This is a genomic window from Paraburkholderia sp. CNPSo 3272, from assembly GCF_024206495.1.
In the GTDB taxonomy this organism is placed as follows: Bacteria; Pseudomonadota; Gammaproteobacteria; order Burkholderiales; family Burkholderiaceae; genus Paraburkholderia.
In genome coordinates, this window is sequence record NZ_JAMBPQ010000013.1 from 1 (window position 1) to 111060 (window position 111060).

General features: G+C 65.1%; 108 protein-coding genes and 1 pseudogene (1 of these 109 only partly in view). 59 read left to right on the top strand and 50 right to left on the bottom strand.

Translation table 11 applies throughout. The features are described from left to right. Positions 1 to 493: 493 nt before the first annotated feature. Entirely contained in the window at positions 494 to 2773 is a 2280-nt protein-coding gene (locus tag M3I53_RS17535) for an EAL domain-containing protein (protein WP_254317157.1), read from the bottom strand. Positions 2774 to 3126: 353 nt separating this feature from the next. Further along, on the bottom strand, positions 3127 to 5340 hold the full coding sequence (locus M3I53_RS17540) for a glycoside hydrolase family 3 C-terminal domain-containing protein (RefSeq protein ID WP_254317158.1): 2214 nt from the start codon (positions 5338 to 5340) through the stop codon (positions 3127 to 3129). A gap of 503 nt (positions 5341 to 5843) precedes the next feature. Here M3I53_RS17540 and M3I53_RS17545 point away from each other — a divergent pair. Then, positions 5844 to 6281: a carboxypeptidase regulatory-like domain-containing protein gene (locus M3I53_RS17545; protein WP_254317159.1), complete on the top strand. Its 438-nt coding sequence runs from the start codon at positions 5844 to 5846 to the stop codon at positions 6279 to 6281. Between the two features lie 33 nt (positions 6282 to 6314). Here M3I53_RS17545 and M3I53_RS17550 read toward each other — a convergent pair whose 3' ends face one another. Further along, positions 6315 to 7019, bottom strand: coding sequence for an SDR family NAD(P)-dependent oxidoreductase (locus tag M3I53_RS17550; protein ID WP_254317160.1), 705 nt, complete (start codon positions 7017 to 7019; stop codon positions 6315 to 6317). Between the two features lie 127 nt (positions 7020 to 7146). Between M3I53_RS17550 and M3I53_RS17555 the strand changes: the two genes are divergently transcribed. Then, positions 7147 to 8106, top strand: a complete 960-nt coding sequence (locus M3I53_RS17555) for a LysR family transcriptional regulator (protein ID WP_254317161.1) — start codon at positions 7147 to 7149, stop codon at positions 8104 to 8106. 11 nt (positions 8107 to 8117) lie between these two features. Here the strand turns inward: M3I53_RS17555 and M3I53_RS17560 are convergent, their stop codons facing one another. Beyond that, on the bottom strand, positions 8118 to 9035 hold the full coding sequence (locus M3I53_RS17560; RefSeq protein WP_254317162.1) for a LysR family transcriptional regulator: 918 nt from the start codon (positions 9033 to 9035) through the stop codon (positions 8118 to 8120). Between the two features lie 230 nt (positions 9036 to 9265). Here M3I53_RS17560 and M3I53_RS17565 point away from each other — a divergent pair, with 230 nt between their 5' ends. Together M3I53_RS17565 and M3I53_RS17570 are read left to right on the top strand one after the other, a co-directional pair. Next, the gene (locus M3I53_RS17565; protein WP_254317163.1) at positions 9266 to 10129 is read left to right on the top strand and encodes an NmrA family NAD(P)-binding protein; all 864 of its coding nucleotides are present in this window, start codon (positions 9266 to 9268) and stop codon (positions 10127 to 10129) included. 116 nt (positions 10130 to 10245) lie between these two features. Next, complete coding sequence (locus M3I53_RS17570) at positions 10246 to 10959, top strand: GNAT family N-acetyltransferase (RefSeq protein WP_254317164.1); 714 nt, start codon at positions 10246 to 10248, stop codon at positions 10957 to 10959. 13 nt (positions 10960 to 10972) lie between these two features. Here the strand turns inward: M3I53_RS17570 and M3I53_RS17575 are convergent, their stop codons facing one another. Further along, a complete protein-coding gene (locus M3I53_RS17575) occupies positions 10973 to 11938 on the bottom strand; it encodes a GlxA family transcriptional regulator (RefSeq protein WP_254317165.1) in 966 nt (321 codons plus the stop codon). A 109-nt stretch (positions 11939 to 12047) separates the two neighbouring features. Here M3I53_RS17575 and M3I53_RS17580 point away from each other — a divergent pair, with 109 nt between their 5' ends. From M3I53_RS17580 to M3I53_RS17615, 8 genes are all read left to right on the top strand, one after another. Further along, positions 12048 to 12341 carry a hypothetical protein gene (locus M3I53_RS17580; protein WP_254317166.1) on the top strand — a complete coding sequence of 98 codons (294 nt, stop codon included), beginning with the start codon at positions 12048 to 12050 and terminating at the stop codon, positions 12339 to 12341. Positions 12342 to 12521: 180 nt separating this feature from the next. Beyond that, entirely contained in the window at positions 12522 to 12896 is a 375-nt protein-coding gene (locus M3I53_RS17585; protein WP_254317167.1) for a BON domain-containing protein, read from the top strand. Between the two features lie 168 nt (positions 12897 to 13064). Next, entirely contained in the window at positions 13065 to 13940 is an 876-nt protein-coding gene (locus M3I53_RS17590) for a GNAT family N-acetyltransferase (RefSeq protein ID WP_254317168.1), read from the top strand. 17 nt (positions 13941 to 13957) lie between these two features. Further along, entirely contained in the window at positions 13958 to 14884 is a 927-nt protein-coding gene (locus M3I53_RS17595) for a glyoxylate/hydroxypyruvate reductase A (RefSeq protein ID WP_254317169.1), read from the top strand. Positions 14885 to 15086: 202 nt separating this feature from the next. Continuing rightward, entirely contained in the window at positions 15087 to 16505 is a 1419-nt protein-coding gene (locus M3I53_RS17600) for an aspartate aminotransferase family protein (RefSeq protein WP_254317170.1), read from the top strand. 44 nt (positions 16506 to 16549) lie between these two features. Beyond that, the gene (locus M3I53_RS17605) at positions 16550 to 17050 is read left to right on the top strand and encodes an Lrp/AsnC family transcriptional regulator (protein ID WP_042269347.1); all 501 of its coding nucleotides are present in this window, start codon (positions 16550 to 16552) and stop codon (positions 17048 to 17050) included. Positions 17051 to 17216: 166 nt separating this feature from the next. After that, positions 17217 to 18689 carry an NAD-dependent succinate-semialdehyde dehydrogenase gene (locus M3I53_RS17610; RefSeq protein WP_254317171.1) on the top strand — a complete coding sequence of 491 codons (1473 nt, stop codon included), beginning with the start codon at positions 17217 to 17219 and terminating at the stop codon, positions 18687 to 18689. Then, positions 18686 to 19657 (top strand): M14 family metallopeptidase, encoded by a 972-nt coding sequence (locus tag M3I53_RS17615; protein ID WP_254317172.1) that lies wholly within the window; start codon positions 18686 to 18688, stop codon positions 19655 to 19657. Before M3I53_RS17610 ends, M3I53_RS17615 begins: the two co-directional genes overlap by 4 nt. 26 nt (positions 19658 to 19683) lie before the next feature. Here the strand turns inward: M3I53_RS17615 and M3I53_RS17620 are convergent, their stop codons facing one another. From M3I53_RS17620 to M3I53_RS17670, 11 genes are all read right to left on the bottom strand, one after another. Beyond that, positions 19684 to 20046: a helix-turn-helix domain-containing protein gene (locus M3I53_RS17620; protein WP_254317173.1), complete on the bottom strand. Its 363-nt coding sequence runs from the start codon at positions 20044 to 20046 to the stop codon at positions 19684 to 19686. A gap of 2 nt (positions 20047 to 20048) precedes the next feature. After that, positions 20049 to 21218 (bottom strand): FAD-binding oxidoreductase, encoded by a 1170-nt coding sequence (locus M3I53_RS17625; protein ID WP_254317174.1) that lies wholly within the window; start codon positions 21216 to 21218, stop codon positions 20049 to 20051. Beyond that, positions 21215 to 22690 (bottom strand): NAD(P)/FAD-dependent oxidoreductase, encoded by a 1476-nt coding sequence (locus M3I53_RS17630; protein ID WP_254317175.1) that lies wholly within the window; start codon positions 22688 to 22690, stop codon positions 21215 to 21217. Before M3I53_RS17630 ends, M3I53_RS17625 begins: the two co-directional genes overlap by 4 nt. Next, positions 22669 to 22989: a (2Fe-2S)-binding protein gene (locus tag M3I53_RS17635; protein WP_254317176.1), complete on the bottom strand. Its 321-nt coding sequence runs from the start codon at positions 22987 to 22989 to the stop codon at positions 22669 to 22671. Before M3I53_RS17635 ends, M3I53_RS17630 begins: the two co-directional genes overlap by 22 nt. After that, positions 22986 to 24869, bottom strand: a complete 1884-nt coding sequence (locus M3I53_RS17640; protein ID WP_254317177.1) for an ABC transporter ATP-binding protein — start codon at positions 24867 to 24869, stop codon at positions 22986 to 22988. The genes M3I53_RS17635 and M3I53_RS17640 overlap by 4 nt, the downstream gene beginning before the upstream one ends. After that, complete coding sequence (locus M3I53_RS17645) at positions 24866 to 25822, bottom strand: ABC transporter permease (RefSeq protein WP_254317178.1); 957 nt, start codon at positions 25820 to 25822, stop codon at positions 24866 to 24868. The genes M3I53_RS17640 and M3I53_RS17645 overlap by 4 nt, the downstream gene beginning before the upstream one ends. Next, entirely contained in the window at positions 25819 to 26775 is a 957-nt protein-coding gene (locus tag M3I53_RS17650; protein WP_254317179.1) for an ABC transporter permease, read from the bottom strand. Before M3I53_RS17650 ends, M3I53_RS17645 begins: the two co-directional genes overlap by 4 nt. Before the next feature lie 90 nt (positions 26776 to 26865). After that, entirely contained in the window at positions 26866 to 28482 is a 1617-nt protein-coding gene (locus tag M3I53_RS17655; RefSeq protein WP_254317180.1) for an ABC transporter substrate-binding protein, read from the bottom strand. A 72-nt stretch (positions 28483 to 28554) separates the two neighbouring features. Beyond that, the gene (locus M3I53_RS17660) at positions 28555 to 29829 is read right to left on the bottom strand and encodes an FAD-binding oxidoreductase (protein WP_254317181.1); all 1275 of its coding nucleotides are present in this window, start codon (positions 29827 to 29829) and stop codon (positions 28555 to 28557) included. A 25-nt stretch (positions 29830 to 29854) separates the two neighbouring features. Next, positions 29855 to 30523 carry a haloacid dehalogenase type II gene (locus tag M3I53_RS17665; protein ID WP_254317182.1) on the bottom strand — a complete coding sequence of 223 codons (669 nt, stop codon included), beginning with the start codon at positions 30521 to 30523 and terminating at the stop codon, positions 29855 to 29857. Positions 30524 to 30773: 250 nt separating this feature from the next. Continuing rightward, positions 30774 to 32264, bottom strand: coding sequence for an aldehyde dehydrogenase (locus M3I53_RS17670; RefSeq protein WP_254317183.1), 1491 nt, complete (start codon positions 32262 to 32264; stop codon positions 30774 to 30776). A 239-nt stretch (positions 32265 to 32503) separates the two neighbouring features. Between M3I53_RS17670 and M3I53_RS17675 the strand changes: the two genes are divergently transcribed. Both M3I53_RS17675 and M3I53_RS17680 read left to right on the top strand, forming a co-directional pair. Then, on the top strand, positions 32504 to 33376 hold the full coding sequence (locus tag M3I53_RS17675) for a GNAT family N-acetyltransferase (RefSeq protein ID WP_254317185.1): 873 nt from the start codon (positions 32504 to 32506) through the stop codon (positions 33374 to 33376). Positions 33377 to 33463: 87 nt separating this feature from the next. Further along, complete coding sequence (locus M3I53_RS17680) at positions 33464 to 33772, top strand: hypothetical protein (protein WP_069266573.1); 309 nt, start codon at positions 33464 to 33466, stop codon at positions 33770 to 33772. A gap of 192 nt (positions 33773 to 33964) precedes the next feature. Here the strand turns inward: M3I53_RS17680 and M3I53_RS17685 are convergent, their stop codons facing one another. Continuing rightward, positions 33965 to 34153, bottom strand: a complete 189-nt coding sequence (locus M3I53_RS17685; protein ID WP_254317186.1) for a hypothetical protein — start codon at positions 34151 to 34153, stop codon at positions 33965 to 33967. A gap of 348 nt (positions 34154 to 34501) precedes the next feature. Here M3I53_RS17685 and M3I53_RS17690 point away from each other — a divergent pair, with 348 nt between their 5' ends. Continuing rightward, complete coding sequence (locus tag M3I53_RS17690; protein WP_254317187.1) at positions 34502 to 35386, top strand: substrate-binding domain-containing protein; 885 nt, start codon at positions 34502 to 34504, stop codon at positions 35384 to 35386. A 45-nt stretch (positions 35387 to 35431) separates the two neighbouring features. Here the strand turns inward: M3I53_RS17690 and M3I53_RS17695 are convergent, their stop codons facing one another. Then, complete coding sequence (locus M3I53_RS17695) at positions 35432 to 35890, bottom strand: VOC family protein (RefSeq protein ID WP_254317188.1); 459 nt, start codon at positions 35888 to 35890, stop codon at positions 35432 to 35434. A 221-nt stretch (positions 35891 to 36111) separates the two neighbouring features. Between M3I53_RS17695 and M3I53_RS17700 the strand changes: the two genes are divergently transcribed. Then, a complete protein-coding gene (locus tag M3I53_RS17700) occupies positions 36112 to 37278 on the top strand; it encodes a radical SAM protein (protein WP_254317189.1) in 1167 nt (388 codons plus the stop codon). A 7-nt stretch (positions 37279 to 37285) separates the two neighbouring features. Here M3I53_RS17700 and M3I53_RS17705 read toward each other — a convergent pair whose 3' ends face one another. After that, complete coding sequence (locus M3I53_RS17705; RefSeq protein WP_254317190.1) at positions 37286 to 38365, bottom strand: alcohol dehydrogenase catalytic domain-containing protein; 1080 nt, start codon at positions 38363 to 38365, stop codon at positions 37286 to 37288. 108 nt (positions 38366 to 38473) lie between these two features. Here M3I53_RS17705 and M3I53_RS17710 point away from each other — a divergent pair, with 108 nt between their 5' ends. Next, the gene (locus M3I53_RS17710; protein ID WP_254317191.1) at positions 38474 to 39262 is read left to right on the top strand and encodes a helix-turn-helix transcriptional regulator; all 789 of its coding nucleotides are present in this window, start codon (positions 38474 to 38476) and stop codon (positions 39260 to 39262) included. On the opposite strand, the gene M3I53_RS17715 is transcribed toward M3I53_RS17710, so the two are convergent. The 3 genes from M3I53_RS17715 to M3I53_RS17725 form a co-directional block, all read right to left on the bottom strand. Next, on the bottom strand, positions 39259 to 40248 hold the full coding sequence (locus tag M3I53_RS17715) for a D-alanyl-D-alanine carboxypeptidase family protein (RefSeq protein ID WP_254317192.1): 990 nt from the start codon (positions 40246 to 40248) through the stop codon (positions 39259 to 39261). The two genes, M3I53_RS17710 and M3I53_RS17715, sit on opposite strands and share 4 nt — an antisense overlap. Positions 40249 to 40440: 192 nt before the next feature. Beyond that, positions 40441 to 42027, bottom strand: coding sequence for a protein kinase (locus M3I53_RS17720; RefSeq protein WP_309249528.1), 1587 nt, complete (start codon positions 42025 to 42027; stop codon positions 40441 to 40443). Further along, a complete protein-coding gene (locus M3I53_RS17725) occupies positions 42020 to 42352 on the bottom strand; it encodes an efflux RND transporter permease subunit (RefSeq protein ID WP_254317193.1) in 333 nt (110 codons plus the stop codon). The genes M3I53_RS17720 and M3I53_RS17725 overlap by 8 nt, the downstream gene beginning before the upstream one ends. Before the next feature lie 277 nt (positions 42353 to 42629). On the opposite strand from M3I53_RS17725, the gene M3I53_RS17730 reads away from it, so the two are divergent. The 3 genes from M3I53_RS17730 (at position 42630) to M3I53_RS17740 (ending at position 45234) form a co-directional block, all read left to right on the top strand. Next, positions 42630 to 44171, top strand: a complete 1542-nt coding sequence (locus M3I53_RS17730) for a methyl-accepting chemotaxis protein (RefSeq protein ID WP_302057716.1) — start codon at positions 42630 to 42632, stop codon at positions 44169 to 44171. 450 nt (positions 44172 to 44621) lie between these two features. Further along, a complete protein-coding gene (locus tag M3I53_RS17735; RefSeq protein ID WP_254317194.1) occupies positions 44622 to 44828 on the top strand; it encodes a hypothetical protein in 207 nt (68 codons plus the stop codon). A 64-nt stretch (positions 44829 to 44892) separates the two neighbouring features. Then, on the top strand, positions 44893 to 45234 hold the full coding sequence (locus M3I53_RS17740) for an RcnB family protein (protein WP_254317195.1): 342 nt from the start codon (positions 44893 to 44895) through the stop codon (positions 45232 to 45234). Between the two features lie 105 nt (positions 45235 to 45339). Here the strand turns inward: M3I53_RS17740 and M3I53_RS17745 are convergent, their stop codons facing one another. Further along, positions 45340 to 45708, bottom strand: coding sequence for an antibiotic biosynthesis monooxygenase (locus M3I53_RS17745; protein ID WP_254317196.1), 369 nt, complete (start codon positions 45706 to 45708; stop codon positions 45340 to 45342). Positions 45709 to 45851: 143 nt separating this feature from the next. Here M3I53_RS17745 and M3I53_RS17750 point away from each other — a divergent pair, with 143 nt between their 5' ends. The 4 genes from M3I53_RS17750 (at position 45852) to M3I53_RS17765 (ending at position 50062) form a co-directional block, all read left to right on the top strand. After that, positions 45852 to 46280 (top strand): MarR family winged helix-turn-helix transcriptional regulator, encoded by a 429-nt coding sequence (locus tag M3I53_RS17750; RefSeq protein WP_254317197.1) that lies wholly within the window; start codon positions 45852 to 45854, stop codon positions 46278 to 46280. Positions 46281 to 46353: 73 nt separating this feature from the next. Next, positions 46354 to 47625, top strand: a complete 1272-nt coding sequence (cls, locus tag M3I53_RS17755) for a cardiolipin synthase (RefSeq protein WP_254317198.1) — start codon at positions 46354 to 46356, stop codon at positions 47623 to 47625. Positions 47626 to 47738: 113 nt separating this feature from the next. Further along, positions 47739 to 48725, top strand: coding sequence for a GNAT family N-acetyltransferase (locus M3I53_RS17760; RefSeq protein WP_254317199.1), 987 nt, complete (start codon positions 47739 to 47741; stop codon positions 48723 to 48725). A gap of 95 nt (positions 48726 to 48820) precedes the next feature. After that, a complete protein-coding gene (locus M3I53_RS17765) occupies positions 48821 to 50062 on the top strand; it encodes a cystathionine gamma-synthase family protein (RefSeq protein ID WP_254317200.1) in 1242 nt (413 codons plus the stop codon). A gap of 72 nt (positions 50063 to 50134) precedes the next feature. Here M3I53_RS17765 and M3I53_RS17770 read toward each other — a convergent pair whose 3' ends face one another. Further along, positions 50135 to 51037 carry an NAD(P)-dependent oxidoreductase gene (locus M3I53_RS17770; protein WP_110388101.1) on the bottom strand — a complete coding sequence of 301 codons (903 nt, stop codon included), beginning with the start codon at positions 51035 to 51037 and terminating at the stop codon, positions 50135 to 50137. A 50-nt stretch (positions 51038 to 51087) separates the two neighbouring features. Further along, complete coding sequence (locus tag M3I53_RS38650) at positions 51088 to 51240, bottom strand: LysR family transcriptional regulator (protein ID WP_375542544.1); 153 nt, start codon at positions 51238 to 51240, stop codon at positions 51088 to 51090. A 241-nt stretch (positions 51241 to 51481) separates the two neighbouring features. Between M3I53_RS38650 and M3I53_RS17780 the strand changes: the two genes are divergently transcribed. The 3 genes and pseudogenes from M3I53_RS17780 to M3I53_RS17790 form a co-directional block, all read left to right on the top strand. Then, entirely contained in the window at positions 51482 to 52477 is a 996-nt protein-coding gene (locus M3I53_RS17780; protein WP_254317201.1) for an aldo/keto reductase, read from the top strand. Between the two features lie 214 nt (positions 52478 to 52691). Then, entirely contained in the window at positions 52692 to 53438 is a 747-nt protein-coding gene (locus M3I53_RS17785; RefSeq protein WP_254317317.1) for an SDR family NAD(P)-dependent oxidoreductase, read from the top strand. A gap of 44 nt (positions 53439 to 53482) precedes the next feature. Continuing rightward, a pseudogene (locus M3I53_RS17790) lies at positions 53483 to 53620 on the top strand (chloride channel protein); the annotation flags it as partial. 33 nt (positions 53621 to 53653) lie between these two features. Here M3I53_RS17790 and M3I53_RS17795 read toward each other — a convergent pair. Together M3I53_RS17795 and M3I53_RS17800 are read right to left on the bottom strand one after the other, a co-directional pair. Beyond that, entirely contained in the window at positions 53654 to 54295 is a 642-nt protein-coding gene (locus tag M3I53_RS17795) for a DUF1109 domain-containing protein (protein ID WP_254317202.1), read from the bottom strand. Further along, positions 54292 to 54837 (bottom strand): sigma-70 family RNA polymerase sigma factor, encoded by a 546-nt coding sequence (locus M3I53_RS17800; RefSeq protein ID WP_254317203.1) that lies wholly within the window; start codon positions 54835 to 54837, stop codon positions 54292 to 54294. The genes M3I53_RS17795 and M3I53_RS17800 overlap by 4 nt, the downstream gene beginning before the upstream one ends. Before the next feature lie 419 nt (positions 54838 to 55256). Here M3I53_RS17800 and M3I53_RS17805 point away from each other — a divergent pair, with 419 nt between their 5' ends. From M3I53_RS17805 to M3I53_RS17830, 6 genes are all read left to right on the top strand, one after another. Then, positions 55257 to 55895: a cytochrome b/b6 domain-containing protein gene (locus tag M3I53_RS17805; protein ID WP_254317204.1), complete on the top strand. Its 639-nt coding sequence runs from the start codon at positions 55257 to 55259 to the stop codon at positions 55893 to 55895. Between the two features lie 56 nt (positions 55896 to 55951). After that, positions 55952 to 56728, top strand: a complete 777-nt coding sequence (locus M3I53_RS17810; protein WP_254317205.1) for a molybdopterin-dependent oxidoreductase — start codon at positions 55952 to 55954, stop codon at positions 56726 to 56728. Between the two features lie 104 nt (positions 56729 to 56832). Beyond that, entirely contained in the window at positions 56833 to 57114 is a 282-nt protein-coding gene (locus tag M3I53_RS17815; RefSeq protein ID WP_254317206.1) for a pentapeptide MXKDX repeat protein, read from the top strand. A gap of 119 nt (positions 57115 to 57233) precedes the next feature. After that, entirely contained in the window at positions 57234 to 57635 is a 402-nt protein-coding gene (locus M3I53_RS17820) for a hypothetical protein (RefSeq protein WP_254317207.1), read from the top strand. 109 nt (positions 57636 to 57744) lie between these two features. Beyond that, positions 57745 to 58125 (top strand): hypothetical protein, encoded by a 381-nt coding sequence (locus M3I53_RS17825; protein ID WP_254317208.1) that lies wholly within the window; start codon positions 57745 to 57747, stop codon positions 58123 to 58125. 94 nt (positions 58126 to 58219) lie between these two features. Next, complete coding sequence (locus M3I53_RS17830) at positions 58220 to 59767, top strand: transglycosylase SLT domain-containing protein (RefSeq protein ID WP_254317209.1); 1548 nt, start codon at positions 58220 to 58222, stop codon at positions 59765 to 59767. Between the two features lie 7 nt (positions 59768 to 59774). On the opposite strand, the gene M3I53_RS17835 is transcribed toward M3I53_RS17830, so the two are convergent. Next, on the bottom strand, positions 59775 to 60713 hold the full coding sequence (locus M3I53_RS17835) for an alpha/beta hydrolase fold domain-containing protein (RefSeq protein ID WP_254317210.1): 939 nt from the start codon (positions 60711 to 60713) through the stop codon (positions 59775 to 59777). A 120-nt stretch (positions 60714 to 60833) separates the two neighbouring features. Between M3I53_RS17835 and M3I53_RS17840 the strand changes: the two genes are divergently transcribed. From M3I53_RS17840 to M3I53_RS17875, 7 genes are all read left to right on the top strand, one after another. Further along, the gene (locus M3I53_RS17840) at positions 60834 to 61745 is read left to right on the top strand and encodes a LysR family transcriptional regulator (protein WP_254317211.1); all 912 of its coding nucleotides are present in this window, start codon (positions 60834 to 60836) and stop codon (positions 61743 to 61745) included. Between the two features lie 79 nt (positions 61746 to 61824). Further along, the gene (locus M3I53_RS17845) at positions 61825 to 62352 is read left to right on the top strand and encodes a DUF6496 domain-containing protein (protein ID WP_254317212.1); all 528 of its coding nucleotides are present in this window, start codon (positions 61825 to 61827) and stop codon (positions 62350 to 62352) included. 64 nt (positions 62353 to 62416) lie between these two features. Next, on the top strand, positions 62417 to 63877 hold the full coding sequence (locus M3I53_RS17850; protein ID WP_254317213.1) for a 3-deoxy-D-arabino-heptulosonate 7-phosphate synthase: 1461 nt from the start codon (positions 62417 to 62419) through the stop codon (positions 63875 to 63877). A gap of 364 nt (positions 63878 to 64241) precedes the next feature. Beyond that, on the top strand, positions 64242 to 65327 hold the full coding sequence (locus M3I53_RS17860) for an ABC transporter substrate-binding protein (RefSeq protein WP_254317214.1): 1086 nt from the start codon (positions 64242 to 64244) through the stop codon (positions 65325 to 65327). Further along, entirely contained in the window at positions 65324 to 66187 is an 864-nt protein-coding gene (locus M3I53_RS17865) for an ABC transporter ATP-binding protein (RefSeq protein WP_254317215.1), read from the top strand. The genes M3I53_RS17860 and M3I53_RS17865 overlap by 4 nt, the downstream gene beginning before the upstream one ends. Continuing rightward, entirely contained in the window at positions 66168 to 67028 is an 861-nt protein-coding gene (locus tag M3I53_RS17870) for an ABC transporter permease (RefSeq protein WP_254317216.1), read from the top strand. The genes M3I53_RS17865 and M3I53_RS17870 overlap by 20 nt, the downstream gene beginning before the upstream one ends. After that, on the top strand, positions 67021 to 67920 hold the full coding sequence (locus tag M3I53_RS17875; protein WP_254317217.1) for a transporter substrate-binding domain-containing protein: 900 nt from the start codon (positions 67021 to 67023) through the stop codon (positions 67918 to 67920). Before M3I53_RS17870 ends, M3I53_RS17875 begins: the two co-directional genes overlap by 8 nt. 130 nt (positions 67921 to 68050) lie before the next feature. Here M3I53_RS17875 and M3I53_RS17880 read toward each other — a convergent pair whose 3' ends face one another. Then, positions 68051 to 68563 (bottom strand): hypothetical protein, encoded by a 513-nt coding sequence (locus tag M3I53_RS17880; protein ID WP_254317218.1) that lies wholly within the window; start codon positions 68561 to 68563, stop codon positions 68051 to 68053. A gap of 233 nt (positions 68564 to 68796) precedes the next feature. Between M3I53_RS17880 and M3I53_RS17885 the strand changes: the two genes are divergently transcribed. Next, positions 68797 to 70395, top strand: a complete 1599-nt coding sequence (locus M3I53_RS17885) for an EAL domain-containing protein (protein WP_254317219.1) — start codon at positions 68797 to 68799, stop codon at positions 70393 to 70395. Between the two features lie 47 nt (positions 70396 to 70442). On the opposite strand, the gene M3I53_RS17890 is transcribed toward M3I53_RS17885, so the two are convergent. Together M3I53_RS17890 and M3I53_RS17895 are read right to left on the bottom strand one after the other, a co-directional pair. Then, positions 70443 to 70862: a methyl-accepting chemotaxis protein gene (locus tag M3I53_RS17890; protein ID WP_375542545.1), complete on the bottom strand. Its 420-nt coding sequence runs from the start codon at positions 70860 to 70862 to the stop codon at positions 70443 to 70445. Further along, the gene (locus M3I53_RS17895) at positions 70769 to 73282 is read right to left on the bottom strand and encodes a penicillin acylase family protein (RefSeq protein WP_254317220.1); all 2514 of its coding nucleotides are present in this window, start codon (positions 73280 to 73282) and stop codon (positions 70769 to 70771) included. Before M3I53_RS17895 ends, M3I53_RS17890 begins: the two co-directional genes overlap by 94 nt. A gap of 232 nt (positions 73283 to 73514) precedes the next feature. Between M3I53_RS17895 and M3I53_RS17900 the strand changes: the two genes are divergently transcribed. Then, positions 73515 to 73718 carry a DUF3079 domain-containing protein gene (locus tag M3I53_RS17900; protein WP_028206775.1) on the top strand — a complete coding sequence of 68 codons (204 nt, stop codon included), beginning with the start codon at positions 73515 to 73517 and terminating at the stop codon, positions 73716 to 73718. Between the two features lie 21 nt (positions 73719 to 73739). Here M3I53_RS17900 and M3I53_RS17905 read toward each other — a convergent pair whose 3' ends face one another. Then, a complete protein-coding gene (locus M3I53_RS17905) occupies positions 73740 to 74519 on the bottom strand; it encodes an SDR family NAD(P)-dependent oxidoreductase (RefSeq protein ID WP_254317221.1) in 780 nt (259 codons plus the stop codon). Positions 74520 to 74671: 152 nt separating this feature from the next. Here M3I53_RS17905 and M3I53_RS17910 point away from each other — a divergent pair, with 152 nt between their 5' ends. Further along, positions 74672 to 75568, top strand: coding sequence for an AraC family transcriptional regulator (locus M3I53_RS17910; RefSeq protein WP_254317222.1), 897 nt, complete (start codon positions 74672 to 74674; stop codon positions 75566 to 75568). Between the two features lie 77 nt (positions 75569 to 75645). On the opposite strand, the gene M3I53_RS17915 is transcribed toward M3I53_RS17910, so the two are convergent. The 3 genes from M3I53_RS17915 to M3I53_RS17925 form a co-directional block, all read right to left on the bottom strand. Continuing rightward, a complete protein-coding gene (locus M3I53_RS17915) occupies positions 75646 to 76425 on the bottom strand; it encodes an ABC transporter substrate-binding protein (RefSeq protein ID WP_254317223.1) in 780 nt (259 codons plus the stop codon). 244 nt (positions 76426 to 76669) lie between these two features. Beyond that, positions 76670 to 77701, bottom strand: coding sequence for a sensor domain-containing diguanylate cyclase (locus tag M3I53_RS17920; RefSeq protein WP_254317224.1), 1032 nt, complete (start codon positions 77699 to 77701; stop codon positions 76670 to 76672). A 143-nt stretch (positions 77702 to 77844) separates the two neighbouring features. Next, entirely contained in the window at positions 77845 to 78093 is a 249-nt protein-coding gene (locus tag M3I53_RS17925; RefSeq protein ID WP_254317225.1) for a hypothetical protein, read from the bottom strand. Positions 78094 to 78108: 15 nt separating this feature from the next. Here M3I53_RS17925 and M3I53_RS38210 point away from each other — a divergent pair, with 15 nt between their 5' ends. Together M3I53_RS38210 and M3I53_RS17930 are read left to right on the top strand one after the other, a co-directional pair. Further along, positions 78109 to 78231, top strand: coding sequence for a hypothetical protein (locus M3I53_RS38210; RefSeq protein WP_302057717.1), 123 nt, complete (start codon positions 78109 to 78111; stop codon positions 78229 to 78231). A gap of 262 nt (positions 78232 to 78493) precedes the next feature. Then, positions 78494 to 78985, top strand: coding sequence for an LEA type 2 family protein (locus M3I53_RS17930; RefSeq protein ID WP_375542546.1), 492 nt, complete (start codon positions 78494 to 78496; stop codon positions 78983 to 78985). Positions 78986 to 79131: 146 nt separating this feature from the next. Here M3I53_RS17930 and M3I53_RS17935 read toward each other — a convergent pair whose 3' ends face one another. Beyond that, positions 79132 to 79320, bottom strand: a complete 189-nt coding sequence (locus M3I53_RS17935; protein WP_254317226.1) for a hypothetical protein — start codon at positions 79318 to 79320, stop codon at positions 79132 to 79134. A 59-nt stretch (positions 79321 to 79379) separates the two neighbouring features. Between M3I53_RS17935 and M3I53_RS17940 the strand changes: the two genes are divergently transcribed. The 4 genes from M3I53_RS17940 (at position 79380) to M3I53_RS17955 (ending at position 82868) form a co-directional block, all read left to right on the top strand. Further along, positions 79380 to 79649 carry a hypothetical protein gene (locus M3I53_RS17940; RefSeq protein ID WP_254317227.1) on the top strand — a complete coding sequence of 90 codons (270 nt, stop codon included), beginning with the start codon at positions 79380 to 79382 and terminating at the stop codon, positions 79647 to 79649. 101 nt (positions 79650 to 79750) lie between these two features. After that, positions 79751 to 80953 carry a paraquat-inducible protein A gene (locus M3I53_RS17945; protein ID WP_254317228.1) on the top strand — a complete coding sequence of 401 codons (1203 nt, stop codon included), beginning with the start codon at positions 79751 to 79753 and terminating at the stop codon, positions 80951 to 80953. Then, complete coding sequence (locus tag M3I53_RS17950) at positions 80950 to 82245, top strand: MlaD family protein (RefSeq protein WP_254317229.1); 1296 nt, start codon at positions 80950 to 80952, stop codon at positions 82243 to 82245. The genes M3I53_RS17945 and M3I53_RS17950 overlap by 4 nt, the downstream gene beginning before the upstream one ends. Then, entirely contained in the window at positions 82242 to 82868 is a 627-nt protein-coding gene (locus M3I53_RS17955; RefSeq protein WP_254317230.1) for a membrane integrity-associated transporter subunit PqiC, read from the top strand. The genes M3I53_RS17950 and M3I53_RS17955 overlap by 4 nt, the downstream gene beginning before the upstream one ends. A 38-nt stretch (positions 82869 to 82906) precedes the next feature. On the opposite strand, the gene M3I53_RS17960 is transcribed toward M3I53_RS17955, so the two are convergent. Together M3I53_RS17960 and M3I53_RS17965 are read right to left on the bottom strand one after the other, a co-directional pair. After that, positions 82907 to 84385, bottom strand: a complete 1479-nt coding sequence (locus M3I53_RS17960) for an alkaline phosphatase family protein (RefSeq protein WP_254317231.1) — start codon at positions 84383 to 84385, stop codon at positions 82907 to 82909. A 197-nt stretch (positions 84386 to 84582) separates the two neighbouring features. Next, positions 84583 to 85428, bottom strand: coding sequence for a helix-turn-helix transcriptional regulator (locus tag M3I53_RS17965; protein WP_254317232.1), 846 nt, complete (start codon positions 85426 to 85428; stop codon positions 84583 to 84585). An 80-nt stretch (positions 85429 to 85508) separates the two neighbouring features. Between M3I53_RS17965 and M3I53_RS17970 the strand changes: the two genes are divergently transcribed. Next, complete coding sequence (locus M3I53_RS17970; protein ID WP_254317233.1) at positions 85509 to 86411, top strand: SDR family oxidoreductase; 903 nt, start codon at positions 85509 to 85511, stop codon at positions 86409 to 86411. 96 nt (positions 86412 to 86507) lie between these two features. On the opposite strand, the gene M3I53_RS17975 is transcribed toward M3I53_RS17970, so the two are convergent. Then, a complete protein-coding gene (locus tag M3I53_RS17975) occupies positions 86508 to 87704 on the bottom strand; it encodes a phytanoyl-CoA dioxygenase family protein (RefSeq protein WP_254317234.1) in 1197 nt (398 codons plus the stop codon). A 110-nt stretch (positions 87705 to 87814) separates the two neighbouring features. Further along, a complete protein-coding gene (locus tag M3I53_RS17980) occupies positions 87815 to 88756 on the bottom strand; it encodes a LysR family transcriptional regulator (RefSeq protein WP_254317235.1) in 942 nt (313 codons plus the stop codon). Positions 88757 to 88941: 185 nt separating this feature from the next. Here M3I53_RS17980 and M3I53_RS17985 point away from each other — a divergent pair, with 185 nt between their 5' ends. Further along, on the top strand, positions 88942 to 90453 hold the full coding sequence (locus tag M3I53_RS17985) for a CoA-acylating methylmalonate-semialdehyde dehydrogenase (protein ID WP_254317236.1): 1512 nt from the start codon (positions 88942 to 88944) through the stop codon (positions 90451 to 90453). Positions 90454 to 90519: 66 nt separating this feature from the next. On the opposite strand, the gene M3I53_RS17990 is transcribed toward M3I53_RS17985, so the two are convergent. Together M3I53_RS17990 and M3I53_RS17995 are read right to left on the bottom strand one after the other, a co-directional pair. Next, on the bottom strand, positions 90520 to 90837 hold the full coding sequence (locus M3I53_RS17990; protein ID WP_254317237.1) for a VF_A0006 family four-cysteine protein: 318 nt from the start codon (positions 90835 to 90837) through the stop codon (positions 90520 to 90522). Between the two features lie 168 nt (positions 90838 to 91005). Beyond that, a complete protein-coding gene (locus tag M3I53_RS17995) occupies positions 91006 to 91920 on the bottom strand; it encodes a LysR family transcriptional regulator (RefSeq protein ID WP_254317238.1) in 915 nt (304 codons plus the stop codon). A gap of 110 nt (positions 91921 to 92030) precedes the next feature. Here M3I53_RS17995 and M3I53_RS18000 point away from each other — a divergent pair, with 110 nt between their 5' ends. Continuing rightward, positions 92031 to 93047 (top strand): NAD(P)-dependent alcohol dehydrogenase, encoded by a 1017-nt coding sequence (locus M3I53_RS18000; protein ID WP_254317239.1) that lies wholly within the window; start codon positions 92031 to 92033, stop codon positions 93045 to 93047. A gap of 66 nt (positions 93048 to 93113) precedes the next feature. Here the strand turns inward: M3I53_RS18000 and M3I53_RS18005 are convergent, their stop codons facing one another. The 3 genes from M3I53_RS18005 to M3I53_RS18015 all read right to left on the bottom strand — a co-directional run bounded on the left by M3I53_RS18005 (position 93114) and on the right by M3I53_RS18015 (position 95990). Continuing rightward, positions 93114 to 94466: a TRAP transporter large permease gene (locus tag M3I53_RS18005; RefSeq protein ID WP_254317240.1), complete on the bottom strand. Its 1353-nt coding sequence runs from the start codon at positions 94464 to 94466 to the stop codon at positions 93114 to 93116. Between the two features lie 7 nt (positions 94467 to 94473). After that, positions 94474 to 94953 (bottom strand): TRAP transporter small permease, encoded by a 480-nt coding sequence (locus tag M3I53_RS18010; protein ID WP_254317241.1) that lies wholly within the window; start codon positions 94951 to 94953, stop codon positions 94474 to 94476. Between the two features lie 80 nt (positions 94954 to 95033). Then, entirely contained in the window at positions 95034 to 95990 is a 957-nt protein-coding gene (locus M3I53_RS18015; protein WP_375542550.1) for a TRAP transporter substrate-binding protein, read from the bottom strand. A gap of 65 nt (positions 95991 to 96055) precedes the next feature. Here M3I53_RS18015 and M3I53_RS18020 point away from each other — a divergent pair, with 65 nt between their 5' ends. Next, entirely contained in the window at positions 96056 to 96463 is a 408-nt protein-coding gene (locus M3I53_RS18020) for a hypothetical protein (protein WP_254317325.1), read from the top strand. 57 nt (positions 96464 to 96520) lie between these two features. Here the strand turns inward: M3I53_RS18020 and M3I53_RS18025 are convergent, their stop codons facing one another. Beyond that, the gene (locus tag M3I53_RS18025; RefSeq protein ID WP_254317243.1) at positions 96521 to 97513 is read right to left on the bottom strand and encodes a LacI family DNA-binding transcriptional regulator; all 993 of its coding nucleotides are present in this window, start codon (positions 97511 to 97513) and stop codon (positions 96521 to 96523) included. Positions 97514 to 97688: 175 nt separating this feature from the next. Between M3I53_RS18025 and M3I53_RS18030 the strand changes: the two genes are divergently transcribed. From M3I53_RS18030 to M3I53_RS18040, 3 genes are all read left to right on the top strand, one after another. Further along, on the top strand, positions 97689 to 98522 hold the full coding sequence (locus tag M3I53_RS18030) for an NAD(P)-dependent oxidoreductase (RefSeq protein WP_254317244.1): 834 nt from the start codon (positions 97689 to 97691) through the stop codon (positions 98520 to 98522). Between the two features lie 308 nt (positions 98523 to 98830). Next, positions 98831 to 99229, top strand: a complete 399-nt coding sequence (locus M3I53_RS18035) for a helix-turn-helix transcriptional regulator (RefSeq protein WP_254317245.1) — start codon at positions 98831 to 98833, stop codon at positions 99227 to 99229. Next, positions 99226 to 100557, top strand: coding sequence for a type II toxin-antitoxin system HipA family toxin (locus M3I53_RS18040; protein ID WP_375542547.1), 1332 nt, complete (start codon positions 99226 to 99228; stop codon positions 100555 to 100557). Before M3I53_RS18035 ends, M3I53_RS18040 begins: the two co-directional genes overlap by 4 nt. Positions 100558 to 100563: 6 nt before the next feature. Here M3I53_RS18040 and M3I53_RS18045 read toward each other — a convergent pair whose 3' ends face one another. Further along, on the bottom strand, positions 100564 to 101472 hold the full coding sequence (locus M3I53_RS18045; RefSeq protein ID WP_254317246.1) for a LysR family transcriptional regulator: 909 nt from the start codon (positions 101470 to 101472) through the stop codon (positions 100564 to 100566). Positions 101473 to 101606: 134 nt separating this feature from the next. Here M3I53_RS18045 and M3I53_RS18050 point away from each other — a divergent pair, with 134 nt between their 5' ends. The 3 genes from M3I53_RS18050 to M3I53_RS18060 are packed head-to-tail and all read left to right on the top strand — an operon-like array spanning position 101607 to position 105479. After that, the gene (locus tag M3I53_RS18050; protein ID WP_254317247.1) at positions 101607 to 103025 is read left to right on the top strand and encodes a M20 family metallopeptidase; all 1419 of its coding nucleotides are present in this window, start codon (positions 101607 to 101609) and stop codon (positions 103023 to 103025) included. A gap of 10 nt (positions 103026 to 103035) precedes the next feature. Beyond that, positions 103036 to 104343 (top strand): MFS transporter, encoded by a 1308-nt coding sequence (locus M3I53_RS18055; protein ID WP_254317248.1) that lies wholly within the window; start codon positions 103036 to 103038, stop codon positions 104341 to 104343. Between the two features lie 41 nt (positions 104344 to 104384). Then, positions 104385 to 105479: a serine hydrolase gene (locus M3I53_RS18060; protein ID WP_254317249.1), complete on the top strand. Its 1095-nt coding sequence runs from the start codon at positions 104385 to 104387 to the stop codon at positions 105477 to 105479. On the opposite strand, the gene M3I53_RS18065 is transcribed toward M3I53_RS18060, so the two are convergent. From M3I53_RS18065 to M3I53_RS18075, 3 genes are all read right to left on the bottom strand, one after another. Beyond that, entirely contained in the window at positions 105476 to 108499 is a 3024-nt protein-coding gene (locus M3I53_RS18065; RefSeq protein ID WP_254317250.1) for an FAD-binding and (Fe-S)-binding domain-containing protein, read from the bottom strand. The genes M3I53_RS18060 and M3I53_RS18065 overlap by 4 nt on opposite strands. A 6-nt stretch (positions 108500 to 108505) precedes the next feature. Beyond that, complete coding sequence (locus M3I53_RS18070; RefSeq protein ID WP_254317251.1) at positions 108506 to 109792, bottom strand: MFS transporter; 1287 nt, start codon at positions 109790 to 109792, stop codon at positions 108506 to 108508. A 135-nt stretch (positions 109793 to 109927) separates the two neighbouring features. Further along, a protein-coding gene (locus M3I53_RS18075; protein ID WP_254317252.1) for an alanine--glyoxylate aminotransferase family protein crosses the window boundary here: on the bottom strand, positions 109928 to 111060 show its 3' portion. The gene runs 85 nt beyond the window's last position; the window shows 1133 of its 1218 coding nt (coding positions 86-1218); its start codon lies beyond the right edge, outside the window; the stop codon is at positions 109928 to 109930.

Sequence of the window (111060 nt, forward strand, 5' to 3'; positions counted from 1 at the left end):
AAGGCATGCCGCCAGCGTTCAATCTGAGCCAGGATCAAACTCTTCAGTTCAATACCTGTTACTGTTTTCGGTCTCTCTCGAGACCGGTCGCTCACTCAAAGCTGACAGGTTCTGAATAAATTCAAAAACCTGACTTACTTTAGTGTGAGACTCTTGATACTTTTGCTGCTCCCGATATCGCTCCGAAGAACCATATCGGGTCGCCACCGCATCAAGCGCCCACACTTATCGGCTGTAAATTTTTAAAGAGCAATTCGTCTTAATCGCTTCGTTTTCGTTCGCAGCGATCAGCGAAGGAGGCGAATTATGCGGGTCATTCCGTATATCGTCAAGCGACTTTCAAACATTTATTTTTGGGGGCCGCTACGCCGATTTTCGGCAGCCACCGGCACCCCCGCGTAACAGGTTGCCCCTTCTGTCACCAAAGCGGGAGCGGCAGCCGCGCACGGGCCCGCAGCACGCTCGGATCCGAGCGCAGCGATGTCGCTGTCGATCAAGCGCCGACGGTCTCGACGACTCCTTCGGGAAGGGGCTGGGGCAACCCGACACAAAACCCCTGTGCGTAGTCGATGCCAATCCCGCTGAGGCGCCCGATGATCGCCTCGCTTTCCACAAACTCGGCGATGGTCGCCTTGCCCGCTGCGTGGGCCACCTGATGAATGGACTGGACGATCGTGCGATCGAGGTCGCTGCTGGCAATCCCGCGCACGAAGCTGCCGTCGATCTTCAAATAATCCACAGGCAGGCGCTTGAGGTAAGTGAACGAGGACATGCCGGAGCCGAAATCGTCGAGCGCGAATCGGCAGCCGAGTGCGCGCAGGCTCTCCATGAGGGTAATCGCTTTCGAGAGATTGGTGATCACGGCTGTTTCCGTGATCTCGAAGCAGACGCTTTCGAAGCGAATTGCGCAACGCTGCTGCTGCTGCACGATGTACGCGAGCAGGTCCTCGTCGCCGAGCGACGCCCCGGAGAGATTGATCGACCAGACGTCTGCCGCAAGATGGCCGGCCGCGATGGCTTCGAAAGCACGGCCGATAACCCATCGGTCGACGAGCGGCATCAAGTGGAAGCGCTCGGCGGCGCCAATGAAGTACCCGGGAGGAATCACTTCACCCGATTCGTCGATCATGCGCAGCAGCAACTCGACGTGCACTTCCTCCCCGGGACCGCCTTCCTTGAGCGACTTGATCTGTTGCGCGTAGAGGCGGAAACGGTCGTGCTCGAGCGCCGCCTTCACGCGGGCCACCCACTCCATCTGCGTATGGGTAGTCGACTGGAGCTGATCCTCGAGGCAGTACTGGTGCACGCGGTTGCGGCCTTTTTCCTTGGCCATATAACAGGCTACGTCGGCCGCCTTCATGATGTCCCACGTCGAGATTTGCGTGGCGTCCACCTCCACCACGCCGATGCTCACGCCAGTCGTCAGCAAACGCTGGTCCCAGGGTAGCCGGATGACCGTCACCGCCTCCCGCAGATCCTCCGCGACCCGCAGAGCGTCGTCGATGCAGCACTCCGGCAGCACGACGCCGAATTCGTCGCCGCCCAGGCGTGCGAGGATGTGGGCGGCGCGCAATTGTTGTTTCAAGGCGCCGCCCACGCTGCGGATCAATTCGTCGCCGGCCGCGTGGCCGCACGTATCGTTGACGACCTTGAATTGATCGAGGTCGAGGAACATCACCGCGTGCGGGCGTGTCCCGGCCTTCTCGAGCAGGCCCGTTAGCCGGCGCTCGAATTCCCGGCGGTTCAGCAAACCCGTCAGATGATCGTGCGTAGCCTGATATTCGAGTTCGGCGGCATGCTTGCGCTCCGTGCTCGCATCTCGAAGCACCATCACCGTGCCCAGCATTTCCTCTTCGTCGTCGCGGATCGTCGCCACAGAGCAGGCCACGGGCAGGAGCGAGCCATCCGGGCGCGTCACCGAGAGTCTGCGCTGCGTGTCGTCGTCGGCCGCTGCTGCACGGTTGTGCAGGCATTGCGCGGTGACGATATCGCCGGACCGTTCGTCGTAGAGATCACAGACGTCGAACAACGGCTTCTGGTAAATATCGTGCGAGGGACGCCCGAGCATGCGCTCGGCGGCGGCGTTGCAATAGGTCACGCTCGCCTGGTTGTCCATGCGGATCACACCATCGTCGATCGAAGCGAGCGTGGCTTCGGTGAGGCTCTTTTCCTTCGCGGCGGCCGCTTCGGCGCGCTTCAGCTCGGAGATATCGAAGAGGCAACCGACGATGCGCGTCGCCCGGCCGCTTTCATCGCGTATGGCCTTGCCGCGTCCCCGGCACCACAGATATCGACCATCGGCCATTCGCAGCCGGTATTCCACGTCGTAGAGGCTGTCATGCTTCAGATGGTTGATGATGGTCTCGCGCAAACGGAGCAGATCCGCGGGATGCACGAGCGCGTTGAAAGCGCGGGTGTCCATCGGGAGGTCGCCGTCGCCGTAGCCGAGTTGCTGGTACAGATAGCGGGAATAGTAGGCACGATCGCTGACGAGGTCCCAGTCCCATAGTCCCGCATTGATGCCCTCGAAGCCGAGGCTTAAGCGCTCCTCGCTCAAACGCAGACGGGCGCCAAGGCGGCGGGAGAGACGCAGCAGCAATAGCATCCCGGTGCAAGCGAGCACCGCGACGGGCCACGCTATGACAGTGCAGGAGTACTGAGCCAGCGCGGCCATCGCCGCGGCACTCACCCACACAGGGACGAGCACCAAAGCGATTCGACCGCGGCGGTCGCCTTCGGTAATCCGGTTCACAGCGCGTGTGATCAGTCTCATGGCTGATTTAGAATTCTTCTTGGTTCAGCTTCCATGCGTCGCGTGCGCGCGGCACTACGAGACAGAGTCACAATAAAGCGTGACGGCGTGTATCTGGAAAACGCGCAGACGGAGGAAGGCCCACGGACGGGTGGGTAAGTCTATCCGCTTTCGCTATTCAGAATGAATGGGGATTACCCGCGGAAGCCATTTGTGTTCGCGAGTGTATGCAATTACGTTCTCGCGCACGCGAATGACAGATACGGAAAGACTTGCGAATTTGATATTCAACCGGCTCGCAAACGTTCGCGAGCCGACCGTCTTCGACAATAGAAAACAGAGGCCGCCAACGCAGCCTCCGTGCGTCCTCTTGCCTACCGGCTCTGCAGACGGATATCGCGCGACGAAGCCCCCACATACACCGCGCTGTCAGGCACATAGGCCCAGTCGTTATGCGTCGTGTCCCAAACACTCTGCGCACGTTCGGTGATCGTCACGCGCACCGGCTGCGACTGACCCGGCTTCAGGAACACCTTCTGGAAACCAACCAGACGACGCGGCGGCTCGCCGGCATAACTCACGCCCAGATAGACCTGTGCCGTTTCCGCACCGGCTACGCGGCCATCGTTGCGCACCGTGAACGAAGCCGTGAGCGTATGCCCTGGGCCCTGCTTCACCGTCAGTCCCGAATAGCTGAAGTGCGTATACGAAAGGCCATAGCCGAACTCGTAAAGCGGCGTGATGTTGTTCGCGTCATACCAGCGGTAGCCCATGTCCAGCTTTTCGGAGTACACGGGATCGGTCGCGAAGGCGCCGTTCGTCCCCCACGTCGGCGTGTCCTGATCGTGCACGGGGAACGTGACCGGCAGCTTGCCCGAAGGGTTCACCTGACCGAACAGCACGTTCGCGATCGCGTTGCCGCCGCCCTCGCCCGGATACCATGCCTCGACGATTGCCGAGACCTGGTCCTTCCACGGCATCAGTACCGGATTGCCGCTCTCGATGATCACGATCGTGCGCGGGTTGGCCTTCGCAACGGCCTCGACGAGCTGATCCTGATTCGATGGGTTCGCGAGGCTCAGGCTTTGCAGATCGCCGAAGTCCTCACCCGCCGGCTGCGCCACGACGACAATTGCGACATCGGACTGGCTGGCGAGCGTCGCGGCCTGGGTGATCTCCTGCTGCGTATAGGCGCGGAACGGCTGCGTCTGGTCGGTGTTCCCCGCGAAGCTCACCTGCGCCGAAGGCGCGAGCTGCTGGATAGCCTGGGTGATAGGCGTATTGAGCTTGAGCCACGGGTTGGTCCACCAGCCGCAGCCCGTGGACGAAGCGAACGTGAGCCCGCCGCAGCCCGAGAAGTTGCCTGTGACCGGATCGCGGGTATTGCCCGAGCCGCCGCCACTCAGCACGGCCGTATCGGCATGAGCGCCGATCACCGCGATCTTGTGCAGGCTCGGCGCCGAAAGCGGCAGTTGGCTGTTGTCATTCTTCAGGAGAACGATTGATTGTTCTTCTGCGGCCTGCGTGAAGGCGTTGTACTTCGCAAAGTCGATCGTGGCGCCGCCCTGCGCCGGATGATCCAGCACGCCCGTTCTGATCATCACATAGAGCTTGCGCCGCACCATGTCGTCCAGACGGTCCTGCGACACCGCCTTCGAGGCGATCGCCTGCTTGACCAGATCGGGCGTGAGGTAGACCGTCGGGCCTACGTCTTCTTCCTCGTCGAGGCCCGCGTTGATCGCCGGGGCCGTGCTATGCGTCGCCCCCCAGTCCGACTGCACCTGACCCTGGAAGCCCCAGTCCTTCTTCAGCACGTCGGTCAGCACATGCGTGTTTTCGCACGCATAGGTGCCGTTCAGGCGGTTGTAGCTGCACATCACGCTGCCCGGCCGCGCTTCCTTCGCCGCGATTTCGAACGGCAGCAGATAGAGTTCGCGCAGCGTGCGCTCGTCGATCTGGCTGTTGCCGCCCTGGCGGCCCGTTTCCTGCTCGTTGCCGACGTAGTGCTTGATCGTGGCGATCACCTGTTGGCTTTGCGTGCCGATGGTGCGCGCCGCCAGCATTTCGCCCGCCAGCACGGGGTCTTCGCCGAGGTACTCGAAGAGGCGCCCGCCGCGCGGTTCGCGCGCGAGGTTCGTGCCGCCGCCCAGACCCATGCCGAATCCTTGCTCGCGCAACTGGTCGGCTATGCGCGCGCCGAAGTCGCGTGCGAGATACGGATCCCAGCTTGCCGCGAGCGCGATCGTCGCGGGAAAAGTCGTGCTCTTCTGGTTCGTGCTGCCTGAGCCCGTTGCGGAATCAACCATATTCAGGTCGGGAATGCCCAGACGCGGGACGCCCTGAATATAGCCCGCGCCGCCGCCCGGCACGGCGCTCATTTGATATTCGGAATGGATGAACTGAAGCTTCTCGTCCTGCGTCATGCGCTTGAGCAGCAGGTCCGCGCGAACGTGCGCGCCGAGGTTCTGGGGGACGGCCATCAACGGCATCGGCAACGGATAAGGTACGTCGTTGCTGCTGTCGCCTGCATGGGCGGTAGCGGCCATCGCAACCAGCACGGCAGCGGTGGGCCAACGGGTGATCCTCATATGTCTCTCCGGAGTTCGAATACGTTATGGAATACTGATCAGACCGGTAAGCAGGTCTGGCAGAGCGGCCGGTCGCGTCAGGCGCCGGCAAACTTCCTGCGGGGAAACCGGTTGAGCTGCGATGCGCAAACGTTTGCTTTTATACGTCCGCGCGGGGCCTCGCCGGTTGATGTAGCAAAACTCCAAATAATCATATAAAAACTATTGAGTACCCTTACGGGCTTTTATCTCAGTATTTTCCCGGCTGGCGCTAGCTAACACGCATGAAAGGCGCGAAATCGACAGCAAATCGTAATAATCCGGTAATGCGATTGTTGCGAACGCAACGGAAATTCAATTTTGACGTGATTTGCACGACGCTCGCGAATGCGGAGCGGCGCCCTGAAGGCAGCGCGCAGAGCGCGTCGCGGGCCGAAAAAAGCTAACCTGTTAAGAGGCCTGCAAAAGTGGCAGCGCTCGCGCCTGCGTGCGCGAAATCGACATCACTGCAAGGAGTGACCACGATGGAAAGGCAACGCAAGGTTCCCCGAATCGCTTCGACCCTGCTCGCTGCAACGTGCGCATTCGCTCTGGCAAGCGGCGCACTCGCGCAAACGGGCATGCCCCAGACGGAGCAGCAAGGCGACATCTCGTTCGTCTCGGGCGGGGTCGGCCGCGACGAGTCCTCCGCGCTGCGGCACGCGCGCAGCCAGTGGCCGCTCTCCATGCTGTTTACCGGCCCCGGTTCGAGCTATGTTGCCGACGTGCATGTGCAGATCGCGGGCGCCGACGGCGCGTCCGTACTCGACACGCGTTCGCACGGTCCGTACATGCTCGTGCGGCTGCCCAGCGGACGCTATACGATCACCGCCACCTATAACGAGGTAACGAGGACGCAGCGCGTGAACGTCGCCGGCAATGGCAGCGCGCGTGCGACGTTCTCCTTTCCGGGCAAGCACTGAGCACGAATCGCGTCTTCAGCCTGTCGAGACGGTTCACCAGGGAACGACTCTCCCCAGGTAGTCGAGGTAATGCAGTCCAGTGCGGCCTGCGTACGCTTCGATCGTGCTGACCAGGTGGGGGATGCTCTCCTCGATGCCCAGGCGCGCTTGGGGGCCGCCCATGTCCGTGCGCACCCATCCGGGTGCCATGAGCAACAAGGTTTTCGCGTCGTCTTGATGACGGGCCGCATAGCTGCGCATGAACATGTTTAGCGCGGCCTTGCTGCCGCGGTAAACCTCGTGGTTGCCATTCGTGTTGTTGCTGACGCTGCCTTGCCCGGACGACATGACGCCTATCGTCCCGGCCGGTTGCACGAGGTCCTGAAACGCCTCGACAACGCGCATCGGACTCAACGCGTTCGTCGCCATCACGCGAACGAATTCATCGGTTGAGATATCTGCAATCGTTTCGCGATGGTCGTTCGTGACGCCGGCGTTCACGAAGAGCATGTCCACCCGGCGATCCTGGAGGCGATCATGGAGTGCGGCGACCTGCTCCGGCACCGTAATATCGACTGTGTCGATTTCGAGCGCACCTTGCGAGGCGTGCGCCACCTGTGCAAGCCGGTCCATCGAACCCGCCCTGCCTGTGGCGATCACCCGCCAGCCGCGCTTGAGGTATTCCTCGACCATGGCGAAGCCAAGTCCGCGCGACGCGCCGATGAGAAGGACCGTTTTCTGATGCGATGATTCCTGCATGGCGATTTCCCTGTATTCAGTCGATACGAGAAATATAGTGGCGCCTCATACATGGCGGAAGACGCATGGCTTGCAGATATAAGCTGCACACAACGCCATGCCAAAAAGCGCCGTGCTAGCATCGGGCATGTCCGACCCCGACTTGAATCTCCTCATCGCGCTCGACGCGTTGCTCGACGACGGCAGCGTGATCGGCGCGGCGCGTCGACTGGGGTTGAGCGCTTCGGCAATGAGCCGGACCTTGACCCGCCTTCGCGAGGCGACCGGCGATCCGCTCCTCGTTCGCGCCGGCCGTGCCATGGTGCTCACTCCACATGCGCAAGCGCTGCGCGAGCGCGCGCGAAACGCGGTGCACGAAGCACGCGCTGTCCTGCTGCCGTCGGCCGCCGAGCCCGATCTCGCCACTTTGCAGCGGACCTTCACCATTCGCGCCAACGATGGTTTCGTGGAAGCCTTCGGTGCGCCGCTCATCGCCGCGGCCACCGCGGTCGCGCCGTTCGTGCGTTTGCGCTTCGCGCCCAAGGCGCAGAAGACGTCGGCGCATTTGCGCGAGGGTTCGGCCGACCTGGAGATCGGCGTGCTGGGCGAGATGGGTCCGGAAATCCGCGTGCAGGCGCTCTTCAGGGACCGCTTCGTCGGCGTCGTCAGAATGGGCCATCCGCTGGCGTTGGAGCGCGGGCCGAGCGCCGAACGGTATGTCGCTTTCGGGCACGTTGTCGCGTCGCGAAGCGGCCGCGGCAGCGGCAGCGGACCGGTCGATGTCGCCTTGGCCGCGCTGGGACTGGAAAGAACGATCGTCGCCGTGGTGCCCAGCTTCCCTGCCGCGCTAGCCGTGGCACGCGCTTCCGATCTGATTGCGCTCGTGCCCGGCTCGTTTCTGTGCAATCACGGTGAGCAACCGCAGCAACAACATGGCGAGCCGCGCGAATCGCCCCAGCCCGGTGGAATCCACATTTTCGAGCTGCCGGTCACGACCGAAAAAATCACGGTGTCGCAGATGTGGCATCCGCGCATCGAGGCCGATCCCGTCCATCGCTGGCTGCGGCAGCTCGTGCTCACGGTATGCCGGCAACTCGTGCCGCTGTGATGTCGCCGCAATCAATGCGCGGCGGCCCAGGCGACAATGAAATCGATGAATGCGCGCGTCTTCGCGGGCGTGTAGTGGCGCGACGGATAGTAAACGTATAGCGGGAAGCGTTCCTCGGGCCAGTCGGGGAACAGATTCACCAGCCTGCCATCGGCAATCAGCGGCTCGGCGCCGAGAAGCAGCATTTGCGCGATGCCGGAACCGGCCAGGCACGCATTGAGCAATGCGCCCGGATCGTTCACTGTGAGCCGTCCATGCGTCGCCACCACGACATGCTTGCGCTTGCGATGAAACTCCCAGGGATAGGGCTTGCCTGTCTCGGGGTCGCGGAATTCGAGACACCGGTGAGCGGGGCCTTCGAGATCTTCGGGGCGCAGCGGCCTGCCCCAGCGCGAGAGATAGGTCGGCGCCGCGACCGTGACGACGGCGGTATCGAGCAGCTTGCGGGCGACCAGAGTCGATGAGCGCGGCTTGCCGAATCGCATCGCGACATCGAACCCCTCCGCAACCAGGTCGCCAAGACTATCTCGCGCGATCAGTTCGATCTCGAGTTCGGGATGGGCGTCCATAAACCGGTCGACATCCGCGCCGAGAACTGCCCGATAGCACACGGGGTCCAGATTCACCCGCAGCCTGCCGCGCACCGCCGACGCATTGCCCGATGCCGCGATGGCCGCTTCCTCGAGCCCTGCGAGATGCGGGACCACCTGCTCGTAGAAACGGCGCCCGCCTTCGGTGAGCGAAATCGATCGCGTCGTGCGATTGAAGAGCCGGATATCGAGCCGCTTCTCCAGCCTCGCAATCGCGCGGCTCACGCCCGGCGGCGACATGCCTAGCGCGTCTGCCGCGGCGGCAAAGGTGCCCGCGTCGACGACGGCGGCAAACACGCTGATCGCGCCGGAAATGTTCTCGAGTGTCGTTGTTCTCAATGTCGTCGTTCCAATGGCGGCCGGTACGGCGGCCCCTGGCAGCCTTTGGCGATGATGCATCGGCCATCCGATTCGTGCGTATGAGTCACTGATGTAGTGCCCTTCGCGGCATTTAGCTTCGTCCGCCCTGCGTCCAGAATGCGTCTCACCGAAACGGAACCGGGCAGCACCTCGCTGCCATCGTATTCGGCTTTTTCGACTATCTCGTCGTCGCATGCGGAGGGTTTCAAGTGTACGCAATTACAGGCATTACCGGAAAAGTGGGCGGCGCACTCGCCCGTGCGCTGCTCGCCTCGGGGCAAACGGTGCGAGCAGTCGTGCGCGACGCTGCGCGCGCCGCGTCGTGGCAAGCACGAGGATGCGAGCTGGCGACGGCAAGCATGGAAGACGCCGCAGCGCTGACGGCTGCATTCAGCGGCGCGCAGGGCGTGTTCATCCTGCTGCCTCCGCGGTTCGATCCCTCGCCGGGCTTCGCGGAGTCGCGCGCGGTCGTCGATGCCGTTTGCACCGCGATCCGCAACGCACAGCCCGGCAAAGTCGTGTGTCTGTCGACCATCGGCGCGCAGGCGCAAGAGAGCAATTTACTCACGCAGCTCTCGCTGATGGAGCAGGCGCTAGCCGCGCTGCCTGTGCCGGCGACCTTCCTGCGACCCGGCTGGTTCATGGAGAACGCTGCGTGGGATGTCGCGAGCGCGCGCGACTACGGCGTGATCGAGAGCTACCTGCAACCGCTCGACCAGGCCGTGCCGATGGTCGCGACCGCGGACGTCGGCCGCGTCGCCGCCGAACTGCTCCAGCAGAGTTGGAGCGGCACACGCGTGGTCGAGCTGGAGGGACCGCGCCGCGTGAGCGCGAACGACATTGCCTCCGCGTTTGCCCGCGTGCTTGGCAGGCCTGTGCGCGCGGTGGCGGTGAACCGGCAGGAATGGGAGTCGCGCTTTCTGTCACAAGGCATGAAGCATCCCTTGCCGCGAATGCGCATGCTGGACGGATTCAACGAGGGCTGGATCTGTTTCTCCAAGCCCGCCGATGAAATCCTGCGCGGGCATGTCGAACTGGACACCGTGCTCGAAGCGCTGGCAAGCGATGCGTGACGAAAGGCTTTGGCGCGAATAACGCCAAAGTTGGCGGGTTCGGCCGTGGTCCGCCGAACCCGCCTCGTTTAGACTATCGTCGCAAACCGTCCCCATCCCTTACTGGAGCGCGAACCATGTTCGATGTGCTGGCAACGAAATCTGCGGGCAGCACAACCGCGCTGGACAACGTGCCAGGGCACGCGCTGACCGGCCGCCAGCGCCATCTCGCCGTTGGGAATGAGCGCGCGGTGCGGTACGCGCCAGCCGTCGCCCCCTTTGCGGCGATGACGGACACCACGCCTGAATCGTTCGACGCCTTGCGAGGACTGATCGAAGAGCACGCACCCGTTGCCCTGACCACGCTGGATGCCGTGGAGCCACCCGACGGCTTTGCGCTGATCCGGCACGCCACGCTGCTGCAAATGGTCTGGCGAGGCGAAGCGCCTGCCACCACCAGGCTGGAGCATGTGCGGCTAACGGAGCAAGACGTGCCGGAGATGCTCGCGCTGTCCGCGGCAACGCAGCCCGGCCCGTTTGGCCCGCGCGCCATCGAATTCGGCGGTTACCTTGGCGTGCGCAGGCAGGGCAGGCTCGTCGCCATGGCCGGCGAACGCATGAAGATCGAAGGCCATACCGAAATCAGCGCCGTATGCGTGGACCCGGCTTTCAGGGGACAAGGGCTCGCGGCGGCCCTCATGAAGCTGCTGATGGCGGCAATCCGCGCGCGCGGCGAGACACCCTTCCTGCATGTGCTCACGTCGAATCACGGCGCCATTTCCATCTATCGCACACTGGGCTTTGTCGAGCGCCGCGAGATGCATCTCACGGTGCTCGGCGTCGCGCCATGAAAGGGCTGCTCGTTCACAACAAGTCGGTACGCAGTTCGCGCACGCCTCTTCCCAAGCGCTGCCGCAACAGGCTGCGCAGCGTCGCGCCGTCGCCGTAACCGACTTCGGCGGCGATCCTTTCCAGGTCGAGCTTGCCGCTGCGCAGCAGCGACTGCGCGTGCTCGACCCGCAAATCCTGAAAGTACGCCAGCGGCGACTTGCCGAGCACCTCCTGGCAGCGACGCTGCAATGAGCGCGAGCTCGTCGCCAGCGCATTCGAGGCGTCCTGCAGCGAGAATCCCGACTTGAGATTTTTTCTCGCCCATTGCTCGAAGCGCTGAATGAGCGGGTCGGCTTGCGCGAGATGATTCGGGATGATGTACGGCGCCTGCGAAGAACGAATGTCGGCCAGCAGATAGCGCGAAACGAGCGATGCGAGCTCTGGGCTCGCCGAGCGGATCAGCCAGAGCGCGAGATCGAGATGCCCCATGGCCGCGCCGGCCGTCACGCCGATATCCGAAGGCACGAGCATGCGCGATTCGTTCAACTGAACTTGCGGATAGCGTTGCCGGAAGAACGGCGCGAGCGACCAGTTGGTCGTGGCTTCGCGGTGATCGAGCAGCCCCGCCTCCGCGAGGATGAACGTCCCCACGCACGAAGCGCCGACTCGCGCGCCCCCCGCTTGCCATTCGAGCAAGCGCGCCATGCCCTCCTCGACGTCCCGCCGCTCGAACGACTGCATCAGCTCCTGCGCAGATAGCGTCATCAGTGCCGGCACGATTACCCAGTCGGGCTTCGCATCCGGCGCGACCGGCTGCACCGGCACCGCGAGGCCGTGAGCCGAACGCACCCGCTTTCTCATTCCTACGAGCGTGACGTCGAAACGCGGAACGCCGCCCATGGTCGCGGCCGAAAGCTTGTTTGCGGCAGAGAACGCGTCGAGTGTAACGGAGAGCCCGGTATCGAAGACGCCGTCAAGAGCCAGGACAGCGATACGCATGGCGTAAATGCCTCTAAAGTTGTCGTTTGTGACAGTACAGCCGACGAGACCCCAACGATACACTCAATCGCGTTGCAAGTCGCAACAGACAATGATCACGGAGGTTGTCATGAAGGTTCTCGCCATTGGATCGATCGTCAAGGAACTCACGCCCGCACAGCGCGACGAGATCATGCCGCACGAAGTGCCGGCCACGCTCAAGCTCTACCTGGACGACAAAATCGAGCAGTACTGGTTTCGCCAGGACAAGCCGGGCGTGGTGTTTCTCATGAGCTCGGGCTCGGTCGACGATGTGCAGGCCACCTTGGATACGCTGCCGCTCGTCCAGGCCGGCATCCTTGCGTTCGACCTGCTGCCGGTGGGCCCGCTCGCGCCGCTCGGTCTGCTCCTTCAAGGAAAGTAAGCGCTACGCAGGAGGCGCCGTCGACGCATGCGCCATGGGTTGTCGGCGGCCTCCCGGCAGCCTTCTTCTCCTCACCGGAGATTTCACCTACAACGTACTGATCCGCCGCCTGTTTTCGATGCACTCCGGCGGCGGGCGCGGAACCTGGGGAACCTGCAGCACCTGGCAAAGGGAAGAAGGATGAAAACTAACGGTAAAAGCCAAATCGCCCGCGCGCTGGTCCTCGCGGCTATCGCGAGTTGCACGGGCTATGCACACGCACAAACCGCCGCGAGCGCGCCCGGCGAGGCATCGGCTCAGGGAGGCGCCCCCGCGCATCCGGGGAGATCGGACAGCGCGCTGGTGCGAGACGTGCGCCGGGCCTTCACACGCACCACGGGACTGAATTTCGCCAACGTCCATGTGACGGCGCATGACGGCGTCGTCTCCTTGACGGGGTCGGTACCGCACCGGTCGCAGATCGCGCGGGCCGGCGACGCAGCTGAGTCGGTGCGCGGCGTCACCTCGGTGTCGAACCACCTGACGGTACGTACGGCGCGCGGCAGCGGATCTTGATCGGCGGACGCAGAAGCGGACCCGGAAGCGGACCAGGAAGCGGACTCCAAAGCGGACGCACGAGCGGACTCAAAACCGGCTTCGATCGGCCGCACAGCAGGATCGTCCTATTCCCGGCGCGCGCGTCCTGTCAAAGTGAGCCATCGAACTTCGATCAAGGAGCGCGCCGTGTCCGGCCAGCCTGCGTCCTCGAGCCTCGTCTGCGAGACTTTCACCGAATCCGACATCGAGGGCGCCCACGCGCTTTCCCTGCAATTCCGTTGGCCCCATCGTAGCGACGACTGGCGTTTCGCCGCCGCGGCCGGGCACGGCTTCGCGGTTCGCGAAGGCAAGACCGTGGTGGGCACGGCGCTCTGCTGGCCGTGGGGCGAGCATGGCGCGACGCTCGGGCTCGTGATCGTCTCGGCCGACCAGCAAGGCCGCGGCATCGGCCGGATGCTGATGGAGCGCCTGCTCGATGCGCTGGGAACGCGCATGACCGTGCTGCACGCCACCGAGGCGGGCGAGCCGCTCTACGAGAAGCTCGGCTTCAGGAAGATTGGGCTGCTGCATCAGCACCAGAGCGACAGTTTCGCGGCGCCGATTGTCGAGCCGCCGCCGGGCGAGCGTTTGCGTCCACTCGAACCGGGCGATACGCCGCGCCTCATCGAACTCGCTTCCCGCGCGAGCGGGCTCGACCGCAGCGCACTTGTGCCGCCGCTGCTCGATGTGTCCCAAGGCGTCGCGCTGGTGCGCGGCGACACGGTGCTCGGCTTTGCGCTGTTGCGTCCGTTCGGCCGCGGCCATGTGATCGGTCCGGTGGCTGTCGCCGCCGACGATGGGCTACAGATGCAGCGCGCCAAAGCGTTGATCGCCAACCGCCTTGCCGCCAACGCGGGGGCCTTCACGCGCCTCGACACGCCAGACGAACACGGCCTCGGCCCCTGGCTCGAATCGATCGGCCTCGCACGCGTCGACACGGTCGTGAAGATGGCGCGCAACGGCGCGCCCGCGCACGACCCGGGCGTGCTGCAATTCGCGATCGTCAATCAGGCGCTAGGCTGACTGCGGGAATTGCCTTCATGACGCTCCTCTACAAAGCCGACCCCGAGCGCGGCAAGCAATGGGCGCAGCTCTTCGCGCACAAGGCTCCCGAGATCCCTTTCCGCCTGTGGCCCGACACCGGCGACCCCGCCGCTGTGCGTTTTCTCGCAGCGTGGCAGCCGCCCGAGGACCCGGCGCGCACGCTGCCCAATCTCGAAGTGATCTTCTCCGTGGGCGCGGGCATCGACCAGTTCGATCTTTCCGGCGTGCCGGAGCACGTCGCCGTGGTGCGCATGATCGAGCCGGGCATTGTCGAGGGGATGGTCGAGTACGTGACGCAGTCGGTCCTGACGATCCATCGCGATCTGTTCGACTACGGCCTGCAACAGCAGCAGCGCGTGTGGCGCGCGCTGCCCGTGCGCCCCGCCGCCTCGCGCCGCGTCGGCGTGCTGGGGCTCGGCATGCTGGGCAGCGCGGTGCTCGAACGCCTGCGCCTCTTCGGCTTCGCATGCGCGGGCTGGAGCCGCTCGCCGCGCACGCTGCCTGGCGTGGAATGCTACGCGGGCGCCGAGGCGCTCGACGCCTTCCTCGCGCGCACCGATATCCTCATCTGCCTGTTGCCGCTCACCGAAGCCACGCGCGGGCTGCTCGACGCCTCGCTCTTCGCGAAGCTGCCGCAGGGCGCGTCGTTCATCAACGTCGGGCGCGGGCCGCAACTGGACCAGCAAGCGCTGCTCGACGCGCTCGATCGCGCTCACCTGCGCAATGCGATTCTCGATGTCGCGGACCCGGAGCCGCTGCCGCCTGAGCATCCGTTCTGGACGCATCCGCGTGTGCGCCTCACGCCGCACATTGCCAGCGCCACGCGGCCCGAAACCGCCGTCGATGTGGTGCTCGAGAACATCCGCCGCCACCGCGACGGCTTGCCGATGCTCGGCCTCATCGACCGCACGCGCGGCTATTGAGTCTCGTGACGGCCCCTGGGGCGCAGCACAATATGCTGTGCCCCCCGATCGAAACGCCACAAACACGCTATTTCGCGAATTATTTGGCGAAACGCGCACCGGTATCGGCCCGGTAGCATGGAACGGTGAATCAACGGCCAGCCAACGCCCAATTAATGGCCTGGCGGCGCACTCCTCTGACTTATCAGCCGGGAACCGAACCATGCCGAATCGCTCGCTCATCGAAGCCGACCGCAAACATTTAATCCATCCCGTCGTGAACTACCGCGCGCACGAAGCGCGCGGCGTAACCGTGCTCGAATCCGCTCACGGCGTGTTCCTGCGCGACGCCGACGGCCACGAACTGCTCGACGCGTTCTCCGGCCTCTGGTGCGTCAACACGGGCTACGGCCATCAAAGCATCGTCGAAGCCGCGGCGCGCCAGATGGCGCGCCTGCCCTACGCCACGGGCTACTTCCACTTCGGCTCGGAGCCCGCCATCGAACTCGCCGCGCTGCTCGTGGAGCGCGCGCCCGCTTCGCTGCAACACGTGTACTTCACGCTGGGCGGCTCCGATGCGGTGGATTCGGCGCTGCGCTTCATCACGCACTACTACAACGCCACCGGCCGCCCCGCGAAGAAGCACGTCATAGCGCAGGAGCGCGGCTATCACGGCTCGTCGGCAGTCGGCGCGGGGCTGACGGCGTTGCCCGCGTTCCATCGCAACTTCGACTTGCCGCTCGCCACGCAGCATCATATTCCGTCGCCCTATGCATATCGCAGCGAGCATGCGGACGACGCAGCGCTCATCGCCGCTTCGGTCGCCGCGCTCGAAGCGAAGGTCGCGGCACTCGGCGCCGAAAACGTCGCCGCGTTTTTCTGCGAACCGATCCAGGGTTCGGGCGGCGTGATCGTGCCGCCCGTCGGCTGGCTGAAAGCCATGCGCGAAGCGTGCCGCAAGCTCGACATCCTGTTCGTCGCCGACGAAGTGATTACGGGCTTTGGCCGCACGGGTCCGCTCTTCGCCTGCCAGGCCGAAGACGTCGAGCCGGATCTGATGACCGTGGCCAAGGGCCTCACCGCAGGCTATGCGCCGATGGGCGCCGTGCTGATGTCGGATGCCCTTTACCAAGGCATTGCCGATGGCGACGCCGCCGCCGTGATCGGGCACGGTCACACCTATTCGGCGCACCCGGTGAGCGCGGCCATCGGCCTTGAAGTCATGCGCCTCTATCACGAAGGCGGCCTGCTCGCGAACGGCGTCGCGCGCGCGCCGCGTTTCGCTCAGGGGCTCGACGCGTTGCTCGCCCATCCGCTCGTCGGCGACTCGCGCCACCGCGGTCTGCTCGGCGCGCTCGAACTCGTCGCGGACAAGCAGAGCAAGCAGCGCTTCGACGCAGCGCTCGGCCTCCCCGATCGCATCGCCGCCGCCGCGTATGGCAACGGCCTCGTATTCCGCGCGTTCGGCGACGGCATTCTCGGCTTCGCGCCCGCGCTTTCGTACACCGAAAGCGAGTTCGACCTGCTGTTCGAGCGCCTCGAAAAAACGCTCGAAGACGTGCTCGCGCAGCCCGAAGTGCGCGCCGCATTGAAGGCCGGAAACAGGACGAAGAATGGGGTCAGCGCCCGTGTCGCCGCGTGATAACATCATTCGACACTTCGACATGCAGGGCCGCCCCCATCACGATGAGCAACGACTGCAAGCTGGACAGAATCGATCTGCGCATCCTCTCGCAGCTGCAGAAGCGGGGGCGCATCACGAATGTCGAACTGGCCGACGCAGTCGGGCTGTCGCCAAGCCCCTGCCTGATCCGCGTAAAACGTCTGGAGAAGGCGGGGTTCATTGTCGGCTACGGCGCGCAGATCCAGCTGGAGAAGCTGGGCGACGTGCAGATGGTGTTCACCGAGGTCACGCTCGCCGACCATCGCCGCGAGGACTTCATCAAGTTCGAGAAGGCAATACGCGAGGTGGACGAGGTGGTCGAGTGCCATCTCGCGAGCGGCGGCTACGACTATCTGCTGAAGTTCGTCGCGCGCAGCGTGAGCCATTATCAGAGCATCGTCGAGGGGCTGCTGGAGCGCGATATCGGCATCGAGAAGTACTTCAGCTACGTGATCATCAAGACCGCGTTCGTCAAGACGCACTACCCGCTCGAAACGCTGTTCTCGCAGAACCTGCATTCCTGAACATGGGCGACGCACGTGAGGCACGCGCCTCGCGCTCCTGCGTCCCGCATCGATTTTCTCGCGCACGTTTCGCGCCGAAACCTCGCGGCTTCGGCGCGCTCGTCGTGCGCGCCCATTTCCCGGCATCGATCCATTTTCATCCGCACGTGCGGAAAGGAACCGGCATATGACCACGCGTTATCTCTTGAGCGCGCTGATTCGCGGCGACAACTTCATCGACGGGCAGTGGGTGCCCTCGGCCTCCGGCACGCGCTTCGCCGTGACCGATCCCGCGACCGGCAAAACGATCGCCGACGTCGCCGACAGCGATGCGAACGACGCACGCGCCGCCACCGACGCCGCCGCCCGCGCATTCCCTGCCTGGCGCGATACGCTCCCCGCGGAACGCGCCGCCGTGCTGCGCCGCTGGCATGCGCTGATTGTCGCGAACGCTGACGAACTGGGTGGACTGATCTCGCTCGAACAAGGCAAGCCCCTGCACGAGGGACGCGGCGAAGCGATGTATGGCGCCTCTTACGTCGCCTGGTTCGCCGACGAGGCCACGCGCATCTACGGCGATCTCATCCCGCAGCAGCAGCGCGGCAAGCGCATGAGCGCCGTGAAGGAGCCCGTAGGCGTGGTCGCGGCGATTACGCCCTGGAACTTCCCGCTCGCGATGATCGCGCGCAAGATCGCCCCCGCGCTTGCCGCGGGCTGCACGGTGGTCGGCAAGCCCGCCGAGGACACGCCGCTCACCGCGCTTGCACTCGTCATGCTCGCGCACGAGGCGGGTGTGCCGCCCGGCGTGCTGAACCTCATCTGCGCATCGCGCGAGCGCGGCGTGAGCGCCGTCGCCGACTGGCTCGCGGACGCCCGCGTGCGCAAGATCACCTTCACCGGCTCGACGCCCGTGGGCAAACACCTCGCGAAGGAGTCGGCGGGCACGTTGAAGAAGCTCTCGCTCGAACTGGGCGGCAACGCGCCGTTCATCGTGTTCGACGACGCGGATCTCGACGCTGCAGTCGTTGGGCTCATGGCCGCGAAGTTCCGCAACGGCGGCCAGACTTGCGTGTGCCCCAATCGCGTGTACGTGCAATCGGGCGTGTTCGAGCGCTTCGCCGACAAGCTCGCCACGCGCGTGGCCGCTTTAAGAGTCGCGCCCGCGACCGACCCCGCCGCGCAGATCGGCCCGATGATCAACGCGCGCGCAGTTGAGAAAATCGCCCGCCACGTGGACGACGCCGTGAGCCGCGGCGCTCGCGTGCTTACGGGCGGCAAGCGCTTGAGCGAACTGGGCGAGAACTGGTACGCGCCCACCGTGCTCGCGGACGCCTCGCCCGACATGCAGCTAAGCTGCGAAGAAACCTTCGGCCCCGTTGTGCCGCTGTTCCGCTTCGACGACGAAGCCGAGGCAATCCACGCCGCCAACGACACGCCGTACGGCCTCGCCGCCTACTTTTACAGCCAGGACGTGCGCCGCATCGATCGCGTCGCGCGCCAGCTCGAAGCGGGCATCGTCGGCATCAACGAAGGCGCGCTCGCTAGCGAAGCGGCGCCGTTCGGCGGCGTGAAAGAATCGGGCTATGGCCGGGAAGGCTCGAAATACGGGCTCGACGATTACCTTTCCATCAAATACCTCTGCCAGGGAGGGCTTGCATGAGCACTTATCCGATCGAAGTCGCATTCCCCGACATCGCAGCGCACGAGCACAGCGAGACGGGCGTCCCCTATGTGCATACGTTCGACTCGGGCGCGCCCGGCCCGCATGTGATGATCAACGCGCTCACGCACGGCAACGAGGTGTGCGGCGCGATCGTCGTCGATGCGCTGCTGCACGCGCGGCTGCGGCCGCGACGCGGCAAGCTCACGCTCGCGTTCGCGAACGTGGAGGCTTATCGCCGCTTCGACCCCGCACACCCCGACGCCGCGCGTTTCGTCGATCAGGACTTCAACCGCGTGTGGACCGCGGGGGCGCTGGACGACCTCTCGCACGATTCGAGCGAACTGCGCCGCGCCCGCGCGATGCGGCCCGTGATCGACGACGTCGATCTGCTGCTCGACCTTCATTCGATGCACGAGAAGTGCATGCCGCTCATCGTCGCGGGGCCACTCGCCAAGGGCGTCGAACTTTCTGCGCGGCTTGGCGCGCCAGCCACCGTCATCTGCGACGAGGGCCACCCCGAAGGCCGCCGCATGCGCGATTACGAAGGCTTCGGCGACGCGGCGAGTGCAAAGAACGCACTCCTGATCGAGTGTGGACAGCATTGGGAAGCGAGCGCCGTGACCGTGGCGCGCGATGTCGCCGCGCGCTTTCTGCTGCTCGCAGAAGTTGTGGACGAAGCGGATCTGCCCGCGGACTGGCTGCAACCGCTTCCGCAGGAAATGCGCGTGGTGCGCGTGACTGAGCCCGTAGTGGCGAAGAGCATGGACTTCCGCTTTGCGGGCGATTACACGGGCCTGGAAGTGTTCCCGAAGGCCGGCGCCGTGATCGGCTGGTCCGACGGCGAGCCGGTCGTCACGCCCTACGACGACTGCATTCTCGTGATGCCTTCGCTGCGCCAGTTGCGCCCCGGCGTGACCGTGGTGCGGCTTGGCAAGATCGAGCAGCGCATCGTTCAGGAGCGTTGAAGCGCCCCTTCCCGCCAGAAAGGCGCTCAAGCCGCTTCGAGCGCCCTCGCCTGCTGCAGGAAGGCGCTGGGCGTCACGCCACAAAAGCGCTTGAAATGGCGCGCCAGATGACTCTGGTCGAAAAAGCCGACCTGCGTCGCGACCACAGCACCCGGCACGCCTGCCAGCAACAGTATCTGTGCGCGGCGCACACGCACCTCGCACAGATACTTGTACGGCGAAAGGCCGACCTGCTCACGAAACACGGTAGCGAATCGCGAAACGCTGAGCGCCGCTACGTCGGCCAGCTCGGCGAGGCTCACGGACTTGTCGAAATTCGCGTCGATATAGGCCAGCGCGTCGCGCAGCGGAGTGACTGGCGCGGCTCCGAATGCATTCGCGTCATGCATGATCAAGCCTCGCTGGCAGTCGATGTGTGCGCGCTTGCAGCGGGCGCCGCGCGCCCGAAGCGCGCAATCGAAAACGGTTCGAGCGGTATGTCGGTCGCGCCGGCGTCAAGCAGTTCCGCGAGCGTCTCGCCCACACCCGGCCCGATCTGGAAGCCCGAGCCGCTGAAGCCGAACGCATAGAAAAGGCCCTCCGTTGTCGAACTCGGGCCGATCACCGGCTCGGAATCCGGCAGGTAGCTTTCCACGCCGCTCCACACGCGGATCACATGCAGCGGCGCGAGCGCGGGAACCAGCCGGCGAAATTGCGCGATCTGCTGGACGGTGTTGCCGGGCAGCACGCCGGCGCGGCGCGTTCCCGCGTCGGCGGGCCCTGGGGCGCCCCCGCCCAGCACGAGGTTGCCCCGCGGAATCTGCCGGAAGTACACGCTCTCTTCCTTGATCGACGTGTAGACGCCCATCGAATGCATGAAGCGGTAGGGCACGGGCTCGGTCACGGCCATTTGCGGGCCACGCGCGACGAGCGGCACCGGCTCGCCGAACTGTGCGGAGAGCGCTCCCGCCCATGCACCGGCGCAAATCAGCACTTGCTCCGCGCGCCACACGGCGCCCGTGGCGCCCTCCACGCGAAAGCCACCCGCTTCCTTTTCCACGCGCACGATCTCGGTGTTCTCCACGAGAGTCGCGCCGAGCCGCGCGGCGGCGCGCCCGAAGGCCGGCGCGGCCAGACGCGGATTGGCGTGACCGTCGCGCGGCGAGATGGAGGCGGCCAGCACATCGCGGCCCAGGAACGGGAAGCGCTTGAACATCGCGGCGCCTTCGAGCACTTCGAGATCGAGCCCGTAGGCCCGTACCTGCCCGGCGTAGCGATGAAAGTATTCGGCGTCATGCGCGTGGTAGCACACGCGCGTGTGGCCCGAAGGCAGAAACTCGACATCCTCGCCGAGCAACGACTGCGCGCGATACCAGATATCGAGCGCGCGATTGGACATGGCAAGCTGCGAAAGCGCGCGTCCCTGGCGGCGCACGCCGCCGAAGTTCACGCCGCTCGCCTGCTGGCCCGTGAGCCCCCGCTCGATCAGGATCACTGAACGATTGCGGCGGCTCAGGAAGAACGCCGTGGACGTCCCGATGATGCCGCCTCCAATCACGATCACATCGGCGCGATCCGTCATTCGCTGAACTCCTTTGTGCGGGATGCGCCGGGCTGCGTTTGCGCGGCGGGCGCCGCGCTGGCCTGCGCTTCGTCGATGCCATTCGCTGCGGCGCTCAGCGCCATCGTCAGCGGCTTGACCGGCGCCTGGCCGCGCAGCCGGCCCACGGCTTCCAGCGGCACGCGCGCCTCGGCCGCGATGACTTCGGCCCCTGCGTGCGCGCAGAAGCGGCCCTGGCAGCGCCCCATTCCTACGCGTGAAAACGCCTTCGCGCGATTCGCTTCAGTGGCGCCCGTCTCGCGCACCACGCGGCGCAATTCGCCTGCCGTTATGGCCTCGCAGCGGCAGACGACGGTGTCATCAGGCAGCGTCGCCGCGAAATGCGCGGGCCACGGAAATGCCTGGCGCAATCCTTGTGCGAAGCGCGTGAAGCGTGCGAGTTCGACACGCAGTGTCGCCACTTCCGCGAGCGCTCCGTTCGATTGGCCCGCGCCCGCATCCTGCAACGCCGCCAGCGCGGCGAGACGGCCCGCGCGCTCGGCCGCGTCGGCGCCGCGCACGCGTGCGCCGTCCCCGGCCAGATAGACGCCCGCCACGCTGCTGCGGCCGTCCTGATCGACTTCGGGCAGCCACTGCCGAGCGGCTCGATCGAAACGGAACGCGCAACCCGCGAGATCCGCGACTTGCGTTTCCGAGCGCAAGTGATAGCCCAGCGCGACGGCGTCGCACGCCACATGCGCTTCGCCGCCGTTCGCGAGTTTGACGCGGACCGCCGTCACGCCGTGCTCGGGCGAGCCTTCAATCGCAAGCGGCGTCACGCCCCGATGCATCGGCACCCCCGCGCGGCGCAGCGTGCGCAGGAGCGCCATGCCCTTGCGCAGCGTGGCGGGCAATTGCAGCAAATCGGGCAACGCTCGCACGCGCTGGCCGAGCGTGGACGTATCGAGCACCGCGCTCACCGTCGCGCCCGCTTTCACGTACTGCGCGGCGACGAGGTAAAGCAGCGGGCCGGTGCCCATCATGACGGTGCGCGCGCCGATGGCGCAGCCCTGCGACTTCAGCGCGACCTGCGCGCCGCCCAGGCTATACGCGCCCGCCAGATGCCAGCCCGGCACGGGCATGAGCCGGTCGGTCGCGCCACTGCAGACGATCAGCGCGTCGAAGGCAAGTTCGTGATAGCGTGCGCCGCTCGCCAGATGCACGGACTTCGGCCCGACGTTCCAGACGAGCGTGTCGGGCAGGTAGTCGATCTGCGCGCGAAGTGCATCGAAGTCGCCATGCAGCGCCGCCGCGCGTTCGGCCTCGGTGCCGTACAGCGTTTCATAGCTGCGTTTGAAGCCTTCGGGCTGCCGTCGATAAATCTGCCCGCCGTCGCGCCGCCCTTCATCCACGAGGACGGGACGCAGGCCCGCCGCGACCAGCGTCTGCGCCGCACGCACGCCGGCCGGGCCCGCGCCGATCACGACGACCTTCAATTCTGCGCGCGCGGCCATACGCCCTCCCCGGCAAGCGTGTTTCGCGTGACGATCGACATGCCAGGCGCCGCAGGCGTCGTACAGGCACGCAGCCGCTCGCCCTGCGCGGTCCACACCCAGCAGTCCTGGCACGCGCCCATCAGGCAGAAACCGGCGCGGCGCCCGTCGCCGAACTCGCAGTCGCGCAGCGCGTCCTGCGTGGCAAGCAGCGCGACCATCAGCGTGTCGCCCTCGGCGGCCTGCGCCACGCGGCCGTCGATCTCGATCTCGAACGTCGGGCGGCCTGCTTCGACCACTCTCACGAAGCGCGCGCTCATGCGGCCGCCCTCCTGGTGGATTGGGGGGATTGGGTGGATTGCGTCGCCTGCGCGACTTGCGCCGCCTGTGCGGTCTGCAGGCGCTCCAGTTCCGCAGTCGTGTGATGGCAAAGGATTTGCGCGCCGCTCGGCAAGCGCTTCATCACCGGCGCCGAAACGTTGCACGCGCCATCGATACGCACCGGGCAACGCGCCCGGAACGCACACAGGTCGCGCACCTCCGCCGACGCCCCGAGCGGCGGCAGGGCCGTGCCCGCCACGGCGCGCCGTGCGTCGAGCCAACCCGGCTGCAGGGCCGGCACCGAATCGACGAGCAAACCCGTGTACGGGTGATAAGGCGGCGCCTCCAGCACGTCGCGCTGGCCCGCTTCGACGCACTGGCCGCCATACAGCACGACGACGTCGTCGCAGATCGCGCGCACCGTTGAAATATCGTGGCTGATGAACATGTACGAGACGCCCAGTTCGCGCCGCAATTCGGCGAGCAGGTCGAGAATCGCCGCGCCAACGACGGTGTCGAGCGCGGACGTCACCTCGTCGCACAGAATGAGCGCCGGCTCGGCCGCAAGGGCGCGGGCCAGGTTCACGCGCTGCTTCTGGCCGCCCGAGAGGCCACCCGGCTGACGCTTCGCAATCGAGGCGGGCAGCTTCACGAGATCCAGCAGTTCGAGCATGCGCTTTTGCGCCCGCGCGCCGCGCAGGCCGTGATAGAAGCACATGGGCCGCGCGAGGATGTCGGCAATCGTGCGGCTCGGGTTGAGCGCCGTGTCGGCGTTCTGGAACACGATCTGGATGCGCCGGTACTGATCGGGCGTGCGCGCCGAAAGCGTCGCGGGCAGCGGCACGCCGTCGAGCAGCACCTCGCCGCGCGCGCGCTCGACCAGCCCGGCCACCACGCGCGCGAGCGTCGTCTTGCCCGAACCCGATTCGCCGATCACGCCCAACGCGCTGCCGCGCGAAATACGCAGGCTCACGTCCTCGAGCACGCGCACGGCGGGCGCCCCGTTCGCATCGACCCGGCCATAGCCCGCGGTCAGGCCGCGCACTTCGAGCAGCGGCACTTCGGCGGCAGGCGGCACGGCGGACGGACCAGGGTCGGGGTGGCGGCGCGCGGCCAGCAGTGCGCGTGTGTAGTCGTCGACGGGAGCGTCGAGCACCTGGAGCGTCGTGCCGTTCTCGCGCACGGCGCCATTGTTCAGGACGACGATACGATCGGCCATTTGCGCGACGACCGCGAGATCGTGCGAGACGTACACGGCCGTCGTGCCCAGCTCCCTAACGACCTTGCGGAAGGCCGCGAGCACTTCGATCTGCGTGGTCACGTCGAGCGCCGTGGTGGGCTCGTCGAACACGACCACGGCGGGGTCGGTGATGAGCGCCATCGCCGCCATTAGCCGCTGCAACTGGCCGCCGGACACCTGGTGCGGATAGCGCGCTCCGATCGTTTCCGGCGCAGGCAGCGCGAGCGCACGGAACAGGCTCACCGCCTTCTCGCGCGCCGCCGCGGGCGACATCAGCTTGTGCAGCAGCGCGGGCTCGGTCACCTGATCCATGATCGTGCGCGCCGGGTTGAAGCCCGCCGAGGCGCTCTGTGCGACATAAGCCACAGTGCGCGCGCGCAGCGCGCGGCGGCCGCGTTCGTCGAGCGCGAGCACATCGGTTCCGCCGATCTTCACGCTGCCGCCCGCAATGGCGCAGCCGTCGCGCGCATGGCCGAGCAGCGAGAGCGCGATGGTGGTCTTGCCCGAGCCCGACTCGCCGATCAGCGCGAGCACTTCGCCTTTCTTCACCGTGAAGTCGACGCCCTTGACGATCTCGACGACCGGATCGGGCGCCGCGCCCGCGACCACACGCAGGCCCGTCACTTCGATCATGTTCATTTTCCGCCTCCATGCGCACGGCCGCCGTGACGGCGCAGGCTGTCGATCAGCAGGTTCACGCCCACGGTCAGCGTCGCGATGGCGACTGCCGGCATCAGCACGGCGGGCGCGCCTTCCGCGAGACCGCCGATGTTCTCGCGCACGAGCGAGCCCCAGTCCGCGTCCGGCGGCTGCACGCCGAGGCCGAGGAACGAAAGGCCGGACAGCAGCAGCACGATGAACACGAAACGCAGGCCGAAGTCGGCGAGCATCGGGTGGATCATGTTCGGCAGCACCTCCACGCGGGCGATATAGAAGAGCCCTTCGCCGCGCGCTCTGGCGACCTGCACGTATTCGAGCGTCATCAGGTTCACGGCCAGCGAGCGCGAGATACGGAACGCGCCCGGAATATAGGCAAGCGCCGCGACCGTGATGAGCATCGGCACCGACGAGCCGAACGCCGCGATCACGACGAGCGCGAGCACCTTGCTCGGAATGGAGACCAGCGCGTCGAACAGGCGGCTCAGCACCTCGTCGATCCAGCGCGGCGCGACAGCCGCAAGCAGTCCGAAGAATATGCCGATACCGCTTGCGAGCAGCGTGGCGGCGAGCGCGAGGCCCACGGTGTACTGCGTGCCGTAGAGCACGCGGCTCAGCATGTCGCGGCCGAGGAAATCGGTGCCGAGCAGATGCGCGGCGCTATACGAGCCGAAGATCTCCGTGGAGGTGATCGCGCCGCCCTTGTACGGGGCGACGAGCGGCCCGATGAAGGCCACGCCGAGCCAGAAAACGACGATCGCAAGGCCGATCAGGCCAAGCACCGAGAGGCGGCCGACGATGCGGCGCAGCGGCGAGCGCGGTGGCGTGGGCGCGTCGCCAGGTACGTCCTTGACGACGTCGGCGGAGGCCCGTTCCTCGCTCTCGCTCGTCGCGTAGAGCACGGTCGCGGCATGGGATGTGGCGGCTCGGTTCATCGTTGACGCAGCCTCGGGTTGGATACGATTTGACACAGGTCCGCGATCAGCACGAGCACCAGATACGCGGCGCAAAACACCATCACGCAGCCCTGCACGAGCGGGAGATCGCGGTTCGTCACGGCGTCGACCATCAGGCTCGCGAGGCCCGGATAGTTGAAGATCGACTCTACGATCACCACGCCGCCGAAGAGATACGAGAGGCTCAGCGCGACGGCATTGGCGATGGGCCCAATCGTGTTCGGCAGCACGTGGCGCAACACGACGCGAGCGGGCGACGCCCCCTTCAGGCGCGCCATTTCCACATACGGCGCGCTCAGCTGGTCGAGCACGGCGGCGCGCGTCATGCGCGCCATCTGCGCGACGATCACGCAGCACAGCGTCATGACCGGCATCGCGTAGATGCGCAGCAGCGTGCCGAACGAGTCCACCTCCGAGAGGTAAGAGAGCGCGGGCAGCCAGCGCAGCTTCACTGCGTAGATCAGCACGGCGATGGTGGCGACCAGAAATTCGGGCACGGCCACGGCGGAGAGCGTGAGCACGTTGAGCACGCGATCGAGCAGCGAGCCGCGGAACACGGCGGAAAAGATGCCGATGGCCAGCGCAAGCGGCACCGAAACGAGCGTGGTGAGCCCCGCGAGCACGAGCGAATTCGGCAGACGCGTGGCGATCAGCTCGCTGACCGGCTGGTTGTTCGACACCGAGGTGCCGAAGTTGCCGGCCACGGCCTGCAGCAGCCAGTGCACGTAACGCGTGAGCGCGGGCTGGTCGAGGCCGAACTGGTGCCGCAGCGCGGCCACCTGCTCAGGCGTGGCCGCCTGACCGAGGGCCTGCTGCGCGGCGTCGCCGGGCAGCAAGCCCGTGAGGCCGAACACGATTGCCGAGACGATCAGCAACGTGAGCAGCGCGAGACCGAGACGCGCGGCAATGAGACGTTGCGCGTGAGCTTTCATCGGATGTCGCCTCCCTGAGCATCATGAAGCGGGAATCGGTAGCCGGGCGCGCATCCAGGCGCACACCGGCCGCAAACATCACACCTCGAACTACGCCTCGAGCCAGACGTTCTCGGCAAACTTGAAGCCCATGAGCCCGGCAATCGGAATCGAACCGAGGCCCTTGAGTTTCGTCGTGTGCGCGTCGAGCGAACTGAGAAACAGCGGAATGCCGATGCCGCCGTCGCTGTGCACGAGCACCTGCATATCGCCGTAGATCTTCTTGCGCTTTTCCTCATCCGGCTCGCCGCGCGCGGCCAGCAGCATCTGGTCGAACTTCGGGTCCTTCCAGTTCGCCTCGTTCCACGGCGCATCCGACTTGAAGAACTGCGTGAAGATCACGTCGGCGCTCGGGCGCGCGTTGATGTTGCCGAAAGTCAGCGGGTGCTTCATCCAGTGGTTCGACCAGTAGCCGTCGCCGGGCGTGCGCACCACCTGAAGGTTCAGGCCCGCCTGCGGCGCGACCTGCTGCAGCAGCATCGCCATTTCGACGGAGCCGTCCGCGGCCGGCGAGGCGTAGATCTGCAGCGGCGTGCTGCCGAGCTTTGCCTTCTGGAAGTAGAACCTGGCCTTCTGCGGATCGAACGTGCGTTCCGGCAGGCCGGCAAAGAAATACTTGTTGGTCGGATCGATGGGCTGGTCGTTGCCGATCGCGCCATAGCCGAGGAATACGGCGTTGCGGATCTGCTCGCGGTCGAACAGGTGCATCATGCCGCGGCGGAAGTCGGCGTTGCCCGTGACGCCGCCCTCGTCGCGCATGATGAGGTCGGTGTACTGGCCCGTCTTTGTCTCCTTCACCGCGAAGCCAGGCGTCCCCTTGATGCGCGAGGTCGAGCGCGGGCTCACCTGGTTGATGAGCTGCACGTCGCCCGAGAGCAGCGCGTTCACGCGCGCCGATTCGTCGCCGATACCGACCAGTTCGATCTCGTCCAGATGCGGCAGGCCCGGCTTCCAGTAGCGCTCGTTGCGCACGACGACCGTGCGCACGCCCGGCGAGAACTCCTTGAGCTTGAACGGGCCGGTGCCCACGGCCGTCTTGAAGTCGTTCGCGCCGTCCTTGACGATCATGAAGTGCGAGTCGGCAAGAATCACGGGCAGGTCGGCATTCGCGCCCGAAAGCGTGATCGTCACTTCGTTCGGACCCGTGGCCTTCACGTCCTGGAACTGGTCGGCGAGCGTCTTGACCTTCGAGCCCACGGCGGCGTCCTTGTGGCGCATCAGCGAGTACACCACATCGGCGGGCGCGAGCGCCTTGCCGTCGTGGAACTGCACGCCGCTGCGCAGCTTCACGACCCACACCGTCGCGTCCTTTGTTTCCAGTGACTGCGCAAGGGCCATCTGCGCGCCGAGGTGCGAGTCGTACTCGGTCAGGCCGTTGTACAGCATGTTCGCGCGCACATAGTCGGTGGACACCGACTCCTTCGCGGGATCGAGCGTGTCCGAGGCGGAAGACGACTGGGTCGCCACGCGGATCTTGCCGCCCTGCTTCGGCTTCTCCTGTGCGAAGGCGGCGCCGCTCGCGGCGAGCAGGCCCGCGCCCGTCATCGACATCATGCCCCCCGCGACCATCGCGCGAAGGAGGTCGCGGCGCGAGGCGCCGCGCTTCGTCAATTCATCGAGCCGCACGCCCGGGTGAGCCATGTCTTCAAGCGATTTGTCGATGCTCATGAAACTTCTCCGCGTCTGATGTGGGGGGCCGCAGCTCGACGTATCGAGGCTGTGTGTTGTGGAAAAGCAGGGTCAGTAAAAAGCGTCTTTGATCTGGTAGTACGCACCGACGAGCGGCAAAAACCACGGTTTGCCCGTGTGCCCCGGAATGGCAGGCCATGCGAAATCGCGCCACGGATTCGCGGACGGGTTGCCGCTCATCACGTCGGCCATCACCTGGCCCATATGCGTCGACATCTGCGTGCCGTGACCGCTGTAGCCCATCGAGAACCACACGCCTTCGTGCTGGCCCGCGCGCGGCAAGCGGTCCGCGGTGATATCGACGAGCCCGCCCCAGCAGTAGTCGATACGCACGCTCGCGAGCGCCGGAAAGAACTGCGCGAGATTGCGCTGCAGGATGCGGCCGCTCCTGGCATCGGACGGCTGCTCCGACGCCGTGAAGCGCGCCCGGCCGCCGAACAGCAGGCGCGAATCCGGCGTTACGCGGAAATAGTTGTGCATAAGGCGGCTCGTCGTGTACGAGCGGCGATAGGGCAGCAGCCGCATGAGCTGCGAGGGCGGCAGCGGTTCCGTCACGACGATGAACGAGCCGACCGGCGCAAGACGCCGCCGGTACCACGCGAACGGCCCATGCCGCGAAGGGCCCGTGGCGATCAATACCTGTTGCGCGTGCAACGTTCCGCGCGCCGACTCCACGCGATAGCCGCCGCCCTCTTTCGCGATGGACGTCACGGCGGCGTGTTCGTAGAGCTGTGCGCCCCGTCGTACAGCGGCGTTCGCGAGCCCGACCGCGAAGCGACCCATGTGCATCTGGCCGCCGTGCTTTTGAAGCATTCCGCCATGGAAGCTGTCCGATTCCACTTCACTGCGAATCTGTTCGCGGCCGATGATCTCGACGTCCGGATCGACTTCGCGGCGAATCAGGTCGGCCGTGCGTTCGAGGTGTTCGAGGTGATGCGGTTTCGCCGCGAGCTTGAGCTTGCCCGAGGCGAGATAGTCGCAGTCGATGCCCTCTTCGCGAATCAGCCGCTCGACCGTATCGACGGCCGCCGCGTAAGCGCGGTAGCAACCCTGCGCGCGTTCGACGCCCAGTTGCCCGCGCAGCGCCGCATAGTCCTGCGCCACGCCGGTGTTGCACTGGCCGCCGTTGCGCCCCGATGCGCCGCCGCCCATGCGGCCCGCGTCCAGCACCGCGACGCTCGCGCCGCGGCGGCCAAACGCGAGCGCCGCGGAAAGCCCCGTGAAGCCGCCGCCAACCACGGCGACGTCCACGCGGCCCTCCACCGGTCCCTCGCTTGCGAGCAGACCGCCAGGGGCGGTATCGAGCCAGTAGGAGTCGAGCTTCATCGGGCGGCCTTGGCTATCGCTGATCTCACAGACCCAGTTGCGAAGCGAGTTCGCCGATCGTCTCGACTTCGTAGTACTCGTAGTACGGCGTGCCCGGCTCGTGGCCGCGCTTGACGAACGCCTTGTGCTTGATGCCCATGTCGTGCGCCGTCATGAGGTCGTAGCGCAGGCTCGACGAAACATGCAGCACGTCGCCGGGGTTGCAGTTCAGTTGGTCGAACATGTACTCGAAGCCCTGCATGCGCGGCTTGTACGACTGCGCCTGCTGCGCCGTGAACACGCGGTGGAACGGCGCGCCGAGCTTGTCGACGTTACTCTGGATCTGGTCGTCCGAAGCGTTCGAGAGAATCACGAGCTTGTACTTCTTCGCGAGGCGCGAGAGGCCTTCGGGGACGTCCGGGTGCGGGCCCCATGTCGGCACGGCGGTGTAGAACTTTTCGGCTTCGGACTCGACGAACTCGACGTTCATGCGCTTGCAGGCGCGGCGCACCGAATTGACGACCACGTCGCGGTACGGCTTCCATGCGCCGAGCACCTCGTCGCGGCGATAGCCCGCGAAGAACGCGACGAACTTCTCGAGATCGGCGCCCTTGAGGCGGTCGCCGTACAGCTCGCGCGCCATGTCGGCCATGCGGAACTTCGTCAGCGTGCCGTAGCAGTCGAACGTGATGTACTTCGGCTCGAAATCGATCATGATGGCAATCCTTTCGTGTGATGAACCCGCTTGGGGCTCAGTGGCGAAAACAGGTGGAAGTGCGTCCCTGTGGAAAATTTAAACAGCGCAAAATTTGGGGTTGGCGTCGAATCGTGGGGCCTGCACGGTATAAACCACGCGTTTGCAGGGGCCGCCACAGCAGAATCTGCGGTGGCGCCATTGCGCAGGTAATAGCCGCATGACCGTGCGTTTTCCAGCGTGATTCGCCAGCATTTCAGTCAGCATGGCGTCAGCCTCTCGTATCGATCAGCACGCTCTTGAAACGCAGGTGCGCTTCGTAACCTTGGCGCCCGAGATCCTTGCCCATGCCCGAACGTTTGTAGCCGCCCGTCGGGATCATGAAATCGTTGCTGCGGCCGTAGCGGTTGACCCACACGGTGCCGGCATCCAGCGCGCGCACGAGCCGCAGCGCGCGGCCGATGTCCGCGGTGTGCACGCCGGCCGCGAGGCCGTATTCGGGATGCGAGGCAAGCGCGAGCGCTTCTTCCTCGGTGTCGAAGGTCTGCACCGTGAGCACCGGGCCGAAGATCTCGGCGCGCACCGCCTCGGTTTGCGCCGTCACGCCGGTGAGGATGGTGGGCAGGTAGAACGCGCCGGGCACGGGTGCGTCCGCGCGGCGGCCGCCGCAGTAGAGCGTGGCGCCTTCGGCCACGCTGCGCTCGACAATTGCTTCGATGCGCGCGGCCTGGGTTGCCGAAATGATGGGCGGCAGCGTGGTGCCCGAAGCCCACGTCGCGCCGGCGCGCAGCGCGGCGAACGCCTGCTCGATGCGCGCAACGAGCTCGTCCGCAACGGTGCGCTCGACCAGCAGCCGCGAACCGGCCACGCACACTTGCCCCGCGTTGCCCGCAATCGCGCCGGCGATGCGGCGCGCGACCTCGTCGAGCTTCGGCGCGTCCGCGAACACGATTTGCGGGCTCTTACCGCCCAGCTCCAGCGTGACCGGCTTCGTGCCGCTTTGCGCGCACGCCGCCATGATCGCCGAGCCCGCGCGCGTCGATCCCGTGAACGTGATTTTCGCGATGTCCCGGTGGCGCACGAGTGCGTCGCCCGTCGTCGCGCCGTCGCCCTGCACCACGTTGAAGATGCCGGGGGGAATGCCTGCCTCGATCGCGAGTTCGGCCAGACGCAGCACCGAGAACGGCGTCATCTCCGAAGGCTTGAGCACCACGGCATTGCCCGCCGCGAGCGCCGGACCGATCTTCCACGACGCCATCACGAGCGGGAAATTCCACGGCGCGATCGCGCCGACCACGCCATACGGCTCGGCGATAGTCATGCCCAGATGGTCGTGATCGGTGGCCACGACCTCGCCGCCGACCTTGTCGGCGAACTCGGCATAGAAGCGGATGCCTTCCACCGTGAACGGCACGTCCCACGCGCAGACGTCGCGCACGGGCCGCGTCGAGCCGAGCGCTTCGAGCGGCGCGAGGGTGGCGGTGTCGGCGGCGATCAGGTCCGCGAAGCGGCGCAGGATGCGGGCGCGCTCGCGCGGCGCCATGCGTGGCCAGCCGCTCGCGCGAAACGCGCGTTTTGCGTTGTCGACGGCGCGATCCACGAGATGCGCATCGCCAATCGGTACAGAGGCATAGACGACGGCGTCCGATGGCCGCGCGACCCCGATGCGCGCCGCGCCTTCGACGACCCACTCTCCGCCGATGAAATGGCCGGCTTTTTCAGCCGCTGAGGCAGCCACTGCGGCGGGATCGAACTGGTCCATGACTGGGTTCCCTCGACTTGGTCTCGATGGGAAATATCGTAGGCCCACTGCCACCGCATATTTCGCCGACAAAAAAGCCCAATCAGCAGAATCGACGCGTTATTGACCGTCCAACCCCGCGTTTTGCATTGCATCACGGGCGCCGGCCGGGCACGCCCGCAAACAGGAAGATCGTCCTAGTCAGCCACGGCGGGCGATGCGATAGTCACGGGACGCGTATACGGAATCTGGAGGCCGGCGTGTCCGACCCAAAGCTGAACAGCGTCATCACCTTCCGCGCATTTACTGCCGACGATCTGCCCGCCGCGCATGCGTTGTCGACGGCGGTGCGCTGGCGGCACCGCCCAGAAGACTGGCGTTTCGCCGCCCGCATCGGCGAAGGCATCGTGGCCGTGGACGAAAGCGGCTCGCTCGTCGGCACGGCTTTCTCGTGGCTGTTCGGTCCCAACGCGGCGACGCTCGGCATGCTGATCGTCAAGCCCAGTCATCAACGCCGCGGCATTGGCCGGGCCATGATCGAGCACTGGATGCAGGCGCTCGCTTCGCGCACGCTGCTGCTCCATGCGAGCGACACGGGCTGGCCGCTCGTCGAGCGGCTCGGCTTTACGCGCATCGGCCGCATTCACCAGCACCAGGGCGCGGCGTTTCAGCCGCCGCTCGTCTCGCTGCCCGCGGGCGAGCGGCTGCGCCCGATCGGCGCCAGCGACCGGCCGCGCCTCATCGAGCTGGCGACGCGCGCAAGCGGCCTCGACCGCTCGGACATGCTGCCGAAACTGCTCGATCAGGCGAGCGGCATCGCGCTCGACCGCGATGGCGAACTGATCGGCTTCGCCCTCTTTCGCCGCTTTGGCGACGGGCACGTGATCGGTCCCGTGATCGCCCCCGATTCGCCGGATGCCTGCCGCGCCAAGGCGCTGATCAGCCATTGGCTCGCCTCCAACGCGGGCATGTTCGTGCGCATCGATACGCCCGTCGATCTGGGCCTCTCCGACTGGCTCGAAGGCGTGGGGCTGCCGCTCGTCGATCACATCGAGAAGACGGAACTCGGCGCGCCTTTGCACGTCGATACCGAGTTCAAGCAGTTTGCAATCACAAGCCAGGCGGTGTGGTGAGCGCGGTCGAATGGACGGCCTCCGGCGTGCTACCACCCGGGCAGCGAACGGATTACCATTAGGATTCTCGCCACGAGGGTGACGGCTATGGCTACCTACGGTATCGACGGTGTCCGCATCAGCTCCTCAACGGACCGCGTAACACACGTGCGCTGGGCGCTGATCGATCCCCAGACGCATGACTGGCTCTCGACACCCACCATCTCAGAAGTGGCGGCCGTCACCAACGACATCCGCTCGGGCGCCGTGGTGTATTCGGTATTTACGCTGGGCGGCATGAGATTTCTCGGCCCGAAGATCAAGCCGGTGCCGCATCCCAATGGAATCGATGGAATCGATCTGGAAGTGCCGGACGGTAACGTCGAAAAATCCATCGACGACCTCCCGCGCGTCTAGCGGTGCGTCGATCGTTCTGCCGGCTACCGGAAAGAAGAGAGAGAGAGCGATGGCGCCCGGCTGGGCGCACATCGGCCGCTGGTCGCCAAAGGTGAATCGCCGAACCGGATAATTCGGAATACCGAGTATTCGATCCGGCAAGCGACGCGCAAACGTCACTGCGAAGAAGTTTCTTCCTACCGCACCCGACTGTTACGAAGTCGTGAGCTTCAGGTTCGGACGCAAGTCGTGCGTAACCGCCTCACGTTGCCCTTTGCGCAGGTCCGACACCTGTTCTATGCCGGCTTTCAGCACTTCCTCGCAAAACGCAATTCGCGTGCGGTAATACTCGGCCTGCAATTGCGCATCCAGAACCCGCTGTTCGGCCTGGAAGAGTGCCATGCGCAATTCACTGAGCGCGCGTTGAGCCTGCTTCTCCGGCGTTGCGGCATTGTGGGCAATCAAGTTCGAAAGCCAATGCAACATGGATAAGCCCCCCTGTTTTCGATTTCACGATCGCACGCGTCAAGTTTGATAACCGCCCGAACTGTCGCTGGGAAAAGACTATCAGAGGCGAAGAAAACCAGTGTGTGTGCAAACGAACGTGTTGTATAAACGATGCAAAAGGTCGTCTCCACGAAGCGCTTTCATCGCGCCTTTTCAGCACATGCTGTCGTTGCACGCTTTGGTTGCAAATGGGGAGCGATACGTCCGTGGTGCCGGTTCAGTCGATCGAGATGGGGCGCAACCGTGACTATCCACAAGCTAAGGGTTCGCGCACTCGCGCTGTGCATCGCGTTCGCGTTACTGGGCCCCGGCGTGTGTCTGGCAGACCAGGTGAAAGTCATGATGTCGGGCTGGTTTGCGCCGGCGTATCGTGATCTGGGCCCGCAATTCGAGGACGAGAGCGGCTATACGCTGGCCACCGTCTGGGGGGCCCCAACGGGCAACGCCCTGAATGCGATTCCCGTGCGGTTTGCGCGTGGCGAGTGGGCCGACGTGCTGATCGTGGTCAGCGATGCGCTCGACGACCAGGTTCGCGCCGGCAACGTAGTGCCTGGCAGCAAGGTGGATTTCGCACGCTCGCCAATCGGCCTCGTGGTGCGCGAGGGCGCGCCGAAGCCGGACGTCAGCACGGTCGACGCTTTGCGCCGCGCACTGCTTGCAGCGAAGTCGATTGTCTTTCCGGATAGTGCGAGCGGCGTCTATATCGCCAACGAATTGTTCTCGCGTCTGGGCCTTGACGGGCGCTTGAAAAGCAGGAGCCGAATGGTTTCCGCCGAGCGCGTCGCCACCGTCGTCGCGAACGGCGACGCCGAGATCGGCTTGCAACAGGTCGTGGAACTGTTACCGGTGAAGGGGATAACGGTGGTCGGCAGTCTGCCCGAGGAAGTACAACGTTACACGGTGTACTCCGGCGGCATCGCGACCACAGCGAGAAATCCTGTCGGCGCAGAAGCGCTGATCCGCTTTCTGTCCTCGCCCGAGGCGGCGGCCGCGATCACGCACAGCGGGCTCGAACCGATCACGGCGCCGCAACCTCCTCCGCTGCCGCTGCTGCAGCCACAACCGCAACCGGCACCTCAACCGCCGCTGCAACTGCCGCCACAAGAACCGCAACCTCAACCGAATTGAGCGAAGCAGCCGTCCCGCCGATCGGCCATCACCGAAAGTTGGACATCAACTCGCCGCCATCCCTTTTTCGGCCAGTTCTTTCTTCGCGCTTTCGTTCTTGGTCAGGTGCGTGAGGCCCATGCCGCGCAGGACGTTCGGAGCCTTCGTGAACTGGATGTTGTCGTAGCCCACGATTTCGATGCGATTGCCCCAGGGGTCGCGAAAGTCCAGAAACGGACCGTCCAGCGGCTTCACGCCCGCCGCCGCGAGCGCGGCGCGCGCCGCCTCCTTGTCATCGACAACGAGGCCGACATGCCGGCCGTCATCGGCAGGCTGCTTGCGTCCCGCCTGCAACGCGATGAATTGATCACCAAGATCGATGAAGGCCATCGTGCTGCTCTTGCCGCGCAACTGAAAGTCGAAGATGCGGCCATAGAAAACCAGCGCTTCCTCGATATCGCCGACTTCCAGCGCGATGTGATTGAAGCCGATGACGCGCGGCTTGGTGGTTGTGGTGTCAACCATTTCCCTCTCCTTCTGCAACCCCTGCATGGCGTTCACGAACCCGCCCGGAACTGCCCGGTGAGACGCCGTCAAGTATCGGGATCGCGGGCGTCGGACACTAGCCAGTCGAACAGGATCGGTTTGAGCCAGTATTGAACAAATATCGTTCCCGATGCGGCCCGTGTGCCGTGTGTAACCTATGATGGTTCGTGCGGAACGATTTGGCAAACCTCGAGGGCACCATGGACAGGACAGAGCGGACCATCAAGTGGCGCAGTCTGCCAAATGTAAGCAACGGCGCGAGCGAGCCCCGCAATCCGCTGCCTGCGGTCTGCGACGTTTCGGTGACGAACGTTTGCAACGCTGCATGCGACTTCTGCGGTTTTTCGCGTGAAAAGAAAATGGCAGGCCCGCGCCGCTATCTCGATCCTGATGCGTTCGCGCGCGCAATGCCGATGCTGCGCAGACGCAAGATCCGCTACATGACGCTGCAGGGCGGCGAGCCTCTGGTTCACCCGCAGATCGAATCGCTCGTAAGCTCGGCCACGAAAGCCGGCATCCAGTGCGGCGTGATTACGAACGGCTGGTTCCTCCCCCGCCACATCAAGCAACTGGCCGCCGCCGGCCTCAAGCGGCTCCTTATCTCGATCGATAGTGCCGACATGAGCGAGCACGAGCGCAATCGCGGCCTGCCCGGCCTTGCGGCCCGCATCCGCGAGGGCATCGCCCAGGCGCACTCGTTCGGCATTCCGGTCTGCGCAACGGTTACGGTGAGCCATCTGGTCCGTTACGCAGCGCTTCCCGAGACGCTCAGCCAGCTTGGCTTCGATTCCGTGGTGTTCTCCTACCCACGGCGCGAAGCATTCGGTTCCACATCGCTGGTTTACGACGAAAAATCGAAGCTCGTCGACCTCAGCCGCGACGAACTACTCGAAGCGTTGAGTGCCATCGAGGCCCTGAAGAAGCGCTTCCGCGTGATGGACCCGGGCGCCGCACTGAACGAGGTCGCGCGGTTCGTGCGCGGCGAGCAGCAACTCATTCCGTGTATCGCCGGCAGCAAGTATTTTTATATCGACTGGAACCTCGACGTCTGGCGTTGCGAACCGTGGCATGAGCCCATGGGCTCCGTGTTCGACCTCGACCGCCTGCCCGATCAACGCGAACCATGCAACGCCTGCATGATGGGGTGCTACCGCCACGCCAGCGTGCTGATGCACGGCGCCAAGGCCGTCACTGACTCGGTCTATGCGCTGGGCAGGGGCGAGCTTCGCAGTGCTGTCAGCCTGTTGTTCCAACGCGGCGTGGCGTATTCGCTGTGGGCGCTCGCCACTGAAGAATTACCCCGAACGGCGCTTGGCGCACTGGCAGGACGCAACGGCGCACACCGTTCATCGCCGCAAGGCGCATGAGTCGAGGCTATGGGCAGATCACCGTCATGCAGAACGGGCCGCCGTTCGCCGCCGCATGCGCGACGGCCTCGTTCGCATCTTCGAGCGCGAAGGTCGTCACGTCGAAATGGCCCAGATCGAGCAGTGCGCCGCGAATCAAACCTGTCATGAGCGTCACGGCGTGCGTTGGGTACATCCACTTGCCCCGCACCGTAATGTCATTGCGCATGATCCACGGATAAGGCAGTTCGAGCCCGGCGCCACCGAGCATGCCGACACCGCCCATCAGGACCACGCGCCCGTATGGGCGCACCGCCATCACCGCGGCGCGCACCGTCGTCGCCGGAACCGATGGCGGCATCAGGTCCATCACGCAGTCGATCGGCCCAGGCGCCGCCTGTTGCATGCGTTCGCGGTCCGTTGCTTCGTCGCCGGAAAGGGCCACGGTTCGCACCCGCTCGCCGAATTTGCGCGCCAGTTTGTCGAGCGCCTGTACGTTGCGCCCAGGTGCTACGACGCACCGCACACCCATGGCGAGCGCGACCGCGACGCACGCGCTGCCGAAGTTGCCGGTCGCGCCGCTCACGAGCAAGATCTCGCCCGCCCGCAGATCGGACGCGAGCAGGCCGCCATAAGGCACGAGCAGCGTATTGAGCGCACACCATCGGGCGGCGTCGGCCGGATCGATTTCGCCGATACGCACCGCGTTTTCGGTCGGCACCCTTAGGCGTTCCGCAAACGGGCCGTCATGAAAATAGCGCTGCAATTTCTGGCCGCCCTCGCCGCGCGCGCTCCAGCCCTGCAGCACGATGTCGGGCATGAGCGCGTCATCGCGAGCGCGCACCGTCGGATCGCAGAACACCCAGTCGCCCGGTTGCAGTTTCGTCGCATCCGGGCCGATGGTTCGAACCCGGCCGATCGCCCCGCAGCCAGGCACGATCGGCAGCTCGATGGGATAGCGGCGTTCTCCGCTGAACACCTCCTGCGCATAGGACAACACCGGCGCCGCTACGACGTCCACGATGACCTCGCCGGTGCCGGCGGAGGGGTCCGGTATCTGCTCGATCGTGAGCGGCGCGTTGAGGGTTTTCAGAATGGCAGCTTTCATGGTGCTTCCAGAAGGGGGAACGAGCCGATTCTGGCAGGCTTAGAATGGGCAACAAGGCCCCGCCCTATCCCAGGACAGCGCAGTCCCTCCCTGCACGAAGCGAACGCGATGACAGCCACGACACAAACCCAGTTCGGCGAATTTCTGCGCTCCCGGCGCAAGAAGCTCAGACCCGATGACGTTGGCCTGGGCGGCGGCCGGCGCCGCCGCACGCCCGGCCTGCGGCGTGAAGAAGTCGCGGAACTGGCGGGTATCGGCGTCGACTGGTATATCCGGCTCGAGCAGGGGCGCGCGGTCAGCCCTTCGGATGCGACGCTCGATGCGCTGGCCCATGCACTGCGGCTCGACGAGGCGGAAGCCGCCCATTTGCGCGCGCTCGCGCAGCGCGGCGAGCCGCGCGTCTTCACCCGCGAGAGCGTGCCGCCCACCCTTGCGCGGATCGTCGCCAGTCTCGGTCTGCCGGCTTACGTGACCGGCCGGCGCTGGGACATCCTCCTGTGCAACGACGCCGCCTCCGAACTGCTGGGCTTCGATCGCCTCGCTGCGGAAGATCGCAACATCATGATCTACATGTTCATCGAACCCGAGGCACGGAGGCTCTTTGGCGCGAGCTGGTCCGACGAAGCCCGCCGCATGATCGCGCTGTTTCGCACGAGTCACGATCTCTATGCGGGCGACGCTGCGTTCGTCGAGCTGATCGAGCGGCTGCGTTCAGGCAGCGACGAGTTCGCGAGGTGGTGGAGTGCGCACGACGTGCGCAGCGGCGCGTCGGGCCAGAAGGTCCTGGCGCACGCGAAGCACGGTACGCAGCGCTACGAGTACGCAACGTTTCAGGCGAACGACGATCCGGCGCTGAAGCTCGCGATCTACACACCGATCGGCGCGGATGCCGTTTAGCCTGTTGCCGCAACCAGCGTATGGTGCGCCCGCTTGCCGGCATGGTGTTTGACGCTCTGCCGGTGCGCACCGGACGTCGGGGCGCTTCGGTACGATGCGAGCCGCACACTGACGCCGTGCGAACGCGCGAGCATCGAATAGTGATGATGCGCACGGGCGCTTGCGTAATAGCGCGGTTCGACGACGGGCGTGTCGTCGCCGTTCAGCCAACGCCGTATCGTGACGAGATCGGCAGAGCGTCCCCACGAGGTTCGCGAGCCGAGCAGCGCAATCATTACCTGCCCGTTCGGCATGTTCGCATCGACCACGATGCAGCGCCCCGCCTCGCGGATATAGCCTGTCTTTGCGACCAGCACGTCCCAGTCGGCTGAACTCACTATCGGGTCGGTGTTGTGATAAAACCGCGTCCTCGTGCCGATCGCCTCTTCGTAACGGGGAAGCGTCGTGTATTCGCCGATCAACGGATAGCGCGCCGCGGCGTCCGCCATCTTCACGACATCGCGCGCCGTCGAGAGATTCTCGGGCGAGAGCCCGGTTGGATCGTCGAAGTGCGTATGGGCCATATTCAGCGCGCGCGCCTTTTCATTCATCTGCCGGATGAACGCCGCCTGGCCGCCCGGGAACGCATGCGAAAGCGCGGATGCAGCGCGGTTCTCCGACGCCATGAGCGCAAGACGCAGCATCTCTCCCCGCTCGAGCGACGCACCGATAGGGAGGCGGGACCCCGTATGCTTGAGCCGATCGATGTCGTCGTTGCCGACGGTCACCGTGTCTCCCAACGGCTGGGCGCTGTCCAGCACGACCATCGCCGCCATCAGCTTGGTGAGCGACGCGATCGGCTGGGCCTCGTCGGCATTCTTTTCGAGCAGGACTTCGTGGCGCGCGACGTCATACACGATCGCGCTGTGTGAATAGAGGAATGGCGTCTCGCTCCATGCGACGAACGGCGCCGAAGCGAGCAATAGCGCGCTGAGGAATTTTTTCATGGCGTTCACACCCTGGGACGGCAATCAGGCGATGGCGGGTCCAACGTGCAACTGATCCCCAACGATTCAACTGTAGTTGCTCGTTGCACGAATGAGTGTGGGAAAGAGGACAGAATTCTTGTCCTCCAAGCCGACTATTCAGCGGCTTGCGAAAATTCGTCGGGCGTCAGCGAAACCGCCCGTTTCATGGCGTCAGGCAGACAGCCGTTCGACAATCTCATCGAACGAAGGCCGCCTGTCGACTTGCTCGGCGAAACAGTCTGCAATTAGCGCATCGAACCCGGCGTCGCGTTCACTAGCCTCTCCGGCCTGACGTTGCGCCAGTTCTTCCAGCAAGCAGCCGAACGCGCGTACCTCGATGCGCTCGAGCGCCTGGGACTGTGCGCGATCGTCGATATCGTGAAAGGACGCCGCGCCGAAGTCGCCGAGCAATACGTGCCCTGAGCCGTCGTGCAGGATGTTGTGCGCGTAGAGATCGCCGTGCATGATCCCGCGCCCGTGCAGATGCTGCGCCGCCGATGCGATCCCGCGCGCGATCTGCAACGCAACCGGCCTGTCGAACAGAACATCGGCGGCATAGACGTCCCGCGTACACGAATCGAGGCTAGGAGGCCCAGCGAGATTGACGAACGCCGGATGGATCAGCGCCATCACGAGGCCATGCTCGCCGAGCGGATGGCCCGTGGCCTTGCCGAGCACCGGGATGAGATTCGGGTGCGGCCCGGCTTGCAGGCACGCGGCCATTTCGAGCTCCGGCAAACCGTCGCTCGTCACCGCGCCCTTGAACAGCTTGACGGCGACCGCCTCCACCGGATGCCCGTCGCGCAGCAGACGCGTCGCGCGATGCGTCACGCCCGACGCGCCCTCGCCGAGCGTTTGTCCGAGCGCGAGCGTATGCCAGTCGATATCGGGCACCGGCGAATCGGCCAGCGCCACCTGCTCGCGCACCACGTTCAGCGGATTGCCCGCGTAGGCGAGCCACGCCAGGCGCGGCAGGCGCAACAGCCAGTCGGGCAAGGCGTCGAGCCGGTTCGCCGAAATCCGCAGCAGTTCGAGCCGGCTGCACGCGGCCATCGTCTCGGGCAACGAGCGCAGCCGGTTGCCGGCGAGCATCAGCTTCTGCAGATTCGGACGTTCGCCGATTTCGGGCGGCAGCGCGTCGATGTCGTTATCGGTGAGGATCAGCCAGCGCAATTGCGGCGGCAGCGCGCGCCCCGAAACGCGGCGGATGCGGTTCGCCTTGAAGCCGATCATGCTCAGCGACTCGCAGTCGCCGAGGACGGGCGGCAACTCGGTGAACGGGTTGTTCGAAGCGAACAGTATGCGCAGACGGCGCAGCCTCGGCAGGTCGTCCGGCAGCGACGTGAGCGCATTGCCCGAGAGGTCGAGCACCTCCAGGGTGTCGGCGAGATCGAAGATTTCGCGCGGAAATTCGGTCAACCCGCAAGCGAGCTTGAGCTGTCGTGCGCCGGCGAGTTGCCCGTCACGCAGTTGTTGGAGAGTAGCGGTCTTCACGCGTGAATTGAATCGAGTAATGGCAAGGAAGTCGCAAGCGCCGCTGCACAACGCAGCGCCGACCATCGCAATTCTAGCGGGTGACTCGCCTGGACTGCGTCCTGGGCCGCATTTCGGACTGCATGCTTCAGGAATGCGCCAGAGCTTGACGGCCACCGCGGCCGCCGGCTTCCCGTCGAGCCCCGAGGTCGTATCGTACGAATCGCCGCCGACCTGGACACCGGCGACGTCTGGGAGCCAAGCCTTCGAGCCGTCGCTATTCACGCGCAGGAGAATGTCGTCGAACCGGGCGGGCGGGCGTCGCCATCAGGCTCGACGCCGAGATCGTCGCGTTGATCGCCTGGCAGTCCGTAGCAGGCGCGCCGCCGAGTTCGCCGACGCAGAGCTGCACGTTCTGACTGGTGAGCGCGGTCGTCACGTCGGACGCGGCGACGCCGAAGCTGCGCAGCTTGACGGGATCGAGCCAAAGAGCGTAACGTCGCCCACACCGTTGATCTTGGGTAAGCGGGTCCTCGATTTGCGTGGCGATGACATTGCCGAGGTCGATCGAATTGAGCGCGCCGCCCGGCGACGACGGCGCGACGATCATCAGAAAGTGTCGGCTATGCCGCGGCAGCGCCGCAAGCGAACCGCAAGGGTCCGCACAACGCAAAATGATGGCGCGCTTCGGAGCGCAGGCCCGCGTCAGCAAGGCGCAACGTGCGGAATCATCGCGGCCTGCCCGTGCAGCACACCGGCTTCGTCCTGGGCATCAGTTGTTATGACGAAAGCCGGCGTAATGCGTTAAATCTCAAGAAGGACTGGTTCGAGCCGTAATAAGGAGGTCGGCGCGCTATGCGCCCTGCATCTCGAGCCATTCGACCCCTATGAAACTCAGTCGCAAGATTCCCCTCGCTTTCGCCGCGTCCCTCACTCTCATGTCGGCGGGTGCGTTCTACGGCATCCACACGCTCAACCAGGCCATCGATACCTACCGCACCACCGTGCAGGACGCTGCCGCGAACGAGCGCATGGTGTCGGCCACGCTCGTCGAGTTCAAGCTGCAAGTGCAGGAGTGGAAGGACACGCTCCTGCGCGGCAAGGACCCGCAAAAACTCGATCGGTACTGGAGCGCGTTTCAGAAGCGCGAGCGCTCTGTGAACGATCTCGCCGCCGCGCTCGAAACGAAGCTCCCAGAAGGCGAAGCGCGCACGCTCGTCGCGCAGTTCGCCGAGGCGCACGAGGCGATGGGCCAGGGGTATCGCAAGGGCTTCGAGGCATTCAAGGCGGCGGGCGCCGATCCCGTTGCGGGCGACACCGTGGTCGCCGGCGTCGATCGTGCGCCGGCCCAGCTGCTCGACCGCGCCGCGCAGACCATTGCGGCCACCAACGCGCAAGTGGCCGCCCAGGCCGCGGTGCAGGCCGCGCACGCCACCATCGTGAGCGCCGTGCTGATGGTGGTCGCGTTCCTGCTCGCGCTGGTGGGCGGCGTGCTGTTCAGCCGCACGGTCACGAGCCCGCTGGGCCGCGCCGTGAACTTTGCGCGCGAGGTCGCCGACGGCGACCTGTCGACCGATCTGCATGCACATGGCGACGACGAAACCGCGGAACTGCTCACGGCGCTTGCGAAAATGCAGACGAGCCTCGCACGCGTGGTGAGCGAAGTTCGCGCCAACGCCGAAGGCGTGGCAACGGCGAGCGCGCAGATTGCCTCGGGCAACCAGAATCTGTCCTCGCGCACCGAAGAGCAGGCTGCATCGCTTGAAGAAACGGCCGCGAGCATGGAGGAGCTGACATCGATCGTACGCATGAACGCGCAGAACGCGGAGCACGTCAGCTCGCTTGCAGGTACGGCGGCGCAGACCGCGGCGCGCGGCGGGCCGGTGATGCGCGGCGTGGTCGGCACGATGCAATCCATTGCCGACAGTTCGAGCAAGGTCGGTGAGATCATCGGCTTGATCGACGGCATTGCGTTCCAGACCAACATCCTTGCGCTCAACGCCGCCGTCGAAGCGGCGCGCGCGGGCGAGCAAGGCCGCGGTTTCGCCGTCGTCGCGGGCGAAGTCCGCACGCTCGCGCAGCGCAGCGCGAGCGCGGCACGCGAGATCAAGGCGCTCATCGCGCAGTCGAAGGAACACGTCGAAAGCGGATCGTCCCAGGTGGCCGACGCCGGCCACATCATCGACGAGATCGTCGAAGCCGTGCAGCGGGTTTCCGGCACCGTGCAGGATATTTCGACGGCGTCGCGCGAACAGTCGACGGGCATCGAGCAGGTGAACATCGCCGTCACGCAAATGGACGAGGTCACGCAGCAGAATGCGGCGCTCGTGGAGGAGGCATCGGCTGCGACGTATGCGCTGGCCGAGCAGGCGCGCGCGCTTCGCGAGACCGTGGCCGCGTTCAGGCTCAGGGAAGGCGCCATTGCCTGACTTCGAGCGATTGCCGCGCGCGCCCTTTCGGACATAACCGCCGCGGCATGTCCGGCATCCCCGTCGGCGGTCAAGTAATAGTCGCGTACGAATGCGGGGACAAAGCCCTCGACGCACAGCGCTGCGCCCCGGTGCCTGTTTTCGGTTGCCGATCCCGAGCCTGTTCTCCGGCCAAGTCTGTGCAACGCAGGCTGGCCGCCACTGACTGAGACGCCCGCCGCCGCTCGCCTTGCGGCTCGGGCGGCCCATCTCCTCTGTGTTCGCGCTCTAATTTTGTGAGGCGATACGCCGCACTAAAACTTCGCTCCCGTTGCTTGAAAGCAAATCTTACGAAATGTAAACTTGCTGCAAGCTTTGGATTTGGACGCAGTCTTCCCGGGGTTTCCCTCGAACCTCGAGTCAATCCATCGGTAATTTAGTCATCCTTTATTTCATTACCAGGAGAAAACCGTGAACACGTATATCAACCGACTCAACGCCTCGTTCGCGATTGCCGGCCTCCTCATGATGGCGCCGTTCATGGCCATGGCCCGCTTGCCGATGCCGAGCACCGTCCCGCATGGCGAATCCCTCGTCAAGAAGCGTACGTCGAACCGCGTCGCCGACGACGAGCGTCGCGCCAGCGAATCCGGTGGAAGTGAATCCGTTAGTGGGTGATCAACATTCCTAAGGAAATTTATCTCACTTCCTTTTTTCTTGAACGCTATTTGGAGCATTCACCATGAAAGCGAAAGTCACGACATTCTTCATTATTGCCGCCCTGCTCGCAACGACAGGCACCGCGTTCGCATCGCAGCCTGAACACCGCCCTGGCAACCCGCCGCCCGCGTCGATCGAAAGAGCCAACCGTCCGGTCGGTGCGATTCCGCATCGCGACTGGCATCGCGGCGACCGCCTGCCGCCTGAATACCGTGACCGGATTTTCGTGGTCGAAAACTGGAACCAGCATGGCCTGAAAGCGCCCCCGCGCGGCTACCATTGGGTCGGCGTAGCCGGCGACTACGTGCTCGTTGCCAGCGCGACCGGCGTGATCTCGACGGTTCTGCCCGCCGGTACCCATTGATCATGGCGTTGTTTTTCCACGCTTTGCCCGCTCTTCGCCGCCACGCGGCCAAGGGCCGGCAACCGGCAGCGACCTGAAATCAAGCCGCAACGACGGCAAAAAGGCCTAACTCTCGCAAATACCCGGCACGGCAACTTTCTGGAAGATATGCGGCGCCGCGATCACCGAGGATGGATAAGCGGCCAGACTCGACCGGAACGCCGGCGCAGAGAACGCCGCCCGAAAATGCGCCGTGGATTCCCAGACAGCGTAATTCATATAAGCCGGCTGCTCTCCGATCGACCGATGGAGTTGCGTTGAAATAAAACCGGGTTGCCGCTTCATGAACGCAGCGTCTTCCTGCCAGGCCTCGAGAAACTTCGCCTCATCGGCCAGATCCAGTGTAAAGACGTTCACGAGCACAACGGGCTCGGCGTCAACGGCAAGCTGGCGTTCGATCGGGAAAGAAGGATCAAGCGGTCGTAATTGCAGCATGGTGCACTCCAGAGTCTAAAAGCATGATGTCAACCGGGCATGGCAAATTTATAGTAAATTGACATGATGATGTCAATTTGAAAATAAGGTGCCATATGCGCGAACCTGCGAGAACACCGGCCGGCGAACTCCTGTCGGGCATCATGCTCGATCTCTTCCGGCTCAATAGCGGACTGCTCACCTCGGGCGACCGCCTGGTCGAGGACCTCGGGCTCACGAGCGCACGCTGGCAAATGCTCGGCGCCATCCGTGCCGCGGAGCGCCCGCAGCCCGTGGCCTGGATCGCCCGGGATCTGGGGGCTAACCGGCAAAACGTGCAACGAATCGTGAACGACCTCGCCAACGACGGTCTCGTCCGCTTCGAGGCCAACCCTCACCACCGCCGCGCGCAGCTTGTCGTTTTGACCGACGAGGGCAGCCAGACCTTCGACGCGGCCATGCGTCTTCAGGCCCCCTGGGTCAACGGCCTCTCCGAGGGCGTAACCGTCAACGAAATCAAGATCTTGCACCGCATCATCATGAAATTGCAGGCGAATCTCGACCATATGGCGGGAACCGACGAGCCGGATTGATCGCCCGGCGCTGCTTGCGCATGCAATGTGCTACAGCAGGGCATCGTTCCCATCCGCGAGGCGAGGCCCACGCATGTCGACCATTGCCCTCATAGTCGTGACGGTCGCGGTGACGCTTGTCGTCATCCTGGTGATCGCGAACCTCACGAGCGGCGAAAAGAAGATCGAGCACAAGATCGACCGGCTCTACGCGAGCGACAGTCCGCAGTTCATCCGCTCGATGGGGCTGCTGCTGGGGCCGCCCGTCGTGGGAGGCAACCGCTTCGAGGTGCTCGTGAACGGCGACGAAATCTTTCCGTCGATGCTCGCGGGCATCCGCTCGGCGCAGCACACCATCACCTTCGAGACCTTCATTTACTGGTCCGGCGCGATTGGCGAAGAAGTCGCCCGCGCGCTGTCCGACAAGGCGCGCGCGGGCATCGCCGTGCACGTGCTGCTCGACTGGGTTGGCTCGTCGAAGATGGACAAGCGTTATCACCGCATGCTGCGCGAGGCGGGCGCCCAGCTCGTGCTATATCACAAGCCGCACTGGACGGGCCTCGGCCGCATGAACGACCGCACGCACCGCAAGCTGCTGGTGATCGACGGACGCATCGGTTTTACGGGCGGCGTAGGCATCGCCGACGAATGGACCGGCCACGCGCAGGACGAAAAGCATTGGCGCGATACGCACTTTCGCATTGAAGGCCCGGCGGTCGGACAGATGCAGGCGGTCTTCATGGACAACTGGGTCAAATCGACGGGCAATGTGCTGCACGGCCCGCAGTACTTTCCCGCGATCGACGCCGCGGGCAACGGCCTCGCGCACGTGTTCAGCAGCTCGCCCTCGGGCGGCAGCGACGACATGGAGCTGATGTACCTCATGGCGATCACCGCCGCGGCGCGCTCCATCCATTTGTCGACGGCGTACTTCGTGCCGGACAAGCTGACGATCAACGCGATCGTCGAGGCGGTGAAGCGCGGCGTGAAGGTGCGCATCATCACGCCGGGCAAGCGCATCGACACCCACACGGTGCGCGAGGCGTCGCGCGCGTGCTGGGGCGACCTGCTCGCGGCCGGCGTGGAGATTTACGAGTATCAGCCGACGATGTTCCACTGCAAGCTGATCGTCGTCGACGAATACCTGGTGTCGGTCGGCTCGACCAACTTCGACAGCCGCTCGTTCAAGCTCAACGACGAGGCCAATCTCAACATCTACGACCGCGATTTCGCGCGCCAGCAGACGGTCATTTTCGATGCCGACGCCGCCCTCGCCAAACGCATCACGCTTGAAGACTGGCGCCGCAGGTCGTTAAGGGAAAAGCTGCTCGAACACGCGGCCGCCCTCCTCGATTCGCAGTTGTGACGCCCCCCGCGAGCGCCGCGCCGCCAATCGACAAGAAAGCGAAGATCGCCGACAATCGGTGCCCGACATTGGGCTGTCGACAAAGCAAACAGAAAAAAAAGGGACCGTAATCCATGCTGCACATCGAGGATCTGGCCAATCCGCCCGAGGGGTTTCTGCGCGACGAGCCGGAGGGAGCGGAGTTTTACCAGGCCTTTCAGACGGCCCGGCTGGACGATTTCAGCTTCGGTTATTTCGCTGTGTACCGGGACAGCGCGCTCGTTACCGTGGCGCCCTACTTCGTGATGGATTTCCGGCTCAACACCCTGCTTCCCAGCGGCTGGCTGAAGCAAAGCCTGAGCTGGATCCGCTTCAAGCTGGCCTGCATCGGGCATCCGACCGTCGATGCTGGCCGCATCCAGGGCGAAGTCTCGCAGGAGACGCTCGCGGCCATCAGCACGGCGCTTGCGAAGAAAGGGAGCCTGCTCGCGTACAAGGGTTTCGCCGAGGACTTGCCGCTGCGCGGCTTCGTGGCCGCAAAAGGCCTGCCGGTGCCCGTGCTGTCGATCGGCCCGGACTACTACCAGGCCATGAAGAGCGACCGCAGGAACCTGCTCAAGCGGAAGCTGAAAAAGGCCGCCGCGCTTCGCTACGAAGAATGCGCGGGTCTGCCCGATCACCTCGTCGCCAAAGTGTATGCGCTGTATCTGAACACCTGGCAAAAAGCCGAGTTGAAGTTCGAGAAGCTCACGCCGGAGTATTTCGCCAATACCCGCAGCCTTAGCCATTATCTGCTGTACTTTCTGGACGACGAGTTGATTGGCTTCACCCAGTTGATCGGCAAGGGACGGCACCTCGTCAACCGCTATATCGGGCTCGACTACGCCAGGAGCCAGGAGTACGGCCTGTACTTCGCCATGTTCATTCGCACGGTCGAATTCGGCATTCGCGAAGGCTTCGAGGAAATCGAATTGGGGGCGACGTCCTATGAGTTCAAACGCATCCTGGGCGCCCGCCAGATTCCCACCTGGAATCACTATCGGCACAACAACGCGTTCGTCAACTGGCTGCTCGGCAAGCTGCGCAGCGTACTGGAACCGTCGGAGTCCGAACTGCGTTAGCGCTCGCCGGATTGGCCCGGTGCGCGTGGATGCCGGCAATACGCGTTACAGGCGATAATGTGCCAAACGCAATCGACTTGAGAAACGGAGTGAGAATGAGCAAGCAAGGCTTCACCACTGGCATCGTTCACGGCGACAGGATCGCGGGCACCGAGCACGGCGGCGTGCGCCAGCCGATTCATACGTCCGTGCAATATGGTTTCGAGCGCGTCGAGGACCTGATCGGCGTGTTTCAGGGCACGAAGAAAGGCGGCTTCAACTACGCGCGGCAAGGCACCCCCACGACGGCCGCGCTCGAGCGCAAGATCACTAGCCTGGAAGGCGGCACCGGCACGGTCTGCTTCAGCACCGGCATGGCCGCCATCACGGCGACCTTCCTCACGCTGCTGCGCGCGGGCGATCATCTCGTGTCGAGCCGCTATGTGTTCGGCAATACCAACAGCCTGTTCGGCACGTTGCGTACGCTCGGCGTGGAAGTCACGACCGTCGACGCCGGCGACGCCGAAAACGTGAAGAACGCCATCCAGCCGAATACGCGCATGGTGTTCGTCGAGACCATCGCGAATCCGGGCACGCAGATTCCCGACCTGCAGGGCATCGGCGAGCTGTGCCGCGAGCGCGGCATCGCCTACGTCGTCGACAACACGATCACCTCGCCCGCCCTGTTCCAGCCGAAGGCGGTCGGCGCGAGCCTCGTCATCAACTCGTTGACGAAGACCATCGCGGGCCATGGCGCCGCGCTCGGCGGCGCGGTGACCGATACGGGCCTGTTCGACTGGAGCGCGTATCCGAACATCGCCGACGACTACCGGCGGTCGGCGGCGAAAGATCAGGGGCTCCTGCAGATCCGCAAGAAGGGCTTGCGGGACATGGGGGCATCGTTGTCGTCCGAGCAGGCGCACGCCATCGCCATGGGCGCGGAAACGCTCGCCCTGCGCGTGAAGCAAAGCAGCGACAATGCGCTCGCGCTCGCGCAATTTCTCGAAGGCCACGAAGCCATCGGCAAGGTGTTCTATCCGGGCTTGAAGAGCCATCCGCAATACGAGATTGCCCAGGCGCTCTTCAAGGGCGCGTCGTGGCTGCTCTCGTTCGAACTGCTCAACGCGGAGCGCATGATCGACGTCGTCAACGCGCTCGAACTGCCGATCAAGGCCACCGGCCTCGGTGACACGCGCACGCTCATCATTCCCGTCGCGCCGACGATCTTTTTCGAAGCCGGCGCGCAGACGCGCAAGGCGATGGGCATCTCCGACGGCATGCTGCGGCTTTCGGCGGGCATCGAAGATATCGACGACCTCATTGCAGACTTCTCGCAAGCGCTCAAGCTGGCCGCATAACGCCGGGAGCGTCGATGTGGTGAACAGGGCCAGCACTTCGCTGGCCCTGCGCGTTTTCGAGGCTGATGCCGCTTACGGATTGAAGCGTTTCGCCTCGTCGCGCCAGTAATGCTGCTGCTGCCAGCCGAGCAGCCGCTTGAGCTTCTCGTTGCTGAGCAGCGTCTCGAACTCGCCGAGGGCCTTCTTGACCGGCACGCCCGGATAGTAGCGATCCAGCAGCGTCTGGGTCGGCAAGTCGGACGACACGTCGTCCGCCGCGACGTTCATGATCTCGAAGCCGAGGCCGTCCGTTTCGATGGCGAGCCGGCACGCGTTGGCGAGATCGCGCCCGTCGATATAGCTCCACGCAATGCGCTTGCGCAGCGCGGGATCCTTGAGCCACGTGGAGAACTTCGCGTAGTCCTCGGGATCGAGCACATTGCCGATGCGAAAACAGTAGATGTCCGAGCCGGTGCGCGCCTGGAATGCCTTGGCGGTCACTTCGTTGACCACTTTCGAGGTGGCGTAGCTGTCCATCGGGTCCACCGGATAGTTCTCGTCGAGCGGAAAGTACGCGGGATCGCGATGCCGGTGCGCGAACACCACGCCGTAAGTCGTCTCGCTCGAGGCCACGATCACCTTGCGGACCCCCAGCTTCGCGGCGGCGTCGAGAATGTTGTAGGTCCCCATCACGTTGATGCGGTAGACCTCGTTATCGGTCGTCAGCATGATGCGAGGAATCGCCGCGAAGTGAACGATCGCGTCGATGGGTTTCGGCTCCAGGTCGTCGGCGAATTCCACCGGCGCCGTGGTCGAGGCGATCGCATTGAAAACCTGGCCCGCGTCCGTGATGTCCGTGATCAGCGTGCGCGCGGTGCGCTTCGGCATGGGCACACGGTCCAGATTCAACACTTCGTAGCCGTGCGCTACCAGGTTCTCGACCACCCATTTGCCGGCAAGACCGCTGCCGCCGGTCACTATCACTCGCTTCGTCATCTGTCTCTCTCCTGTTCGTGGCGTCATTGCCGCCTCTGCAAACGCGCACGTTACCGCAAACATCGGCCGGCTGTAATGACCACCGCAACCTTTCCAGCCGGATGGATTGTCTGCGGTGAGCCGGTCCGGTTGACCAGGCGCACGCCCAGGCGCGCCTCGAGCTGCGCAAGCCGCTTGGTCGCCGCCGGTGGCGTGATGTCCATGTCGCGCGCGATGCTTGAAAGGTTTCCGTAACGTCCGAGCAGGACGAAAAACGCCAGACAGGAGGTCAGGTTGCCACGATAGCGATCTGCCGATACCCGCTTACGCCCGAATCGTTGGCTCGAAGCAGCCGTTGACCAACAGCCCGGTCGGCAGCGTGGCAATCAGCCAGCTACACTACGGGCGCAGAGGCCGTTGAAAGGCCTGCGAGACAACTGCGCGAACCACAGGAGGAGCACGCAAATGACGCTTTCGAAGAGGAATTTTGGGCGGACCGGCTGGAATGTGTCCGAAATCGGTTTTGGTGCATGGGCAATCGGCGGCTCGTGGGGCAGCGTCGGCGAAGACGACGCCAGAGCCGCGCTGAACGCCGCGCTCGATAACGGCGTCACGTTCATCGACACCGCCGATGTCTACGGCGACGGCCGCTCGGAGCGCATTATCCGCGACGTGTTGCGCGAACGCGGCGGCGAGCGTCCCATCGTGGCCACCAAGCTCGGACGCCGGCTCGACCCGCACGTGACCAGCGGCTATTTGAACAAGCGCGAACTCGAAGGCTTTATCGACCGGAGTCTTTCGAACCTGGGCGTCGACACGCTCGACCTCGTGCAACTGCATTGCCCGCCGACGGAGGTCTATTACCGCCCCGAGGTGTTCGACGCGATGGACAGCTTTGTCGCCGCCGGCAAAATCCGCTTTTACGGCGTTTCGGTCGAAAAGGTGGAGGAAGCGCTGAAGGCGATCGACTATCCCAACGTGGTTTCGGTGCAGATCATCTACAACATGTTCCGTCAACGTCCTGCCGACCTGTTTTTCCGCGAGGCGCTCAAGAAAAACGTTGCGGTCATTGCGCGCGTGCCGCTCGCCAGCGGCATGCTCACCGGCAAATTGTCCGCGGATTCCGTTTTTGCGGCAGACGACCACCGTGCGTTCAATCGCCATGGCGAGGCATTCGACGTGGGCGAAACATTCTCGGGCGTGCCGTACGACGTCGCCTTGAAGGCCGTCGATGAACTGCGAGGCCTGGTACCCGTGGACGCTTCAATGGCACAGCTCGCCCTGCGCTGGATACTGATGGAAGACGCCGTCTCCGTCATCATTCCAGGCAGCAAGAACGCGGCCCAGGCGGCGTCGAACGTCGCGGCGGCGAACCTCGCCCCGCTCTCCGATGCGGCCATGCAACGGGTGCGGGACGTTTATGAACGCTTGATCGCGCCTCACGTCCACCAGCGCTGGTAAACGCCCCTGCTGTCGAAGCCGCCGGAATTTCTGCGCCGCTTACTCCATGTGCTCCGCCCCGATTGTTCGGCTGATCCTGCCAGTCAATTCGCGTCCGACCGCTTTATCGCGGCGGCGCGGACCTTTAGATTCGTAGTGGTCGCCGGCCGATGGCTTCATACAAGTCGAGACGCCGGTTCCATTCGATGCTGCGACTTACGGTAAGGAGAACATGATGGGCAAACTTGCAGGCAAGGTGGCGGTCGTCACGGGCGCGTCGAAAGGCATTGGCGCCGCGATCGCCAGGTCGCTCGCGGCCGAAGGCGCTTCGGTGGTGGTGAACTACGCGAGCAGCAAGGCGGGCGCCGATGCGGTCGTAAGCGCGATTACGGCGGCCGGCGGCAAGGCGGTTTCCGTTGGCGGCGACGTGTCGAAAGCGGCCGACGCACAGGGCATCATCAACACGGCCGTCGAAACTTACGGGCGCCTCGACATCCTCGTCAACAACTCGGGCGTCTTTGAATTCGCGCCGATCGAAGAGTTCACGGAAGCGCAATACCGCAAGCAGTTCGACATCAACGTGCTCGGCGTGCTGCTCACCACGCAGGCGGCCGTGAAGCATCTTGGCGAGGGTGCGAGCATCATCAACGTAAGTTCGGTCGTGACGACGGTGACGCCGCCGACGACGGCTGTCTATAGCGGCACGAAGGGCGCCGTGGATGCGATCACGGGCGTGCTCGCACGCGAACTGGGACCGCGCAAGATCCGCGTGAACGCTATCAATCCTGGCATCATCGAGACAGAAGGCGCACACGCGATCGGCGTCATCGGATCGGATTTCGAAAGCCATACGGTCAGCCAGACGCCACTCGGGCGCGTGGGCCAGCCGGACGATATCGCCTCCGCCGTCGTGTTCCTTGCATCGGACGACGCCAAATGGTTGACGGGCGAACACATCGTCGCCAGCGGGGGCCTTCGCTAAGCCGGTGGGTGAAACCGGCTAGCGCCAAAAAACGCGTGCGTGCTGTCATCGTCATCGAAACGATCGACGGGCACGCACTCGTGATCTCGTCGATGGCAGCGGCGCTCGTTTCGAGCCAGGTTTGCGGGCGATTCGCGCCGCCGCTGTACGAAGCCCTGGCGCAACGCTTCCTGAAACAGTGACGCGCACCAACGCGCGTCGATCCTCACGCGCCGTTACCAGCGCAGCAGCCGCGGCCCCAGCCACGCGCCAATGCCAGCGGGCAGCAACATGCCGATCACATACCAGACGCTCCAGAACGCCGGACTCATCTCCGGGCAATGGAGGCAATACGCAATGGTCGCGAGCGCGCTCGCAAAGAGCCCGGCCGCCGCGCCCGCTGCGCGCAGGCGGGTGGGCGCGAGACCACGCACGGCCCAGAACACGGCCGCAAACGTGGGCACCGAAAGCAGCACGATATTGAACGGGCACGTGCGCCATGTGAGGCCCATCACGAGCGGCATGCGTTGCGCGGGCGCCGCATCGCCCAGCGCGAGCCATGCGCCCGCCAGCACGGCGACGAACGGCAGCGCCACCAGCGCCCACGCATAGCCGCCGCGCCGGCCCGGCCGCCCGAGGCGGCTGACCGCGAGCGCGGCAGCGGCCGCGACGCACAACGGGAACGCGACCTTCGCCCAGAAGATCGGCGTGTGCATGACACTCATGAGATCGTGCCGCACGCCGAACACCACGCTCATCAGCGCGACCGAGCCCGCAAAACCGAGCGCCAGCGCCCGCGCGAAGCGGCGCAGCACGGCTTTGCGGTCCACGCGCGCATCGCCGGCGGCCAGCAGGTTGATCAGATCGTCGGTTTTCATCGCGCTCCCCTGATGCGCGCGGCAAGCGCCTTCAAACCGCGATGAATACCCACCTTCACAGCCGATTCGGAGAGTCCAGTGAGCTTCGCCGTTTCCACGACCGAAAGGCCTTCGAGCTTCACGTGGACGATAGGCAGGCGCTGCTTGTCGGGCAGCTGCTCGAGCAGCTTGCCGATATCGCGGCGCGCCTGCGCGGGTTCGTCGTCGGGCGCGGCGAACAGATCAGTGTGATCTTCGAGCGGATCGTTGAGCATGTCGCGGCGTGCGCGCGAGCGGAAAAAGTCCATCAGCTTGTAGCGGGCGATCGCGTGCACCCAGGCCGTAAGCGGTTCGTCCGGGCGCCATGTGTGACGCGCGTTGTGAACCGCCAGCAGAATCTCCTGCACGAGGTCCTCGACGTCGTCGCGCAACTGCGGAATGCGCCGGCGCAGGTAGCCGCGCAAATGGCGCGTGAGTTCCTCGAGGAAGTCGCGATACGCTTGCGCGTCGCCTTCCAGGCCGCTGACGAAAAGCGCTTTGAGACGGGTTTCCGCGGAGTGCAAAGGTCGTCCTGGATGGTCGCGACGGTAGGTTGGCGGGCTTGCGGGCATGGCGCTCGCCCGGTCTTGCGATGGCGAACTTTCAAAACGATTACGAACGCCGCCGCACTCGCGCCCGCTCGCGTGAGCGTAGCCGAACGCCTCGCGCGCCGCAATGGCATGCGCAGCCCCGGCGCGCGCGCCGGGCGTCGCCCCTTCCGTCATCGTCGCCCATGTGCTGGTCAAACCCACCTTGTGCCTCTTTCCCGTGGCGCGAGCGCGTGCGCCCGTTGCGGGTAGTTCGTTCGCCACGCCAGGCGGGTTACAGCCTCGGCGACTTATTTTTAGCCGCCCCGATCGTGCGAATTTTTTCTCGACGCGATGTAACCCACGCGCGCGCCACAGCGAATTCACTGTCAACTCCGCGCTAACGAGGAAACGCCATGCACACGTCGATCGGTGAATCGCCCGCACTTGAAGCCAGCGTGCGCCGCCCACGCACGATTCAGCCGCTCTGGCTGCGCGTCACGCATTGGCTTAACGCGCTTGCGGCGCTCGTCATGATGTTCTCCGGCTGGCGCATTTACGATGCGTCTCCCGTATTCGCGGGCTTCGTCATTCCCACTTCGATCACGCTCGGCGGCTGGCTCGGCGGCGCGCTGCAATGGCATTTCGCGGCAATGTGGCTGCTGTTTTTCAACGGCCTCGTCTATCTCGCCATGAATCTCGCCACCGGCCGCTGGCGCACGAAGTTCTTCCCGCTGAGCCCGCGTGCCGTGCTGCACGATCTGCGCGCCGCACTCACGGGCCGGCTTTCTCACGCCGACCTGAGCCAGTACAACGCCGTGCAGAAACTCGCCTATCTCGTTGCGATCGCCGATCTCGTCGTCCTCGTGCTGTCGGGCCTTGCGATCTGGAAGTCGGTGCAGTTTCCGCTGCTGCGCGAATTGATGGGCGGATACGACCGCGCCCGCGTCGTGCACTTTTGCGCGATGTCCGTGCTTGCGGCGTTCGTGCTCGTTCACGTGGCGATGGTCGCACTCGTGCCGCGCTCGCTGCTCACCATGCTGCGCGGACGCTGAACACGCCGCCCGATCCTGTTTGCGTCACCGTCCTTCGATATCGATAAGGATTCCAGATGAACACGAACGACCGCAAGATCATCGCAATCGACCGCGCAGCGATTCTTGCCGATGCCCGGCGCGAACTCGACATGCCGTCACGGCGCCTGTTCGGCAAGCGCATGCTCACGCTCGGCGGTCTTTCGCTGCTGACCGGCTGCACGATCACCGACGACGCCTCGGTCAACACCTTCCTCACCGCCGTCTCCCGGCTCAACGACCGCGTGCAGGCATGGCTGTTCGACCCAACCCGGCTCGCGCCTACGTACAGCGAAGCCCAGATCACGCGCCCCTTCCCCTTCAACGCGTTCTACAGCGAAAGCGAAGCGCCCGTGGTCGATGGCGGCGACTATCGGCTCAGGCTCAGCGGACTCGTCAAGGGCCAGCGCGTCTGGACGCTGCCCGAGTTGTACGCGCTGCCGCACGCCGAGCAGATCACACGGCACATCTGTGTCGAAGGCTGGAGCGCGATCGGCCGCTGGGGCGGCACGCCATTCGCGCATTTCCTGCGCCGGGTCGATGCCGATCTCACCGCGAAATACGTGGGCTTTCGCTGCGCCGACAACTACTACGAAAGCATCGACATGGCCACGGCGCTGCATCCGCAAACCTTGCTCGCTTTCGACTACGACGGCGAGCGCCTGCCGGCGAAATATGGCTATCCGATGAAGCTGCGCATGCCGACGAAGCTCGGCTACAAGAACCCCAAACACATCGTCGAGATTTTCGTCACGAATACGTATCCAGGCGGCTACTGGGTGGACCAGGGCTACAACTGGTTCGGCGGTTCTTGACGTCTTCCTGCCGCCGCCTGATACGCCACTTCATGCGACGGCTCCGTTTCACTTCCGCCCGCAGAAGGGGCAACGGTTTTTTCCACCAGCAAGGAGCAATGCAAATGAACACGATCCGATTCGCAGCAATCGCCATCACGGCCGCCCTGTTGAGCATGAGCGCGGGCGCTGCGTTCGCGCAAGCTAGCGGCGCGATGTCGAACGACGCTATGTCGAAGGACTCGACGCAGAAGGACACCATGGGCAAAGGCGCCATGTCGCAGGATACAATGAGCAAAGGCGGCGAGATGAGCCATGGCGAGATGAGCCATGATCAGATGAAACAGCCGATGAAGCACGACGCCATGGGCATGGATCATCCAGCATCGGGCGCCATGGCGCATTGAACGGTCGTAACGCGCTCCCGGCGTAGCTTGCGCCAGGAGCGCACCGCGCGCGCCTCGCCACCGTGCGCTCGCGATGCACGATTTCCGCGGGGCCGCACACCCTGCGCCGGGAGTACGTGATGGGAAGCGAATGGCAACGCCGCCTGAAATTGTTCATTCAGCGCTTCTGGCAGCCAACCAGTGCGTGCATGACCTGCATGCCGGGGAGCTGGGGCAACATCATGAGCCTGCCCCATTGGACCATCGCATTCAAGACGGGGCTGTTCACCGGCGCGCTTGCCGTGCTGCTTACCTTCACGCCAGCCGCGAAGTGGTACGCGAATCGCTACGGCAACGCGCTGCTGGTGGGCTGCCTGACCATAATCGGCGATGCCTACGCGCACACGAGTCACTATCGCATTCATGTTCTCGAACACATTGCGACGGGAGTCGTGTCCGGCCTGATCGCGCTCACAGCGTCGTATCTGCTCGACAACTCAGCTCGCCGGATACGGACGCTGTGGGCGCGCCTGACCGGGTAGTTCACGAGGTGGTGCGGGCATCGGCATAGGACATAGGTCCGATTGACGGGGCATCCATACATGCCACCCTTCGACAAAGCCGTCCCTCGGCTCATCAAAGGGGAACCCGATGCCCGCCTGCCGATATGTGGTCCTTTGCGCTTTGCCTTTCATGATGGTCGGCTGCAACACGCCGCCGATCCCGCCGGGCAAGCCGGTTGATATTCCAACCGCCCTCCACCAAGTTCTCGAAGGTCTGTGCAATTTCCGGAAAGAACAGGCCGACCGCAAACAGGATATCGGTGTTGCAATCGACTCGGTCACCGTGGAGCTCGACCTGAGCGTCGACGGCGCAAGGAATCCCCCTGTGGCAGTTGCCCCGGATATCCAGTTCATTCCAACGGTGAGCTATGGGCAGATCATCACGGCGAACCGGGGCAGCCGGCTTACGCTCACCCTGAAGAACACCGGCTCCCACGGCGGCTGCGATGTCATGACATCGGCGAAGTAGCGGCTGTTCCGTTTCTCTATACGACCATCGGCCCATAGCCAGCCTATGCGGTTGTGACATGATGGGAAGGCGCGGAACATTCGCGCCTGCCATCATGCGTATTGTTCATACGTTGCTGATCATCCTCGCTTTCGGGATAACGATTGCCGGCCGGCCGACAGGCTGCCTCGCGGCCCAGGCAACGCCTGCGCAAGCCGCGGCGTCACGGGCCGAGACGGCTGCGTCCGCCAGCGCGTCATCGCCCCCCGCGGCCCCGACGTCCACCACCACGCGCCGGCTCAATCTCGCCATCCAGCCGAAGTTCGGCGATTTCGACGCCATGCTCGACCGCAGGCTGATCCGCGTGCTGGTGCCATATAGCAGGACGCTCTATTTCACCGAGCTCGGTCATGAGCGCGGGTTGACCGCCGGGCTCATGCGCGACTTCGAGCGCTACCTGAACAAGGCGAACCAGAGCAGCCTCGGCAAGCGTCCATTGACGCTCGTGATCATCCCGACGACTCGCGACCAGCTCATTCCCGCTCTGCTTGCCGGGAAGGGCGACATCGCCGCCGGCAATCTGACCGCAACCGAAACGCGGCTCAAGCAGGTCGACTTCGTCGCGCCGCGCGACCGCAAGCCGGTCCGGGAGCTGGTCGTCACCGGTCCGAAGTCGCCCACGCTCACCAAACTGGACGACCTGAGCGGCAAGACCGTGCACGTGCGTGCGAGCAGCAGCTACTTCGAGAGTCTGACCGCCCTGAACGCGCGCTTCAAAAAAGAAGGCAAGCCGCCGATGAAGCTGGTATTGCTGCCCGATGCGCTCGAAGACGAGGACGCCATGGAGATGCTCAATGTCGGGCTGGTGCAGATTCTCGTCGTCGACGACTGGAAGGCGAAATTCTGGGCGCAGGTGCTGCCGGGCATCGTGGTGCACGACGACATGGCCGTGCGTGACGCCGGCTATATCGGCTGGGCGATCCGCAAGCAGAGTCCGAAACTCCAGCAGGCCATCACCGACTTTTACCTTGGCTACGTGAAAAAGCAGAGCGTGGCGGAAGTGCGTCTGCAGCAGGAACTGCAGCGCGTCAAACAGATCACCAGCAATACCGAGGACGCGGAACTGAAGCGTTTTTCGCAAACGGTCGGTCTCTTCGAAAAGTACGGCGCGCAATATCGCTTCGATCCATTGATGCTTGCCGCGCAAGGTTTCCAGGAATCGCAACTCGACCAAAGCGCCCGCAGCCATGTTGGCGCGATCGGCATCATGCAGCTCATGCCGGCGACCGGCAAGGAGCTGGCCGTCGGTGACATCCGCGTGACGGAATCGAACATCCACGCCGGCGCGAAATACCTTGACCTCCTGATGTCCCGCTATTTCCCGGATGCGCATTTTTCCGACTCCGACCGCGCCCTCTTCGCGTTCGCGAGCTACAACGCGGGTCCGGCCAGGATCGCGAAGATGCGCCAGGAAGCGGCCGCCCGGGGGCTCTCGCCCGACAAGTGGTTCAACAATGTCGAGATCGTGGTTGGCGAGAAGATCGGGATCGAGACGACCACTTACGTGCGTAATATCTACAAGTACTACGCCGCCTACCGGCTCGTGCAGCAGGCCCAGGCGGCGCGCGAACGCGCCATCGGGCAGATGCGCAAGCACGGCTGAGGCAGGCTTACGCGTCAGGCGCCCAGCACAGCGAGATGAATCTCGCGACTTCATCCAGCGCATGCCGCGCACTCGACAGCTCGTGGGTGGATCGCTGGAACACGTGGTGCAGACCTTCGTAGATTTCCAGCTTCACCGTGTTGCCCTGCTCCGCCGCGGCCGCCGCGTAACGTCGCGCGTCGTCGAACAGCAGCTCCTCCGTGCCCACCTGGAGCGCGACGGGTGGCAGGCGCCCCGGAATGGCATGCAGCGGCGACGCGCGTGCGTCCGCGGGGTCGGCGGCGCCAAGGTACGCCGCGGCGGCATTGGCGAGCACAGCCCGCGTCAGGACGGCATCCCGGGTCGCATCGCTGTGGAACGACGGCCCCGTCAAGGCCAGATCGACCCACGGCGAGAAAGCGGCCACGCTCGCGACGTTCAACGCCGGCCGCTCGTCGACGCCCAGAGCCGCAAGTGCGAGGCCGCCGCCCGCGGAGTCGCCGACCAGGGCGACTTCGCGTATGCCGCCGTTCGCCAGCCATCGCAGCGCCGCGCGCACGGCATCGTGCGCCGCGGGAAACGGATGCTCGGGCGCAAGCGGATAGTCGAGCACAAAGGTATCGACGCCGGCGCGCACCGCGATCTGGCTCGCGAACCCGCGATACCCCGCTGCAGACCCGAGCACGAAGGCCCCGCCGTGCAGGAACAGGATCGCGCGATGGGCAGGCGCGGCGCGCGGCCGAATCCACCACCCTGTTGCGTCCGCGTTCGCGACGCTCTCCATGGCGACGCCGTCCGCCACCGGCGTCTGCGCGGTCATGGCGTCGTACGCCTCGCGCATCGTTCCATGGAATTCGTTGAAATGCCGTTGCGTGCGCTCGATCGAGGCGCTCGCCGCCTCGCGGTCGTCATCGCTCAGGCTGCGCCGCACTTCGATCAGGTTGGCTCGTTCTCCGATGCTCATCATGGCTCCTTCGTTGCGTGAATGCGCTGTCGATGGCCATGACGATATCGATTCCACATGGAGCATGGAACGGGGCCAAATGGAATAGAATCCATTCCAGTCAGGAAGTTTTGGGAAGAGAAAATGGACCGGCTCGACGCGCTCAAACTTTTCATTCGCATCGTCGAAAGCGGGAGTTTCGCCGCGGCGGCGCGCGACATCGGCGTGGGTCAGCCTGCGGTCAGCAAGCAGATCGCGTCGCTCGAGCGCTATCTTGGCGCTCAACTGGTCAGGCGCACGTCGCGCAGCATGACGCTCACGGAGACCGGTCAAACGGTCTATGAAGCCGGCTTGCGCATCATTGGCGACTTTGCCGATCTCGAGTCCTCAGTCGGGCATGGCCAACTGTCGCCCGGCGGGCTGATCCGCGTCACCGTGCCGCCGGTCTTTGGCCGGCTGTATATCGTGCCGCACCTGCCGGTGTTTTTCTCCCGCTATCCGCAGGTGTACGTGGACCTTTCCGCAACGGAGCGGAACGTCAATCTCGTCGAGGAAGGTTTCGATCTTTCGATCAAGAGCGGACCGCTTGCCGACTCCTCGATGATTTCGAGGCATCTGGCCTCGAGTCCGGTCGTTGTCGTGGCAACGCCGGAATACCTCGAAAAGCACGGGCGCCCCGAACGGCCGCACGAGATCGAACAGCATGACTGTGTCGTTTTCGCGCCCATGCGCGAGCCGCGGGCATGGCGTTTCGCGAACGTCGAAGGACCGGGTCTGCAGGTTCCGTCGGGCAACTTCCGCACCGGCGACGCGGAGCAGATTCGCGCCGCCGTCCTCGCCCATATGGGCCTGGTTCAGGCGCCCGGCTGGCTCTTCGCAGCGGAGATGGCGAGCGGCGAAGTCGTCAGCGTGCTGGAGGATTTCGCGCCGCCGCCGTTGCCCATCCACGGCGTGCATCCATCGGGCAGGCGGCTGCCGAACAAGACTCGCGTGTTTCTCGACTTCGTCGCCGAGATGCTCGCGGCCGATCCGCGCCCGGCCTTCGTTGCGCACTGATGGCTCTGCGCGCTCCTTGCACGCCGGCGCGGAACGGTGTTTGCTGGGAGGAGTAGGTCATTCATCAAGGAGAGCCAAAATGCCCGAGAAGAAAACGATCGAGCGTGCGCGCGCGGACAAGCGCGCAGGCAAATCCGCAAGTACCCAGGCCGGCGAATTCGTGAAGGAGGAATTCGATCGCGTGCGCGAGGGCAAGCATGGCGTGCGTTCCGCGAAGCAGGCTGTCGCCATCGGCCTCTCGAAGGCGCGGCGCGCCGGTGTGGACCTCAAACCGCCGGCGCCAGGCAAAACCAGCGAAGCGACGCGCAAGAAGGCCGCAAAGGACAGCGCGGCGGGCCACGGCGAGAAAACGGGCCGCGCGAGCACGGAATCGAAGGCCAAACGCTCGCGCACGACGACGAAAGTGCTCAAGGGCGAGAGCCGGGCGGGCGCATCGCCACAAGCCGTGTCGAAGCAGGCGAAGAGCGCGGCGGCGCGCCGCCCCGCGGCAAGCCGATCGGCGGCGGCAAAGAAGGCTGCGCAGACCAAGGGTGCAGCGGGCCGCTCCGCCGCGGCCAAAAAGGCGGCGAAGACACGCGCCGCACGTGCGCAGCACACCCGCCACTAGCGAGGCGCGGGGTTATGAGACTATGTTCCTCATCGCCCCGCATGCGCTTGCTGCAAATCCGCCGATGCCCTCACCTGCTCTGCTGCTCGAACAGATCCTTCGCGACGTCCCACGCCGTTATCGCTTGCCGCAAGAGCCCGCGGCTTCGGCGCTGCCGCTTCGAGACGCCAATCCGGCGACGGCTCTGGCACGCGTCATCGAACAGGCACGCGAAGCCATCGCGCGTGGCGTAGCACCGGATGCGACGCTGCAGCCGCGTTTTATTGACGCGCTCGCGGTCATGATCACCGAGGCGATGCAAGCCGATTCCGGAGACCGGGCATTTCAGGCGATGGTGCTGCGGCACCGCGCTCCCCAGGTGCGCGAGTTTGCGTCGCTTTCGGCACAGGCCGATCAGGACCGGCGGCAGATCCATGCTGCCGTCAATGCGATCGCGCATCCGGCCAAACAGCAGCGCGCGCTGCAAGCCTGGCAGCGCGAAGCGCTTGCGCGGCTGCATGCGTCCGCGTCATTGGCGCACCACGAGGCCCATTACGCGGGACTTCACCAAACCGCGCGAGACCTTCTCGCTTTGCCGGAACTTTCGAAGGGCTCGGATTTCGGGCCCGCGCTGACGGATCTGCGGGACAGTCCGGCACTTGCGCGCCTGTGCCGGATCGAAGTTCTGGCGCCCGATCCACTCGTGCAGCAGTACGTATCATTGCTCGATGCGTATGGTCCGCGGCCGGGTACGCCGGCGGCTGTGGCGCAAGGCCGGGCGTCCCAGCGGCGCGGCGCGGCAGTCGAAGCGCTGGCCGTACAGGCACTCGAATCCCTGGCTCAAAGGCTCAACGCAGCGCAGGAGAACCCGCACGCGTACCGTGTCGTGAGCTCGATGCGCGTTCCGGCCTCGATACCGGGCACGCACGAGCGCGCCAAAACGGAATGGGACGTGGTCCTGCTGGAGCGGCTGCACGCAAAGACCTTCGATATCGTGCCCGTCTGGAACGTGCGCCTGCTCGTCGAAGCAAAGGCATCCGTCGAGTCCGCGACGACCGACCTCCCGCGGCTCATGCGCGGTTTGCGCCTGCTCGCGCACGCCGAAGAAAACGTCGTTTATACGTTCGAGACCCAGCAGGGGCCGGTACGACTGCACGGCGCATCGTTACGCGCGCAAGGCATCGACGAATCCGGGTTGCTGAAAACCGTACTCTATTGCTGCGATGCGCCCGCCAACGGCGCTTCGCGAATGCTCAACGCCGCGAGCCGCATGCAGCTTTTGTCCGCACCGGCGAGCCTCGAATACGCCAGCACCCAGTGGGACGGACAACATGCAGATCCGGAAATACTGGCTGCTGTCTGGCAGCACCTCACGCGATCGCCGCGCTGGCACGCGGTGCTCGACCAGTATTCGATGCTGCGCCTCGTACGCGAACTGATGGTGTACCCCGATGACCTGATGGCCACGATTGCCGATGCAGCGCAGTGCTCGCCAAGGTGTTCGCCGGGATGTTCGCAGTACACGGCGAACGAAGGGCCTTGTTGACGTGCAGGCGTTCGAGAAAGGCGCGCTGACGCCTCAATGCTCCGTGCGCACATGCTCGCCCCGTATACGCAACTCATCAAGCTCGGGCCGCAATCGGCGAATCTGACGATCTCGCTGCCTTAAGCGTGTGAAAGGAGCGTGGCGTGCAGCCCGCCCCCTTTCCCACCGGATCGACGCGAAAAGTCGGACCAAAGCAGCAGCAGCGGATATTTCGAAGCAACAGCAGAAGCAGCCGGATTGGCGCATTGTCGATACGAACAACTAAGCAAATCATAATTCGTTGGTTTGCCTGAAATCGTTGCAGATCGACAATCATCGAGCATCGTCATCTCACTTACCTCTGCTCGTTGCCGAGTCTCCGCTCATGAAGGCGTTCTCCCCGAAAATCCGTCGGCGCTCCGCCGGAACCGTTCTGCTTGCCGCGTGCGCCGCTGCGGTCCTGGTACTCCAAAGCGGCTGCAAGCCGCATGGGGAGCACGCGCAGGACGCGTCTGCCACGACCCGACAAGCGTCGGCGCAGCAACAAATCACCTACTTCAAGTACCCCGACAATCCCGCGTTCGACCTCGTCTATCTCGCCGACAAGCTCGGCTATTTCGACAACACGAGCACGCGGCCCAGATACGTCGGCAAGATATCGGCGCCGCAGATCATTCCGCTCGTGGGTACCGGCGATATCGATTTCGGCACGCGCATGGTGCCGCTCGTCATCTCCGCGATTGCGAGCGGCGCCGATATCAAGGTCATTTCCGCAGGCGGCGAAACGCTGCCCGACGCGCCCCATATGAAGTATTTCGTGCGCAAGGATTCAGGCATTCTCGGGCCGAAGGACTTCGAGGGTAAAACGGTAGCGTTCAACAGCTTCGGCGCGTGCGCGGAGTTCGTCACCAAGAAGTATCTGGCCCAGCACGGCGTGGATGTCTCGAAGGTGAACTGGCTCGTCGTGCCCGACAATCAGTCCGAGCAGGCGCTCGTCACGAAGAACGTGGACGTCGCGATCATTCATCCGCCGTTTTCCGGCTCGGCCGAAGCCGATCCGCAACTGCGCAAGCTGTGGAGCGACTGGGACGAGGATCACGGCCTTGGCGGCATGGCGCCCTATAGCGTGAACGGCGCGTTCGCGCGCGCCCACCCGCAGGCGGTACGCGACTTCGTCACGGCCATCGCCAGGGCGGGCAACTGGGTCAATGCGCATCCCGACGAAGCGCGCAAGCTGACGGCCGAGCGGCTCGGCATCGACGTTCGGCTCGTGGAGCGCTATGCCTACGTGAAGGACCTCGTGGTCACGGAGCCGCCCATCCAGTACTACATCGATATCCTCGAGCAGGCCGGCAAGATTCCGAAAGGCAAGGTCAACGTCAAGGATGTCTACACGAACGACTTCAATCCGTTTGCGAAGCACGAGGCGCAGGCCAGCGCGACCGCCTTGCCGAACGGAACTCGCTCGTGAACACGGCAAACACAGCAACTGCGCTCCGCGAGAAGATCGTCGCGCGCGATCTCTCGCTCACCTATAGCAACGCGCAAACGGACACGCACCATACGGTCCTCAAGCGCTTCGACCTTGCCGTGCGCGATGGCGAATTCCTTTCGCTGCTGGGCCCGAGCGGCTGCGGGAAGTCGACCTTCCTCAACGTGCTCGCCGGGCTCACGCCGCCAAGCTCGGGCGATATTCGCGTGGACGGCGACCCCGTGAGCGCCGTGCGGCAAAAGCTCGGCTTCGTGTTTCAGGGCTACGCGCTCTTTCCATGGCGCACTGTGCGCAAGAACGTGGAAGCGGGACTGGAAATTCGCGGCATGAGGCGCGCAACACGGCGCAGCGAAGCCGAACGCTTTTTGCGCCTCGTGGGCCTGTTGGAGTTCGCGGATCATTATCCACATCAGCTTTCCGGCGGCATGCGCCAGCGCGTGGCGATCGCTCGCGCGCTTGCTTATGGCCCCGAGATTTTGCTGATGGACGAACCGTTCGGCGCGCTCGATGCGCAGACGCGCGAATTGCTTCAGCAGGAATTGCTCTCGATCTGGGAGCAAAGCGCCACGACCGTCGTGTTCGTCACCCACAGCATCGACGAGGCGATCTTTCTCTCCGATCGCATCGCCATTCTCGGTCGCGGCCCCGGTCGCGTGAAAGAGATCATCGACGTCGATCTGCCACGCCCGCGCGCCGCCGAACTGCGTCACTCGGCGGCGTTCGTCGCGCTGCGACAGCGCGCGTGGGCGAGCCTCAGCACGGAACTCGACGTTCGGCTCGACGTACAGCCGCAAACCCAAGCATTGACGGGAGCCGATCATGTCCGATTCGATGTCTGACTCGATATCCAGCCGAGGCGCGGCCCGCGAATCCTCGCGCAGCGTGCGGCGCGTGCATGCCGCTTCATCTATCGCGCGCCTTTATGTGGGCGTGGAGCGCTCCATCGCGCTCGTCGCCTTCCTGCTGTTGTGGGAGTTGCTGCCCAGGCTCGGCGTGGTCAACTCCGCCTACCTGAGCCCGCCTTCACGGGTCGCCCTCGCGATCGCGCGGCTCTTCGAAAACGGCGACGCGTGGACGCATATCGGCGCGAGCGCCGTGCGCTCCATTAGCGGCTTGCTGCTCGCCGTGGCCGCTGGCATTGTATGCGGCTTCCTGCTGGGTTGGTTCCGGCGCGTCGAGCGCATTGTCGATCCCGTCTTTCAGCTGCTGCGCCAGGTGTCGGCCTTTGCGCTCTTTCCCGTTTTCATGCTGTTTCTCGGCATCGGCGAGTCGTCGAAGATCGCCATTGTCGTGTGGGCCGCGTTCTGGCCGGTCCTGCTCAATACCATCGCGGGGGTGAAGCAGGTCGAGCGCGTGCTGATTGACTGCGCGCGCTCGATGGGCGCCTCGCAGCACTTTATCGCGACGAAGGTCGTGCTGCCGGCCGCGCTGCCGCAAATCCTCACGGGCGTGCGCCTGGCGGGCGCATACAGCATTACCGCGCTGGTGGCGGCGGAAATGATCGGGGCGCGTTCAGGGCTCGGCTTTTATACGCTCAATTCGCAGGAGACTTTTCAGATTCCCGATATGTATGCGGGCATCGTTCTGCTCGCCATCTTTGGACTGCTGATCAATCAGAGCCTGTCGATACTCGAACGGCAACTGCTGCGCTGGCGCGTCGGGCTCGCGCAGAATGGCTAGGAACGCTCCGCTCGACGCCTCCGCAGTTCCGCGGCGCTTGCGCTGGCCGGCCATCGCGCGAACGGCCACGCTCGCATCGTTTGCATTACTCTCGCTGCTCGCATGGGCGCTGAACGCAGACTTGCCACGCGCCCTTCCTGACAGCGACCCGCCTTTCGCCGCCGCGGCAGCGCGTGGCGTGTTGATCGTGGCGGTGCCGCCGCGCCCCGCACCCACGCTTTACGTCGGCAAAGTCGACCGCACGCTGCGCGCGCCCGATCCGTTCGCGGCGGCGCTCGCTTCGGATCTCGCTCGCCGCGCGGGGCTGCCGGTGCAGTTCCTGCTGGCCGAACCGGCCGCCGCGCGCGCCGCACTGCAGTCGGGCAAGGCCGATGCCGCCATCGCCGGCCTGGGCTTCTCACCCGACGCGCGGGTTGCGTTCGCGCCGGCTTCGTATTCGAGCGGCCGTGGCATGGCGCTGGTGCTGGGCCACGGCAACGTGCAGACATGGCGCGACCTGCGCGGCCGCGCGATCTGCGCATCGCAAGGCAACCCATATGCTAAGCGTGCAGCGCGCGAGTTCCAGGCGAGCGTACACGGTTTCGACCGGCCACTCGACGCCTTGCTGGCGTTCCAGGCGGGCGATTGCGCCGCCCTCGTCGACGACGAGTTCGTGATCGAGGCGCTGCTCAAGCAGGCGGACTGGTCCTACTATCGCCGGCTACCCGGAACGATCGCTGCGCAGGCTGAGTTCATCGCGACGCGCGCCGGCGACGCGGCAAGCGCCGTCTTTGTCGGCGACACGGTGACGGCGTGGCGACGTAGCCGGTGGCTGGCGACCCTGCGCAAAGATCAGGCAATCAGCCTCGCGTTCGACATGTTCAACGCGGAAAACGACCTGTATTGCCACTAATCGCGCCGCTTCGGTTCTGCCACGCGAAACTGATAGCTTTTCGACAGGCACGCCTTGTCACCGCACGCATTGCGCGATTGGCTACGCATACACGCTTCGGTGCGGTGCAAGCCTCTGAACGGAATCTGGCCTAGAACCCGCGCCGCAGGTTCCGGTCGCGTAATGGATCAGTTGTCTTCTGCGTGAGCCGCAAAATGCCCTGATCGTCGAAGTAGAAGTGAAACATCATGTAGTCGATGTTGTTCTCGATGTAGCGGTAGGACCAGACTTCGCGCTGCATGCGCGAAAAGTAGGCTGTCTCGGCGGGCCGGCCGAAATTGATCAGGACATCGTTGCGTGTCCACTCATTGACTTTCGCGCGATAGAACTCGCTCTCCTGCAAGACCTGACGCACGCTCACGACCTTGCCGCTCGCGTCGATATCGGCAACGGTGTTCGTCGACCCCATCGGCTGGGTCGGCCACATGAGACGTTTGCCGCCGTCCGGCAGGTTATAGGTTTCGCGCGGCGGCCCGAGACGCGCGATCAACGCGGACTGGTCGGCGCCTGGCTCGATGCTTTGCCACGGCTGTGCGCAGCCTGCTACGAGCGCCACCGCGGCGGCAAGCCACGCCTGCTTCACGAAGTTGGACAGAGTCCCCATTCACGCTCCCCTGCGCAGCGAACCTGGCGAGCAACACAGGCAGATCTTGCCGGCCGTGGCGGATGGGGACAATCGGACTATGGTCCTACCGCCACGCTTGTCCGTTGAAAACGAAGCGCCGAAGAGTATGCTTGGGCCTGATGTTCGGGCTCCCGAGCATCGGTGGGGCGCCGCCCACGTGTGCGTTCAGCCTCTGGTTCGTTCCCTAACGTTCCACCCATCCGGGGTGCGAAATGATCAAGCGCATCACGCTGATTTCCGCTTCGGTCGCACTCGCGTGCCTCGCCACTCTCGTCCCCGTTTTCACGAGTCTTTACGTCGCGGACATGGATGTCCAGCGGCGTGATCGCGCCGAGCTCCGCGAGTTCGCCGAGAAGGCGGTCATGCGCACGGACCTTGTTACGTACCAGGCCTTTGCCGCCCTTTCCGACCTGGACCGCGAACCGGGCACGCCGTGTTCGCCATCCAGCCTCGAACAAGCCGCGCGTGCCATCTACAACTACCGCTATGTTCAGGACGCCGGCGCATATGCCGACGGGCGCTATCTCTGCTCTCCGCTGCTGGGCGACGTGCGCAGCAAGGACCTCACGCTCCCGCCGCCCGACTATCGCAGCGACGACGGCTACCTCGTTTGGTTCCAGCGGAAGAGTCCACTAAGCGACGTCCGCAAGGACATTCAGTTCGGCCGCCATGGCTACTATGTTTCCATCGACCCGGGCTCCTATGTCGATCTCATCGATCCCGCGAGGCGCCCTATCGCCGTGGTCCAGATTACAACGGGAAGGCTCCTCGCCATCTCGGCAGGCGCGGATCCGCACGACATGCTCGATGCGTGGAAGCACAGCGGCCAAGTGAACAGCAATGAATGGAATTACGCTGTCGCCCGATCATCGACACGCCCGCTTGGCGTCGTGGTGAAGTCGCCGCGCAGCAGCGTGGCGGGTGACTGGCCCAAGCTGCTCGCCGCGTGGCTGACCATCGGCGTGTTCGCGGGCGCCGCGCTCGGCTGGCTCGCCTACAGGCGCGTGTCGCGGCAACTCTCGTTCCCGTCAACGCTGCAGTGGGCCATCACCCGGCGCAAGATCGACGTGGTTTTCCAGCCCATCGTGCGGCTCGAGGACAACCAGTGTACTGGCGCGGAAGCGCTGGTGCGCTGGACACTGAACGGGCGTGCCATCTCGCCCGAGGTCTTCGTGCGCGTGGCCGAAGACAATCACCTCATCCAGCCCCTGACCGATCTCGTGCTCGAAAAGACCATCGCGCAGTTGGGGAAACTGCTCACTGCAAATCCCACGTTTTATGTCTCGATCAACGTGGGCGCCGAGGATCTGCAGAGCTTGCGCTTCCTGAACCTGTTGAGCGCGTCGCTCGAAGGCACGGGCATCGCGCCCGCGCAAGTCCGCATCGAGGCGACGGAGCGCAGCTTCATGAACGCCGAAGCCACGCGCGGTGTGATTGCGGCGTTCCGGGCCGCTGGTCATCCCATCTATATCGACGACTTTGGAACCGGCTACTCGAGCCTGTCTTATCTGCAGACGTTCGAGATCGACGTGCTGAAGATCGACAAGTCGTTCGTCGATACGATTGTCCAGGATACCGCTTCGAGCGTGGTCGCGCCGCACATCATTTCGATGGCCCATGAGTTGGGTCTGGAAATCGTCGCCGAGGGTGTGGAGACGGGCGCGCAGGTGGCGTGGCTGCGCAGCAAGGGCGTCCAGTATGGCCAGGGCTGGTACTACTCGAAGGCGATGTCCGCCGTCGATCTCGCGAAATGGCTGGGCAAGCATCGCGCGCCGCGCGAGGCGAACAGCATGCCGGCGGGCCTCAGTTGACAAAGCAATTCGATGCCGCAACGATCGCGACGGCATCCGCTTTCACGTCAAGCACCCGCGAACCTGAAAACCGAAACCGCCTGCTGCAACTGCGCCGCCTGATCGGCCATCGAGCTTGCGGCGGCGGCCGCCTGCTCGACGAGGGCCGCGTTTTGCTGCGTGACCTGGTCCATTTGCGCGACCGCCCGATTGACCTGCTCGATGCCCGTGCTCTGCTCGCCCGAGGCGGCGACGATCTCGCCCATGATGTCCGTGACGCGCTGCACCGCCGCCGTCACCTCGAGCATCGTCGAGCCCGCGTGCTGCGCCAGCGTGGCGCCGTTGGCGACGCCCGACGCGGCGAGGAGGATGGACCCGCTCGTGTCATGAACCCTCAGTTTTCGGCCTGCTGTGCGCCAACCGGCACGAGCTTCAGCGTATGCACCGCTGTGCCCGGCAGGAACGGCGCCGCGTCGCCATGCACCCACGTTTCATGCCCCGCGAGAAAATACGGCGACATGGGATTGCCCGACTGCCCGCCCGGCATCTCGAAGATGCCGTCCTGCTCGCGCCCCGGCGACACCGCGAAACGCTCGGACGCGCCAAACACCGGCGTCTGCACGCGCGGCATGTTGATGTCGCCCGGCAGCGGGTCATGCGGCGCGCTGAGCCAGTCGCGAACCCCCGGCAGCCACGCCGGCACCATGCGTGCGAACGGATGCGCAATGGTCGAGCGGTTGCGCTCGCCCCAGCACGCATCTTCGAGCCTGGTGCCCTTGGGCAATCGGGCGATGGCGTGATCGATGCGGTCCAGCATGAACGCGCGCCAGTCAGCGAAGCCGCCCGGTATCCACGCGCGATGGTCGGCCAGCGTCTCCATCGTCGCTTCGTAGCGGGAGTTCGCCGCGCGATAGCTGAGGTACGGCGCAATCGCGGCCATCTGCTTGTCCAGTACACCGAACCATGCTTCGTAGAGCGAATCGTAGAACGCACGCACCAGCCGGTAGCCGACTGCATCGACATCGGCGCGGCCATCCCACGCCTGAACGAGGCGCCGGAATCCGGCGCGGTGGGGATGGCCGTCGAGCGCGTGTGCATCGAGCGCGTCGAGCGCCACGCGTCGCCAGTACTCGATCCAGAACGCGCGGTCGTCGGTCTGCACCGCGAGCATGTCGCGCTCGCTCGCGTGCGGCAGCGCGAGCAGGTCGTTGCGAATCTGCGTGGCGCGCGCGCCGAGATCCGTGCCGGCGTCGCCGATCTGCGCCACTTCCTCCAGCGGCAGGGTACGGTTGTTCGCGGTCCATATCCGGCCGGCCGGCGGATCGACGCGCACGGGATACGCATCAGGCGGCCGATACCCTTGCCAACCGGTGTACGTTCCGGAGCGGTACGGCAAGCTCGCGAGCGCCGCGGCCGTGCTGTCCGCATCGGCATCCGCAAAGCGCGGCAGCGGCCCGGCAAGCGTCCAGCCGATATGGCCTTGCGCGTCGGCCACCATGAAGTTCTGCGTCGGCATGCCGAAGGTCTGCGCGGCGTGCACCGCGTCGGCGACGTTCGTGATGCCTTCGAGCCGCATGAAGTTCATGTTGGTCGCCTGCGGATCCTGCGCGACCCAATGCAATGCATACCCATGCTCGCCGACAACGAGTTGCGGCCCCCAGCGCGTTTGCACGACCGGCAGATCGACGCTCGCTCCGCCGTTCACGCCGAGCCGCTCCTGGATCACCTGCGCCCGCTCCCATCCGCCGTCCGGGACGCGGTAGCGCAGTGGATCGGCCGGATCGCGTTGAAGCTCCACCAGGTCGACGAAGCGCCCATAGCTGTTCGTGAAGCCCCACGCGATATGGCCGTTGCTGCCGGCCACGACGAACGGCGTACCCGGCAAGCTGACGCCCGTAACACGCCGCTCGCCGCCGCCTTCTGGCGCGGGATAGACGAGCGAGATCCGGTACCAGATGTTCGGCAGCGACAGGCCGAGGTGCATGTCGCTCGCGAGCAGCGCGCCGCCGTGTGCGCTGTGTGCGCCGTCGACCGCGAAACCGTTGCTGCCGACCATCGAATCGACCGCGCTCCCGCCGCCTGCGAAGCCGCTCACGAAACCGGGCAGGCCGGCGAGCAGCGCGGCCGCATCCGGTTGGGCATCGACGGCGGACTGCGTTGACGGGAGCCATGATGGCGGGGCGGCGGGCAGCGCAGCCGGCGGGCGCGCCAACGCGCGCAGCCCGTCGAGAGGCGCGTCCCAGTGGCTCGTCTCAGGGAGCAGGAACGCAAGCAGATCGGCCGGTACACGCTCGCGCAGCGCCGCGCGAGAGAGTACGCGCCTCACCTGGTCGTACTGAAGATCGAAGTACATCGCGTAGACGGCGAGCACCGTGTCCTCGGGACGCCACGGCGCCGGTTGCGCGCGCAACAGCCAGTATTCGAACGGTCGCGCGCGAAGCGAGCGCAGGCCGTCGTTGACACCCGCCGTATAGCGCTCGATCAGGCCCCGCTGGTCGGCGGAGAGCGCCGCGAGCGCCGCCTGCGCGTGTTCGCGAAAGCGCAAGGGCCGGTCGCGTCGGTCCAGCGGCAGCGCCGCCGGGCCGATGAGCGCCGCCATCTCGCCTGCGGCGACCCGGCGCAGCAAATCCATCTGCAAGAAGCGGTCCTGCGCATGAAGGAAGCCGGTCGCATAGGCAACGTCGCCACGCGTGCCGCCCTGCACTGTCGCCACGCCGAGCGCGTCGCGCCCGATCGTCACCGGTGCGGAAAGCGGCGCGGCACGGGTGCCTTCCAATTGTGGCAAGCTGCCGCGCAATGTCAGCCAGCCCGCCAGCACCAAGGCAGCCGGGACGATGACGGCGGCACACAGCAGCATCAGCGGCCACGCACGGCGCCGCTTTGACGGGAGAAGGCTCGAACGGGTCATGGAGAAGCACGCGGGTCGTTGTGTTCAGCGCTTCCAGGCGCGGCGACCGGATCGGCCGGACGCCGTACGACCATAGCATGACCCTGTGGCAACAACGCGCAGGGGAGGCGACGCGACCACCATCCCCTTCCCCGAGTTTCCTCGGCGCGACACCCTGCCATCTGCCAGCGTGCCGCGGAAGGAACACAATCTCAATATAGCGTTCTGACCGAGATCGCACAGGGGCAACAACATGGCAAAGAAGTTTCCGATTCACCCGCTGCACCCCGAGCGCCTGTGCTGGGGCTGCGACCACTACTGCCCGGCCAACGACATGCGATGCGGCAACGGCCAGAGCCGCACGCAGCATCCGGCCGAACTGCTCGGCGACGACTGGCTCGAACAGGGCGACTGGGGCATCGAAGTCGATGCGTCCGGCAAAAGCGTCACGCCTTAACGCGCGAATTCAACCGCGCAATCAGATATGAATGCCGCCAGCCACCTCGATGCGCTGGGCGTTCACCCAGCCAAAGTCATCCGACAGTAGACCCGCAATCACGGGCCCAACGTCAGTCGGCAAGCCCACGCGGCCCAGCGCGGTATGTTCCGCCACCGCCTTGTTGACCTCCGGATTGTCCCGCACGATGCCGCCGCTGAAGTCGGTCGCAATGGCGCCCGGCGCCACGACGTTGACGGCAATCCGGCGCGGCGCGAGTTCGAGCGCCATATAGCGCGTCAGCGCTTCGACAGCCGCCTTCATCGGGCCATATATCGAGCGGCCCGGGTACGCGAAACGGGCAAGTCCCGAGGAGATGTTCACGATCCGGCCGCCGTCATGAATGAGCGGCAGCAGCTTTTGCGTCAGCAGGAACGGCCCCTTGAAATGCACCGCGAACTGCGCGTCGAGTTCCGCTTCGGTGCCCGCTGCGAGCGTGGCCGTCGAGGAGATACCGGCATTGTTCACCAGATAATCGAAGCCCGTTGCATTCAGCGTCGCAAGCGCTTCTCGCAGGCGCGCGACGAAGTCGTCGAACGCGCCCGAACTTGCGATGTTCAACTGCAGGGCGATCGCACGGCCGCCCGCTTGCGCGACCTCGGCGCAGACCTTCTCTGCCTGCTCTCGATTGGTGTTGTAAGTGAAAACCGTTTGGACGCCGCGGCTTGCCAGCCGCAGCACCGTGTCGCGGCCGATCCCGCGGCTGCCTCCGGTGACGACCGCGATTTTCGGACCCGACTGACCGCCGTTGTTCGTTGCCATTTGGCACCTCTCGCTGTGGTGGATAGCGTCGATTCTGCGCCTCACGCCACCAGCGAGTGAATACCCGAATCTCCCCGATTCTTGCCTAATCCTGCTTCGCTGACTAAGATGGGTCGGCGCGCGCTTTCTGTCGCGCGTCCTTATCGAGCCCCATGACGAACGAACTCTCTATCGCCCTGCTGCGCTACACGCGAGCGCAGCAGGGCACGAGCCCCTACAGCACCGCTGTCGACGGACTGCTCATTCTGCGCTCCGACCACCCCGCGCCGCCCGCGTTTCGCTCGGCGCGGCCGGCTCTGTGCATCGTCGCCCAGGGCGCCAAATGGGCCAGTTTTGGCGGGGAACAGCTGGAGTACCGGGCCGGTCAAGCGCTCGTGGTCGGCGTGGAAACGCCGTCGCAGGGCCGCGTGTTCGAGGCGAGCCCGGCCAAACCATGCCTGGTTCTGATTCTCGAACTGGAGCTGGCCATGTTGCGCGCCGTGGCGAAGGAGATGTCGCCTGTGCCCGTGCCGGCGGCGGACGCCGGCCGCGGCGTATTCGTCGCGAACTTCGACGGCCCCCTCGCCGATTGCGCGCTGCGCGCCGTGCGCCTGCTGGACACGCCCGACGCCATCGGCATGCTGTACCCCATGCTGATGCGCGAGATCTGCTACTGGTTGCTAAGCGGTCCGAATGGATCGGAGATCGCGAGGCTGGCGTCGACCGAAAGCCCTTCTCACAGCCTGATGCGCGCGGTGGAAAATTTGCGGGCGCGGTTTGCCGAACCCGTGCGGGTGGAAGACCTGGCGGCAGTCGCCCAGCTCAGCGCTTCGGCGTTCCACCGGCAGTTCAAGGCGCTGACAGGACTGCCGCCCCTTCAGTACCAGAAGCAGTTGCGGCTGCTGGAAGCTCGCAGACTGCTGCTTTCGCTGTCGATGAGCGTACAGGCCGCCGCATTCGAAGTGGGATACGAGAGCGCCTCGCAGTTCAGCCGCGAATACACGCGGATGTTTGGCGTACCGCCAAAAAAAGACTCATCTCAAGCGAAGACAATGCGCGAGGCCGCGTAGCCACCTCCGGTGACACGCGGCGCGAGAGCGGTGCATCCTCTCTCGCGCCGTGTACACGTCACGCGAGACGCGTCATGTCACTTGCCGTACACGTCGAAGTCGAAGTACTTCTTCTCGATCTTCTTGTACGTGCCGTCCTTGATGATGCTGGCGATCGCGCCATCGATCTTCGTCTTGAGCGCGGCGTCTTCCTTGCGCAGGCCGATGCCGGCGCCGTTGCCGAGCGTTTCCGGATCGTCGAGGTCGCCGCCCGCGAAGCTGTAGCCCTTGCCGCGCGGCGTCTTCAGGAAGCCCACGTCGGCCTGCACGGCGTCTTGCAGCGCGGCGTCCACACGGCCGGCCAGCAGGTCCTGATAGACCTGGTCCTGGTTCTGGTAAGGCACGACCTCTACACCTGCCGTTGCCCAATGCGCCTTTGCGTAGGCTTCCTGAATCGTGCCCTGCTCCACGCCCACGCGCTTGCCCTTGAGCGATTCCGCGGTCGGCATGATGCCCGAGCCCGTCTTGGCGACGAGACGCGTCGGCGTGTTGAACAGTTTGTCCGAGAACGCGATCTGCTCTTTGCGCGCCGGGGTCATCGACATCGACGACAGCACGCCGTCGAACTTGCGCGCCTTGAGCGCCGGAATCATGCCGTCGAAGTCGTTCTCGACCCAGACACATTTGGCATTCAGACGGTGGCAGATCTCGTTGCCGAGATCGATGTCGAAGCCGACCAGTTTGCCGTCCGGTGCCTTCGATTCAAACGGTGGATAGCTTGCATCGACACCAAAGCGAATGGTGTCCGCGGCAAAGGCGCCGACGCTGGCCGTGGAGGCAATCAAGGCAATGGATACGGCTGCAAACAACTTTTTCATGGGATCCCCCTCGGTTCTGGATATCAGGGTGGTCAAGACATGGACACCGCCCGCATGGTTGCGGCGCGGACATTCCCCCGCGGCGCACACCACGAGCGTGATCGACGCTGTGGGTGCACCTGCGCCCGGCAAGGTAGCAGTCCAGAATACTCGCGTCGAGTCGTCAAAAACAGGCGGAAACACCTATGGCAGGGAAGACCCTAAAGCGAGTTGAAGGCGGCGTTTGAAAGCGGCAATAGAAGACTTACCAGAATGTCCAGTTGCTCTTGCCGGCGCGAGCCGTGCGCCGCAAGCGCTTGACGCGGTACATCTCCTGGTCCGCCTGGTCGAGCGCCTGCTGGGCACTCACGAAGCGCACCGCGACGCAGCCAGCAGTCGCTCCCTCGTAATGCAGACGCATGTTCGGCAAGGTATATTCGCCCGCCGTCATCGCGGAGACATGACTCGCGATGACGGCGGCCATGCTCGCCGCCTGATCGTAATCGGCCGGCCCCGATGCAACGAAAACGAACTCGTCGCCGCCGATGCGCGCGAGCAGACCTCTTTCGGCAACCGCGGTCAGCAGACGCCCGGCGCACGCTTGCAGAAACTGGTCGCCCACCACGTGGCCCCGCTGATCGTTCAGTTCCTTGAAACCGTCCAGATCGATCATGCACACCACGACATACGAGCCGTCCGATGCGGCGTGCGCCATCAGGCGCCCGAGTTCCTCGTACAGCGCGCGCCGGTTCGGCAGTCCCGTCATATCGTCGATCAGGGCGCGTTGTGCCAGATGCTCGTTGGCGAGCGTGAGTTGTTCGATGAGCCGCTCGCGTTCGATATGCTCCGAGATCAGTTTTGCGAAGACATTCAGCGCGCCGCGCGCCCGCGAGCTGACTTCGAGGCTCTCGCGGCTGAAGCCGCATAGCGTACCGATGACGGCGCCGCCTTCCGCGCAGACCGGCGCGCTCGCGTAGGTGCAAATGCCGAGTTCGGAGGCCGCCCGCGAATCGCCCCAGATGTCCTTGACGTTGCTGACCACGCGCCGCCCGCTTTCCAGACTGCGCTTGCAGAGGGTGTCGAACCACTGAACCTGCAGGCCCTCCATGAGTTGCACGTCGCCGTCGTTGCGCGAGTAGAGGACGGTCTGCACCTCGCGGCCGAAGTCGATCGATGTCAGGTAGGTCGACTCAAATCCGGTCAAGATTCCAAGCATCTCGAGAAGCGGCCGCACGAGTCCTTCCAGATTCTCGGCCGCGACAACCTTCTGGGAAAGCCGCTCAAGCAATTCATCCATATTGGCAATTCACCGTAAAGGAATTGAAACCCTGTTTTGGCAAGGGTCCTGCCAGCCGGGTTTTTGTGCCAATGACAGTAGCAGGTTTGCTATGACGAATCCAAGCGGCTTTATCCCTGATGACTGGCGAGCGTATGGCGGCATTAAAGGCGCGGCGGCGGACGAGGCGCGCGGCGCAGATCGCGGCGAACTTCGCGAAGGCGCCAAACGCGCCGGCGCGAGCGGGCCGCGCGCATGCCCGCACTGTCACGCAAGCGGGACAGACCGCTTTCCCGCTCGATGCCGGCGTCATCCAACGCGCAGCCCGGGAAGTCGATCAGAGCTGAGAAGTCGGCATCTCGCCCAGCCGGGACGAAGACGCGGGCGAGTTCGGAAAAGAGGCGCTTGAACATGGGCAGTTACCCGGCATGATCACCGTTGCGGACGCCATTGCCCGGGAAATGATTGACCTGCCCGGTACCATGCGCCGGGTCGCAATCCAAGCCGGCGTCGATGCCGGCTTTCGTCAGCGCGAATTTTCCCTGGAATAAATTTGCCGGGCAAGCATTTCTTTAGCGCGATTCGGCGAGGTAGCGGGCTTCTCCGCCCAGCCGTCCGGGCAGATCGCATGACCTCACGTGAGATGCCACGCGACGGATGAAAGCAAAATGAAACGGATTTCGGCCGCGTGTGGCCCGCTCGGGCACGCGAATCGAAACATAGCGAACCGCGACCGCCCGGCGCACGGCAGAAACCGGCGAACGATCGACGTTACACTAAGCGGCACGCGACTCGACGAACGAGGTACTTGCCATGCCAGCACCTGACGCCAGGCGCTCAATGCGACTTGTCTGCGCCTTGCTTTGCGTGCTGTTCTGGCTTGGCGGCTGCGCCGGGTTGATGGGAGACCCGCTGCGGGTCAACGTGGCGGGGCTCGAGCCGCTGCAGGGCGAAGGCATGGAGATGCGCTTCAACGTCAAGTTGCGCATCCAGAATCCCAACGACACGCCGGTCGAATTCAGCGGCGTGTCGCTGCAACTGGACCTGAACGGACAATCGTTCGCCAGCGGCGTGAGCGATCAAAGCGGCGTCGTGCCGCGCTTCGGTGAAGCGGTCATCGTCGTGCCGCTGACCGTGCCGGCATTCTCCGCCGTGCGCCAGGCTTTCGCCCTTGCGGGCAGCGCACAGGCCGGCAGCATTCCCTACGAAATACGCGGACGCCTGGCTGGCGGCATCGGCGGGGGCACGCGCTTCGTCGATCACGGTAAGCTGTCGCTGCCGACGCAGGGCCTGCTCGGCCCGTGAACGGGCAGTTTCATCGAGCGCACCAGGCCCGAGGCGCTGCTGCGCGAGCGCGAAGCGAAGCTCGCGCACGTCGGCCGCATGAGCAAGGCGACCGCACCGCTGCATCTGCATGGCGACGACGTGCGGCTCGCCCACGTTTCGTCGTTTCACTGCCCGTCGACCAGGCATTCGTGCCAGCCGCGCCGAATGGCGAAGCCGCCGCCGTCACCGGCTTCGACCGGCATCTCGTCAAACCCCTCGGCCTCGATCAGCTCACCGCAGCGCTCGCGCTTGCACGCGAGCGCTGATTCGCCGTTGCTTCGATCGCGGTGCTGCGGGCATTCGCGTTGCTCCACCGTGAGTGCGCAAGCGGAGCGCGCATATTCAACGACCCATTGAGCACAGGAGCACGAAAATGGACACGAGACACGCACACGCCGTCGCGAGCGAGGTCGCGGGAGAAGCGCAGCACCTGGCGGCCCGCATGCTACGCGACCCCGCCATGGGCCTGGCCGGCAAGGCAAAGATGCTGTACGGCAAGTCCCAGCAGGCCTTGAACAATGCCGCCGACGCCACACGCGACAACGTCGCCGACAAGCCCATGACGGCGCTCGGGCTCGCCGCCGCCGTCGGCTTCGCGCTCGGCGCGGCATGGATCCTGAACCGCAATAAATCGGAAGGCTGAACATCCGCCACAGGGCGGGAACGTTTTATGCGGGTCGTCCTGGAACTGCCTCACTGATGCGAATCGTGTGTCATCGCGAGGCGTAGTCAGGAGCCCCGCCCATGACGATTGGCTGTCCCGAATGCGGCGCCCTCGAGGACATCCCTCCGCTCGGCCCGCGCATGCTCGCGCGCTGCAGGATCTGCCACTATCCGCTGGAGCGGCGCAGTGGGCGCAGTATCACCGCATCGCTCGCCTGCGCCATCACGACATTTGTCCTGCTGTTCCCCGCCAACCTCGCGCCGCTGATGACCGTGCACATGCTCGGCGCCGATCGTTCCTCCGTTCTCGCGTCGGGCATCGTGTCGATCTGGCGCGACGGCTGGCTCGCGCTCGCGATACTGCTCGGCGCGTTCGGCATCGTGCTGCCGTTCGTACGCTTCGGCGTGCTCACGATCGTGCTCGGACTGGTCCGCTTCGGTGTGCGATGCAGGCACATCGGCACGCTCTTTCGCTGGACCATCGCGCTCGACATCTGGGCCATGCCCGACGTGTATCTCGTGGGCTGCCTGGTCGGTTATGCGCGCGTCACGCAGAACCTTACGGGAACGATCGGGGCTGGCGGCTACTGTTTCATCGTCGCCGCGCTCATGTCGATGCTCACGCGCGCCTCGCTCGATCGCCGCACCGTCTGGCGCGCCATCGTCCCCGACCAGGAAGCGCCGCACGGGCACGCGCTGTCCTGCCCCGTGTGCGACCTCGTCGTACCCATTTCGCATGAGGGCCGGCCCTGCCCGCGCTGCGGGCTGAAACTGCGCGCGCGCAAGCGGGATGCAGTCGTGCGCGCAGCCGCGCTCACGCTCGCGGCGCTCGTGCTCACTGTGCCCGCCAACTTCTATCCGATGACCATGTCGCTGCAGCTCGGGCGCTACGACTCGCACCGCATCATCGATGGCGTTTATCAGCTCTTTCATGTCGGGCTATGGCCATTCGGAATCCTGATCGTCTGCACGAGCATCGTGATTCCGCTTGCGAAGCTCGGCGGCATGCTGTGGTTCATCACCTCGGTCTTGCGCCATTCGCGCCGGCACCTGCGCGCCAAGGCCCATCTTTATCGGTGGATCGACGAACTGGGCCGCTGGTCGAACGTCGACGTCTTCACGATCGCGGCCTTCGTGCCGCTGATCCACTTCGACGGCGTGGCGGTGGCGAGACCCGCCCTCGGCGCGACGGCGTTCGCGCTCGTCGTCTTCCTCACGATGATGGCTTCGCGCAGCTTCGACCCGCGCATGATGTGGGATGTGCATACGTGGAGAAAGCCATGAGCGGCGCGCATCGCCACCGCACGCAAGCCGAAGTGCGGCGCAGCGCGTGGCCCGGCTGGATCTGGGCCGTGCCGATCGCCGCCATCGGCGCGACGGGATGGCTCGGCCTGCGCGCGCTCATCCATGACGGCGAGACCGTTGTCGTCACATTCGACAACGCCTACGGCATGAAGCCCGACGACACGATCGTCACGCTGCGCGGCGTGAAGGTGGGCGCAGTCTCGGACGTGTCGCTCGCGCCCGATGGCAACCATGTCGAAGCCAAGCTCCGGATCGACCGGGCGGAAAACCCATATTTGCGTTCGGGCACGCAGTTTTTCCTGCGCGGCGCGAAGGTGGATTTGGGCGATCCAGCCTCGCTGAAGGCCATGCTTTCGGGACCCGAAATCGTCATGGAGCCGGGTCCCGGCAAGCATGCCGACCACTTCGAAGGCAGCGATCGCCGGCCCGCGCTTGCGCCCGAACACGGCCCGATGGTGAGCTATGCGGTGCGCTTCGACGGCGCGGTCGGCAACCTGGACACGGGCGCGGAGGTGGATCTGCGCGGTTTTCCCGTGGGGACCGTCACGAGCGTGCGCCTGAGCTACGACGCGCGCACGGGCGCACTGAGCACGCCCGTTCAGCTGGCGCTGGACCCATCGCAGCTCGGCATCGTCGGCGCGCCGCCGCCCGCGGACGGCAACTGGCGCCCGCTCGTCAACGGCATGCTCGATCACCTCGTCGCCGACGGTCTGCGCGCGCGCCTTTCGCAGGACCCGCCGCTCGTCGGGCCGCGCAAGGTCAATCTCGACTTCGTTGCAGGCGCAGCGGGCGCAACGCTCACCGCCGACAACGGGCTCCCCGTAATCCCGAGCGTCGCCCCCGCCGATTTCGACACCATGACCTCCCGCGCCGGCGACGTGATCCGCAAGATCGACGACCTGCCCATCAAGCAAACGGGCGACGAAGTGCGCAGCATTGCGGCGCACGTGAACGCCATCAGCTCCTCGCCGCAGATCCGCGACAGCCTCATGCATATCGACCGCTCGGTTGCGCAAATCGATCGGACGCTCGCGCAGGTGTCGCCTCAGATCGGCCCGCTCGTCGCGCAGCTGCGCGAGACGGCAAACGAAGCCGATCGCACTGTCGCGGCGGCTAACCGTACGCTGGGCGCCGACGCTTCGAGCCAGAACGACCTGCCTGCCGCGCTGCGCGAGCTGACCAATACCGCGCGCTCGGTGCGCGCGCTCGCCGACTATCTCGACCGGCATCCCGAAGCGCTGTTGCACGGCAAGGCAGAGGAGAGCCAATGATGCGCCGCCATACGAGTCGCGCCAGATGCGCACTGGCTTCGATCGCGCGAGTGCTGCGCGCGGTCATGCTCCTGGGCATCGGCGCCGGGATCGCCGCCTGTGGCCACAGCCCGCCCACGCGTTACGTCACGCTCGACGCGACGCCTGCACAAGCGCCGCTTTCCACCGCCGCCATGGCCCCGGTGCAGCTGAGCGCCGTGCATGTTCCCGCCGTGCTCGACCGGCCAGAAGTGGTGACGCATGTCGCGCCCAACCGGCTCGCAGTCGACGACAACGACCGCTGGGGCGCGCCGCTCGCGCAGATGATGCGCAGCACGCTTGCGCAAGACCTGCTGCCGCGCCTGCCGCCCGGCGCATTCGTTTTTCCCGACGCGCCTGCGCCCGTCGGCACGCGCACGCTCGTCGTCACGGTGCTCGACTGCAACGCGAGCGCGGGCGGCACGCTCACGCTGCAAGTGGCGTGGACGCTGCTGGCGGGGCAGCCCGCACGCACCACGCTGTCCCAGCAGGCCGCGCTGAGCGCGCCGGTCGAGGGTCACGACGCGGCGGCGCAAGCCGCTGCGCTCAGTCGCGTGCTCGGCGAACTCGCCGACCGGATCGCGGCATCGATCGCCGTGCGGTGACACGGCGATCGCTGACACAGGCGGCTCTCCCCGCGGTGCTAACCGCCCGTCTGGAATCCTAACGACGCCGCCTTCGCGCGCAGGTCCGCGAAACGGTCCACGTTCGGGTTGGTCGCGAGCTGCGACTGATCGATCGACGACACCGGATTCGACGGCGACACCCCGGGGATCCCCGAGCACTCCCCGCCGAACGTGCCCTGGGCAATCGTGAACGCCGGCGCATCGGTGCGCGGCGCATCGGTGAAATCGAGCGCATAGGCCAGATTGAAGGTCGCAGAATCGCTGCTGCGCACGCCGAGCGGCTGCAAGCCGAATCGCCATTGCAGCAGTGCGTGAATCGAACTCGGATCGAACGGATAGCGCGTGACCGTCCCCGCGCGAACGCGCGGCCCCAGCAGCGCGAGCGGCACGCGAAAACCCAGCTTGCCGTCGTTGCCGAGCGCGAGCTCGTCCTTGCTGATCGGCCGCGTGGGCGGCACCACGTGCTCTAGAAAGCCGCCCCATTCGTCGTACACGACGATCATCAGCGTACGGTTCCAGGTCGGGCTCGTGCGCAGCGTCTCGTACACCTGGCCGAGAAACGCCTCGCCGTTGCGGATGTCCGCGTGCGGATGATCGTCCGCGGAAGTGCCTTGCGGCTCGCCCGCGAAGGCCGGATCGACCATGCAGAACGGCGGCAGCGTGCCCGCCCCGGCGTGCGCCACGAAATCCGAAAACGGCCGCGAAATGCCGACATAGCGCGTGCCGTAAAGCGCCGTAAACGGCACGTCGTGATAGTAGTAGCTACAGCCGATATTCGCGGCGCTGAGCCTGTCCCAGATCGTGGGGAGCGTCGAATTGTCGATGCTGTCATCGAGGCGATCCGTTGCGCCGCTGTGCAGGTAAAGGCGGTTGGGAAACGTGCTGGTGAGGATGCCGCTGAAGTAGAAGTCGCCAATCGTGTAGCTGCTCGCCACGGCGTCGAAGAACTGCACATCGGCCGACGTGTAATAGCCGATGGGCAGCAAGTCGCCCTGATGCAGGCTCGTGCCCGGCGTGAGAAGAAAGCCGTTCATCTCGCCTGAGGCCAGTTGCGTACGCGCGCCGTCGTAGCTGTGATTGGGGTCCTGGTACGCGCACGCCTGGTAGCCATAGGCGGCATTCGCCGCGAGCGAAAACGGCGTTTGCGTCGCGCCGAACGCGTCCTTGAACTGCCGGTTCGCGGGCATGCCTTCGGCGCCCGGCACCCAGCCGAGGAAGTGGTCGAAAGAACGGTTTTCCATCGTGACCAGCACGATGAAGTCGATGCCCGAACTGGCGGGATTCGGCAACGCCGGACGCGGCAAGCTATAACGGTCGGCGCCGTCCGGCGAGGGAACGTCGCCGATCGAGGGCGCGGGCGCGTCGCCGTTCTGGCCGCCCGGGTGATCACCGCCGCCGCCGCAGCCCGACAGCGCAACGCTGCCTGCAACCGCCGCTACGCCGGCAAGAAAACGGCGCCGGTCGTATCCGTGATGCGGGCTATTCTCGTCTCCCATGACACGTCTCCTGGTTGGATGCGGCGCTGGCAATCCGCCCATGCCTCGCTGCCGCGAAGCGAAACGCGCTCGCTACGGCGCGAGCAGCGGACGGTCCTTGCGCGCAAGCCTCGCGCCCGCCGTCAGACAGCCAGGACAGTCCGGATGTGCTGCGATGGGAGAGGACGACGACGGAGGTCAGGACGTGCGCGGCAGCCTCAGGACTGCTCAATGAGCGCCTTGACACGCTCGGCCTGCCCGGCATCGACCGGGTTGTAGACGATCATGTGCAGGTCGGGCCGGCCATCGACGGAAAACGCCGACTGCTCCAGCGCGATGAGCCCGAGCGTGGGATGGTGCAGGCGCTTCACATGGTCGGCTTCCGCGTGCGCCAGCACTTCGTTCTCGCGCCACAGCGCGTCGAACTCGGGGCTCACGCCGCACAACTCGTCGACGAGTTCGCCAACGGCCGAAACGACGCCAGCACGCGCCACGTCGGCCCGGAACGCGCCCACCACGAAGCGGGCGACGCTGTCCCAGTCGTGCTGCTTGGCGCGCACGTCCGGGTTGCAGAACAGGAAGCGCAGGATGTTGCGCTGACCGGGCGGCAGCTTGCCGTAGTCGGTCAGCACGATGGCCGCGGCGCGATTCCAGGCCACGACCTCCCAGGTGGCCGTCTTGACGATGGCCGGACTGAAGCGCAGCGAGTCGAGCAGGCGTTGGAGCCGCGGATTGACCCCGTCCACGGGCTTGTAGCGCACTTCCGGCGGCCGCCCGAGCCCCAGCATGAAGAGGTGCTCGCGCTCCGGATCGGTGAGCATCAGCGCGCTGCAGATGCGCTCGAGCACTTCCGGCGAAGCCGCGCCGCCGCGCCCCTGTTCGAGCCACGTGTACCAGGTCGGACTGATATTGGCGCGCTGCGCCACTTCTTCGCGACGCAACCCCGGCGTGCGCCTGCGACCGCTGAAACCGAAGCTCGCTGGGTCGAGCCGCGTGCGGCAGCGCTTCAGGAAGTCGCCGAGCGAACCCGCCGAGTGGATCGGAATAGAGAGCCTGTTAGTCATCTTAATATGATGAACTCACTACTTTAACGGTATAGAGAATTTGGAGATAGTACGCCAGTCATGACCCAGGAGAGATGACCATGCGTATTTTTCTGACCGGCGCGACCGGCTTCATCGGCTCGGCGCTCGTTGCGGAACTCATCGAAGCCGGTCACGAGGTGATCGGCATGACCCGCTCCGAAGCCGGCGCACAGGCACTCGCCCGCGCGGGTGCAGGCGTGCATCGCGGCACGCTGGAGGAACCGGCAAGCCTGCGCAGCGGCGCGGAGCAAGCGGACGCCGTGATTCACACGGCATTCGACCACGACTTCTCGCGCTTCGTCGAAAACTGCGAAAAGGACAAGCGCGCTATTGCGGCGCTCGGCGCCGCGCTCGCGGGCTCCGACCGTCCGTTGCTGATCACGTCCGGCACGGGCATCGGCAATGGCCAGCCCGGCGAGCTGGCGAGCGAGGACGTCTTCAATCCGGGCCATCCCAACCCGCGTATTGCGTCCGAGCTGGCCGGGCAGGCACTGCTGGAACAAGGGCTCAATGTGGGCGCGGTGCGGCTGCCGCAGGTCCACAACCCGTTCCGGCAGGGGCTGATTACGCCGCTCGTTGCGATCGCGCGCGAGAAAGGCGTCTGCGCCTACGTGGGCGACGGCCAGAACCGCTGGCCGGCCGGCCACCTCTCCGACGTCGTGCGCCTTTATCGGCTCGCCGTGGAAAAAGCTCAGCCGGGCGCGCGCTACAACGCGGTTGGCGAAGAAGGCGTGACGACCCGCGAAATCGCCGAGGCACTGGGCCGAGGGCTCGGCCTGCCGGCCGTCTCGATCGCGCCGGAAGACGCGGCCGCGCATTTCGGGTGGATGGGGATATTCGCCGGCCTCGACATGCCCGCTTCGAGCGCGCTCACCCAGGCGCGGCTCGGCTGGCGCCCGACGGGTCCCTCGCTGATTGCCGATCTGAACGAAGCGCGCTTCGCAGAGGTGGGCGCTTCATAATGAGCCGATAGTCATCCTGAATATTCTCACCTCAGCGTCTCGTGGCCGGTAGCGGCTACGAGACAGACTCCGAGCACGATGCCGTTATCGCTGCGCTCACGCGGGGTCGCGTCGCGCGCCCTGCGCGCGCAAGGCCTCGGCGAGTCTGCCCGGCTCCCAGTCCTCGCGCAGCGCGCGCTGCATGAGCGCCTGCTGGCTTTCTGGCGCGAGGCCACCCTGGGGCGGGTCACGGTCGAGATTCGTGGGAAACGGATAGCCCTCGGCACACGAGGCGATGACCGCCATGGTCGCGAGGTCGACTGCATTGCCTCCGCTCTTCCTGCGCCGCTCGCGCAGCACGGGATAAATCGCCTCGCACATGCTCGTGCGGTCGAGCGCTTCCATGGCGCGCCCCATTGCCGATGAAACCTGCAGCAGGTTCGCCATGCGCTGCACGTCGGCGGTGCGGTTCGCGCCCGCCGCATGAAACAGCGCGGGATTGAAGAACAGGGCGTCGCCTTTGCCAAGCGGAAGCTGCACGCAGTGCGCCTCGAAATACGCGCGAAAATCGGCTCGCCGCCACGCAAGATAGCCTTCGGCATAGCGTTGCGAATACGGCAAGAGTTTCGTCGGACCGCTCTCGACCTGCATATCGCAGTGCGCCACCGCCCCCTGGAGCGTGAGGAATGCGCAGACGTGATGCACGTGCGCCGGATAACGCTGCGCCTCCTCGATCGTCTGGAATCCCAGGTGATAGTCGCGGTGCGCTTCCTGAGCCGCGCCGCCCGGACGCACCACGTTGACCTGCGAGGTCATCTGATAGCACGGTCCGAGCCACGCCTCGCACACCGCCATGAGCGGCAGGTTCGCGAAGTATTCGACGAATACGGCGGGCGCCTCGAGGCAGAGCTTCTGTTGCGCATTCCAGATGCGGTCGTTTGCGCCCGCCTTCGCAAAATGGTCCGCGCCGCTCGCGCCATGCTCCTGCTCGGCCCGGATGATGGCTTCGAACACGGCGGTCGCATCGTCCACGGGCTGCGTGTTCGCGTAAGCGCGCTCGAGCACCAGCACGCCGGCGCCGTCGCGCAGCACGTGCGCCCATTCCGCCTGCAATTGCGCGCGCTGCGCGGCGTCGTGGAGCACGCCTTCGAGCGCCTCGCAGTCGTACACGGGAATGCGCTGCCGCACATCGCAGGCGTAGTGCAACGGGCTGCCGTCGTCGCGCAGCCGGTTCGCGAATGCCTCCAGCGAGCATTCGTGTTCGACGTACCATTGCCGCCCCAAATCCGCCGCCGGTGTTTCGCGCTGATCCATGCGTCTGCCTCCGTTTTGAATCAAGGATAACGTCGGCACGTGGCGGCGTGGATATCAAAAATCTATCAGAAACGCATCAGGAAGGTGTCGGCATGGCTGCGGGAGGCACGTCACTCGAGCGGAAAGCCATCCTTGAACGTCTGCCGCAGGAACTCAGTAAAGTGCTTGACCGCACGGGGCACCTGCGCCCCATACGGCCGCACGACGTGCAATTGCGAAGCGAACGCGCCCACGGGGCGCCAGTTGGGCAGCAGCAGGGTGAGCTTGCCGGCCTGCAGCGCGGCCTGCGCGCTGAAATCGGGCAACAGCGCGATGCCGAGATGCTCCAGCGCCGCGTCGCGCAACGCTTCGCTGTTGTTCGCCGAGAACGGGCCGTTCACCGTCACCGTCTCGCGCGCGCCTTCCGCGCGGCGGCCGGCTTTCTCGAACGACCACACGCCCGCACCCAGCGGGCGCGGATAGAACAGACAGTCGTGTTGCGCCAGATCGGCGGGCGTTTGCGGCGTGCCGCGCTGCTTGAGGTAAGCCCGCGTGGCGACGATGACCGAGCGCGTGTCGCAGAGCTTCCAGGCCACGTGGGTTTCCGGCACCTGCGCGCTATGGCGAATCGCGAGATCGAACCCTTCCGTCGCAATCGAACTGAGCCGATCGGAAAGCTCCAGTTGCACGCGCACTTCGGGATGCGCGCGCGAAAACTGCGCGAGACGCGGCACCAGTTGCTGGCGCGCGAACGCCACGGGCGCGGTGACGCGCACCGTGCCGCGCGCGACATCGGCCATCTCGCGCACGCTCGCAAAGCTCGCGGCAATGCTGTCGAACTCCGCGCGCGTATCCTCCACGAGCCGCAGCCCCGCCTCGGTGAAACGTACGCTGCGCGTGGTGCGCTGCACAAGGGGAACGCCCGCCACGCGCTCCAGTTCGGCGATGCGCTGGCTCACGGCCGCCTTGCTCACGCCCAGGCGCGACGCCGCCGCGGTAAAGCTGCCCTGAGTGGCCAGCACGTTGAGCCAGTGCAAATGTGTCCAGAGTGCTTCGACTCGCTGTGTATCCATTGATAAAAAGTCCGCGTCAAAACTCGTGAATCCCGCGCCGATACTAGCATGCCGTTCGCGCACTTTTCACAGGCCGCGCTCGCGATTGTTCACAGTTGAAAACAATCAATTCAGCGCCAGTGGCTTTCCCCGGCCCCGCAGGCTCCGTAGACTGGGGGCACGCATTCACCTAACGAGGAGATGACATGCAGCCCTATACCGATACCGCAGACGTAGCCCACTTCATCGGCGGCAAGACCGAGCGCGGCACGGGCGACCGCACGCAAGCGATCTTCAACCCCGCTACCGGCGCCGCGGCGCGCCGCCTCGTGCTGGGCGAAGTCGCCGACGTGGACGCCGCCGTGGCGAGCGCGAAAGCCGCGTTCCCGAACTGGCGCGACACGCCGCCCATTCGTCGCGCGCGCGTCATGCTGCGGTTTCTCGAGTTGATGAACCGTCACGCGGACGAACTCGCTGCGATCATCACGGCCGAGCACGGCAAGGTCTTTTCTGACGCGCAGGGCGAAGTGGCGCGCGGCATCGACGTGATCGAATTCGCCTGCGGCATTCCGCAACTGCTCAAGGGCGACTACACCGAGCAGGTTTCCACGGGAATGGATAACTGGACCGTGCGCCAGCCGCTGGGCGTGGTGGCCGGCATCACGCCTTTCAACTTCCCCTGCATGGTGCCGTGCTGGATGTTCCCGGTGGCGCTCGCAGCCGGCTGCACCTTCATCCTCAAGCCTAGTGAGCGCGACCCTTCGGCTTCGCTTTTCATGGCGCGTCTGCTCAAGGAAGCCGGCCTGCCCGACGGCGTGTTCAACGTCGTGCAAGGCGACAAGGTCGTGGTCGACGCCCTGCTCGCGCACCGCGACGTGAAGGCCGTGAGCTTCGTGGGCTCCACGCCGATCGCTAACTACATCTACGAGACCGGTGCGAAGCACGGCAAGCGCGTGCAGGCGCTCGGCGGCGCGAAGAACCACATGGTCGTGATGCCCGACGCGGACCTCGACAAGACCGTGGACGCCCTGATCGGCGCGGGCTACGGCTCGGCCGGCGAGCGCTGCATGGCGATTTCGGTGGCCGTGCTGGTCGGCGATGTGGCCGACAAGATCGTTCCGCGCCTCGCCGAGCGCGCACGCAGCCTGATAGTGAAGAACGGCATGGAAGCCGACGCGGAAATGGGTCCGATCGTCACGAAGCAGGCGCTCGAGCGCATCGAAGGCTATATCGCGAGCGGCGTGGAAGAAGGCGCGAAGCTCGTGGTGGACGGACGCAGCCTCAAGGTGCCGGGCCACGAAGACGGCTTCTTCACCGGCGGTACGCTGTTCGACAACGTCACGCCAGAGATGCGCATCTACAGGGAAGAAATCTTCGGACCGGTGCTCGCCTGCGTGCGCGTGAAGGACTTCGCCGAGGCCGTGCAACTGATCAACGATCACGAGTTCGGTAACGGCGTCGCCTGCTTCACGAGCGACGGCCACGTGGCGCGCGAGTTCGGCCGCCAGATCGAAGTGGGCATGGTGGGCATCAACGTGCCGATTCCGGTGCCAATGGCATGGCACGGCTTTGGCGGCTGGAAGCGCAGCCTCTTCGGCGACATGCACGCGTATGGCGAAGAAGGCGTGCGCTTCTATACGAAGCAGAAGTCGATCATGCAGCGCTGGCCGGAAAGCACCGAAAAGGGTGCCGAGTTTTCGATGCCTGTAGCGAAGTAAGGTTTGCTGGTGAGAAAAAAAGCCCACTTCGGTGGGCTTATTTTATGGCTCGTCGCGGGTGCTGCGTTACATCTGCCCCCGCCGCGAGCAGATCTGGGCGATGCGCGAGATCGCAGACGGTTCCCTCGCGCCCGGCATATTCTGCAGGATGCACTCGTGATACGCCTTCTCGCGCGGCAGCAGCATTTCGCCGTTGCGGTACAGCGCGTAGCACGAGCGCTGGATATAGTTCGACGCTACCTCGTTGCGGGCGTCGCGCAATCCAGCGAGCATGCAGTCATCATAGGACGACTGACCATCGGCCAGCGCAGCATGCGCGCTCAGGAGGCCCAGCAGGCCAATCGCAGTCCGCAGCGTGAAACTCCATCTGCCATTCTTTACCATGACGTTCCTTATTATGCTTCTCGCCTGCCTGCGTGAGTTTGCGTGGCGTGGACACTGGCCTCGCAGTCGCAGCAGTGTATCAAAGGACGTCATTCATGCTTTGTTGAAGTGTCACTGATCATCACGACGCCCATGACACCCCGGCAGTGCGAGACGCGCTGCGCACGGTCAGTCCGGTTGCGCGCCGAGCATGCGCGAAATATCCGCGACGAGCGCATCCACTGCCACGCGCACTTTCGACGGCATGTGCCGTGCCTTCTGCCGCACGACGTGAACTTCGTCGCCCATCACGCTCTTGCTGTCCATGACGAGTTCGAGTCGACCGTCGCTCAGATACGGGCCCATGAGCCAGCACGGCAGCCACGCGAGACCAGCGCCGGCAGCGGCCGCATCGGCGATCGCCAGCAGGTCGTCGAAGCACAGCCGCGAAGCGAGCCGGCACTCCTCGACCTCGCCGCCGGGACCGCGCACGCGCCACGCCGGGCTCTGTCCCGCGCGGCCATAGGCGATGCCGGTGTGCGTGGCGAGCGCTGCGACGTCCGCTGGCTTGCCCTGCTGTGCGAGATACGCCGGAGAAGCGCAGATGCCCATACGCTGCACACCGAGCCGGCGCGCGACGAGCGTGCCGTGGTCGGGCAGCGTGCCGATGCGCACGGCCAGATCGAAGCCGTCCTCGACGAGATCGGCCACGCGGTCGCTGAACGAGAGTTCGACATTCAGACGCGGATGCTCCTCGACGAGCCGCCGCACCACGGGCGCGACGCACTGGCGCCCGAACAGTACCGGCGCGCTGATCCGCAGGCGCCCCGCGGGCTCGCGCCGTCCGTGATCGAAGGCGGCTTCCACGGCGCTCAGTTCGCCCAGCACTCGGCGGCACTGCTCGTAGTAGGCGTGGCCTTCGTCGGTGAGGCTCAAGCTGCGCGTGGTCCGCTGCAGCAGGCGCACGCCGAGGCGCTGTTCGAGCCGCGCGACGATCTTCGCGACCGCCGAGCGCGTCACGCCAAGGCGCTCGCCCGCGGCGGAGAAGCTGCCCGCGTCCACCACGTCCACGAATTCGGCCACGCCGCTCAGGCGGTCGTTCATATTCCCACTCCTTTTGTATCCCTTACGGCGACAACCAAGCTCCAAAATCTCACCAATGTCGCCTCGCAAGCAACACTATCATAGGTGCTCCCACTCGGAATGGAGCAGTCATGAACGCATGGAAATTGAAGGCCGGCAGCGGCCATGGCGCACTTGTGCGCGCCGACTTCACGCCGCGCACGCCCGGCCCGCATGACGTGGTCGTGAAGATTCACGCGGCCTCGCTCAACTATCGCGACCTGATGTTCGCGCGCGGCGATTACCTCGGCCTTGGCGACACGCCGCTCGTGCCGGTCGCCGACGGCGCGGGCGAAGTGATCGAAGTCGGCGCGGCCGTCACGCGCTTCAGGCCCGGCGACCGCGTGATCAACACCTACTTCCCGCATTGGGTGGATGGCCCGGCCACGCCGTGGAAAGTACGCGAGACGCCCGGCGCGCAATTCGACGGGGTGCTCGCCGAACGCTTCGTCGCTGAGGAAACGTCGCTCGTTGCGATCCCCGCTCACCTGGGCTACGAGGAAGCCGCGACGATGTCGTGCGCCGGCATCACCGCCTGGAACGCGATCTTCGCCGATGGCGGCGCACGGCCCGGCGCGACCGTGGTGCTGCTCGGCACCGGCGGCGTGTCGATCTGGGGGCTGCAGCTCGCCCACGCGGCCGGCTTGCGCACCATCATCACGTCTTCGAGCGACGAGAAGCTCGAACGCGCCCGCGCGCTCGGCGCGAGCGAGACCATCAACTATCGTTCGCACCCCGAATGGCAGGACGAAGTGCTGCGGCTCACGGGCGGCGAAGGCGCCGATATCGTCGTGGAAGTGGGCGGACGCGATACGCTGCCGCGCTCGGTGGCGGCCGCGAAAATGGGCGGGCTCGTCGCGATCATCGGCGGCGTGACGAGTTTCGCGGGCCCCGAACTAGGGCTGCTATCGGTGATCGGCGGAGTCAAGCGTCTGCACGGCATCATGGTCGGCAGCCGCACGATGCTCGACGACCTCACGCGTTTCGTCGCCGCGCAGCAGATTCGCCCCGTGGTGGACCGCGTGTTCGCTTTCGACGAAACGCCCGAAGCTTATGCATGGCTGGAAGCCGGCAAGCATTTCGGCAAGGTGGTGATACGCGTGGCCTGATCCACGTGTGCAAAAAAGCGAGCGGGCACGCCTGGTGCCCGCTTCTTTTTGGGTGGGCCGGTCGCTTTAGAAAACCGGATGCCCGTTGATCACGCTAGGCAGCCACGTCGAGAAGAACGGGAAGTAGGTGACCAGATTGATCGCGCTAAAAATCGCCAGATAGTAAGGCCACGCGACCTTGGTGGTCTCCCCGATCGACACGTCGCCGATGGCGCAGCCGATGAACTGCACCGAGCCGATTGGCGGATGTACGAGGCCGAGCGCGCAGTTCAGCAGGATCATGATACCGAACTGCACGGGGCCCACGCCGCTATGCATGGCGAGCGGCAGAAAGAGCGGCGTCGTGATGAGAATGTGCGCCGCCATGTCGATGAACGTGCCGAGAAACACCTGGATGATGTTGATGTACAGAAGCATCAGCCAGGGCAGCGTCGTGGCGTGTTCGAGCACGCGCTCGATGGCCTCCGGAATCTCCAGATAAGCCATCTGATAGCGCAGCATGTTCGACACCGCGATCAGCAGCAGCACGACGCCCGTGGTCTTGGCCGCGCGCGAGAGGGCGAAGAACAGCTTCTCCTTCGTCATCGAGCGATAGACGGTCACGGTGAGCGCGAGCGAATACACCACGGCAATTGCGGCCGCTTCGGTTGCGGTCGCAATGCCCCGCGCCACGCAGAAGAGAATGATGGCGATCACGAGCAGCCCAGGCAGCGCGCCGAGGAACGCTCGCACCACGGCGAGCCAGCCGGGAAAGACCTGCAGCCTGCTGGAGCCGTCCGCGCTGAGCGGATAGCCGAAGCGGCGCGCCTGCCAGTACGCGGCAACCAGCACAAAGCCCATGACCCATAGCACGGGCAGCAGGCCCGAGAACAGCAGATCGCCAATCGATACGCCGCTCATCTGCTGGCCGTTCAGCGTGCCTGTGATGCCTTGCGCCGCGAACGCGTAGATGATCATGTTCGTCGATGTGGGCATCAACGCGCCCGCCAACGACGAGTGCGTCGTCACGTTGACGGCGTAGGCCGCGCTATAGCCTTCGCGCTTCATGAGCGGAATGACCACACCGCCCATTGCCGACGTGTCGGCGGAAGGCGAACCGGAAACGCCGCCGAACAGCGTGCACGCGACGACATTGGCCATGCCGAGACCGCCGCGGAAATGCCCCACGGCGGCCTGGGCGAAGCGCAGGATGCGGTCGGCAATGCCACCGTGCAGCATCAGCTCGCCAGAGAAGATGAAGAACGGCACCGCGAGAAACGAAAACGCGTTCATGCCCGAGATCATCGACTGCATGGCAGTCGCGGCCGGCAGTCCTTCGTAAAGGTACGTGCTGACGCAGGCGAGACCGAGGGAGAAAGAAACCGGCACCCCAACGGCGAGGAGCACCAAAAAGCTGAGCGAAAGAATTGCGAGTTCCATGTTTGCCCTACTTTGCCTTGCGTACGAACAGTGCCAGCAGATGCTCGAGCGAGAACAGCACGATGCAGGTGCCGGCCACGACCGGAATGACATAGCGCACCGCTTCCGGTATGCCGAGAATCGCGATGTGGTCATCCATGGTCGTGTCCGCCATTTGCAGGCAGCCGAAGAAAATCGCCACGCCAAGCGCGATCAGGCAGAGGTGCTGGAACGCCTCCGCGATCAGTTGTCCCCGCGGGGAAAACTTCTTGACGAGCGAATCGAGACCGATATGCCCGCGCTCGCGCACTTTGAGCGCGGCGCCGAACATGGCGATCGTGACCACCAGCAGCAGCGCAATCGGCTCGACGAAATCGGGTGCGCTCTCGAACACGTAGCGCATGATCACGCCGTAGAAGACGAGAACCGTCAGCGCGGCGAGCGCCACAGAGGCAACGATCGTCAGTAGGCGAAATAGCAAATCGTTGGGGACTTTCAGGAAAGTCATGATCCATCCTTGCACGGCACACACTGCACGACTGCGTTGTTTCAGCGCCGCGCCGCCTGGCGACGCGGCGCCCCCGGGCTTTAGTGAATCGCCTGGATTTCGTCCACGATCTTCTTCATGTCGGCCGTCTTTTCATACTTCGTCCAGACCGGCTGCATGGCCTTCACGAAGGCCGCACGATCGACCTGCGTGGCCGGAATGATGGTCGCGCCGCCCTTTTCCACCGCCTTGCCCGCTGTATCCTCGCGCGCGGTCCAGAGCTTCACGTAGTACGGCACCGAGTCGGCTGCCGCCTTCTTGACGATCTCCTGCTCCTGCGGCGTGAGCGTGTCCCATACCTTCTTCGAGAACACGAGCACTTCAGGCGTCATGGCGTGATCGGTCTCGGAGTACACCTGCGCCACTTCGTAGTGCTTCGTTTCCTCGTAAGACGGCAGGTTGTTTTCCGCGGCGTCCACGAGGCCCGTCTTCAGGCCCGTATACACTTCGGCGAACGGCATCGGCGTGGGCGTGCCGCCCATGGCCTTGATTTCATCGACCATGAGGTCAGACGGCTGCACGCGCACCTTCAGCCCCTTCATGTCGGCCGGCGACTTGATCGGACGCTTCGCGTAGATCGAGCGCGCGCCGCTCTCGTAGAAGGTCAGCGCGATCATGCCCTTGGCCTTGAAAGCGTCGAGAATCTTCTGGCCTTCGGGGCCGTACATCACCTTGCGGAAATGGTCGATGTCGCGAAAGAGGAACGGCAGCGAAGGAATCATCGATTCCGGCACGATCTCGTTGAACGCGGCGCCATTGGCGCGCACCATGTCGAGCGCGCCGATGCGCACCTGGTCGATCGTATCGTTCTCCGAACCGAGTGCGCTGTTGCCGAACACCTTAATCGAGTCCTTGCCGCCCGTGGCCTGCGAAATTTCTTCGCCCATGTGCTTGAGCGCCATGTTGGTCGGGAAGGTGTCGCTGTGCACGTCGGCTACGCGGAACACGCGCGCGTGCGCCGCGCCTGCGGTGAGCGCGAGCGCCGCCAGAACGGCCATAGCGGTCTTCGCGGTGCGTGCACCATGTGAGTTGCGAAAAGTCTTTTTCATTGCTTGCCCCAAGAATGGAAGAGTTGTTTTCGAGCTGTGTCTGGGCTGATTCGCTGGCCAACCGGGTGTCTCAGAACCGGTGGATGATGCCTGCACCTGCTGCGACGATGCTTCGGGAGGAAGACGGGGTGGTCTGGACCCCGCCGCCGATCGTCGCGGTCGCGTTGATGATCTGCGTACCGTTGCCTGTGCAGGACGACGCAAACGCGGGCGCGCCGCCCGCAATCGCCACCCCGATCGCAGCGCACTTCAGCCGGCGCCTGTTCTCCGCCATTCTCCGATCTCCTTTTGTTCTTCGCGTGCCATTTCTGGAAAACGTTTTCTCGGAATTTAATGGGTTCCTTTCGAAATGGCTAGTAGGTAGTTACGCGGAGCGGCGCAGGGTCGGCGCGGGCGAGGCGGCGAATCGGGAGCAGGCGTGACGAGGCCGCCGGCCTTGCCCGGCGGCCAGCGTGGGGGGAAGTACAGGAATCAGGAAATCAGCGGCAGGCGACAGTCGAGTCGCGCACGACGAGGCGGGGTTCGAGCACGACCTGCTCGACGTCGGGCCGGCCAGCGAGGACGTCGATGAGCTTTTGCATGGCCAGCTCTCCCATGCGCTCGCTCTGCCCGTCGATCGTGGTCAGGCGCGGCTCGACATATTCGCCGTAGGGCACATTGTCGATGCCGGCGACCGAGACGTCCTGCGGCACGCGAAAGCCGAGCGACCTGGCCTCCTTCATGAAGCCGAGCGCGATGAGGTCGTTGTAGCAGATCACCGCGTGGGGGCGTTTCGGACCCAGCATTACCCGCGAGCAGGCCTGCTCGCCCGCCTGGGCGGTCGGCGCGTGCGTCTCGTAGACGTCGAGCGTGAGGCCGGCCTCGGCCAGTGCCTCGGTAGCGCCGGCAATGCGCTCGTCGTTGATGGTCGCCGCGGCGAAGCCCAGATAGGCGACGTGGCGGTGCCCGAGATTGAGCAGATGGCGCACCAGCATGGAAGTCGCGAGCCGGTTGTCGAAACCGACGGTGGGCATGTCGAGCCCGCGCACGGTCCGGAGCATGACGACAGGCTTGCCCAGATTCATCGTCCACCGGGCAATTTCCTCGGAAGCTCGCGAGCTGACGATGAGCCCGTCCACGCGCGGCGCGAGCGCTTCGATGAGCGAGCGCTCGCGCGCGAGATTCTCTTCGGCGTCCACGAGAAGCAGCGTGTAGTCGTGCTGGAGCGCCACGCGGTTCGCGCCCTTGACCACGTTCGTGAAGTGCGGGTTCGCGATGTCCAGAATGGCGATGCCAATGGTGCGCGTGCGCCCCGTGATCATCGAGCGCGCCAGCGGATTGGAACGGTAGCCGAGCAGCGCGATGGCGTCCTTGACCTTCGCTTCCACCGCCGGCGAAAAGCGTTGCGTGCCGTTCACGTACTTCGACACCGTCGCGACCGAAACGCCGGCCATGGCGGCGACATCGCGAATCGTCGGGGAACCACTTTTCATAGATTGGCAACGCCAGGGAGGATCGACGGCGAGCATTGTCGCAGAAACGGACCTGGGGCGAACCCCGGTGTTCGTCGCAGGTAATCCTCCATTGACGCTGTGACTTCCGATGGCTATATTCGGAAAACGTTTTCCTCACGCTTTCAATATTAAAAATAATTCCCAGGGAGCCCTGATGTCGCAACACTCACTTGCAGCAAAACCGTTCGGCCGCCTTCTTCTTACTGGCGCGGGCGGCAATCTGGGCCGTCAGTTGCGCGGCGCGCTCGCGAACTGGGCCGACATCGTTCGCGTCAGCGACATCACGGAGTTGGGCGAGGCGGCGGCGCACGCGGAAACGCGCCGCGTCGACCTCTCGGATCGCGAGGCGGTCATGCAACTTGTGGAAGGCGTGGATGCGATCGTGCACCTGGGCGGCATCTCCATCGACGCGCCGTTCGACGATCTGCTCGAAGCCAACATTCGCGGCACGTACAACCTCTATGAAGCCGCGCGCAAGCACGGCGTCAAGCGCATCGTCTACGCCAGTTCCAATCACGTCACGGGTTTTCATCCCGTGACGAGCGTGCTCGATACCGACGCCGCGCACCGGCCGGACAGCCTGTACGGCGTGACGAAATGCTTCGGCGAATCGCTGTCGCGCTATTACTTCGATCGCTTCGGCATGGAGACGGTCTGTCTGCGCATCGGTTCGTCGTTCGAAGAACCTAAGAACGCTCGCATGCTCGTCACCTTCCTGAGCTATCGCGACTTCATCGAACTCGTGCGCTGCTCGCTGTTCACCCACCGCGTGGGTCATGCGATCGTCTATGGCGTATCGGCCAACCCGGCGAGCTGGTGGGACAACGGCAAGGCGGGTTTCCTGGGCTACCGGCCGCGCGACAGCTCGGCGGCGTACGCCGAGCGCTTCCCGGCTACTGCGCCGAACGCCGAGCCCGCCGACGCTGCGCAGCAGTATCAGGGCGGACCGTTCGTGATTGGCGAGCCGATGCAAGGCGCCGAACTCTGATTGGAGTCCTGATAATAGGAAGCCACTGAGACGCATGGGGGCAGACGCCTTGGCCGCGAAGCGGCTGGGGCGGGATCGTTGCGGCGATTGACGGTTAGTTGCACATTCACCTGCGTCGCGCGCCCACAGCAGATCTCGCCCTCGCCCTCGCCCTCGCCCGGTAGCGGATACAATCCGCAGGCTGTATTTGTGAATTACAGTCTGTGATTTGTATTTTTACTTTACAGGGTTTAGACTGTATTTGACTGCGCCGCGAGTTTCCGTTCGCTTCGGCCGTCTGCATCGGCATTTCGCCGCCCGGAGTTGCCGTGGACTACCCTCTCAAGACCCTGAGCCAGCTGCGCCCGATTCTCGTCGGCTTCCGCAAGAAGGCCGGCCTCACCCAGAAAGACATCGCCGCGCGGCTCGGCATCTCGCAGCAGAGCTATGCCGCGTTCGAGGCGAATCCCGAAGCGGCGAGCGTCGAGCGGCTCGTGCGGGTCTTGCGGCTCGTCGACGTCGAAATCAAGCTCGGCGCACCCGAAGCGAAGGCCGCGCCGGTCGCGGAGAAAGCCGCTCCGCGTCCGGCCAGAACCCCCGCAGCCGCGGCCAAGATGTCGAGCGCGGCCAAGCCCGCGGCCGCGCGCAAACGCACCCGCACTACGCCAGCGGCCCCAGCGCCGCAGCGCCAGTCCGCCGGCCGCCGCAAGCCGAGGGAGAACTGGTGAGCGCACGCCCCCGCCTGCCCAACCGGCTCGACCTGTGGATGAACGGCCTCCCGGTGGGCTACTGGGAGAACGTGCGCGGCAACGAACGCCTCATCTACCTCGACAGCTGGCTCGACGACGAGCAAGGCCGCCCTCTTTCCCTCTCGCTGCCGTTCACGCCCGGCAACCAGCCCTACCGCGGCCAGATCGTCGCGGACTATTTCGACAATCTGCTGCCGGACAGCGACCGCATCCGCAGACGCATCGCCGCGCGCTACCAGACCGGCGGCATCTCGCCGTTCGAGTTGCTTGCTGCGCTCGGCCGCGATTGTGTGGGCGCGCTGCAGATTCTTCCCGCGGGCGAAGCCCCCGCCGGCCTGAAAAGCATCAAGGGGCGCGCCCTGAGCGAAGGCGACATCGCGCAACTGCTGCGCGAAACCACCGCCACGCCGCATGCGGGCGAGCACGAAGCCGTGGACAGCCTGCGGTTGTCGATCGCCGGGGCGCAGGAAAAGACCGCGCTGCTGCGGCATGGCGGCCAATGGCTGCTTCCGCAGGGCAGCACGCCGACAACGCACATCCTGAAGCTGCCGCTCGGCCTCGTCGGCAACATGCGCGCCGACATGCGCACATCCGTGGAAAACGAGTGGCTGTGCACGCAAATCGTCGCGGGCTACGGTTTGCCCGTCGCGCCATGCGAAATCGCGCAATTCGAGGACGCGAAGGCGCTGGTCGTGGAACGCTTCGACCGGCGTCTTGCGAGCGACGCCAGATGGATCGTGCGCCTGCCGCAGGAGGATCTGTGCCAGGCCACGGGCACGTCCGGCCTCGCCAAATACGAAGCCGACGGCGGCCCCGGCATCGACGCGATCATGCAGGTGCTGGACGGCTCCGCGCAGGCCATGGCCGACCGCCGCAACTTCTTCGTCACGCAGGTCATCTTCTGGCTGCTCGCGGCCACGGACGGCCACGCGAAGAACTACAGCATTGCGCTGCTGCCCGGCAGCCGGTACGCCGCCACGCCGCTCTACGACGTGCTCAGCGCGCATCCGATCGTTGGCCGGGGCCGCAATCATATTGCGCCGCAACGCGTGAGCCTCGCGATGGCCGTGCGCGGACGCAACCGGCACTATCGCGTCGAGGAAATCTATCCGCGCCACTGGATCGCGCAAGGCCAGCGCGTGGGATTCTCCGCGGCGGATGTCGAAGCGATGCTCGCGCAGGTGGCAGCGCAAACGCCGCGCGTGATCGAAGCCGTCGCGGCGCAGATCCCCGCCGGCTTTCCCGCCGATGTAGCCGACGCCATTTTCGCCGGCATGCGCCGGCTCGCCGCGCGGCTTACCGCGTAGGCGAAATCAGCCGCACGCAAGCTCGTCGTCGTCGATCGCGCGCGTGAGCAGGTCGAGAAAGGCCTGCATGGTCTGCGGCAGCGTTCGGCCCGCCATCGTCTGGATCTGCAGCGTGCGCTGATGCAGCTCCGGGTTCGTGAGCGGCACGGCGGCCAGCCCCTCCACCTCCAGACGGCCGCGCACGGTCAGAAAACCGGTGAACGTCACGGCGTCGGTCAGGCGTACGAATCGTTGCAACGCCACATGATAGTTGCTGACGAACACCGGCTCGAAGATCAGCCCTTCGAGGCTGCACGCGATGTCGAGGAGCTGGCGAATCGTCACGCCCTGGCTGTTCATCGCTACCGGCCACGGAATCAGATCGCGCAGCGACAGCGACTCGCGCGCCGCCAGCGGATGATCGCGCCGCATGAGCGCGAAGATCGGCGCGCGCTGCGAACAGTGCACGGCAATCTCCTTCTCGGGCGCGACGCTGAAGCACAGCGCGATATCGGCCGTTCCCTCGCGCACGCGTTGCGTTGCAACAGAAGGCGCCGACACGTCCAGCTGAAAGTGCGTTTGCGGATGGCTCCGGAGAAAGTGAGCAAATACCTGTGGCAGAAAATCCGGCGCGAGGCCTTCGGAACTCGCAATACGGATGGTCGCGCGGCCGCCCTCGCTCAGCCCGCGAATCTCGCCGACCACGCGCTCCGTTTCGAGCAGGCTGCGCCGCGCGTGCTCGGCCAGCATGCGGCCCGCCTCGCTCAGCACCATGCCGCGCGGGCGCCGTTCGAATAACGGCGTGCCCAGTTCTTCTTCGAGCCGGGCGATCTGGCGGCTGAGCGCCGAAACGGCGACATAAAGCCGCTCGGACGCCTTGCTCAGCGAGCCGCTGCGGGCCACTTCCAGAAAATAGCGGAGTGCGGTGTTGTCCATGTCGATGAGCGCGGTCTCGTCCGCTTTGCCGTTTCGGCAAAGATAAATCACAAATATTGTAATTGTGCAGAAATATCGGCGGTTGCAGGATCGGTCGACGGCATCAGACAGCATCGAACAGAGGGAGACGCGCGTTGACCCGTGACACCGCCATTCAAATCGCAGCCGCTCAATACGAGTCAGGCCGCTTCCTGAACGATCTGCGCCGCCGCGTGGCGTTTCGCACCGAGAGCCAGGAGCCGGAAAGCGGCGGCCGTTTGCGCGGCTATCTGGACGAGGAACTCGCGCCGCTGCTCACCCAATGGGGTTTTACCTGCCGGGTCGTCGAGAACCCCTCCAACGGCGCGGGCCCGTTCCTGATTGCGCACCGCCACGAAGACGATGCGCTGCCCACCGTGCTCAGCTACGGCCACGGCGACGTCGTACGCGGCTACGACGCGCAATGGCGTGCGGACCTCACGCCATGGGACGTGACCGTCGACGGCGAGCGCTGGTACGGCCGCGGCACCGCCGACAACAAAGGCCAGCACAGCATCAACCTAGCGGCGCTCGAGGCCGTGCTCGACGCGCGCGGCGGCAACCTCGGCTTCAACCTCAAGCTGCTGTTCGAAACGGGCGAGGAAGTCGGCTCGCCGGGCCTGCACGAACTGTGCACGCAGTTGCGCGACGAACTCGCCGCCGACGTGCTGATCGCCTCCGACGGACCGCGCCTTAGCGCGCACCGTCCGACGATCTTTCTCGGCTCGCGCGGCCTCGTCAATTTCAAGCTCGAACTCACGCTGCGCGAAGGCGGCCATCATTCGGGCAACTGGGGCGGCCTGCTGCGAAATCCGGGCGTCGTGCTCGCGAACGCGATCGCCTCGATGGTCGATGCGCACGGCAAGATCCTCGTCGATGGCCTGCGCCCGCCGCCGATTCCGGAATCCGTGCGCCGCGCGCTCGCCGATATTCGCGTGGGCGGCAATCCGGGCGAGCCCGAGGTCGATCGCGACTACGGCGAGCCGGGCCTCACGCCCACCGAGCGCGTGTTCGGCTGGAACAATCTGGAAGTGCTCGCGTTCCGCACGGGCAACCCCGAAAAGCCCGTGAACGCGATTCCCCCGCACGCCATCGCGTATATGCAGATCCGCTTCGTCGTCGGCACGAACTGGCAGGACCTCGAACGAATCGTGCGCGCGCACCTCGACGCGCACGGCTTCGACATGATCGAACTCGAAGTGGAGCGCGGAGCACCGGCCACGCGTGTCGATCCCGACAACGCCTGGGTGCAGTGGGCGCTGCGCTCGCTGCGCGAGACCACGGGAGCCGACCCCGTGCTGCTGCCGAACCTCGGCGGCACGCTGCCCAACGACGTATTCGCCGAGGTGCTCGGCATGCCCACGCTGTGGGTGCCGCATTCGTATCCGGGCTGCTCGCAGCACGCGCCGAACGAGCACCTGCTCGGACCGGTCGTGCGCGATGGGCTGCGCATCATGGCTGGCCTCTTCTGGGACCTCGGTGCAAGAGAGGCCGGCGCTTCCAACCCCGCACCGCATCCCACCACGCTTGCATGAGGACGTCCCAATGAGCATCGAATCCCTACGCGCGCACGGCAGCGATACCTGGTCAGAGCCCGCTCAAGGCACTTCAGGCAAGAACGTCTCGCGGCTCATCGTCGCGACTTCGATCGGCAACGCACTCGAGTTCTACGACCTGCTGGCGTACGGCTACTTCGCCTCGACGCTCTCCAAGCTCTTCTTCCCCGTTCATAACGCAACGATGTCGCTGCTGCTCACGCTCGGCACATTCGCGCTCTCGTACCTCGCGCGGCCGGTCGGCGCGCTCGTGCTCGGCTCGTACAGCGACCGCAAGGGCCGCAAGGCCTCGCTCACGCTCTCGATTGCGATGATGACGATCGGCACCGGCATGGTCGCGCTGATGCCCACCTACGCGACGATCGGCATACTAGCGCCCATCGGCATTTTTGCTTCGCGTCTTTTGCAGGGCTTTTCGGCAGGCGGCGAGTTCGGCAGTTCCACCGCCTTCCTGATCGAGCACGCGCCGCAGCGCAGCGGTTTCATGTCGAGCTGGCAGTTCTCGAGCCAGGGCGCGAGCACGTTGCTCGTCTCCTTGTTCGGCGCGGCGCTCACGGGGGTGCTCACGCAGCCGCAGCTCGAAGGCTGGGGCTGGCGCATTCCGTTCCTGTTCGGTGTGCTGATTGGTCCTGTCGGCCTCTATATCCGCAGACGCATGGACGAAACGCCCGAATTCGAGCGTATCGAAAAAGCCGAGTCGCCCGTGCGCGAACTGTTCGCCACGCAGAAGGCGCGCGTGATTGCATCGATCGGCGTGTTGATCCTGACTACGTCCGCTCAATACGTGCTGCTCTACATGCCGACGTATGCTGCGCGGCAGCTCGGCCTCGCACCTTCGTCGGGCTTCATCGCCACGCTCGTGGCCGGCCTGATCGCCATCGTGCTAACGCCGATCGTGGGCCACTGGTCGGACAAGGTAGGCCGCACCCGCATCATGCTCGTGGCGGGCGTGTTGTTCCTGCTCACCGTCTATCCGGCGTTCATGTTCGTCAACGCCCATCCTTCGCTGCCCTCGCTGCTGGCGGCCGTCGTCTGGATCGCGGTGCTGAAGGTCACCTACTTCGCCCCGATTCCGGCGCTCATGGCAGGCTTCTTCCCCGCGCGCACGCGCACCACGGGCATGGCGCTCGCCTATAACGTCGGCACGACCGTGTTCGGCGGCTTCACGCCGCTGGCCGTGGCCTCGCTCATTGCGGTGACGGGCAACAATCTCGCGCCGGGGCTCTGGCTGATGTTCGCGGCCGTATTGAGCCTGGCTACGCTGATCTGGGCGCGGGTGGGTCTCGACGCCCGCTGAACCAACCCCCGTACAAGAACACCAACCGGAAGCACGCACGTATGCAACACGATTTGCCGCAGGAAGTTCAGGACGCCATTCAGTTTTCCGTCGATCACGAATCGGCATGGGACCGTAACGCCGATGGCAACTTCGGCGTGCACGTGAACGACCCGCCGCCGTGGAACCGCCTGCTTGGCCCCATTCACGATCGCGGCCCGGTGTCCGGCGCCGTCGCCGTGAACGGGCGCCCGCTCGCGCAATGGGGCGCGCCCGATCGGCCCGATCTGACCTTCAGCATCGCGAAGACGTATCTCGCGCTGCTCGCGGGCGTGGCGCACGACCGCGGTTTGCTGCCCGATCCCGACGAGCCCGTCCACATACGCGTGCCCGGCATCGGCTTCGACGACGACCACAATGCGCAGGTCACGTGGACGCACCTGCTGCAACAGACGAGCGAATGGCAAGGCAATTGCTTCGGCCTTTCCGATCAGGCCGATCACTATCGCGCCGTCACGTTCGGCGAGCCGCCCGACGGGAAAAAAGGCGACTTGCGCCCGTTACGCGCGCCCGGCACATATTGGGAATACAACGACGTGCGCATCAATCAGCTTTCGCTCGCGCTCCTGCGTCTGTTCGGTCGTTCGTTACCCGAAGTATTTCGCGAGACGATCATGCGGCCCGTCGGCGCGAGCGAGAACTGGCAATGGGTCGGTTACGACGACGCATGGATCGACCAGGGCGGCAGACGCGTGCAGTCGGTGCCGGGCGGCTCGCATTGGGGCGGCGGCATGTCGGTGAGCGCAAACGACCAGTTGAAGGTCGCGCAAATGCTGCTCGACGATGGCGTCGCCTCGGGCCGCCGCGTGCTCTCGAGCGAATGGATCGCGCGCATGCGCACGCCCTGCCCGCTCGCGCCGTTCTACGGCTCGCTGGTCTGGCTCAACACGGCCCGCCGCATGTTCCCGAGTGTGACCGCGTCGAGCTGGTTTGGCGTCGGCGCGGGCAGCTCGTTCATGTGGATCGAGCCCGAGCGCAAGATCGCGCTGATCGTGCGCTGGCTCGATTCACAATTCGCCGATGCGTTCTTCGGCAAGATGCTGCACGCTGTGGATGCCGTGCGCGCGCGCCAGGGCACGGGCACGCTGGCGACCTAGCGCATCGCCATTTCCAGCACCCGCGCCACGTGCAGCGCCGTGGCGTTTGCGCCGTCGTGGATCTGGTGGCGGCAACTCGTGCCATCCGCCACGACGAGATCGGCGCGATCCGCCTTGCGCACGGCGGGCAACAGCGCCAGCTCGGCCATCGCCATCGACGCTTCGTAGTGCTCCGCTTCGTAGCCGAAGCTGCCCGCCATCCCGCAGCATGACGATTCGATCGGCTTCACCTCCAGGCCCGGAATCCAGCCCAGCACTGTGAGCACAGGCCGGAAGGCATCGAATGCTTTCTGGTGGCAGTGGCCGTGCACCCACGCGCGCGGCGCATCGAGTTCGTGCAACGGCAGATCGAAGCGGCCCGCGCCCTTCTCGCGCACGAGGAATTCCTCGAACAGGAACGCCGCGGCCGACAAGTCGCGCGCTTCGTCGCCGTAGCCGTATTGCAGGAATTCGTCGCGCATCGAGAGCAGACAAGAAGGTTCGAGCCCGACGATCGACACGCCGCGCGCCACGAACGGCATGAGCGTATCGAGCAGGCGCCGCACCTCGCGCTTCGCCTCGTCCACCAGTCCCGCTGCGAGGAACGTGCGGCCGCAGCAGAGCGGGCGTTCTTCGCCGCGCACATTGAAGTGCACGAAATAGCCGGCCGCTTCGAGCACGCGTTGCGCGGCGCGGGCGTTTTCGGGCTCGAAGTTGTCGGTGAAGGTGTCAACGAAGAGCACCACTTCCTTCGTTGCCGCGGCTGCGTCGGGCTTTGCGGCCGCAACCTCCGCAAGGAACGAAGGCCGCAACTGCGGCAGCGAGCGTTGCGGCGCGAAGCCGAGCATGCGCTTTGCCCACGCGGAGACCACGGGGATACGCTCGGCTGCCGCCGCAAGGCCGCCGGCTTGCGCCGCGCGTCGCGCATAGCGCGGCAAATAGGCAATCATCTTCTCGCGCAGCTTCAGACCGTGCTTCGTATTCCATGCAGCGCGCGCCTCGATTTTCAGCTTCGCCATGTCCACGCCGGTCGGACAGTCGCGCTTGCAGCCCTTGCACGATACGCACAGGTCGAGCGTGTCCTTGACGTCGTCGCTTGCGAGTCCGTCGTCGCCCAACTGGCCAGAGATCGCGAGCCGAAGCGTGTTCGCGCGGCCACGCGTCACGTGCTTCTCGTCTTTCGTCACGCGGTAGCTCGGGCACATCGTGCCCGCGTCGAACTTGCGGCAGTGGCCGTTGTTGTTGCACATCTCCACGGCCTTCGCGAGGCCGCCGGTCAGGTCGTCGCCGCTGCCGGGCGGCGTTTCTACACCCGTTAGCGGATCGCGGCCCACGTCCCACGCCGACCAGTCGAGCATCGGGCGCATCTGGCGCTCGCGATATCCCGGCGCGAAGCGGAACAGCGTCGCGTCGTCCATCTTCGGCGGCCGCACTATCTTGTCGGGATTGAGGCGGTTCTCGGGATCGAACAGCTGCTTGATTTCCGAGAAAGCCGCGTTGATCTTCGGTCCGTACTGCCAGGCAATCCATTCGCCGCGGCACAGACCGTCGCCATGCTCGCCCGAAAACGCGCCCTTGTACTCGCGCACCAGTTCCGCAGCCTGCTCCCCTATCGCGCGCATTTTTTTCGCGCCGTCGCGGCGCATGTCGAGTATCGGCCGCACGTGCAGCGTGCCGACGCTCGCGTGCGCATACCACGTGCCTTCGGTGCCATGCTGATGGAAGATGTCGGTCAGGCGGCTCGTATACTCCGCGAGATGTTCGAGCGGCACGGCGCAGTCCTCGATGAACGAGACGGGCTTGCCGTCGCCCTTCATGCTCATCATGATGTTCAAGCCCGCTTTGCGCACTTCCCACAGCGCCTTTTGCTCGTTCGCATCGGTCATCTTCACGACCGAGTCCGGCAGGCCGTGATCGCCCATCAGCTCGACCAGTTCTTCGAGGCGGCGCACCTGGGCGTCGCGCTCGTCGCCCGCGAATTCGACCAGCAGGATCGCATCGGGCCTGCCCACGAGCGCCTTCTCGATCACCGGCTTGAACCCCGGATTGCCGAGCGCAAGCTCGATCATCGTGCGATCGACCAGCTCGACCGCCGTCGGCTTGAGCTTGACGATGTGCTGCGCCGAGTCCATCGCCTGCCGGAAGGTGGGAAAGCTCACTACGCCCACCGTTTTATGCGCTGGCAGCGGCGCGAGCTTCAGCGTGATCTGCCGGCTGAACGCGAGCGTGCCTTCGGAGCCCACGAGCAGGTGCGCGAGATTCGCCACGCCGTCGTCGGTATAGGCGAGCGGGTTCTGGCAATCGAACAGGTCGATGTTGTAGCCGGCCACGCGGCGCAGCACCTTCGGCATGCGTTCGGCGATCTCGCCGCGCTCGCGCGTGGCGATGCGCTGCACGCCTTCGAGCAGCGCCGCCAGCCGCGCGCCTTCGTGCGGCTTGTTCAGCGACTGGAAGCGCGCTTCGGTGCCATCCGCGAGAATCGCATCGATGCCGAGCACGTTGTGCACCATGTTGCCGTATTCGATCGAACGCGAGCCGCACGAGTTGTTGCCCGCCATGCCGCCAATCGTGCACTGCGCGGCCGTCGAAACATCCACGGGAAACCACAACCCGTGCGGCTTGAGCCACGCATTCAGATGATCGAGCACGACGCCCGGTTCGACCGTCACCGTGCGCGCATCGGCGTCGAAATCGACGATGTTGTTGAGCCACTTCGACGTGTCGATCACGAGCGCTTCGCCCACCGTCTGCCCGCACTGGCTCGTCCCAGCGCCGCGCGCCAGCACCGGAGCATGCGCGAGGCGCGCCACTTCGAGCGCGGCGCGCAAATCGTCCTGATCGCGCGGCACGACCACGCCGATGGGCACGATCTGATAGATCGAGGCGTCGGCTGCGTAACGGCCGCGGCTCGCGGCGTCGAATAACACGTCGCCGCGCAGTGCTTCACGCAGACGCCGCGCGAGCGGCGAGCCGTGGCCCGCGCTCGAGGGAACGAGATGAACCGGCTTGACCAGCATGCCCGATGTGCGTGCGCCTTCCATCGCCGTTCACACTCCTTGATGTGAACCCGCCGGTTCGTCAGCCTTCTTGCCCAGCTCGAAGCGGCTGTCGGGCTGCATGCGGAACGCGAGAATCACGCCGCACCCCATCAGTATCATGCTGCCCACGAACGGCAGGTCCCAGTTGCCGAAGCGGTCGATCAGAAAACCGCCGACCACGGGCGAGATGATCGCGGCCAGCGCCGAGCCCGTGTTCATCATGCCGCTCGCCGTGCCCGAGAACTCCGGGGCGATATCCATGGGAATCGCCCACATCGGCCCGATCGTCATTTCGGCGAAGAAGAAACCCGCCGCGAGGCACGCCATGGAAATGACAGGGTCGTGCACGAACATCAGCGGCACGAGAACGATCAGTGTGATCAGCATGCACACGGAAACCATCCAGCTGCGCGCGCGCTTGAGATTACCCGTGCGCTGAAAGAGCCAGTCGGTCACGAGGCCGCCGAGCGTGTCGCCCACCACGCCCGCGAGGAACACCACCGAGGCGAAGATCGCCGACTTGCCCAACTGCAGGTGATAGTTGTGCAGGAAGTATTGCGGGATCCAGCTAAGGAAAAGCCACAGCGTCCAGCCGTAGCAGAAGTAGACGATCGTCACCGGAATCATGCGCTTGAAGAGCGCCATCCATGGCAGGCCCGTCGCGCGCGGCTTGGGCGGCGGCAGGATCGCGAGTTCGGCCTCGGTGATGCGCGGGTGATCCTTCGGATGTTCGGTGAAGGTGAATGCCCACACCACCACCCACAGCAGGCTGAGCGCGCCGCACACGAAGAACGATTCGCGCCAGCCGTAGCGCGCCATCACCAGCACGACCACCGCGGGCGCCACCGCGTTGCCGATGCGCGAGGCGGAGTGTGTGATGCCCTGCGCGAAGCCGCGCCGTTCTTTCGCGACCCAGCGCGACATGGCCGATGTCGAGGCGGGAAACGTCGCGCCCTCGCCGAAGCCGAGCAACAGGCGCGCGGCGAGCAGCGTGACGAGGCCGCCCGCCATGCCCGTGAGAATCGTCGCCACGCCCCACAGCGCGCCGCAGAAAAGCAGCGTGCGGCGCGCGCCGAAGCGGTCGCTCACCCAGCCGCCGATGATCTGAAACAGCAAATACGGATACGCAAACGCCGAGAAAACCAGTCCCACTTCGGTATGCGAGAGCTGGAATTCCTTGCCGAAGCCCGCCGCCGCCGTGCTCACGTTCACACGGTCGAGGTAGGTGATGAAGTACATGATGCAGAGCATGATCAGCACGATGCTGCTCGCGCTCGTCAATCGATACCGTTTCATCGTCAGTCTCCACTGCTGGTTCTATCGGCCGCATCGCCCTTCTCGAAGTGGCGCCCGGCATGGGAACGACCTTGCATCACCCGGAATCGGCCTCGCAGGCCGCGCCCCTGCGCGGCATGTGAAAAAACGCTTGTTTCAGGCGGCTTTCAGCGACACCAGGTTGGGTTGCGCCGCGAGATATTCCATCGCGGCGGGCAAGCCGCTGTCCTTCAAGGGCACGCCTGCGATGCGCAGACCCATCTCGCAGCCCGCCAATGCCGCCAGCAGCGTGAGGTCGTTGCAGTCGCCAAGATGCCCGATGCGGAACATGCGCCCCTTGACCTTGCCGAGTCCCGTGCCGAGCGACAGATCGAAGCGCTCGTAGATGATCTTGCGCACGGCATCCGCATCCACGCCTTCGGGCGTCATCACGCCCGTGAGCACGGGACTGTAGACGGCGGGATCGGCGCACTGGATCTCGAGGCCCCACGCGCGCACGGCGCGCCGGCACGCCTCGCCTAGCCGCTGATGCCGCGCGAACACGTTGTCGAGCCCTTCGTCCTGCAGCATGTCGAGCGCTTCGGAAAGGCCGTAGAGCAGGTTCGTGTTGGGCGTGTACGGCCAGTACCCGCTCTTGTTCATCTCGATGATCTCAGCCCAGCCCCAGAAGCTGCGCGGCAGCTTCGCATGCTCGCTCGCCGCCAGCGCCTTCGCCGACACGGCGTTGAAGCTGATGCCCGGCGGCAGCATGAGACCCTTCTGCGAGCCGGAGACGGTCACGTCCACGCCCCATTCGTCGTGGCGATAGTCGGCGCTGGCGAGACCGGAAATCGTGTCCACGAGCAGCAGCGCCGGGTGGCCGGCGGCGTCGATCGCGCGGCGCACCGCAGCGATGTCCGAGGTCACGCCGGTCGAGGTCTCGTTATGCACCACGCAAACCGCCTTGATGGCGTGCTGCGCGTCCTCTCGCAGACGCTTTTCGATCATGTCGGCCTGCACGCCGCGCCGCCAGCCCTCGATGCCGGGCAGGCCGAGAAATTCCGGCTTCAGGCCCAGGCGTTCGGCCATTTGCTTCCACAACGTCGCGAAATGGCCCGTCTCAAACATCAGCACCGTGTCGCCGGGGCTCAGCGTGTTGGTGAGCGCGGCTTCCCACGCGCCGGTGCCGGAGGCCGGGTAGATCACCACCGGCTGCTGCGTCTTGAAGATTTTCTTGATGCCGTCCAGCACCTTGAGCCCGAGCACGCCGAACTCGGGGCCGCGATGGTCGATGGTCGGATAGCTCATCG

Bases quoted from the DNA above. Each gene is read 5' to 3' on its own strand.
- M3I53_RS17535 (WP_254317157.1), bottom strand. From the start codon at position 2,773: ATGAGACTGATCACACGCGCTGTGAACCGGATTACCGAAGGCGACCGC.
- M3I53_RS17540 (WP_254317158.1), bottom strand. From the start codon at position 5,340: ATGAGGATCACCCGTTGGCCCACCGCTGCCGTGCTGGTTGCGATGGCC.
- M3I53_RS17545 (WP_254317159.1), top strand. From the start codon at position 5,844: ATGGAAAGGCAACGCAAGGTTCCCCGAATCGCTTCGACCCTGCTCGCT.
- M3I53_RS17550 (WP_254317160.1), bottom strand. From the start codon at position 7,019: ATGCAGGAATCATCGCATCAGAAAACGGTCCTTCTCATCGGCGCGTCG.
- M3I53_RS17555 (WP_254317161.1), top strand. From the start codon at position 7,147: ATGTCCGACCCCGACTTGAATCTCCTCATCGCGCTCGACGCGTTGCTC.
- M3I53_RS17570 (WP_254317164.1), top strand. From the start codon at position 10,246: ATGTTCGATGTGCTGGCAACGAAATCTGCGGGCAGCACAACCGCGCTG.
- M3I53_RS17575 (WP_254317165.1), bottom strand. From the start codon at position 11,938: ATGCGTATCGCTGTCCTGGCTCTTGACGGCGTCTTCGATACCGGGCTC.
- M3I53_RS17580 (WP_254317166.1), top strand. From the start codon at position 12,048: ATGAAGGTTCTCGCCATTGGATCGATCGTCAAGGAACTCACGCCCGCA.
- M3I53_RS17585 (WP_254317167.1), top strand. From the start codon at position 12,522: ATGAAAACTAACGGTAAAAGCCAAATCGCCCGCGCGCTGGTCCTCGCG.
- M3I53_RS17595 (WP_254317169.1), top strand. From the start codon at position 13,958: ATGACGCTCCTCTACAAAGCCGACCCCGAGCGCGGCAAGCAATGGGCG.
- M3I53_RS17600 (WP_254317170.1), top strand. From the start codon at position 15,087: ATGCCGAATCGCTCGCTCATCGAAGCCGACCGCAAACATTTAATCCAT.
- M3I53_RS17605 (WP_042269347.1), top strand. From the start codon at position 16,550: ATGAGCAACGACTGCAAGCTGGACAGAATCGATCTGCGCATCCTCTCG.
- M3I53_RS17610 (WP_254317171.1), top strand. From the start codon at position 17,217: ATGACCACGCGTTATCTCTTGAGCGCGCTGATTCGCGGCGACAACTTC.
- M3I53_RS17615 (WP_254317172.1), top strand. From the start codon at position 18,686: ATGAGCACTTATCCGATCGAAGTCGCATTCCCCGACATCGCAGCGCAC.
- M3I53_RS17620 (WP_254317173.1), bottom strand. From the start codon at position 20,046: ATGCATGACGCGAATGCATTCGGAGCCGCGCCAGTCACTCCGCTGCGC.
- M3I53_RS17625 (WP_254317174.1), bottom strand. From the start codon at position 21,218: ATGACGGATCGCGCCGATGTGATCGTGATTGGAGGCGGCATCATCGGG.
- M3I53_RS17630 (WP_254317175.1), bottom strand. From the start codon at position 22,690: ATGGCCGCGCGCGCAGAATTGAAGGTCGTCGTGATCGGCGCGGGCCCG.
- M3I53_RS17635 (WP_254317176.1), bottom strand. From the start codon at position 22,989: ATGAGCGCGCGCTTCGTGAGAGTGGTCGAAGCAGGCCGCCCGACGTTC.
- M3I53_RS17640 (WP_254317177.1), bottom strand. From the start codon at position 24,869: ATGAACATGATCGAAGTGACGGGCCTGCGTGTGGTCGCGGGCGCGGCG.
- M3I53_RS17645 (WP_254317178.1), bottom strand. From the start codon at position 25,822: ATGAACCGAGCCGCCACATCCCATGCCGCGACCGTGCTCTACGCGACG.
- M3I53_RS17650 (WP_254317179.1), bottom strand. From the start codon at position 26,775: ATGAAAGCTCACGCGCAACGTCTCATTGCCGCGCGTCTCGGTCTCGCG.
- M3I53_RS17655 (WP_254317180.1), bottom strand. From the start codon at position 28,482: ATGAGCATCGACAAATCGCTTGAAGACATGGCTCACCCGGGCGTGCGG.
- M3I53_RS17660 (WP_254317181.1), bottom strand. From the start codon at position 29,829: ATGAAGCTCGACTCCTACTGGCTCGATACCGCCCCTGGCGGTCTGCTC.
- M3I53_RS17665 (WP_254317182.1), bottom strand. From the start codon at position 30,523: ATGATCGATTTCGAGCCGAAGTACATCACGTTCGACTGCTACGGCACG.
- M3I53_RS17670 (WP_254317183.1), bottom strand. From the start codon at position 32,264: ATGGACCAGTTCGATCCCGCCGCAGTGGCTGCCTCAGCGGCTGAAAAA.
- M3I53_RS17680 (WP_069266573.1), top strand. From the start codon at position 33,464: ATGGCTACCTACGGTATCGACGGTGTCCGCATCAGCTCCTCAACGGAC.
- M3I53_RS17685 (WP_254317186.1), bottom strand. From the start codon at position 34,153: ATGGCACTCTTCCAGGCCGAACAGCGGGTTCTGGATGCGCAATTGCAG.
- M3I53_RS17695 (WP_254317188.1), bottom strand. From the start codon at position 35,890: ATGGTTGACACCACAACCACCAAGCCGCGCGTCATCGGCTTCAATCAC.
- M3I53_RS17700 (WP_254317189.1), top strand. From the start codon at position 36,112: ATGGACAGGACAGAGCGGACCATCAAGTGGCGCAGTCTGCCAAATGTA.
- M3I53_RS17705 (WP_254317190.1), bottom strand. From the start codon at position 38,365: ATGAAAGCTGCCATTCTGAAAACCCTCAACGCGCCGCTCACGATCGAG.
- M3I53_RS17710 (WP_254317191.1), top strand. From the start codon at position 38,474: ATGACAGCCACGACACAAACCCAGTTCGGCGAATTTCTGCGCTCCCGG.
- M3I53_RS17715 (WP_254317192.1), bottom strand. From the start codon at position 40,248: ATGAAAAAATTCCTCAGCGCGCTATTGCTCGCTTCGGCGCCGTTCGTC.
- M3I53_RS17725 (WP_254317193.1), bottom strand. From the start codon at position 42,352: ATGATCGTCGCGCCGTCGTCGCCGGGCGGCGCGCTCAATTCGATCGAC.
- M3I53_RS17730 (WP_302057716.1), top strand. From the start codon at position 42,630: ATGAAACTCAGTCGCAAGATTCCCCTCGCTTTCGCCGCGTCCCTCACT.
- M3I53_RS17740 (WP_254317195.1), top strand. From the start codon at position 44,893: ATGAAAGCGAAAGTCACGACATTCTTCATTATTGCCGCCCTGCTCGCA.
- M3I53_RS17745 (WP_254317196.1), bottom strand. From the start codon at position 45,708: ATGCTGCAATTACGACCGCTTGATCCTTCTTTCCCGATCGAACGCCAG.
- M3I53_RS17750 (WP_254317197.1), top strand. From the start codon at position 45,852: ATGCTCGATCTCTTCCGGCTCAATAGCGGACTGCTCACCTCGGGCGAC.
- cls (WP_254317198.1), top strand. From the start codon at position 46,354: ATGTCGACCATTGCCCTCATAGTCGTGACGGTCGCGGTGACGCTTGTC.
- M3I53_RS17760 (WP_254317199.1), top strand. From the start codon at position 47,739: ATGCTGCACATCGAGGATCTGGCCAATCCGCCCGAGGGGTTTCTGCGC.
- M3I53_RS17765 (WP_254317200.1), top strand. From the start codon at position 48,821: ATGAGCAAGCAAGGCTTCACCACTGGCATCGTTCACGGCGACAGGATC.
- M3I53_RS17770 (WP_110388101.1), bottom strand. From the start codon at position 51,037: ATGACGAAGCGAGTGATAGTGACCGGCGGCAGCGGTCTTGCCGGCAAA.
- M3I53_RS38650 (WP_375542544.1), bottom strand. From the start codon at position 51,240: ATGGACATCACGCCACCGGCGGCGACCAAGCGGCTTGCGCAGCTCGAG.
- M3I53_RS17780 (WP_254317201.1), top strand. From the start codon at position 51,482: ATGACGCTTTCGAAGAGGAATTTTGGGCGGACCGGCTGGAATGTGTCC.
- M3I53_RS17785 (WP_254317317.1), top strand. From the start codon at position 52,692: ATGGGCAAACTTGCAGGCAAGGTGGCGGTCGTCACGGGCGCGTCGAAA.
- M3I53_RS17795 (WP_254317202.1), bottom strand. From the start codon at position 54,295: ATGAAAACCGACGATCTGATCAACCTGCTGGCCGCCGGCGATGCGCGC.
- M3I53_RS17805 (WP_254317204.1), top strand. From the start codon at position 55,257: ATGCACACGTCGATCGGTGAATCGCCCGCACTTGAAGCCAGCGTGCGC.
- M3I53_RS17810 (WP_254317205.1), top strand. From the start codon at position 55,952: ATGAACACGAACGACCGCAAGATCATCGCAATCGACCGCGCAGCGATT.
- M3I53_RS17815 (WP_254317206.1), top strand. From the start codon at position 56,833: ATGAACACGATCCGATTCGCAGCAATCGCCATCACGGCCGCCCTGTTG.
- M3I53_RS17820 (WP_254317207.1), top strand. From the start codon at position 57,234: ATGGGAAGCGAATGGCAACGCCGCCTGAAATTGTTCATTCAGCGCTTC.
- M3I53_RS17825 (WP_254317208.1), top strand. From the start codon at position 57,745: ATGCCCGCCTGCCGATATGTGGTCCTTTGCGCTTTGCCTTTCATGATG.
- M3I53_RS17830 (WP_254317209.1), top strand. From the start codon at position 58,220: ATGCGTATTGTTCATACGTTGCTGATCATCCTCGCTTTCGGGATAACG.
- M3I53_RS17835 (WP_254317210.1), bottom strand. From the start codon at position 60,713: ATGATGAGCATCGGAGAACGAGCCAACCTGATCGAAGTGCGGCGCAGC.
- M3I53_RS17840 (WP_254317211.1), top strand. From the start codon at position 60,834: ATGGACCGGCTCGACGCGCTCAAACTTTTCATTCGCATCGTCGAAAGC.
- M3I53_RS17845 (WP_254317212.1), top strand. From the start codon at position 61,825: ATGCCCGAGAAGAAAACGATCGAGCGTGCGCGCGCGGACAAGCGCGCA.
- M3I53_RS17850 (WP_254317213.1), top strand. From the start codon at position 62,417: ATGCCCTCACCTGCTCTGCTGCTCGAACAGATCCTTCGCGACGTCCCA.
- M3I53_RS17860 (WP_254317214.1), top strand. From the start codon at position 64,242: ATGAAGGCGTTCTCCCCGAAAATCCGTCGGCGCTCCGCCGGAACCGTT.
- M3I53_RS17870 (WP_254317216.1), top strand. From the start codon at position 66,168: ATGTCCGATTCGATGTCTGACTCGATATCCAGCCGAGGCGCGGCCCGC.
- M3I53_RS17875 (WP_254317217.1), top strand. From the start codon at position 67,021: ATGGCTAGGAACGCTCCGCTCGACGCCTCCGCAGTTCCGCGGCGCTTG.
- M3I53_RS17880 (WP_254317218.1), bottom strand. From the start codon at position 68,563: ATGGGGACTCTGTCCAACTTCGTGAAGCAGGCGTGGCTTGCCGCCGCG.
- M3I53_RS17885 (WP_254317219.1), top strand. From the start codon at position 68,797: ATGATCAAGCGCATCACGCTGATTTCCGCTTCGGTCGCACTCGCGTGC.
- M3I53_RS17895 (WP_254317220.1), bottom strand. From the start codon at position 73,282: ATGACCCGTTCGAGCCTTCTCCCGTCAAAGCGGCGCCGTGCGTGGCCG.
- M3I53_RS17900 (WP_028206775.1), top strand. From the start codon at position 73,515: ATGGCAAAGAAGTTTCCGATTCACCCGCTGCACCCCGAGCGCCTGTGC.
- M3I53_RS17905 (WP_254317221.1), bottom strand. From the start codon at position 74,519: ATGGCAACGAACAACGGCGGTCAGTCGGGTCCGAAAATCGCGGTCGTC.
- M3I53_RS17910 (WP_254317222.1), top strand. From the start codon at position 74,672: ATGACGAACGAACTCTCTATCGCCCTGCTGCGCTACACGCGAGCGCAG.
- M3I53_RS17915 (WP_254317223.1), bottom strand. From the start codon at position 76,425: ATGAAAAAGTTGTTTGCAGCCGTATCCATTGCCTTGATTGCCTCCACG.
- M3I53_RS17920 (WP_254317224.1), bottom strand. From the start codon at position 77,701: ATGGATGAATTGCTTGAGCGGCTTTCCCAGAAGGTTGTCGCGGCCGAG.
- M3I53_RS17925 (WP_254317225.1), bottom strand. From the start codon at position 78,093: ATGTTCAAGCGCCTCTTTTCCGAACTCGCCCGCGTCTTCGTCCCGGCT.
- M3I53_RS38210 (WP_302057717.1), top strand. From the start codon at position 78,109: ATGATCACCGTTGCGGACGCCATTGCCCGGGAAATGATTGACCTGCCC.
- M3I53_RS17930 (WP_375542546.1), top strand. From the start codon at position 78,494: ATGCCAGCACCTGACGCCAGGCGCTCAATGCGACTTGTCTGCGCCTTG.
- M3I53_RS17940 (WP_254317227.1), top strand. From the start codon at position 79,380: ATGGACACGAGACACGCACACGCCGTCGCGAGCGAGGTCGCGGGAGAA.
- M3I53_RS17945 (WP_254317228.1), top strand. From the start codon at position 79,751: ATGACGATTGGCTGTCCCGAATGCGGCGCCCTCGAGGACATCCCTCCG.
- M3I53_RS17950 (WP_254317229.1), top strand. From the start codon at position 80,950: ATGAGCGGCGCGCATCGCCACCGCACGCAAGCCGAAGTGCGGCGCAGC.
- M3I53_RS17955 (WP_254317230.1), top strand. From the start codon at position 82,242: ATGATGCGCCGCCATACGAGTCGCGCCAGATGCGCACTGGCTTCGATC.
- M3I53_RS17960 (WP_254317231.1), bottom strand. From the start codon at position 84,385: ATGGGAGACGAGAATAGCCCGCATCACGGATACGACCGGCGCCGTTTT.
- M3I53_RS17965 (WP_254317232.1), bottom strand. From the start codon at position 85,428: ATGACTAACAGGCTCTCTATTCCGATCCACTCGGCGGGTTCGCTCGGC.
- M3I53_RS17970 (WP_254317233.1), top strand. From the start codon at position 85,509: ATGCGTATTTTTCTGACCGGCGCGACCGGCTTCATCGGCTCGGCGCTC.
- M3I53_RS17975 (WP_254317234.1), bottom strand. From the start codon at position 87,704: ATGGATCAGCGCGAAACACCGGCGGCGGATTTGGGGCGGCAATGGTAC.
- M3I53_RS17980 (WP_254317235.1), bottom strand. From the start codon at position 88,756: ATGGATACACAGCGAGTCGAAGCACTCTGGACACATTTGCACTGGCTC.
- M3I53_RS17985 (WP_254317236.1), top strand. From the start codon at position 88,942: ATGCAGCCCTATACCGATACCGCAGACGTAGCCCACTTCATCGGCGGC.
- M3I53_RS17990 (WP_254317237.1), bottom strand. From the start codon at position 90,837: ATGGTAAAGAATGGCAGATGGAGTTTCACGCTGCGGACTGCGATTGGC.
- M3I53_RS17995 (WP_254317238.1), bottom strand. From the start codon at position 91,920: ATGAACGACCGCCTGAGCGGCGTGGCCGAATTCGTGGACGTGGTGGAC.
- M3I53_RS18000 (WP_254317239.1), top strand. From the start codon at position 92,031: ATGAACGCATGGAAATTGAAGGCCGGCAGCGGCCATGGCGCACTTGTG.
- M3I53_RS18005 (WP_254317240.1), bottom strand. From the start codon at position 94,466: ATGGAACTCGCAATTCTTTCGCTCAGCTTTTTGGTGCTCCTCGCCGTT.
- M3I53_RS18010 (WP_254317241.1), bottom strand. From the start codon at position 94,953: ATGACTTTCCTGAAAGTCCCCAACGATTTGCTATTTCGCCTACTGACG.
- M3I53_RS18015 (WP_375542550.1), bottom strand. From the start codon at position 95,990: ATGGCCGTTCTGGCGGCGCTCGCGCTCACCGCAGGCGCGGCGCACGCG.
- M3I53_RS18020 (WP_254317325.1), top strand. From the start codon at position 96,056: ATGGAAGAGTTGTTTTCGAGCTGTGTCTGGGCTGATTCGCTGGCCAAC.
- M3I53_RS18025 (WP_254317243.1), bottom strand. From the start codon at position 97,513: ATGAAAAGTGGTTCCCCGACGATTCGCGATGTCGCCGCCATGGCCGGC.
- M3I53_RS18030 (WP_254317244.1), top strand. From the start codon at position 97,689: ATGTCGCAACACTCACTTGCAGCAAAACCGTTCGGCCGCCTTCTTCTT.
- M3I53_RS18045 (WP_254317246.1), bottom strand. From the start codon at position 101,472: ATGGACAACACCGCACTCCGCTATTTTCTGGAAGTGGCCCGCAGCGGC.
- M3I53_RS18055 (WP_254317248.1), top strand. From the start codon at position 103,036: ATGAGCATCGAATCCCTACGCGCGCACGGCAGCGATACCTGGTCAGAG.
- M3I53_RS18060 (WP_254317249.1), top strand. From the start codon at position 104,385: ATGCAACACGATTTGCCGCAGGAAGTTCAGGACGCCATTCAGTTTTCC.
- M3I53_RS18065 (WP_254317250.1), bottom strand. From the start codon at position 108,499: ATGGAAGGCGCACGCACATCGGGCATGCTGGTCAAGCCGGTTCATCTC.
- M3I53_RS18070 (WP_254317251.1), bottom strand. From the start codon at position 109,792: ATGAAACGGTATCGATTGACGAGCGCGAGCAGCATCGTGCTGATCATG.